Source organism: Psychrobacter sp. GW64-MNA-CIBAN-0177, from assembly GCF_040309585.1.
In the GTDB taxonomy this organism is placed as follows: Bacteria; Pseudomonadota; Gammaproteobacteria; order Pseudomonadales; family Moraxellaceae; genus Psychrobacter; species Psychrobacter okhotskensis.
This window is the reverse complement of sequence record NZ_JBEOOY010000002.1, coordinates 230,687-346,029: the sequence shown is the minus strand read 5'-3', so window position 1 is coordinate 346,029 and position 115,343 is coordinate 230,687. Positions and strand designations below refer to the sequence as shown.

The following is a 115,343-nucleotide window of genomic DNA, read 5'->3' as shown; positions in this document are numbered from 1 at the left end:
CAATGGTGGAAAGCCATTAGCACGGCCATTGAGCATATCGAGCTTATGGACAAACTCATGAATGACGACATTGTGACCATCGCGTTCGCCTGAATGTTTGGCGTCCTTCCATGACAGAATGACCGGTCCACGCAGCCACGCTTCGCCGCTACGATGTTGGCTGCCTTCATGGACGATACCGAACTCATCTACAGTGGTACTGTCACTTTTGTAAGAACCGGGATAAATGATAATGGACGACCAGCCAGCGTACCATTCTAGACTTAGATTCAATATCGGCAAACAGGCTTGTAAGGCAATGGACTGCCTGACTGCATCTGTGATTTCAAAGCCTTGTGCGCCCGTAATGGATTTATCATCCAAAAACAACGTCGCCAACTCAAACAAACGAGTCATCTCGTCCTCGTTTAAGCGCTCAAGTATCACAATACGCTTGGCAGCCTGCATCCAGTCCGCCTTAGTAAAGTCACTGTTATCGAGTACGCGCTGATTGTGCCAGTCTTTTATTATGCTAAACATGCGTTGTTTTCCTTAAAATTGATTATCAAGCGTTGTTGTTATAATGATAACTGCAAATATTCATAGTTAGACTTATCTTTTGTAGCGCTCATGGATGATATCTCTGTATATCAAGCCTCTAATGACAGCATATTCATAATCAATTTAATCAACGTCTCTTTTTGATTGGGATCAGACTCAGCGACCAGTAAGGTTAAAGCAGCAAGTCCCGTGTTATTAATGACCATTTCCCCACTTTCATTGAGCAGCCGCTTATTACGATGTAAAAAATCCACGAATAAGAAAGCACCACTGCGTTTATTGCCATCGGTAAAGGGATGGTTCTTGACCATAAAATACAATAAATGCGCCGCTTTACTCTCGATAGTCGGATAGGCAGGCTCGCCAAACACGGTTTGCTGCAAATTGCCCAGTACACTGTCTAACCCGTCACCGCGAGGCTTGGCAAATAGCTCAGTTGCCTCACCGCGTGATATTAATTGCGCTTTTAAATTGTTTAGTGCGCTCATCGCTTCAGTTAGGCTAGGCAATACACCGCCCTCCTGCCCTGCTGGATCGTCAAGCAAGCCTTCATCATAGCGTTGTAGCCATAAAAACGTCTGCGTATAACGGCTGATAATCTCAATTAAGCCGCGCCCTTCATCAGTATTCAGCTCAGGGCTTTGGGCTGTTTTTTTGATTAAGTTTAACGCTTGCTGGAGCTCGGCAGAGTTTTTATCGAACCGTTGCTGATTGAGCGTATAGCCTTGCACTAAGTATTCACGTAAGCGCTGGGTCGCCCATATACGAAACTGCGTGCCTTTTTTAGAATTAACCCGATAACCCACAGAAATAATGGCATCTAGATTGTAAAAGCGAATGTTGCGTCGCACTTGTCGGTTTCCCTCTTGACGAACTACCGAGGATTGCTCGGTAGTTGCTTCGGGGTCGAGTTCGCCTTCTTTATAGATGTTTTTTAGGTGCAAACCAATCGTATCAGAGTCTTTTTCAAACAATGTCGCCAGTTGCGCTTGTGAGAGCCACAAGGTGTCGCGCTCTAGACGAATCTCAATTTGAGTTTGCCCATCATCTGCCAAATAAATCTCGAACTTCTTTTCATCCATGTTGCTCCATCCTCTTAAATGGGTTTATAAGGGTTTGTTCAGATGAGCACTTCATATAAGTACCATCGCTAGCGAACCCTTAAGAAAGCAAGATATCGCTGTTTTTTGCAGCAGTTAAGTTATTGTTGTGTTGTATTTTAACGGTGACAACTTTAAAAAAGTCACAGGCTTGTTGTGCATAGGCTCGTAGACGCGCTATAGTCAAGACAAGGCACAGGCTACATATTGGACGTCTTGCACCTGCCGATCTGCCTATCATAACCCGTGTATGCGTCATAAATAATAACTTTACCAAGGATGCGTGAGGTATTTATGAACCAACAATCACTTCAATCTCAAAGCCAAAATGATGGCCAAAGTCAAAGCCAAGATCAAATGGCGACTTCTCCTAACCCAACCATAAGTAAGAGCCACGCAAAAGACAAGCAAAAAAAGCGACAGTGCTTCGATGAACTACAAAACGAAAAGGGTGAATATCGTCCTGCAGCTAAGGCTGTCGGCGACTGGCTAGACAACATCAGTATGGATGCGCTCAACCACCTGAACGAGCAAGCAGAAAATATATTTTATCGTAAGGGCGTGACTTTCACTGTCTATAGCGATGCCAAAAACATTGAGCGGATGATTCCTTTTGATATCATTCCACGCATTATCTCCGCCAGCGAATGGCAGCAAGTAGAAGCTGGTTGCAAGCAACGGATTACTGCGCTCAATGCCTTTTTGCATGATATCTATCACGATCAAGCCATTATGAAAGCAGACATTGTTCCTGCCAGCTACGTCTATGCCAGTGGTTGCTATGAGCCATGGATGATGGGCATTGAACTTGATAAGCCTATCTACTCGCACATCAGTGGTATCGATCTCATTCGAGACGAGACCGGTCAATTCTGTGTATTAGAGGACAATCTTCGCACGCCATCTGGCGTCTCCTACATGCTGGAGAGCCGCAGTATTTCAGAGACTCTATTAGCTGATTTGTTCGCTCATACGCCCGTATTAGGGGTTAGCGACTATCCGCAGCGTCTCAAATGCTGTCTTGCCAGCTCAACCACCAAGTATGATCCACAGATTGTTATCCTAACCCCCGGTCGCTTCAACAGTGCTTATTATGAGCATGCTTTTTTGGCGCATGAGATGAATGTACCACTGGTACACGGCTATGACTTGGTGGTTGAGGACAGCAAAGTCTACATGCAAGGTATCCGTGGTAAGGTACAAGTCGATATCATTTATCGCCGAATTGATGACCCTTACATTGATCCCTTGGCATTTCAGTCCAACTCAATACTAGGCGTGTCGGGTCTGATGAGTGCTTACCGCGCTGGTAATGTGGTCGTCGTCAATGCGCCCGGCACTGGTGTGGCAGATGACAAAAGCTTGTACCCCTTTGTGCCCGATATGATTGAGTTCTATTTGGGTGAAAAGCCCGTCTTGCCCAATATCGAGACCTATCAGTGCCGCAAGCCTGACGAGCTAAGCTATGTACTAGACAATCTAGACAAGCTGGTGGTCAAAGAAACCCAAGGCTCCGGCGGCTATGGCATGCTCATAGGGCCAACCTCTACCAAACAAGAGATCAGCGACTATCGCAAGCGTCTGCTCGACAACCCCAACGGTTTTATTGCGCAGCCTACAATTTCATTATCTACCAATCCCACCGCTGTTAGTGATGGTATCGCCCCGCGCCATATTGACCTGCGCCCCTTTGTACTCAGTCATGGCGACGGTTCGGTCGATATCGTACCGGGCGGTCTTACTCGTGTGGCGATGGTCGAAGGCTCGTTAGTGGTCAACTCATCACAAGGTGGTGGCATCAAAGATACTTGGGTCGTCGATGACAGCAGTTTAGAGAAGAGATCTTCAGACAAGCGTAACGCGCCAGCTTCGAGCAAAGCCGCCTTGGCTAATGGGCAGGCGGATAAGTCTAACAATCTAGCACTGAGTGCTGCTGGTCACGCCAGCTACCACAATCGCATACAGCCTATCGAAGCGGGTTTTGAGGACCTCGATGATGCGCCAATGATATTGCTGCTGTCGACCAGTAGTCATTTGATCTGGCTCGGTAGGTATAGCGAGCGACTCTACTACTACGACAGCCTAATGAAACAGTTGATCAAAGGTGACCTAAAAAAATCACAAATACAGCATTTAATCAGCCATTTAGGCTTTGCGGCAGAGGCGAATGAGCCGCTAAAAGTAATGAAGGCACAAATACTTTATGACTTAGAGCAAAAAAGAATCCCTAGCGTGGTCCAATCCATTGAGACCAATGTGCAAGAGGCCAAAGGCGTGATTGGCAAAGATACTGCAGAGCTGTACAACCTCATTAAACGCTTATCAAGTGCCGGTACTTATCGAGCAGCGACGCTACAGCTATATGCCTGTAATGCAGCAATGGAACAAGAGCACCCTACCGTGACGTGTTTTTGGCAATTAGGTCGGTATTTTGAGCAATTAGAGCGTGCGGTCCTACTCAATGAGGACACCACCGAGATTAGTCTTGAATTTAAGTATTGGATTAATCAGCTGCCAGAAAACACGCGCTGGCGTGAACTGACTCGCTTGACCAATCAGATGATCAAATCAAAGCAATTTAGCGACTTTAAGCTCATTAGCCGAGAATTCAACATCATATTACAGCAAGGTGTATAGCGTTTAGCTTAGTAAAATAGACAAAAAGCACCTTAAAGAGGAAAACATTATGAAACTTCAAATAAGTCATCAAACCAATTATTACTACGGCGAGCTGGCACAGCGCAGCGTTCAGTATATTCGTATGACGCCGATGCAATTACCGCATCAAACGATTCATAGGTGGGATGTGATGCTGCCTAAAGTTGCCGTCAATCAAAAAGACGGCTTTGGCAATGACTGGCTAACGCTTAGTCGTAATGAGGCACACAATAACTTGCAAATGCAGGCGTCCGGCATTGTCGAGATCAATACCGATACCGAGCGATTAGAGGACATGGACAACGTCCCCTATTTGCTATTTACGGTACAAAGCCCATTGACTAAGTGTTCAGAGGCGATGCGCGCCTTTGCTGCACCTTATCTAAAAGACCCGACCCATGACAGCCTTAAAGCTATGGCGACTGAGCTATTGACCAAAATGCCTTATATCAAAGATGCCACCCACGTGGGAACGACAGCAGCCGAAGCCTTTGATATCGGCGCTGGTGTGTGCCAAGACCATACCCATGTATTTTTAGGCTGCTTGAGGGATCAGCATATCCCAGCGCGTTATGTGTCAGGTTATCTATACGATGACACAGAGAATCATATGGCCAGCCATGCTTGGGCAGAGGTTTGGCTAGAGGGCTACTGGTATACCTTTGACATCTCAAATCTGCTGTTCCAGCCAAGCTCGCATGTGTATGTCGCTATTGGTCGCGATTACTTAGATGCCGCACCAGTACGCGGGGTAAGGATGGGCGGCGGCTATGAGAATCTTTACAGTCAAGTTTTGGTCTCAAGATTGTCATAGTAATAGATGCAGTCTATCTATCAATATCAATATCGATTCTGCTTATTGAGATAAGGATTTCTTATGACTTACTGCGCTGCTATTCGTCTAAAAGACGCGATGGTTTTTGCGAGTGACACCCGTACCAACGCTGGCATTGACCATATCTCGACATTTAGAAAACTCTACCAATACGGCGTTGAAGGCGAACGTTTTATGGTGCTACAGACCGCTGGCAGCCTTGCTACCTCACAAGCGGTCTTTAATAAGTTAAAAACCGATATCAACCTGCGTTCTGAGAGCAGCTTACATACCGTCGCGACACTGTTTGACGCGGCGCAAATGGTGGGTGAATGCATGCGTAGTATCATGACTCATGCTCAAAGCGTCGCTAACGATAGTAATAGTGGCACCTTTACCAGCTCGTTTATATTGGGCGGGCAAATCAAAGGCCAGCCTCCTGAGCTATATATGATCTACCCAGAAGGCAACTGCATTAGAGCCACGCAAGATACGCCGTTTTTTCAGCTGGGTGAGAGTAAATACGGCAAGCCCATTCTCGACCGCTCGGTTAAATACGAGACAGACGTCAAGCATGCGACCCAAGCCCTGATGTTGTCATTTGACTCAACCATTCACTCCAATCTGTCTGTAGGTATGCCCATAGATTTGTTGATTTATCAAAATGACAGTTTGAAGATGCCTAAGGGTCGCCGTATCGAGCAAGACGACGAATACTTCAACGACATCAGTCGTCAGTGGTCGGTTGCACTACGTAATACCTTAAGTGAATTACCTGAATGCCCAGCAGATTACTGGGAATAGAAAAATGATTGGCGCAGATGAAGGCTTGATAGTAGTAATGAATCAGAATAGATAGACTAAGATCAATATTACTTTTCACTGACTATATCAATAAAAAAAGAGAGGGCTTGGTCAACAAGCATTCTCTTTTTTTTGGAAATTAAGCCGTTAATAAATGCCTCACATACAGTACCCAAAGCTACATTTATGGTTTATGTACACTAAGGCTTGTTAGCGCTCACCCTACCACTAGCCGCATCATCTGTGTACTGATATAACCACCAAAGGTGCCCACCGCATAGCCTAAAATACCCAAGAATACGCCAACGGGCGCCAGTGAGGGGTGAAATGCCGTGGCGACAATCGGTGCAGAAGACGCGCCGCCGGTATTGGCGTTAGAACCTACTGCTAAAAAGAAAAATGGTGCACGAATGATTCTAGCGACAATAAAGATAATCACCACGTGAATACTCATCCACAATAGACCAATGAGTAGCAAGCGCCACTGCGAGACAATACCGGCGAGATTGATTTGCATACCGATAGCAGCAATCAATACAAAGATAAATACCGTACCAATTTTGGAGGCACCAACATGATCAAGGCGACGAATTTTGGTAAAGGAAAATACTACCCCTATTAAGGTGATAATCACCACCATCCAAAAGAATGAGCTGGCAAAGCTGTATTGTACTGCCCAGCTATAGGGTGCAAAGAAGCCTGCTATCTGCCCGCCGATAAAGTGCGCCACTCCAACCATCGCAAAACACAAACCAAACATCACCATCAAATCATTTAAAGTCGCCGGACGGGCATGATCACGCTCGTAGCTCTCTACAGCGGCGATGACCTTATCAATACTACTGGTATCAGCCCGTAAAAACTTATCTATCTTAGCGCTGTGCTTGGCCATGACCAAAATAGCCAACAACCATAACGACGCATTGGTAGTATCGACCAAGATCATCATGCCAAACAAATCATCACTCACGCCAAACAATTCCTTCATCGCCGCTTGGTTTGCTGCACCGCCTATCCAACTACCCGCCACCGCCGAAAAGCCGCGCCATAGAGTATCGTCGGTAAACATCTCAGGTGACACCCATTTAGCAATGCCTAAGCTAATCGGGCCACTGATGACAATGGCGATACTGGCGGCAAAAAACATAGCAATGGCCTTCCAGCCTAAGCCTAAAATTTTAGGGACATCCATCGATAAGGTCATCAATAGCAAACTTGCTGGCAACAAATAAGTGGCGGTAAAGCCATAAATCTGTGAGCCAATGCCGTCAGCAAAGATGCCAAGGCTGTTTAGGGTTGCTGGGATAAAGCAGCACAGTACAATACCCGGCAATACCGCATAAAAACGTCGCCAAAATTTACCCGGTAATCCTTGAGTATAGAACACCAATCCGATAACCGCCATAATGACGCCAAAGGCTACTGGTAAACTGTCTACCTTTAATTGAGCAATGGTTAAATGAGAAATGTCGAGCATCAAATGGCTCCGCAGCACACGATAAGTAAAGGCTTGTCAGTATAGACAAGGCAAAAAAGACCTGCAAGCAACGATTGACTACAGAGATAGCTTTTGTTTGTTTAAACTGCTCACCAATACTCATTGGCTACAGATAGAACCACCACGCACAAAAAAGCCAGATAACAAGTATCTGGCTTTTTTACGCTATTTTATCCGATCAAGTCAGTGGCTATTTTATTAATAACCTTTATTAATCATTAAATATAACGGTATTACGAGTTGTTGCTACGATTGCCACCGCTTGAACGACCTTGACCACGGCTATCAGCACGACCAGCTGGGCGACCTTGGCTGCCACTTGGACGACCACGACCCGTTGCAGCACGCTCACCGCGTGGAACGCCAGTGCTATCACCACGGCTAGGAGCACCAGTGCGCTTGCCTTGATACGGCTTGCCACCTGAACGCTCATTTGGCTTGCCAGATGAATCACGTGGCTTACCTTGATAACCGCTGTCATTGCTAGCGCGTTGACCAGTTGCTGCGCTGTCGCTTGAACGACCACGAGCATTAGCAGGATTGCCTTGATAGCCACCGCCCGCGCGACCACGGCCTTGACCGTTACCGCCGCCACTTGAGCGTCCGCGACCACGGCCACGACCATTACCTTTGTTTTCGCTAGGTACATAAGTCTTCTTAGGCTCCATACCTTCGATGATCGATACTTCCATTTTGCGATCTAAATAACGGTTGATCGCGTTTAGCTGTGGACGATCATCCATACTACATAGGCTGATGGCAATACCCGTACGACCGGCACGGCCACAACGACCGATACGATGCACGTAGTCTTCTGTTTGACGTGGTAAGTCGTAGTTAATGACGTGCGATAGTGCTGGCACGTCAAGACCACGAGCGGCAACATCCGTTGCTACTAGAATTTTGACTTTGCCGTTACGCAAGTCTTGAACGATACGATTACGCTTGCTCTGTGGCAAATCACCATGTAAGAAGCTGGCTTTATGGCCTTGCTCTTGTAAAGATTTGGCTAATTTTTCAGTACTACGTTTGGTCGCAGCAAAGATGATGACTTGTTCCATCTCTTTATCGCAAACAATTTTGTCAAGCAAACGGTTTTTATGATCAAAATCATCACAGTAGTATACTTTTTCTTCGATATGCGCTGATTCAACTTTGATTGATACACGCTCAGGGTTTTTAGTGAAGCTGGCAGCGATTTTACCTACTGGGCCATCCCAAGTCGCTGAACACATAATCGTCTGACGATCAGTCGGTGCTGCGCGTAGAATGTCGCTGATATCATCAGCAAAACCCATGTCAAGCATACGGTCAGCTTCGTCAAGTACCAAGACTTCTAGGCTTGATAAGTCAACGCGACCGGCATTGATATGGTCGAGTAAACGACCAGGGGTTGCAACGATAACTTGAACGCCTTTTTTCAAAGCAGTAATCTGACCATTGTAAGGAGCGCCACCTACTAATGGTACGCAGAATAGACCACGCATATCTTTAGAATAAGTACGTACGCTATCATGTACTTGCTGAGCAAGTTCACGCGTTGGCGTTAGGATAAGGGCTTTGGTTAATTTATCAAAGCTAGTCGCACGGCTTAAACGGTCAAGTACAGGGATAACGAAAGCGGCTGTTTTACCACTACCAGTTTGCGCTGACAATAATAAGTCACGACCTGCTAGGGCAAAAGGAATGGCTTGTGCTTGAATAGGGGTTGGGTTGGTATAACCACTGCGATCAAGTGCGGTCAAAATCGGCTTGGCAATACCCAGATCAGTAAAAGTGACTTGATTTTCGTCAGAAGCGTCAGCGTCAGTAGAAGCTGCTTCATTAGTAGTCGTGTTTTGAGTGGTGTCTTCGATAATGCCATTTTCAGCGGCGATTGCAGATAAGATGTCAGTCATGAGAATCCTTGGTAAGTATAAGTTGCTGTAAATTCAGCAAGCTTGATGCATACCACTGATAACCGTTCACCACGCAGCTTTTATTAAATCACTATCAAACCATATAAAATAGCTGATAATCAGAAGCCAAGCCAATAAAGCTTCACTTCTTTAATAAATGCGTTCGTGCTGTCTGACGTATTTTGGTGGTAGTGCCGAGTGTCTCATCCTTGTTTGCTAAAAACGCATTATCGATGCTTTGTCCAAAGCAGATAAAGGCAAGTAACAACCAATCTATCCCATACATGGGTTAGTAGATAAGATATGAGTCAAAAATAACTGATATTTATAAAATGTTATTTAAGTACACAAAATCATCGGCAACAATTACTTATGGTCATCCTAGACCCAAAATCGCAGGCGATGTTATCAATCTCATAATTCACGCTAGTCAATGCTAACGTGGCGACGCAGTATAGCACAGTAAAAACATTATCTGTATCTATTTTTATATTTACTATCAAAATAAGCGCTATCTTCTTAATAATGCAGTGTTTAATAAAGCATTAATATACATAAGCTGCTAGCGTGACATTTTGACTTCTGTTACGTAAGTTGGCATTTGCCATGCCCCGCCCGCTTCCACCATGCGACATAGCCCAGTGGTGCTTTCATGGCTTTTTTCAAAAGCTTTACCGGTCCATACCCAGTCAGTTTTAGATAAGCAGTCGCCAATTCCGCGACCTTTCTGTACGGAAGTAATTTTACCTTTGTCGTAGTCAGTCGCACTAGTGGTGACCAAGGTCGGCTTATAAGGCTTCGTGTCATTGAGTACCCAGATGCCCATGCCAGCGTTATAAGCCCCTGTCCAGCACTCGTGTTGCGCCAACAACTGCGTACTGTTTAGACGGCTGACGCGCCAAGAGTTTTTGTCAGACAGGCTTGGGCAGTCGCTATCCGCGTCTCGCATGGTGCTTTTCATCATCGCTGACAACTGCGAGGATCTCATGACAAACTTTTTATTGCTGCTGGGCGCAGCATTAGGGTTTGGTGCGACAAAACGCAGTGACGGTGCAGCCTTAGGCGGTAAGACCGTACTGTTTGGCTTCTTAGCATCATTACTACGGACAAAAGCACTCGATGTGCCTACGCGACCTTGGGCTTCATCGGCCTTGAGCATAACCGAACTGGCGCCTTTATCAGACAATTGCCAGCGTGAGTTGCGTAGTACCAGCTCAATCTTGCTCGATTTAGTCAAAGCCTCCAATAGGGCGCTCACCTGCGCTGAGGTCAGCTCAGCATTGCCCGCTGCAGCGGAGAAAGGTTTGGTTTCACCCAGATCCTTGCCGTCGATAAACAAGGAGATGCGATGGCGATTGCCTAGTTGCATCAGAGCTTTGGCAGAACTTTCTTTAGCCCCGCCAAACTTGACCTGACCATCTACGCTGGCATTGGCCCCTGCACGGCGTATCAACAAGACAGAGACGGGTAATTCACTATTGTTTTCTGCTTGGTATCCTGCCAGCCGGCAAGTACGGGTATTATCACAAGCGACCTGCCAGTCTTGACTGGTAAATTCAACGGCCGCCGCATGGCTCATAGCGCTCAACGACGTGATAGTAAGTGCGGCAAGTATGGGTAACAAAATTTTATTTTTAGACATCAATGTGGTTATCTTTATTGTTTTTTTAACTTTAGTTTTAGAGTGAGTCATATTTTTTACGTTACAATTTTTATGAGTATGGGTATAGCGGTAGGCATCATGGTCAGTCGACACTAATGGCGCGCTTAGAACGTTATTATTCTTCATAGTCGTTACTCATTAATAGAAGAATTATAAACACCTGCCCTTCAAGACGGTGGCCTGTTATCTTAACGTATCAATGTTTCTATCTGTTGTACTAATGTACCATTGTGTAAACAAAGAAGTATAGTATTAATTCAACTATCGATATATAAAGATAGCACTATCAATATGTTAAAAAATAACAAGGCTGATAAGCAACTTGCCTATCAGCCTTGTATTACAGCGTCATTGTTTTTATTTTTCTAATATCATTATTTTTTTTCTAACAACGAAGCATGAGGGACAATCACTTAATTGATTGGTTTTAGCGCTAGATCGACTGCTCGTTTTACTGCAGGACGTTTAGCAATGGTCTGTGCCCAACGCTGCACGTTTTTATAATTATCAACTTGTAAGAACTCAGCGGCTTCATACAGCTTGCCAAGTACCAGCTGTCCATACCATGCCCAGATGATCATGTCGGCAATATTATAGTCTGCTTCGTCATTGCCACACATGTAGACGTTGTCTTTTAGATGTTTATCGAGTACGTCAAGTTGGCGCTTGGTTTCCATGGCATAGCGATTGATGGGGTATTCCATTGGTTCTGGCGCATAAGCATAGAAATGACCAAAGCCGCCACCTAAGAAAGGTGCACTACCCATCTGCCACATCAACCAAGACAGGCAGTCTGCTCTGGCCTTACCAGAAGATACGGGAACAAACTGACCGAACTTTTCTGCTAAGTATAATAAAATGGCACCGGACTCAAAAAGCGCAATAGGCTCGCCATCATTGTTTTTGGCAGCATGGTCAACCAATGCAGGTATCTTTGAGTTTGGATTTATCGCCACGAAGCCTGAGCCAAATTGATCGCCTTCCGAGATGTCAATTTTATAGGCGTCATATTCAGCGCCTTTAACATTCAGCTCAGCCAGCTCTTCTAATAGGATGTTTACCTTGACACCGTTTGGGGTATTCAGTGAGTACAGCTGTAACGGTGCATCGCCTACTGGTAGGGCTTTATCATGGCGCGCGCCAGCTGTTGGACGGTTGATACTAGAGAATTTGCCACCATTCTCCTTGTCTTGGGTCCAGATTTTAGGCGGTGTATAAGTGCTTTTATCTGTATTATGGTTGGCAGTTGCTTGATTATTATCATTACTCATAAAACATCCTATTTATTATTGTGTGCAAAAAATTGTATGTAAAAATACGGTTCTACGAAACATAGTCAATGAAAGATACTAGTGATATAAAGCTGGCAGGTAAAATTGATGTAAAACCGACTATATACGTGTTCTACTATAACGGCTCTATGCCGACTTATTAAAGTCCTGTCGTGTAATTAATGTAGTGATTTTTAGGATAAAAAATCCTTTGGTTACTTTGCTCATCTTTAACTGCGCTAGCGTTGTTTCTATACTACGCGCAATTTAATGGTTTTTAGAGATGAGCGGCTCATAAACGTAATTCTTGAATACCCATAACCTTAAGATAAAGTGATGTCAGTATGGTAACGCTAACTCCTACCCAGAATAAATACCTGCCCTATGTGCTAGCGGTGGCGCTGTTTATGCAGATTTTAGACGCCACTATCTTGAATACCTCACTACCGCAAATGGCACAAGCGCTGGGTGAGTCGCCACTTAAGATGCAGTGGGCCGTTATTAGCTACGCTTTAACCTTGGCTATCTTTATTCCTATCAGTGGATTTTTGGCCGATAAATATGGTACGCGGCGGGTGTTTTTATACGCTATCGTTATATTCTGCGTGGGCTCTATACTGTGTGCTGCATCGCCTACCCTAGATTTTTTGATTGGTTCGCGCATTATTCAGGGTATCGGTGGCGCGATGATGACGCCGGTTGCCCGTTTGATACTGGTCAAGTCGTATCCCCGCAATAAGCTATTGACCGTCATGAATTTTGCAGTGATTCCCGCATTGGTAGCGCCGTTAGTAGGACCCGTACTCGGTGGTTATATCGTGCAATATGCCAGCTGGCAGTGGATATTTTTGATCAATGTACCCATGGGTGTTTTTGGTTTTATCATGGGCAAAAAACTGGTACCTGCTTTATTTGAAGATACCAAGCATTTAGATTGGACGGGTTTTTTATTGTTTGCGGCAGCAGCTTGCGGCTATACCCTCGCTGTTGAATTCGGCTCACAAACAGGTCGCGGGACTTATGGCTTGGTGTTAGCGTTCTTCTCGACGGCGTTGATAGGCGCCTATGTCTGGCATGCCAAACGCCGTCATGCGCCGCTCTTTCCATTGAGCCTATTTGATATTCGCACCTTTAAGATTGGGATTACGGGTAACTTATTTACGCGCTTGGGTATCAGTGCCGTACCGTTCCTATTACCACTATTACTACAAGTGGTGTTTGAATACTCACCGTCGCGTGCAGGTTGGCTACTGGCGCCTATCGCGGTTGGGGCGATTGGCATCAAGCCTTGGGTCAGTCGAATTATCCAGCGTTATAGCTACCGCACAGTACTGGTCTACAATACATTTTTTATGGGCACACTCATCATTATGTTGGCGCAGTTTAATAATGCCTCACAGTGGCTTTGGTTCATCCCTATTTTGACCGTGATGGGTGCTTGCAACTCTATGCAGTTTAGCGCGATGAACACCATTACCATCGGTGATTTAGAAGGTGTGCAAACCAGTAGCGGTAACAGTTTGATGGCCGTTAATCAGCAGCTAGCGATTAGCTTTGGTATTGCCTTTGGCGCTGCGCTACTCAACCTACTACGTGAGCGGTTTGAGCTTGATACCTTGGCTGCCTTTCAGACGACGTATTGGATACTGGGTATTTTAACCATTCTCTCAGGATTGTATTTTTTACGTCTCAAACCTGAAGATGGTCGCGGTCTGTATTAGGTCGTGCCCTAAATTCAAAAACTGAAGACACTTGATGTCATAAGACACACTCATAAGTGCTAAACAAAAAAAAGCCAGTAGAGGTTTGAACGATATCAAACCTCTACTGGCTTTTTGATTGATGAGTGACTGTTGATGAGTGACTAAGGTGCTTTGTCATCATCCATTTGCGATTGGATATAATTCTCTACACCAACGTCTTTTATCAAGTCTTCTTGAGTCTCTAGCCAGTCTTGATACTCTTCATTGCCATCTTTCAGTTTTACCACTAGCTGACGAGATACATAATCACGGTGAGTCTCGCACAGGGCAATGGTATCGGTCAGGATGTCGAACTTCTGCTTTTCTAAGCGTAGATTACAGTCAATCATTTCAGGCACATCTTCAGCGATAAACATTTTGCCATAATCTTGCAAATTCGGTAGGCCGCCTAGCAACAAAATCCGTGCAATCAGATCATCAGACCACTTCATTTCCGCTATAGACTGTTTGTAGAAGCTCTCATTCAGCGCTTCAAGCCCCCAATGACGTGCGATACGCGCATGCAAAAAATACTGGTTAATAGCGATTAATGACTGGCCAAGCACTTTATTGAGTGCACGAGTAACGTCTTTATCCCCTTTCATAATTTCTCTCCCTTTATCATTACCTAATAAGTTAAATGTCGTCTATAGCTATCAAGCCAGATGAGGGGATACCTCAGCCATTTGACTTTGTAGGTAATTTGGCAGACCAATCATATCGATAAGACGCAGCTGCTGCTCAAGCCAATGCGCATGATCTTCTTCCGTGTCTTTGAGCTGCTCGACCAACATCTCGCGCGTGACGTAATCATGCTCTTCTTCGCACAGCGCAATACCGTCTTTTAAATGCTGCTGTACTTGATACTCTAAATCAAGGTCAAGCTGTAGCATTTCAGGAACGGTGCTGCCGATATTGATACCGTCAACCTGCATTTTTGGCGTACCGCTTAACATTAGAATACGACGAATGATAGCCTGTGCATGCAAGGTCTCATCTTGCATTTCGTGGTTGATACGGTCGTATAATTTACCGTAATGCCATTCAGCATACATCTCAGAGTGAATAAAGTACTGGTCACGAGCCGCAAGCTCACCACCTAACAGAAAGTTTAAATAATCAATGACTTTTGGGCTACCTATCATCACATGCACTCCTATATTCGTCTGGCAGATTACATTCATAATAATGCATATATTAACAGTATTATCAGTAAACTGCTCAGTAAAGTTAAAAACAACAAAAATTCTTCCAAAGCAAGACATATATAGTAGCATATAGGCGCTATATGGCTTGTAACGTTATGAACTAAGAATAAGATGCTAATTGAGAATCATAATTAGCCAGCTTTTTTTTGCAGCGGCTAAAGAGGTATGTGAGTAATACAGAGAGAGTTCAGCGCGATATATACGAATGGCAATGGCCCTACCCTTTATAACTGTTCGCTAACTTTTTTAGCTGAGTTAGAAAAGGTAAGCCTGATAACATAAGCCTGGGTATTTGCAATGAAAGGCAGGTACTTGTGATGCACAAGCCTAAAAGGCACTTATCTAATAGCCGTTAGACGGCGTAAGCTAAGACATCCAGCTTGGCATGGTGTTCATCAAGGTAATCATTGACCATCGGCTCACAGCAACCACAGCACGTCGCAACATCAAGGGTATCTTTTAGACCGTCAAGGGTATCGATACCGGCAGCAATGGCGGCTTTGATTTGCTTTTCTTTTACGTCGTTACAGATACATACGTACATGTGCTGGCTCCTACGATGGTTACTATATGTCTTGCTGATGCACTTAAAGGATTAAAGAAAAGCTTTTTGAACGGATAAGTTACTTAACATTCAATACTTTATCTTGTTAGTCGTTATAATAACGATAATTATTACCATTTGCAATAGCATTAGCCTATCTGTTTATCATTAATGCACCACTAGAGAGTTTGGGTATGAATTCATGTAACTGGATATAGATAAACGTGTAACCGATTATACTTAACGGTACTAAAATGACGACGAAGTGTAATTTTGCTCATTTTTTAATCGATTTAATAAGCAACTGCTGTTATATTGAACCCCTATTAACGAAGCTCTATTGGAATTATCCTATGTCTGATAATAATTTTACGATACAACCTATCGAATTGTTTAAGGTTTTATCTGATCCGACGCGCTTAAAAATCTTCCAAATCTTATTCAAAAAAGAAGCACGCTGTGTGGGCGAATTGGTAGAAATATTGGATCAACCACAGCCAACCATCTCGCGCCATTTGAACCATTTAAAAAAACTGGGCATCTTAAGCTGTGCTCGCGATGGTACCTGGATGTGGTATGAAGTAGCCGATGATCTGCCTGACTGGTGTCAAGATATCTTGGATATCACCTATGAGCAAACCTCACTCAAAGACTTGAACCTAAATATGTCAAAACTTGCTTAGAGGCTACTCATTCAGTTAATAGTTGCTGAGTTTACTATTAACTGGACTATTACTTAGTCATTGCCCTGCCCTCTACGTTGAAGCCCATACATAATTTAAGCCATAAAAAAAGACCTACATCAGTAGGTCTTTTTTATATGCAAACGATAGTAATTGCACACCATGCTTATTCTAAAAACAGCTATAGTCTTTTGAAAATAGCCCTGTGAAAATAAGACTTAAAACAGGTGGATTATAACCCTTCTATACTAAGTCTAAGAAATCACTGACAAAGGCGTTAGCTGGATGATGTATCAACTCTTCTGAAGTACCTACTTGCTCAACATGGCCATGATTCATCACCACAATCTCATCAGACACAGCGCGGGCTTCTTCTTGATCATGGGTGACCATGATACTGGTGATACCCAGCTCATGATGAATGTCTTTTAGCCAAGTACGCAACTCCTTACGTACCTTGGCATCAAGCGCACCAAATGGCTCATCCAATAGCAACAGCTTTGGTTTTACTGCTAAGGCACGTGCCAGCGCAATACGCTGACGCTGACCGCCAGATAATTGATGCGGATAAGCATTAGCGATTTGTGGCAGCTGTACTAATTCTAGAAGCTCTGCCACTCGCTTATTGATATCCGCTTTGCTTGGTCGCTCATTCTTGGGCAATAACGTTAAGCCAAAGGCGATATTATCGGCGATGTTTTTGTGGCGAAATAGCGCATAGTGCTGAAACATAAAGCCGATATGGCGTTTTTGCACAGGCGTATGGGTGACGTCCAACTCATCAAACAATATCTGCCCCGAGTCCGAATACTCAAGCCCAGCGATGATGCGTAACAAGGTTGTTTTACCGCAGCCAGAAGGCCCTAATAACGTTGTCAATTTACCTGTAGGTACGGTGATATTGATATTGTCTAAGGCAGTAAAATTGCCAAACTTTTTATTAACGTTCCTAATCTCGATGCTCATAATAGTGTCTCTTATTATATCTTTTGTCTTATCGTAGCAGATGATTTCGATTATTGTTTTACTAGTCGCTGTTTTATCAATCACTACTTTAGCCGCTTATACGCTGTCATCTGCGCGCTTTGCTACGGTGGCATTGGCACTCACTGGTAGCTCAGGCGCGCTCGCTAGCCGTTCAGATTTGGCAAACTTGCGCTCTTGTACCTTGGTCATGACTTGTTGTATCAATAGCGTCACTAACGCCAGTGCGGCAAGTAAGCTTGATAAAGCAAAAGCGGCGGTAAAATTATAATCATTGTAAGCAATCTCAACCAAGAGCGGCATGGTATTGGTCTCACCACGTATATGACCTGAGACCACGCTCACGGCACCGAATTCACCCATTGCCCGAGCGTTGGTCAAAATCAAACCATAGAGCAATGCCCATTTGATATTGGGCAAGGTCACATGCCAAAAAGTCTGCCAACCGGTGGCACCCAAAGTAAGCGCGGCCTGCTCCTCACTATCACCTTGAGTCTGCATCAGCGGTATCAGCTCACGTGCCACAAAGGGAAAGGTCACAAATAACGTGGCTAACACAATACCCGGAACGGCATAAATAACCTGAAAGCCCATGCTCTCAAGCCAGCCACCAACAGTAGAGTTAAGACCGAATAACAAGACAAACATCAAACCGGCGACCACTGGTGACACCGAAAACGGCAAATCAAGCAAGGTCGTGACCAGCTGCTTACCTTTGAATTGATAACGCGTCACGAGCCATGCAATTGCGATACCCATCACCATGTTAATTGGCAACACGATAGCGGCGGTAATTAATGTGAGCTTAATCGCTTGCAGCGCTTCTGGATCGACCAGCGAGGCAATATACAACTGCCAGCCACCTTTAAAGGCTTCATAGAACACCGCAAATAATGGTACTACTAGCATGATAACCATGAATAAGACAGCGATGCCAATAAAGGTGCGCCGTATCCATGGGGTATCTTTGGTTGCTGGGTTGCTTTGATAGTCGTAGCTATTGGATATCTGCATCTTAGCGAGCTCCTACACGGCGCGACAGTTTCCACTGTACAATGTTGATGGTCAATAAAATCACAAATGAAATCATCAGCATAAATAACGCCACGGCAGAAGCACCTTGGATATCGAACTGCTCAAGCTTACTAATAATAATGAGTGGTAAAATTTCAGACTGCATCGGAATATTACCCGCGATAAAAATCACCGAACCATACTCGCCAGTCGCACGGGCAAACATCATGCCCGCGCCCATTAATAATGCTGGTAACAGCTCTGGCAAAATCACCTTACGAAACGTGGTTAAACGATTTGCGCCCAGTACCGCGGCCGCCTCCTCAAACTCAACCGATAGCTCAGCCAATACGGGCTGCACGGCACGAACAATAAATGGAAAGCTGACCACCACTAAAGCGAGCCAAATACCGATAGGCGTAAAAGCCACCTGAATGTCGAACTTATCAAACCATTTACCAATCAGGCCATTCGGCGCATAAAGAGTGGCCAGAGAAATCCCAGTGACAGCGGTTGGTAGTGCAAAAGGCAAATCAACCAAGGCATTGATTAAGGACTTACCCCAAAATTCATAACGCACCAGTACCCAGGCGACCAGCGTCCCAAACACCATATTGGTGAGCATGGCTAAAAACGACATCCACAAGCTTAATTTAATAGCAGCAGTTACTTGCGGCTGGGTAATGGTTTCCCAAAAGCCCGTCCAGCCCATTTGGGTTGTAGTATAGGCCATCATAGCAAACGGTAGTACCACTAATAACGACAAGCTAAAGACGGTAATGCCCATGCTCAGACCAAACCCTGGCAGCACATTGCGCTGACGCAAACGGTTCAGCCAGCCTTTTTTTGGCAAAGGTTTGCTGCTCGAAGATGGTGTTGCACTCATAGTGATGTCCTATTGCCTATCTGATGGTACTTATCGTAAAGACCACGTTTTATCAAATGTATTATTAGTCCGCTTACGGTATAAAGGACATAGCGCGGGTGCCATGTCCTTTATATGATTGGACGTTACTTTAGAACTGCTAAGCGGGTAACGACAGTACGTTTAAAAGCAAGCGTATTGGTTACTGCGGGGCATTAATCGCTAACTGATCGAATACACCACCATCGCCAAAGTAAGTACTCATGATCTCATCCCACGTACCAAAGGCATCGTTCGGGCGAAAGGTTTCAACCGGTGGTAATTTGTCACCGTTTTTATCAAGGACGCTTTTTACGCTAGGACGTAAGTAAAGGTCAGCGGCCAATTGCTGAGCAGGCTCGCTCCATAAGTAATCAAGATAAGCTTTTGCCGCGTCAGTGGTGCCTTTTTTATCAGTCACAGCTTTGACGATCGCAACAGGGCTTTCTGATTTGATAGAGTATTTAGGATAAACGATGTCAACTTGACCCGCACCAAAATCAGTGGCCGCAAGGTTGGCTTCGTTTTCAAAGGTAACTAAGACATCACCAATACCGCGCTGAACGAAGGTCGTCGTCGCTGCACGCCCGCCATTCTCATAGACTTTGACGTTTTTTAGCATGTCTTTTACGTATTTTTTCGCTGGTGCTTCTTCGTTATTAAAGGCGTGTAAGCCATAACCATAAGCCCCTAAAAATGCATAGCGACCATTACCGGTAACTTTCGGATTGGCCATTACAATCTCAAGGCCATCTTTGGTCAAGTCTTCCCAATCATTGATACCTTTTGGGTTGTCTTTACGCACCAAAAATACGATAGTACTGGTAAAGGGCACAGCGTTATCTGGGAATTTGCTTTCCCAATCTGACTCAACCAAGCCTTTTTTCTCAAGCAGCTCGATATCTGAGCCTTGATTCATGGTCGCGACATCCGCTTGCAGACCATTAGCAACCGACAGGGCTTGCTTACTTGAGCCACCATGTGACTGCTTGATTAGGATATTACTGTTTGGGTTCTCCGCTTCATAATGTTCAACGAACAGCGGGTTGTAGTCTTTATAAAAGTCGCGTGCCACATCATAAGAGACGTTTAACAGCTCGATATTTTGACCTTCTGCAGCTGGCGTGCCATCAGCATTGGCCGTCGTATCGGTCTGCTCGCTGTTGCTACAGCCCGCGAGTCCAAGTGTCAGTGCCACGCCAGCAATGCTTAGAGCACTTAGCGCTTTGTTTTTTTGTTGATAACGAGCTGCGTCAGTCATAAATACCTCAGAGATGTCTGTTTGTTATGTTGTGCAAGTATGCTAACAGCGCCATCTTATTATGTTTAATGATGAATATGTGTATGTTATTGCCAAAATGGAATAACCAAGTCATATAAATAAATTTATCAATAACTTATAAGTGGTTATCTCTTGAGGCATACCACTTTTTATGACGTCTGCCTGCTGTCGAGTGCTGGCTAGCTGTAACGATCTAATCAAATGCGGTATTACAGTTAGCCATTACTCTACCCGTGCCAACTGATCAAAACGCCCACCATCGACAAAGAATGTCTCCATAATCTGAGCCCAAGAACCGAAAACTTCGACTGGCTCAAAGGTGTCAATATCAGGCAATGTGTCTTTGTGCGCGGTCAGCACCTGCTCATTACTAGGACGCATATACATTTGTGCCATCAGCTCTTGTGCTGGCGTGTCCCATAAACCCTTAAGATAGGTATTAGCTGCCTCAGTTTTACCGCTTTTTTCGGTGACCGCGGTCACCACGGCAACAGGGTTTTTAATCACAATCGAGTAGCTCGGATAGACGATGTCGACTTTTCCTTTCGCAAACTGCTTCGCGGCCAGATGTGCTTCGTTTTCGGTAGTGACGAGCACATCGCCAAGGCCGCGCTGGGTAAAGCTGGTCGTCGCTGCCCGTGCACCATTGTCATAAGTGACAACGTTCGCCAGTAGCTTTTGGATAAAATCATTGGTTTTGGTTGGGTTCTGCGGGCTTTCGTTAAACTGATGTAGCCCATAACCATAAGCGCCCAAAAAGGCATAACGCGCCGTACCACTGGTCTTTGGATTCGGGATGACCACATCGATACCATTACGTGCCAAATCAGACCAGTCTTGAATGTTTTTTGGATTGCCGTTCCGTACCAGTAGCACCATAGTGCTGGTATAAGGCACGGCATTATTAGGTAGTGCTTGCTGCCAGTCGGCTGCGACTAAGCCTTTTTCGACCAGCAAATTCATATCGCTTTGTTGGTTTAAGGTCACCACATCAGCTTGCAAACCACTGGCAACCGACAAGGCTTGCTTGCTTGAGCCGCCATGCGACTGATTGATATTTATTTTACTGTCTGGATGCGTTGCCTGATAATCCGCACTGAATAAAGCATTGTAGTCTTTATAAAAATCGCGTGACACATCGTAAGAGACGTTAAGCAGGCTGATGTCTTTTTGCGCACTTGCGGACTTATCTGTGTCGTCTTGTGTGGCTTGCGTAGGGCTACAGCCTGCCATTAGCATTAACGCTGTCAACGCGCCGCCTATGATAAGGGTGCGAGGTTGCGCACTTTGAGACAGTGAAACGCCAGCGCTAGTGCTGATGCGCGCTGAGACTTTATTGATAGTACTATTGGTTTGCATAAATGCTCTCTGTATTTTTAAATTGCGTATTTTTTAGTTTCGATGCGACCGTTTTTATTAAAATACTTATGACGGTCTCAACTGCCATTGCTCGATGAGCTTGGCTCTCTGAACTGAATTTTTAACGTAGCTTATTGGCCAATTTATTAACTGGCTTCTGTGGATAATGAGAGACATGCTAGCAGCTTGTTTTATGAACGCTTAGTGACAAATCAGCTTATCGAGTGCTGAACTTGGCATAAGCAAGCAGTTGTATTTGTTTCATGACTAATCGAGCAGTTAATCTAAGAAATAAATGAGAACAGCTTTAACCTCTAGGGGGTTAAGAGCGTTATGCTACCGACTGTGGCATACTATACGTAGCCAACCAATCGCCTCGATCGGTCAGTACTTATGCTCCGTACTTATGCTCCGTACTTATAGTCAGCATCTGTCATCAGCCATACCTATCATTCACTTAATACCAAGGTGCCGCCCTATGATTCAATACCAACGCCGCTCAGTATTTTCTACTGTCTTAATTTGTGCCAGCACCGTTCTTATTAGCGTTACTGGCTGTAGTTATAGCGATCTCAACCAGATGGATAACACCGTGAAGAGTAAGGCTACAGCTATTGTGCAGACACCTGCGGTACAGAAAATCGTTGGTGACTATGCTTCAAACGGCTATGCGACGCGCAAGCAAGGCAGTGATTGGGTGGGCGTCATAGTGAGAGCTGATGGAGCGGCAGATATTGCCATAAAGGTGCGTGCCCGCAGCGATGTCAAAAAACCAACGTGTCAGTTTGACGCTAAGGCGACGTTGCTAGGTCAAGACGATGCACATGGTATTATTTTTCAGACCAAGATAAACAACAGCAATGACAGCATGGCGTTCTTCCAATTTAAAGAGGATACGCTGACCATTGATAGCCAAGATAAATATGCATTAAACTATTTTTGCTCAGGTGGCGGGACGCTAGCCGGAAACTATGAGAAACTTGAGGGGAATTTAGAGCTGAATTAGAATTCGATGAGGCGATAACATAAGGTAATACGTAGCTTTAAATAATCTAGCTTTAGAGCATAAAAAAGGTGTCAGATTTATCGTCTGACACCTTTTTTCATTTTTCATTTTTTAGTACTAGCTTTATTTGCTAATAAGACAAATGTTAATTATACGGCTGATGCGCCAGTAAGTTTGATCTCTGCACGCTCTTCACGAGCGATACCAGCGTAGTAATCACGCAAAATCTGCAAAACTTCTGGACGGCTAAAGTTGTCTGGCACATCCTCATCTTCTGATAAGGCTTTACGTAGCTTAGTACCTGATACCTTAACGTGTTCACTTGCATCATGCGGGCAAGTCTTGTCTGATGCCATCGCATTACAAGCATTACACCAAAAGGTCCAGCCAATTTTTAACGGCTGAGTGATAAGGTCGTCTTTACCAACATATTCAAAGATAGTCTGCGCATCAAAGGCACCGTAATAATCGCCGACACCAGCGTGGTCACGACCAACAATCAGATGGCTACAACCGTAGTTTTGACGGAATACTGCATGCAGTAGCGCCTCACGCGGACCGGCATAACGCATGTCTAGCGGATAGCCTGCTTGGATCACGGTATCAGCTCTGAAATAATTATCAATCAAGGTCTTAATGGCTTCTTGGCGTACCTCAGCTGGGATATCTCCTGGTTTTAATGCGCCGAGTAGCGAATGAATCAGTACGCCATCACAAATCTCGATCGCAATCTTGGCCAGATATTCGTGTGAGCGGTGCATAGGGTTACGCGTTTGGAAGGCGGCGACTGTTTTCCAGCCTTTGGCATCCAATATCTCGCGCGTCTCAGCTGGCGTTTTATAAATCTCTGGGTATAAGGCGGGGAACTCGCCTTCGCTTAGTACTTCGACGCGACCTGCGATGTTGACTTCGCCTTGGTTCAGGACTTGCTGCACGCCCGGATGTTCAGGATCAGTTGTGGTAAAGACTTGCTGGCACTCATGGTCTTTGTCGATATCATAAGTTTCTTCGACAGTAATGATGCCCATCACTTCCCCATCATCCGCGACCAAAGCCACTTTATCACCTTGGCTCAAAGTATCGGTCAGTGCTCTTGGAGCAGATAAAGTAATGGGGATTGGCCAAAACAAGCCAGCATTCTCACCACTTTGCAGACGCATGTTGTCAACAACGCCTTGCCAATCGGCTTGATTCATAAAGCCATTTAGCGGGGTGAAGCCACCAATACCAAGCATAATCAAATCACCACGCTCACGTGAGCTTAGCGTGATAGTCGGCAAAGTGCTGGCAAGTTCTAGAGCCTCTTCGCGTGCTTTACCTTTTAATAATAGTGGCTTTAGGGTGTCGCTACCATGAGGGGGTACTAGTTTTGAGGCTGCTTGATTGGGGACTGAAGATGTCATATTAATTTAAAACCTTAATGATGAGTGAGAAAGCTGAGTAAATGGGTTATAAATAGAATACGCATAGGCTACCGAATTTTCGTTATGAAAATTTATGCTGACTTTGGATATGGATATGACTTATAGGAATTTATGTTTTAACGCTATAGCTTATATGATGTGACGCTAAGCTAAACTAAACTGTCACTGAGCAGTTTTTAAGCTATCATATACGTCTATCATTATTGAGATTACGTCATGTACCAATATAATTATGCTGACCAAACCTTGGTAGAAGAACGAGTCGCCCAATTTCGCGACCAAACCGAACGGTTTTTGGCAGGCGAGCTGCCAGAAGAGCAATTTTTGCCGCTGCGTTTGCAGAACGGTCTTTATATCCAGCGTTATGCGCCGATGTTGCGTATTGCGGTTCCATATGGCTTGCTGGCAACCTATCAATTGCGTAAGCTCGCCGAGATTACCCGCAAATATGACAGAGGTTACGGACACTTTACCACTCGTACCAATATGCAGCTGAACTGGCCAAAACTTGAAGAAGTGCCAGATATTTTGGCGGAGCTGGCATCGGTACAGATGCATGCCATTCAGACTTCGGGCAACTGTATTCGTAATACCACCACTGACCCTTACGCCGGTATTCATAAAGAAGAGATTGCTGATCCACGTCCTTATTGTGAGATTATTCGCCAGTGGTCAACCTTTCATCCTGAGTTTGCATTTTTACCGCGCAAATTTAAGATTGCCGTCATTGGTACCGCCAATGATCGGGCAGCGACGCAGGTGCATGATATCGGACTGCATTTAAAAGCCAATGAAGAAGGCGAGCTTGGATTTGAGGTGATTGTTGGTGGCGGGCTTGGACGTACGCCAGTGATTGGCAAAACCATTAATAAATTTTTACCACGCCATCATTTACTCAGCTATTTAGATGCGATTTTGCGCGTCTATAATCTGCATGGTCGCCGCGATAATAAATTCAAAGCGCGTATCAAAATATTAGTCGAGAGCATGGGCGGTCCTGCCTTTGCTAAACTGGTCGACGCTGAATGGGAAGCACACACCAAAGATGGCTCATTAACTCTAACCGATGCCAGCTTTGACAAAGCCAGTAGTTATTTTACCGAACCTGATTATCTAAGCTTTGATGCGCTCCAAGTACAGTCGGACTTGCAGCAGCAATTAAACGCTGATAAAGACTTTGCCAATTGGTATAACCAAAATACGGTCGCCCATAAAATCGCAGGTTATCGCGCCGTGGTGATTTCGTTAAAAGCAGGGTTGGTCAATGGTAAGTACGTGCCTTCAGGTGATATCAGTGAGTCGCAAATGGACGCCCTCGCCGACCTCGCTGATGAACATAGCTTTGGTGAATTGCGTGGTACTTATCAGCAAAATCTGGTTTTCGCTGATGTACAAACCAACCGCTTATACGAGCTATGGCAACAGTTGGTTGCGCTACATTTGGCCCGTCCAAATATCAATACCCTCACCGATATGATCGTCTGCCCAGGCTGGGACTTTTGCTCGCTCGCCAATGCCACAACCCACAATATCGCTGAACAAATCGAAAAGCAATTTGATGATCTCGACTATCTTTATGATTTGGGTGAAATCCGCCTCAATATGTCTGGCTGTATGAATGCCTGTGCGCATCATCATACCGGCGATATCGGTATCCTTGGTGTCGATAAAAAAGGCGAATACTGGTATCAAATCAGCCTCGGCGGAAACTCTAGTAACGACGCCAAAATCGGCAAGATATTGGGTAAAGCGGTGCCATCTGATGATGTCGCGACGACGATACAAAAGATAGTAGACGTCTATCTAGAGCAACGCGTGGCTAATGAGAATGAGGTAGAAGGCTTTGGTGAGCTGATCAATCGTATTGGCCTTGCACCCTTTAAGGAGAAGGTCTATGGGTAATCATCATCTTTTCAATAGCGAGGCTGTGGACATCAGTCAAAACGATACTTGGCATGTACTGACGACTAACGATCTACCAGATGGTATCGCACTGACCCACATATCATTGCTCGAAATTTTACAAAAGCAAGAAAAGCTCGATGTGCTCTTACCGCTTAGCGATTTATTGGATACTAAGGGCAATATTGCTGGCGGTCTATTGCAAGAGGTGTATGAATTACTCGCTCAACATGCCAGCAATCTTGGTGTCTGGGTGACATCGAATAGCGATACGGAAGTGCTAACTCGCATACCAGAGTTTTTATTGCAGCAAGATTTAATTGTGATTAATGTGCCAGTGTTCACCGATGGACGCGGCTTTAGCTTTGCCCAGACCCTACGCCAGATCGGTTACCAAGGCGAGATTCGTATGGCTGGCAAGTTTGGGCGTGACCAAATTGCCTACCTACTACGTGCGGGCGCGGACAGTTTTATGATAAGCGAGCATGACCTACAGTCCATCTCCGACATCAGCCAAGCATTTAACGCGCTGGCTAGCAGTTATGACGGTCGCAACGCCGCCGACTTACCGATGTTTGCGGACGCCTAATTTGTATTATTTCAATTTAAATTATGACAGCAACGACCTATTTTTGTAGGCTGGGTTTTTAACCCAGCATTTTACTTTTATAAATTTTCACAGCTGGGTTAAAAACCAAGCCTACGACTACTATTAAATATTTAATTTTTTTACCATCTTTAACTTTATTCATTTAAATTATTAACCACCATTAAGGAACATATTATGAGTCAATTACACCCAGATCTAGACCTTGATCAAGCCAACCAAGCGCTACAAGGAAAATCACCAGAGCAAATCGTTGAATGGGCACTCAGTCAGGCTAAAAACCCTATCATTACCACCAACTTCCGCCCTTACGAGTCGGCTATCTTGCATTTAGTTGCCAAGCAACGTCCTGATATCACCGTATTATGGGTAGATTCTGGTTATAACACGGACGCCACTTATCGTTTTGCTAATAAAGTGATCAAAGACTTAGATCTTAATGTCGTTACCTATATCCCTAAGCAAACGGCGGCGCATCGTGATGCCACGATGAATGGCATCCCAGGGATTGATAACCCACAGCATGATGAATTTACAGAACAAGTGAAACTTGAGCCCTTCCGCCGTGCGCTAGATGAGCTAAAGCCTGACGTTTGGTTCAACGCCATTCGTAAAGATCAAACCGAATTCCGCCAAGGTCTCGATGTACTTAGCTTATCGAAAGATGGTGTATTAAAAGTCGCGCCACTATTTGACAAGAACGACGCCGATTTAGATGTATACTTGGACGAGCATAACTTACCTAACGAGCATGACTACTTTGATCCAACGAAAGTAGAAGAAAGCCGTGAGTGTGGTTTGCATACGCAGTTGTAACTTAAAAACCTAGATATAATAAAAGAAATAAAAAACCGACTCAATCGAGTCGGTTTTTTATCGTTTAAGCGTCAGTCATAATCAAATCTTTTTCTGCTAGGTTCGATAGATAGGCACTACGACTTCTATAGCGCTCTTTATTACTGGCAACTTTAGCATCAATTAAGTGAATCAATCGACTAGGTAACGTTACGTTGACTTTCTCAGTTTTACCAAGATAACGATTCACGTCAACAGCGACGACTGCCCATGTCATTCCTTCATAATCTGGATTATCGATATACTGTTCGATATCACTTGGTAATGGGATTTCCATCCCTTCTTCTGCAAGGCATTCTAAGTGACCTGTAATTGCTTCAATGGTATTTTCAAAGACATCGTTGTAACTATCGGCAGCTGAGAAACACCCTGCAATGTCAGGTACGATAATACCGTGGGCAGTATCTTTGCCGCCGCGCTCGATCGCAATTGGATATAACATAAGGTTACCTCTTGTTATCATACAGTTATTTCTATTTGTTTAAGATTTTACAAAATGGACTACACTAGTCCAGCTTGTTTTAATATGCTTTTAATCGTTCCTTTGGGAAGATCCTTTTTTGGATGCGGTATGGTTACTATGCCCAGCTTATTATCATGTTTGAAATGATGATGACTGCCTGTTACTCTTGCCAAATACCACCCATCGGCTTGTATCTCTTTTATCAATTCACGACTTTTCATAACAGCCTTTGCCCATATCGATAGTAAATTATACCCCTAGGGTTACTTAATATCAAACATATTTAGTTTATAGGCGCTATTCCCTTTCATCGCAAAAACTACCGTTATCATATCAAAAACGAATATACTAATGCCAATACACTAAGTGAGACACAAAGCCTGATACCTCATAATGGTCACATACCTTATTAAATTGAATAACTGGTGAAGATATGAACACCTTTCCACTATTTTTTAAATTAGAAGATCGCAAAGTGCTGATCGTCGGTGGCGGCGATGTGGCGCTACGTAAGGCTGACTTGCTCAGCCGCGCTGGTGCGTGTATCACTGTCCTTGCACCAAGTATCAGTGCTGAGATACAAGCTTTACTATCAGATAGCAAGCACCAACTTATCTATGATAATTATAATAAAACCTATATGACAGGCGCGCGCGTTATCATTGCCGCGACCGATGACGAGATACTTAACCATCAAGTCCACGCTGATGCCAGCGAGCTTAATATTCCGGTAAATGTGGTCGATACCCCACCTTTATGTGATTTTATTTTCCCCGCCATCGTCGACCGCAATCCTATCGTGATTGGTATCTCGTCCAATGGCAAAGCGCCGGTGCTGGCACGTCTATTACGGGCGCGGCTTGAAACTTTGATTCCGCAAGGCTATGGAAAATTGGCCAAACTAGCAGGCGACTTCCGTACTGAGGTAAAAAGCAAGATTCCAACCTTAACGGGTCGTCGGCAGTTTTGGGAGCGCGCTTTTGAAGGCAAAGTCAGCGAGTTGATGTTTGCGGGCAATGAAAGCCAAGCCGCCGCGCAACTACAAGCCGACTTGGATGAGACAGCCGCCAAAATTGAACTTGATAAAACGAGCCGCGCAGACACGCAACCATTACAAACAGAGTCTTCGTCTGTATCAACCACCGCTACAATAGATCAGCCACAACACCCGGCTGCAGCGCCTGAGCAAACGCCTGTCGGTGAAGTGTACATCGTCGGTGCAGGCCCCGGTGATCCAGAGCTGCTCACGTTTAAAGCGCTGCGCTTAATGCAGCAAGCCGATATTGTCTACTACGATGCGCTAGTATCACCGCAAGTATTGGACTTATGCCGCCGTGATGCTGATAAAGTATTTGTCGGTAAAAAACGCAGCAATCATGCTGTCGCTCAGCTTGGTATCAATGAGCTGTTGGTCAATAGTGCAAAAGAAGGTCGCCGTGTAGTACGTTTAAAAGGTGGCGATCCCTTTATCTTTGGACGTGGCGGCGAAGAGATTGAAAGCCTACGTGCGCACGGCGTACCTTATCAAGTCGTTCCCGGTATCACCGCTGCTAACGCCGCTGCCAGTTATGCAGGTATTCCGCTCACTCACCGTGACCATTCACAATCCGTGCGTTTTGTCACTGGCTTCTTAAAGGCTGGCGCGCCCAATAGCAACTTTAAGAGCTTTTTAAATACTGACGAAACCGTGGTGTTCTATATGGGTCTGCATTCGCTGGCGCGTTTGACTGAAGGCTTGATTGATGCTGGTCGTCGTGCCGATACGCCAATCGCTATCATCTCTAATGCCAGTATGCCAAACCAGCAAGTATTGACTGGTACGCTTGCTAATATCGTTGAATTACAAGAACAAAATCAGCTACCCACGCCAGCTTTACTCATTATGGGTGATGTCGTCGCGCTACATCACGATTTGGCTTGGTATAACCTGCAAAATAAGCAGCATAATCGAAACACCCGTGACACCGCAAACAATTGGTTGCGTGGCGGTACAGCTGCTACACCAAAAGAAGGACATACTGATGCTAACCAGCAGGCCCATGCATTATCAATGGTGGCTAATTTGGCAGCGGCTGATAATGGTTTGGAACAGTTGGTAATTAATTAGTTTATATCTATGCTCAGTAGTATAAATTTATATCTAGATTGCTAAAAAAAGAATCATTGAGCTTCGGCCTAATGGTTCTTTTTTATTCCAAATAGGTACTAAATACTAAATACTAAATAGCTACTAAGCCAATGCTTACTTTAAACCAGACACTAACAGAGAAAACCAAAGCAAATCTTGCTAGAATGACTACTTTCTACTAAATATCCTAAAGCTCAACTATGTCCACACTTGCCGATACCAAGTCTATGCCTATGAAACCTTTAACAGTCCTCCACACTTCAGATTGGCATTTAGGACGCAGGCTTTATGGTCGTATGCGTTATGATGAATTTGAAGCGTTTTTAAGTTGGCTACAAGATACCATTAGCGCGCAAAAAGTCGATGTCCTTATCGTCGCCGGTGATATCTTTGATACCATGACGCCGAGTAACAGAGCGCAGGCGCTATATTATGAATTTTTGGGCAAAGTTTCAAAATCATGTTGCCAGCATATCGTTATCGTCGCGGGCAACCATGACTCCCCTACTTTTTTGGACGCACCAAGCAATGTCTTAAAATTCTTAAACGTTCATGTCATTGGCACCGCTTGTGAAGACTTAAAAGATGAGGTCTTGGTGTTAGACGATGCAGACGGTACACCGCATTGCATCATCGCCGCAATCCCTTATCTGCGTGACCGTGATGTCCGTAGCAGCAGCGCTGGCGAGTCCGCGGATAGTAAAGATGCCAATGTCATCAAAGGCATTCGTGCCCATTATGATGAAGTCGCCAGCATTGCTAAAGCGAAGCAAACAGAGCAAACAGAATTAGCCGAAGCAAACCAGCGTCACATTCCTATCATCGCTACAGGGCATCTATTCGCAGCGGGTGGCACCACTACTGAAGACGATGGTGTGCGTGAGCTTTATGTCGGCTCACTCGGCAAAATCTCTGCTGATATGTTCGATGAAGGCTTTGATTATGTGGCACTTGGGCATTTGCACGTACCGCAGCGCGTCGGCGGCTGTGAGCATATCCGCTATTCAGGCTCGCCTATTGCGATGGGCTTTGGTGAGGCCAAGCAACAAAAGCAAGTATTGCTGGTACAGTTTGGCGCAGTAGAAAATGATTTTAGCAATCAAAAAGCAGCGTCAAATAGTACATCTGAAAGCAATATGCCTAAGCTTACTAATACAGTGACTAAGATTGAACAATCGGTAGAAAAAGCCGCTAAAAAAGTAGCAAGTCGGTCAACTGGTTTTATAGATGACTTGTTTGACTTTGATGACTCAGTAGAAAGTGATGTAAAGGAAGAAAGCACGGTTGAAGAAGGTTTAACTCAAACAGGTGCTAAGTTAGCATATCAACTGCTGCATGATGATGAGTCACGTCAGATGCAAGTGGTTTCCCTACCCATTCCAAAATTCCAAAAATTGGCGCAAATCTCAGGTGATCTGGAGTCTATTAATAAGACTATCGATAAAACCATTCAAGCTCTTGATGCAACAGAATCTGTTTGGCTTGAAATTATTTATACGGGTGATGACGTGGTCAGTGAGTTGCGTGAGCATATTCAGGCGATGGTAGATGGTTTGCCGTGTGAAGTATTAAAAATTAAAAACACGCGCACCTATAATAAAGTTTTGAACCAACAGCAAATCTCTGAGACCCTACAAGATTTAAATGAGGAAGAAGTATTTGAGCGCTGCTTAATTGCTCACAATATTCCTGATGAGCAAAAATCATCCTTACGTGACGCCTATGATCAAATTGTTTATAACCTGCGTCATGAAGATACTCAGGCCGAATAATAGCAGCGCATTTTGGATGCCAGCCAACAACTTCTTCACTTTTCATCACTGTTCTCTTTATAACTGTTCTATATAAAAATAAGACCTACCCATGCGACTGATTGAACTACGACTTAAAAACTTAAACTCCCTAAAAGGCGAATGGCACATTGATTTTAGTGATCCGGCTTTTCTGAATGAAGGGATTTTTGCCATTACTGGGCAGACGGGCGCTGGCAAGACCACCATCTTGGATGCGATTTGCTTAGCACTATATAGTCAAACGCCAAGATTGGGTGATATTACCGGCTCAACGAACGAAATCATGACCCAAGGTACGGGGGAATGCTCGGCAGAAGTCATCATCGAGATAGATTCCAAACGCTATCAATGCTACTGGTACCAGCATCGCGCCCACAAAAAAGCCAAAGGTAACTTATTACCGATTAGACATGAGATTAGTGAGGTTAAAACCGGCAAGATTTTAGAAGAGAAAAAATCTAAGACATCAGCCTACATTCAAGACCTTATCGGCATGGATTTTAATCAATTTACCCGCTCCATCATGCTCGCACAGGGCAGTTTTGCCGCGTTTTTAAAGTCAGATATTGGCGATAGAGCCGCCATTTTAGAGAAAATAACCGGTACTGCTATCTATGCCAAGATATCGTTAAACGTCCATGAAAAGAAACGCTTTGAGGAAGACGTGCTTGGTAAGCTACAAGCGGGCGTTAGTAGCCTATCGTTATTAAGTTTTGAAGATGAAAAGTTACTGGTAGCAGAGCTACAGACCCTTAATCAACAGCAAAGCAAGCAGCGACAAACTTTCAAAACCCTGAGCGAGCAGCTGCAGTGGCTGGATAATGTACAGCAGCTACAGCAAAATATATTAACTTATCAAAATGATTTTGCAGCGGCACAGCAGGCTCAGCAAGCCTTTACTCCAGAAGCGCAGCGCCTAGATATTGCTAATAAAGCCTTGGAGATTGATAGTCAATTTCGAGAGCTTAGCTATAGCCGAGAGTCGGTCAAGAGGTTGGGTTTCGAGCAGCAAGATTTGCTTAATAAGATTCCAACACAGCAAGCAGCGCTGGCACAAGCCACGACCCATTTAAACAATATCAATACCATTGAAAAGCAAGCCACGGACAATCTGCAGACCACCTTACCTATCATTGCAAAAACGCGCGAGTTGGATGCTGAAATAAAACAGCAATCCCATTCTTTGGCAGATGACAATCAACGTAAAGACGTCTTAGTCAATAATACGCAACGATTACGCCAAGAAATAGCCAGCCACAAACAAACAGAACAAGAGACCAAAGCTCAGCTTAGCAGTATAGAAAAATATTTTAGCGATTATGAAGAGCTAAACGATCTCGATACAGATATGGCGACCTTTGATAGCAGCTGTCGCCGATTAGTGGTGCTGCTGGAAGATAATGTCAGCTTAGCGGCGGATAAACTTGCGCATGACAACCAATCAAGCAAGCTACAAGCTCATTTCGATAAGCTCTCTAAGCAGCAAGATGCTGATAAGTTGTTAATAACTGAGCAACGCGAGCAATTGGTCAGCGTACAACAGCAGCAAGCAATACTCATCGAAAAACAGTCGCTTGCGAGTATGCGCTTCGAGCAAGAGCAAGTGGATCAGATCAACAATCATATTGCGCAAGCCAGCTTTAAATTACAGCAGATGTCTGAACTTGCTCGCCAAATCAAAAAGACTAACCTCTCGCTACCTACGCTAAACGAGGAATTAACGACCTTAGAAGAACTCATTGCTAGTCGTCAGTCAGATATTCAAGATGCTAAGCTCAAGAGGCAAGAAAAGCAAGAACATCTGAATTTACTACAAAAGGTCGCTAAGCTTGAAGACTACATAGCAGAGCTAGAAGATGGGTCGCCCTGCCCGTTATGCGGCGCGCATGAGCATCCTTATGGTAAGCATCATCCGTTATTAGACAGTAATAATATCGATGACAATGCCAAGCAAAACCAGTCGTCCACAATAAAACAGACTAAGACGCAACAAACTCAGCAGCAAATAGCTGAACTAGAAACCATTATTGATAACCTTGAGCAGGCTTTATCAACATACAATATCGAATGTGCTACAAAGAAAGAAACGCTTAACAACCAGCAACAACAGCTAGCCCCACTACAGCAGAAATCCGAAATATTATATGGCGATATTCAGTCTTACCTATCTTCACTATTTGAGACTAAGAACGATTACTCTGAAGCAATCGCAGCAATTATCAATCCTCTTACTCAGATAAACGATGATATTAATGCGACCATCACGAATATAGATCATAGCTTATCCTTATTAGACACCGCCAAACATGATCTGACTGAACATAAACAGTCTCTTAAAATTATAGTGGTCGAATATGACAACTTAACTGAGAGTGCGGCAAAGCTCAGTACTGCCATCGAAACCGACGAAAAACAGCAACAAACAGTTAGTCACGATATTAATAATCTAACAACTGACATCAAGCTTAACTCACAAAAGATTGATGGGATAAAAGATAAGATTGCCGCTAATTTCTCGGAGTTGGCACCCCTGATGACCACCGTTTCATCTCTAACGCATAAATACCCAGCGGATAAATATAAAGAACACTTAAACTCAACTATATCGCTCAATGCGGCAGACTTATCTAATGCACTTAAGCAATTGGGTAATAGTTTTGATGAGCAAACGGTAATAGACAGCGCAGATTATGACCGTCATATTGAAAAACTGCGTCAACAGCGCAGCGCTTTAAACCAGTTAAAACGACAATTTAATGAGCAGAAAGACCGTCAGCAGCAGCTAACCAATAGCTTAAGCAGTTTGACTGCACAGATTGAAACTAAGCAAATACAGCTGAGCAATGATGACACAGCACTCAAAGAGCTAGAATGCTTAATTGCTCATAAGACCAATGCTATCGAACAATTAAAGCAAGATAGAAAAGAGATTTTTGCAGATAAAAATACAGACAATGAAGAAAATCAATTACGCCGTGCGGTTGATGAGGCTAAAGCCAAGCAAGTAGTAGCACAAAGGCAGCTAGACACTGTACAGCAGACTCTAGAGCAATTAACAGCTAGAGAACAACAGCTAGACACAGAGCTACAGGCGGCGATGTCTATACTGAATACGCAGCAAAGCGGATTTACTAACTTGCTCGCAGAATCACAGTTCGTAGATGAAGCTGCTTTTGTGAGTGCCCGCCTGCCTAAAGAAGAGCGTGAGTCACTACAGACACGTAAATTAGCGATTGATAATGCATTGCATCAAGCTAAATTACAGTTGGATAGCACCCAGCAAGCGTTAGAGCAAAAACTTGCCAATCCTATGACGGATGAAGACCGAGAAATACTTGCTGGCCAGCACCATCAAATACAAATAGATATTGATGAGTTAAGTCAAAAAATCGGTGCGATTGACCAAAAACTTAAGGATAACGACAGTCAAAAAGGCCAACAAGCGGCACAGCTCATTGCTATCAATGAGCAAAAACAAAAACTACAAGTTTGGCAACAGCTACATACGCTCATTGGTTCCGCTGATGGCAAGAAATACCGTACCTTTGCCCAAGGCTTAACGTTTGAGGTCATGATTAGCCATGCCAATACTCAGCTACAAAAAATGAGTGACCGTTATTTGCTCATTCATGATGACAGCAATCCCCTTGAGCTTAATGTCATCGATAACTATCAAGGCGGCGATATTCGCAGTACCAAAAATCTCTCCGGCGGTGAAGGCTTTATTATCAGCTTGGCATTAGCGCTCGGACTATCACAAATGGCCAGTCACAACATCCGCGTCGACTCGCTATTTTTGGACGAAGGTTTTGGCACGCTTGATGAAGAGTCACTCGATATTGCGCTCGATACCTTAACCAGTTTGCAGCAAGAAGGTAAACTTATTGGCATTATCTCGCATGTACAGGCGTTAAAGGACCGTATCTTAACCCAAATCAAGGTTGAAAAACTCTCTGGCGGCTTTAGCCAAATCAGCGGTCAAGGCTGTCGCCGAGTTACCAATGTTACCGACGAAAAAGCCTCGTAAATTAAGACAGCAGTTAAGGAAGTTAATAAAAATTATGACAATAAGGCAATAAAAAACCACCGTCAATTAATAACGGTGGTTTTTTTGAAAAGACGTTTATCTTGTTATTTATTTCATGACTCTTTACTTAGTCACTTGCTCACTTTCACTCATTTAGTCACTAGGCCGCTCAGCTCACTCATAAGGACAGAGAGCGTTGACAAGCTAATAGCACTTTCATCATTGCTATCGAGCTTATGCATCTCCGTCGTTACCCCTTCAAGATGGTCTTTATGACGCGCTTTCCATTCGCTAAATGCCTGCTGTGCATCTGGCTTGGACAATATGGCGTCCATTAACAGACGCAGACTACGTGACAGCTCATTCACTAAGGCATGACGGGCACGGCGATCCCAATAGTCTTGCTGTGGTAAGTTGGCGATATTATCCATCATCCAATCTAGCTGCAAGACATGGTAGGCCTCGAAGTATAAGGTCGCAATCTCATCGACAGGACGCTCATATTGCTCGGCAAGGCGCGCTGCATCTAACGCATCAACATGATAAGGCAGCATAGCAAACAAGGTAGCATCCGTATCGGATAGCTCTTTTTCCACCAAGCTATGGGTGTCTGCCTCTAAGTACTCGGAAAATTGCTGCTCAATAAAACCGCCTGATTTGGTTAGTTTCTCAACACTTTCACTAAAGCGGCTAATCATATCTGCCACTTGCAAGTTTTGCCCAAAGGCATTGATGAACCACACCACACCGCGCTCGAGAGCATCACGTAGACGCAGCTCGAGGTTCAATAACAGCGTCGCATCGACTTTATTATCTAACGACTCAAGCGTGTTCCAAGCTTTTGCCACATTGAAGACATCACGGCTAATCGCATAACCACGAATAATAGTCGCTAGAGACTGATCGGTTTCTTCATAGAGACGGAACAGTGCCTCGATACCCAAACGGTTGACCACACTATTGGTCAGATAGGTACTGATAATCTCACGATGCAGACGATGTTCAGTCATCTCATCAAAGAAACGCGTAGCCAGCTCGTCTGGGAAGTACTTACGCAGCTCATTGATAAAGTATGGATCATCTGGCAAGTCCGATAGCAACAAGTTGTCATAAACCCACATTTTGCCATAGGCCATGACCACCGCCAGTTCAGGATTGGTCAGACCGGTATCCGCTTTTTGACGTTTGGCGATCTCTTCGTCTGCTGGCAAGTATTCAATGGCACGATCAAGACGACCTTCGCTTTCTAGCATTTGGATAAAACGCTGGTGATCGCTTAGGTTAGCAGCGGCGCGGATATGGCTAAGCTCAATTGCTTGTGGTTGTAGATAGTTTTGGCGCAACACCAGCTCTGCAACAGTATCGGTCATACTTTCTAGCAGCTCGTTACGCTGCTTCAGGGTCATGTCACCTTGCTCAACGACTTTGCCGAGTAAGATTTTGATATTGACTTCATGATCTGAGCAGTTCACGCCGCCTGAGTTATCGATGGCATCGGTATAAATACGTCCGCCCGTCTGTGCGTATTCAATACGCCCTTGCTGGGTAAAGCCCAAGTTCCCCCCTTCACCGACGACGGCTGTACGCAGCTCGTTACCATTGACGCGGACTGCATCATTGGCACGGTCACCGACATCAGCATGGCTTTCATTTTCACTTTTCACGTAAGTACCGATACCACCGTTCCAGATGAGATCCACTGGCGACTTCATTAGTGCACTAATAAGCTCATTAGGGGCCAAGTTGTCTTCGCTAATATCGAAAATCTCTTTCATCTCAGCGCTAATAGCGATGCTTTTGTCCGTGCGTGAGAACACCCCACCACCTTGACTAATGAGCGACTTTTCGTAATCGTCCCACGTCGAGCGCGGCGTTTCATACAAGCGTTCCCGCTCGGCATAAGACGCAGCAGTATCTGGATTGGGATCGATAAAGATGTGAAGATGGTTAAAGGCTGCGACCAGCTTGGTATGGGTCGATCTCAGCATACCATTACCAAATACATCACCACTCATGTCACCAATACCGACGACAGTAAAGTCATCACGGTTTTGAATGTCCATACCGCGCATACGGAAGTGACGTTTGACTGACTCCCAACCACCGCGGGCTGTGATACCCATGGCCTTATGGTCATAACCGACCGAGCCACCGGAGGCAAAGGCGTCATCAAGCCAAAAGTTGTATTCAGCAGCTAAGGCATTGGCTATATCGGAGAAGCTTGCCGTGCCTTTATCAGCGGCAACGACCAAATACGGGTCGTCTTCGTCATGACGCACGGTATCGGCTGGCGGGACAATTTTTCCATCAACGATATTGTCAGTGATATCGAGCATACCGCGTAGGAATGTCTGATAACAAGCAATCCCTTCAGCTTGGAACGCTTCGCGACCATCTGCCATCGACTTGGTCTTAACGATAAAGCCGCCTTTTGAGCCAACCGGCACGATAACTGCGTTTTTGACCATTTGCGCTTTGACCAGACCCAGTACTTCAGTACGGAAATCTTCCATACGATCTGACCAGCGCAGACCACCACGGGCAACTTTACCACCGCGTAGATGCACGGCTTCAACGCGTGGTGAATAGACAAATATCTCAAACATCGGCTTCGGTTTTGGCAAGTTTGGAATATCTGCAGCTAAGAACTTAAACGACAGACGGTCTTTACGTGCGCCTTCACTATCCGTTTGATAGAAGTTGGTACGCACCATGGCATTGATTAGGTCTAAATACCAACGCAAGATACGATCTTCATCCAAGCTATCAACGTCTATCAAGGCGGCGGTGATTTGCTCTTGAATTTTCGTGGTTTTTTCTGTGCGCGCCTCTTCACTATACTTAGGATTCATGCGTGCATCGAACAAGCTGCTTAGTGCCACGCTAATGTCGTTGTTTTTTACCACCGTTTGCTGAATATAAGCACTAGAGAATGGCGCGCGTGCTTGCATCATATAGCGGGACAAGGCACGGAGTACGACCACATCATAAGTGTCTAGTTTGGTGATTAATACCAGCTCGTTCAAGGAATCACTCTCAACGCGTCCCGCCCAAATCTGCTTGAGACTGTCTTCAAATTGATTACGCACCACTTGCATATCAACCGTATCGACATGCTCCAAGGTCAGTTCATACTCTTGCATCCAGATAGGCTGCTCTGGTAAGTCAAACTCATAGGTTTGCGCAGAAATCACTGAAACACCAAAGTTCTCTAATATTGGCAAGACTTTGGACAAAATAACGGGTTGCTCACGTCCATACAGCTTAAGATGCAGCTGATTGCTTGCGTCACCGGTTGACTGATATAGGTGCCAAATCATTGGCTGCTCATCGGTCAATCCTGATAAGCGTTTAACATCTTCGACAGCCGTACGGGTATCAAAGTGCTCTTGGTAAGCGGCAGGTATGTAGTTGAAGAAACGACGATTAAGTGCATTGGCTTGTTGCTCACCGACATTGTCGAGTAACATTTTTTGATAGTGGTCGCCCCATGATTGCATGAGTGCCGACAGCTTTTCTTCTAAAGCGGCTGTATTCACATCATTAACTTGACCGGGCACAGTACGTACGTGGACATGCACACGAGCGTGGGCAGATTCATTAAATTCAGTGGTAAAGCCAGATGACGTGCCACCATACGCGTCTTTCAAGACATTTTGCACTTTGATGCGCAGTTCAGTGTTGAATTTATCGCGGGGAATATAGACCAAGCAAGAAACAAAACGCTGATAATGGTCGATACGACTGAATAAGCGCAGGCTCTTTTTGTCTTGTAATTGACTGATACCAGAGACAATCGGATAAAGCTCTTCGACGCTGGCTTGAAACAAATCATCACGCGGTAAAGTATTAATGACGTGCATCATCTTATGATGTGCATGACCATCACGCGGTAAGTCTGCCATTGCCATGATTTTATTGGCTTTTTCACGCAGTAATGGTATCTGTTGGACAGTAAGTTGATAAGCTTGCGACGTCAGTAAACCAATAAATCGATATTCACCGACCAGTTTGCCATTGTCATCAAACTTATGAATACCTAAGAAGTCCATATATACAGAACGATGTATAGGTGAGACACGGCTCGATTTGGATAACATCAATACTCGCGGCTCGGTCAACAGCTGCTTTAACACTTTTGGCAATTGGCTAAAGCTTTCTGACAAAGTGTCTTCTGCGGCACCGCGTAGCAAACCAAGACCGCTATTGCCAATGGCAAATAAATCCAAATCTGCGTTCTTAGAATTGGTAGCGTCGCTGTTGACATCCATCATGCTATCGCCTTCTAAGCGATATTCACGGTAGCCTAAGAAGATAAAATGATCGTCCAATATCCAATCTAAGAACGCTTGAATCTCTTGCTGCGAATAGAATACTTCTGGCAATGGTTTTTTTGACAGCTCCGACTGGATGTCCGTTAGCTTCTCGCGCATTTGTTTCCAGTCACCAACGACGGTATCGAGCGTATCCACTTTTGCCAACAACAGTTGCTGTAATGCGGCCAACTCTTCGTTGTCTTGATAGGCAATTTCACAATGAATCATAGATAAGTGCGACGTCGCGCTTTCATGAGCACCTTCAATATGAGCAATGTTGCCGTCATCATCGCGTTCAACACTGATAATAATGTTATAAGTGCGATGCACGTCGATACCTTGAGCCTCAAGACTCATCAAAATAGTATCTACTAAAAATGGTCTGTCGTACGCCACTATTTGTATGACCGTGTGCGAGCTGTGGAAATGCTGCTCTTCTGCTTTTGGGTTCAAAATAGCGAGTTGCGGTTGTTTACCATCATAAGACTTGAGTAGCGTAAAATGATGGAGCGCCATGCCTGCTAAGTCAGTATTGCTGATAGCCTCTGCCGTCTCTTGATGCAGGGGCTGATAATAACTATGAATAAAATGATCAAATAGTGATTTGTCATTTTGTACATAATTGGTGGCAATATCGCTTATCTGGCTGATGCGCTCTTTTGCGATACTTAGGGAGTTTGGCATGTCCTTTGTCCTTTTTATAGGTTTAGTATTTCAAGTGCTTTTCTTTTCAAGTGCTTTTCTTTGTTAGCACTTAGTTGGTTTCTACTTATTAATCAGTATTAATTATTAGCAAGGTCTGAATGTAATGAATCACCAATATCAGATAGCAGTACATCCATTAACGAGCTTCTAATAAACCATATCGTTCTCTTTGGCATCCTCTGTTGTTTTTTATTGCCTAATGTTTATAAGAGCAAACGGCTGGCTAGATTTAATACCATTAATATATTGAAGTGTAACGCACCTAGTCGCATAGCTAAAGCGTACAACATCATTTCATGAATCAGCAACATGCCGATAACCTTTGCTAATGAGACAACACACCTTAATTATTGATGAATAACGGCTGGCAGGTGGATACTCATGGCAATCAAGGCACTTTTTTTGTTAGAATACGGCTATCTCTCAGAGTGTATGACTAACTCATTATTAACTTTAATGCTAAGGGCAAGACGTATGATGAATATTTTGGTGATTGGCTCAGGTGGTCGTGAACACGCGCTAGCATGGCAATGTGCAAAAGATAACAACGTCCAACACGTCTACGTCGCCCCAGGTAATGCTGGTACTGCCCTTGAACCCAAATGCCAAAACGTTGTTCTCGAGTCTACAGGTAGCGGAACTGATGAACACAATGCTGTCATTGAGTTTTGCCAAAACAACGCCATCGATATGGTCATCGTTGGACCAGAAGCCCCATTGGTGACGGGTATCATCGATGCCTGCCGTGCTGCTGGTATTAAGGCGTGGGGCCCAACGGCATATTGTGCGCAGTTAGAAGGCTCAAAAACCTTTGCCAAAGAATTTATGGCACAGAACAATATTCCGACGGCAGCTTATCAAGGGTTCACAGATACTGACGCTGCCAAAGCTTATATTGATGAGCAAGGCGCGCCCATTGTTATTAAAGCGGATGGTCTGGCTGCTGGTAAAGGCGTCATCGTCGCGGAGACTATCGAACAAGCATATGAAGCAATCGATGATATGCTGGCCGACAATAAGTTTGGCGATGCAGGCAGCCGTGTGGTGATCGAGCAGTTCTTGCAAGGGGAAGAAGCCAGCTTTATCTGTATGATTGATGGTGACAATATATTACCGATGGCGACTAGCCAAGATCATAAACGTGCTTTTGAAGGCGATACAGGTCCCAACACTGGCGGCATGGGTGCTTACTCTCCTGCGCCAGTTGTCACCCAAGATGTCCACGACAAGGTCATGGCACAAGTTATTCAACCAGTGGTCGATGCGATGAATGAGGCCGGTCATCCTTATACTGGATTTTTATATGCAGGACTCATGATTAATGACGCAGGTGACCCTTATGTCATCGAATTCAACTGCCGCTTCGGTGATCCAGAGACACAGCCAATTTTGATGCGCTTGCAATCGTCGATGGTAGATTTGGTCGCTCAAGGGCTGGCAGGCCAGTTACCAAGTGATGCTCAATGGGATACGCGCTCTGCCCTTGGTATCGTTGTTGCCTCAAAAGGCTATCCTGAAACTTCTTCGAAAGGTGATGTGATTGCTGGCTTGCCTGAGCTGGATGCTAACAATAATAGCGCAGTTAAGGTCTTTCACGCAGGCACGGCATTTTCGGATGATAACAATGCTAATGCGCACAACGTTAATGCAGAAATCATCACCAACGGCGGGCGAGTATTATGTGTGACGGCGTTAGCAGATAGTATTGCAGACGCTCAGCAAGCAGCACTGGCAGTGACAGGTGCGATTAGTTTTGATGGGGCACAGTATCGCCGCGATATTGGTCATCATGCCATTGCCCGCGAACAGGCGTAATTCATCATCAGCCATTTAGCAATATTGGATAATTCACTTATCTGGCACGTTTAAACCATCGTTGACGTTATGTATTGTATTGAGTGCCATGTTCTCTAAGTGAGTTATGATTCGACCTAGTACTATACTAGGTCGTATTTTTTGCTACCTTATTAGGGCGTATCATCATTTAGATTAATACGTTAGCTTACAAACTAACTGCTAGCGGTCGGCTAAGGCTTATAAACCCCTGCCCCTTTATATGATACAATTTTGTACCCGTTTGTACCTGCGCGTCGCATCTCTCTTGTATTGTCGGTTTCAAACCCGCACATCAATACCAACCGGATGAATGATTATATTTATGGCAAATGATACGTCTAAACCTTCTAATAATAAGCAATCAATTGACAATCTAAAAACCTCAGGGTTTGAACGTCGAATGTCGATTGCCAAAACTTCTCTAAACATTGGTCGTCGTTGGGCAGGTAACAGCGTGTCTGGTATGTTTTTGAATAAAGAAGCGCGCACGGCACGTAACCAAGCTTTTATGGAAGCGCAGGCAAATTATGTCGCAGAAGAGCTGGGCAAACTAAAAGGCTCCGTGGTCAAAATCGGTCAGATGCTGGCTATTTACGGTGAGCATGTATTGCCACCTGAGATAACGCGCGCACTACAAACACTCAATGATGATACCGCTACCCTGTCATGGCCAACCATCGAGCAGACCTTGCGTCAATTATTAGGCGATAGACTCAGCGAGCTCGACGTCGATACTATTCCGATCGGTACGGCTTCTCTCGCCCAAGTTCATCGCGCCACGGTATTAGCCACTGGTGAGCAAGTGGTGTTAAAAATTCAATATCCAGGGGTAGCAGATGCCATCAATTCTGATCTTGCCTTGTTTAAGCGTTTGCTAAAAGTCAGTAATATTGTCCCGCAAACGCGCTCGCTCGATGCATGGTTTGAAGAGATACGTGACCTACTTCATCATGAAGTCGATTATGAGGCAGAAGCTGCAACTACTGAGCGTTTTTATGAGCGGCTGATAGATGATCCGCGCTATGCTGTGCCCAAAATTAATCGCGCTTATTCAAGCAAACGCCTATTGTGTATGTCTTACGAGCCCGGCATTAGCGTCGTCTCGGAAGCACTGCAGCTTTTACCGCACGAACGTCGCAATGCCATTGGTCAGTCGGCAATAGAGATCATGATGCAAGAGATTTTTGTTTGGGGCGAGATGCAAACAGACCCAAATTTTGGTAATTATCTCGTTCGTGTCAGCGACAATGACCACGAGGTCGATAAGTTAGTATTATTGGATTTTGGGGCGATTCGTCAGTTTGATAATACTCTTTTGACAATTGCTCATGGCTTACTAAAAGCTGGCTACCGTCACGACCATCAGGCAATGATGCAAGCCATGACTGGTTATGATTTTTTTGACACGATGAGTGAAAAAGTTTGTTCCGATATCGCCTCTTTGTTCCTCTTGGCAACTGAGCCTTTTAGCGATCCAGCGACCAATCCTGATATTCCTACTGAGTGTTTGGATGAACAAAATCGCTATATCTGGGCAAATAGTAAACTACACTCACGCCTTTCCTCTGCTGCGACGCGCGCTATGCAGTCTTTTGAATTTAATCTGCCGCCAAAAGAATTTATGTTCATTAGCCGTAAGTTTATCGGCGCCTATACCCTTCTAACGGTTTTAGATGCTTATACGGATTCTAATAAACTTGTGAAGCCTTATCTGTAATATGAAATGAGTGTAATTTTTGAACTGCCTTTTAGGGGCAGTTTTTTGTTTTGCAATTTTATTTGCTTAGGCTATTTTATATGTAACAACTGTCTTATTTATACGGAAGCTAATCCTTATTAGGTTTATTTTTCGCTTAGGCTATTTTTTAATGTCCATTTCGCTAACTTGCTAATCATCAAACCTTGTTTTATAGCCTTTTGGCTTATGCATAGTCAACTCCCAACATGTTTCTCCACGCGCTAAGTACTTTACCTCAAAGTGGGTACGCTCGCTGTCTATCGGCACATGATAACGCTTGTTTGGTAAGCACCATACCGTGCAAGCTTGTTGCTCTGCAGTATCCATATACGCTTCGATATTCGTCGCTAATACTACCTCTCCTCCTACTTGTAGTCGCGATAATAAAAACTCAAAAAACGGCATATTCAGCCATTGCTGGTTGGGATTGTGCTGCTCTGGGTTAGGGTATAATATAAAAATTTTGGCGATACTACTGGCCGCGACGGCATGTACGATCCAGGCGATGGCATCCGCATGAATGGCGTTTAAGTTGGATAAATTCTGCTGTGTTGCAATCTTAGCAAAGGCTTCAAACTTATTACGGGTACGCTCAATGGCAATCAGTTGCTTATCAGGATTTTGTGTGGCAAAACTGAGCGCGTGCTTGCCCTTCCCGGCACCAATCTCTAACAATAAAGGGGCGTTGTCTTGGTTTTCGCTGATTATCTTTGGAACAATAAAGTCGCGCGGCGCTGACAGTTTGTGTGGTTGAAAGGCACGATTTTTCTGATGGGAAAGCGTTGCTTGTTGCGTCATAGTAGGATTTCGTCCTGTAAGCGATAGTCTTTAGTAGGCTATCAATTTGATTATTAAACTATTACTGATTTAGTTGTAATGTCTATTTTATAAAAACTCTGTTAAGCACTACAGCATATGCTTTAGGTGTATTCTTTATTCGCTTTGTTTAGGCTGGTTTGACATAGAAAGCTATTTGCCTTTTGTCATTCTTTAGCCTCATGCTATTATACCGACTCCCATTCGCTGAGCATACTTTTCCTACTACCTATGAGGATGACCTCACTTATTATGACTGATACTGCCAACACTGTGCCCAAAACTTACCCTTGTCCATGCTGCGGCACTCAGACCGCATGGCAAGACAATAAATATAAGCCTTTTTGTAGTGACCGCTGCAAGCTTATTGACTTAGGTGCTTGGGCCAACGAAGAGTACACCCTACCGGCCGAGTCGACTCCATTTTCGGATGAGCTATAATCAATCCGTCTAATCACTTTATAACGTTATCACCGCAAGGATATTTTGTATGTCAGCTACTTACCTGATGCCCACTTATAATCGTCAGCCGATCAGCTTTACTCGTGGTTCAGGCAGCTGGCTGTATACCAAAGATAATACGCCTTACTTAGATGCCCTGACGGGTATTGCTGTTTGTGGCTTGGGGCATTGCCACCCTCAAATCACCGATGCCATTCAACAACAAGCTGCTACCTTGGTGCATACGAGCAATTTATTCGGTATCGATTGGCAAGAGCGTGCTGGCGAAGTACTGTGTACGGCAGCTCAGATGGACAACGTGTTTTTTGCCAATAGTGGTGCTGAAGCAAATGAAGCTGCGTTAAAACTGGCGCGTTTATACGCTCATCAGCAAGGGTTTAAACGTCCAAAAGTCATCGTTATGGAGCAATCATTCCACGGTCGCACCTTATTGTCATTATCAGCAACAGCCAATCCAAAAGCGCGCGAAGGCTTTTATACCTTAGACGATGACTTTATCCGTGTCCCCTTTGGCAATATCGCAGCGATCAAGCAAGCCGCGCAAGAACATGATGATATTTGCGCTATCTTTGTAGAGCCTATTCAAGGCGAAGGCGGTCTCAATACTGCTCCCAATGGCTTTACTTATCTAGAAGAGCTGCAAGCAGAGTGTGATGCTCATAACTGGCTATTTATGCTAGATGAAGTACAAACTGGCAATGGCCGCACTGGCAAATATTTTGCGTATCAGCATAGCAGCGCGCGTCCTGATGTTTTGACGACAGCGAAAGGCTTAGGCAATGGCTTTCCAGTCGGTGCTTGTATGGTACGTGGCCGCGCCAACGGTTTGTTCGGTGCTGGTAGCCATGGCTCTACTTACGGTGGCACGCCCTTAGCCAGTCGTGTGGTGCACAGCGTCTACGAGGTATTGGCAAATAGCGATATTATGGATAATGCAGTGACGGAAGGTCAGTTCATTCGCGAATGCTTGGTCAATAGCTTAGGACAACATGGTGTCACCAGTCGCGGTGCTGGGATGATGATCGGTATTGCCTTACCTGAAGACATGGACTGTAGTCAGCTGGTCGATCGAGCCCGTGATGAACAAAAGCTGATTATCAATGTGACTGGTGGTCATGTGGTGCGCTTACTACCACCGCTTAACATGAGCCGTGATGAAAGCACGCAAGTGGCTGATCGTTTGATTGAGCTATTAAAGGTGTTGTTTTAATTTATTGATTTAATCAAACGCTAACACTAAAAAAGCCTATAGATAGTAGCTATCTATAGGCTTTTTGCTTTTTAACGCTTTAAAATACTTTCAAGTAAAGATCATTAAATGCTCGACTTAATTAGCATGAAAGTATTTTTTCAATACTTCTAAACAACGCGTAATTTTTGCAGGTTGCTGATCGCGGTTCAAAGTAACGGCATAGAGCACAAAACTCGGCAGCTGATAACCGGTCAAGACTTCCACCAATTCACCACTTTCGAGCTCTTTTTTAATATCCATTTCCATCATTCTAACCAAACCGTGCCCTTCTTTGGCTAAAGTCGTGGCCATAAAGACATTGTTGGTATAAATGCGCGAATTCATTTTTATACGTGATTTTTTACCTGTTTCGGTCTGAATCATATCAACCTGATTGGCGTCCTTCATGATTTCAATACAAATCAGCTGATGCTCGGCCAAATCTTTAGGCGTTTTCAATTTTACATGTTGGCGCAGATACTGTGGTGAGGCGACAAGCATTTGGCGTACATCCGTCAATGGATGACTGCTCAAATTAGAATCATTAATCGTTGGACTCATACGAATCGCAATATCGATACGCTCATCAATCATATCAATATAATGATTGTCTGCTAAGTAAGTAATACTTAGGTCATCATGTGCCGCCATCCAAGTCGACAAGGCCGGTAAAATATGGTTGACCCCAAGCTCGGGTGTCGTGGCCACACGTAAGCTACCAGCGAGCTCATCACGTAACTGATTGACCTTGATTCTACCTTGTTCGGCCGCGCTAACCACGTCTTTTGCCGCTTCATAAAAGCTCTCACCCGCTTCCGTTAAGCTGAGCTTACGAGTAGAGCGATGCAATAGCACCACGCCAAGCTCATTTTCTAACGAACGAATTTGTTGACTGACTGCACTGGTTGTGATGCCAAGCTCTCGAGCTGAACCACTAAAAGAGCCGTGTCCGACCACACTGGCGAACACGGCCATACCGCGTAAATTATCTAACATATACTCACCTAAGCCACTTTTCAGTTTTTAATATAACTTAACCATTATAAAGTATTTTATTTAATCTTACCGTTTTTAAATGTAGCTTACCTTATAAATAGATCCTATTTATCTGTTAATAAAAGCAAAAATATCAAGGTGATAAACGAACATCACCTTGATATTTTAATCATAACATTACATTTAATGATTATTTAATTGGTAAACAATGCCATTACTAAAATTTGCAACTTTTTAATATAACTGAACTTTGCCCATTTTTCCTTCGCCGCGCTCGGTCAGATATTTCATCACGGGTGTATCTAGCAATTTTGCCTCTGCAACCGTCTTCGCTTGGATCAAACGCTTTTGTTGGCGACGCTCAGGCGTTTTGTCTTCTGCTTGCATGACGCTACCATCGATTTGCAAGCCAATCTCTGCCTGTGTAAATTGCTGCTGTAGTTTTTCTGCCAGTTGCTGAAAGGTCATCTGCAAGTGCTTACTGTCGACACTGGTAACAAAGGTAGCTTTACCATTGCATAGACCAGTCATCATACCTTGACGGGCAAGTGCCAATTCATCTTGAGCCAAAACCTCCGCTTCACGAGCGGTTTGTAGCCAATAGTCCCACTTCTCTGGTGTCCACTCACCTACCAACTCTTGCGGTGGGCAACGCAGTAAAGTGCGTGGATCATCAGATTCAGATGTTAATTGAGAATCATTCGCCTCAGGCTCAACAACGGGTTCAGGCTCAACAACGGGTTCAGGCTCAACAACGGGTTCAGGCTCAACAACGGGTTCAGGCTCAACAACGGGTTCAGCGTTTGCGCTACTATCCAACACATCCAACGTGTGTGCTGATTCATGAGTTGGATCAACACTGAATTCATTACTGTCAAAACTAGCGTTTGGCTGCTCAATACTGACCTGCTCTTGATAGTCGATATCATAAGGCTGTAACGGCGGCATCGAAGCTGAATGGGTAATGGTCGCCTGCGTAGAAGATGTATTTTCTATGGCGGGTACTTCAGATGACACGGAGTCATCATAAGTAGGGTTTAGTATTTCGTCTATTGGTAATGGACGAAAGGCCAACAGACGTAAGATACACATCTCCAGCGCTTGCATCGGTGTACTGGCAAGTTTCACGCCTTCACGCGCTTGCACAACGATTTCGTAATAGAGCTGCAATACCTCAGGACTGATATGCTGTGCCAGCGCATTAATATCTTGGGCTTGCGCCTCATTGACATTGAGAGCGACTTCGGGCAGTAGCTGGGTCAATGCCAACTGATGTAATAGCTCTGCCAGCCCATCAAACATACTCGTCGCATCAACCATTTGCGCACGCATCTGCTCAATATGAGCGGCGACGGCAGATTTGTCATGATTATAGATATCAGTGATGAGCCGCACCAAGTCAGCGGCATCAATCAAACCGAGCATGGCATTGACCGTGACATCATCAAGCGCACCTTGGCCAAAAGCAATGGCTTGATCGGTTAGGGATAAAGCATCACGTACCGAACCTTTTGCTGCACTGGCCAATTGCCAAAGTGCAGGTTGGGTATAGCCTACTTGCTCTTGGGTAAGGACATTTGCCAAATGCTCACTCAGCAAGGTTTGCGGCAACGGGCGTAGAACAAACTGTAAACAGCGCGAGATAATAGTAATTGGCAATTTTTGCGGATCAGTGGTCGCGAGCAAGAACTTCACATGTTCAGGCGGCTCTTCCAAGGTTTTGAGTAGTGCATTGAAGCTATGCGTGGACAGCATATGCACCTCATCAATCAGGTAAACCTTGTAACGTCCTTGGCTTGGTGCATAAGGCACGTTATCTAGTAGCTCGCGGGTGTCTTCCACTTTGGTGCGAGAGGCCGCATCAATTTCGATCAGATCAATAAAACGACCTTGATCGATGGCAACGCAATTATCACACACACCGCAAGGCGTACTGGTCACCCCAGTATCACAATTCAGGCACTTGGATAATATACGGGCAATCGTCGTCTTACCGACACCGCGCGTACCCGTAAACAGATAGGCATGATGCAGACGATTGTAATCAATGGCATTTATCAATGCTTGCGAGACGTGCGTTTGCCCAATCAACTCATGGAAGTTTTTTGGGCGGTATTTGCGAGCTAAAACTTGATATTGCTGCGTCATAGTAACTGCCAATATAGTAACTGCCAATGTGAAAAGTACGAATATATAAAAAAGTACAAATATAGTTAAAGCATCAAATCAGCGATCTATAGTAAGGAAAGTCTATGACTGCGATCGCAACTCAGCCAACTGCTCGTATAAGCGCTGCGTGTTTGCATCGATAGCCGAGCCATTCTGATGAAAAGTGTCAATATACACCTCGGTATTAACGCTGTCCTCGCACGGTCTAACTTCTACGCCAATTAAAAACAAATCATCCATTACCGGCTGCTGCATTTGTGAATTAAGCTCAAACAATAAATCCTGATGCGATGCGCGAACTTTGTCTGCACTCAATGCACTATTTTCATCTTGTCCATAGAACACCATCAGATAATGGCGACCAAATACATGATAAGAATGCTCATGACGAACATAACCATTCCATCGTGAATTTTGATCAATCGTTCTATGTGCCAATATTTTTTCTATTAAACACGCATAGGTATACATCGACTCATCAACTAACACATCGACCTGCTCTTTTGGCAGTGGCGTCCCCGCCTCATAATACTGCTGAATCAAGCGATTAAAGAGCTTATACCACATGCGAGTATTCTTTTGAATCTCTAGCATCAACGCATTAGCAAAAGCAGTTTGGTCAGGTTCTGCAGCTTTAAGCAAGCGAGGTTCCACTTGGTCTATTAACTGGTGAGCAACCAACTGCTCTTGCACCTCAACGGCTCTTTGATGAAAATCAGGTGACTGTAAGAACTGGGCAAGTAACGTTGACTCGTCTTGAAACGTCTCAAAGCCAGCAAGCTTGCGGCGGTGAAAATCCAAATAAGCACTGAGATCACTTGGAGTCACCAACTGATTAAGAATGTCGACAAAGTTTTGATGGCTAAATACTTGTAAGACACTCTGCTCATCGTCCAAGTCCAGCACACAGTCTTCAGCAAAGAACTGACTGCCGTATTCGTAATTGACGGTATAGGGCTGCGACTCTGGGTTATCGCCTTCATGCTTGATGGCGAGTGACGTCAAACCAATAAAATAAATTGCCTTGTCCGATGCCGACGCGTTTACGTCAGCCAGTACCTTGTCATTTTTTAGATAAAGCTGGGCATGACGCTTGATTAATTGGTTGACAACTTCCTTTCTCCACTCACGCACCTGTGTACTATCAATCTCTTGCTGGTCAGCCTGTATCACCACATCATTAACGATAAGGTAAACCGTCGCACCAGAGAATTCACAAACAAAGTCATAACCCTGAAAGGCATGCTCGGGATGATTGCTATTGTCCTCTGATACATCATACAAAGATAAGAAGCTTTGCTGAATCATCTGCTGCCAAACTGAGAGCGGTGCGTGCTGAGTGTCCATAATATCCCTATAGATGAGTGCTCATAAATAACTGAGTGTCTGCCACCAACGTTGCAAAACTCGCTTTATACTCAGTTCAGTAACAGTGTGATAGCCAGTTCAATATAATTTAGATACAAGGAAGGCGAGTAAAGTACGACAAGTAGTAGACTAAGCGAGCCTGATACCCTATCTAAATTATATAGGAGTGACTATATTTCATAGTAAGTAGACTCTAGTCTAGTTGTCAAGCTTGCGACGCATATGTGGGAATAAAATCACATCACGAATGCTTGCTGAGTCCGTAAATAGCATCACTAAGCGATCAATACCAATGCCCTCGCCTGCTGTCGGTGGTAAGCCATAAGATAAAGCTTCGATATAGTCTTCATCAAAATGCATCGCTTCATCATCACCAGCGTCTTTTTCAGCGACTTGACCACGGAAACGTTCTGCCTGATCGGCAGGGTCATTCAGCTCACTAAAACCATTGGCCAATTCACGACCACCGATGAATAGCTCAAAGCGGTCAGTAATCTCAGGGTTATCATCGCTACGGCGTGCCAATGGCGACGTCTCTGCAGGATATTCAGTGATAAAGGTTGGCTGACGCAATTGATGCTCAGCGGTCTCTTCAAAGATAATCGTTTGCAATTTACCCACACCAAAGCCCTCTTTTACTTGCTGTTTAAGGGTGGTCGAGGCGTACTCTGCTAGATACTCACGGTCATTGATATGCGCCATGTCGAAGTTTTCGGCATATTTGGCAATCGCATCAGACATCGATAAACGCTCAAAAGGCGCTTTTAGGCTGATGGCTTCTTCTTGATAAGTAATCTCAGTCGTACCCAAGATATCCATCGCCAACTCATTAAATAAACGCTCGGTCAAATCCATCAAGTCATGATAATCCGCATACGCTTGATAAAACTCAATCATCGTAAATTCAGGATTGTGACGGGTTGAGACGCCTTCGTTACGGAAGCTACGGTTAATCTCGAATACTTTCTCAAAACCGCCAACCACCAAACGCTTCAAATAAAGCTCAGGCGCGATACGTAAATAAAGCGGCATATCCAAAGCATTGTGATGCGTCACAAACGGACGTGCAACGGCACCCCCTGGAATCGGGTGCATCATTGGCGTTTCAACTTCCATGAATCGCTCATTCAGCATGAATCTACGAATACCGCTGACAACCTGACTGCGAATCATAAAGGTATCGCGAGTTGTCTCATTGGTCATCAAATCAAGATGACGATTGCGATAACGGGCTTCCACATCTGCCAAACCATGGAATTTATTTGGCATTGGACGTAATGATTTGGTTAGTAGACTGATCTCTTCGATATGCACGTATAGATCGCCTTTACCTGAGCGACCGATATAGCCTGATACCCCAACGATATCGCCTAAATCTAGTGACTTAATACTCGCACGCGTCTCATCATCGAGCTCTTTACGTGCGACGTATAACTGAATACGACCTGTCATGTCTTGGATTACAATGAATGATCCACGGTTAAGCATGACTCGACCTGCCACATTGACCTGTACTTTTTTACCATTAGTAACGTCATCTTCGATTTCTTGCTTAGAGACACCGTCAAAGGCTGTTTGCAAATCTTGCGCATAATCGGTGCGTTTGAACGTATTTGGATACGGCTGTTTGCCTGAAGCAGTGATATCGTCTAGCTTGGCTTGTAGCTGGGCGATAAGTTCGTTAGCATCTTCTGGGGCTTGCTCTTGATTCTGATTTTTATTGTTGGAATTTGACATAACACTCTCAAAATTATTAGGTAATTAAAGGAACAAACGAAAACGGTGAATTGAATCTATACTTATTATCATCATAGTCAGCTGTAAAAAAACAGCTATAGACAAACAAACACTGTCAGGTGGACAGTGTCTCGCTTTTATAAACCAATGGCTTTAGTCCGCACCAATACTGGCCATCAAGTCCGCCTGATACTCGCGTAACAATGCATCAAGAATCTCATCCAAATCACCTTCCATAATGGCATCAAGCTTGTATAACGTTAGGTTAATACGATGATCGGTCATACGACCTTGCGGGAAGTTATAAGTGCGAATGCGCTCTGAGCGATCGCCACTACCGACCAAGTCACGACGGATGGTGTCTGCCGCATCAACCTGCGCTTGCACCTTGACTTGCTGGATTTTTGAGATCAGCATTTTCATCGCTTGCGCACGGTTTTTGTGTTGGCTACGTTCTTGTTGACACTCTACCACGGTACCGGTCGGAATGTGTGTTAAGCGTACAGCTGAATCCGTGGTGTTAACGTGCTGACCACCGGCACCGCTTGAGCGAAAGGTGTCAAAACGAATGTCTGCTGGATTTAAATCAACGGTGTCATCAATCTCAACTTCCGGCATAACTGCAACGGTACAGGCTGAGGTATGCACGCGACCTTGACTTTCCGTTTCAGGAACACGCTGCACACGGTGTACACCAGACTCAAACTTTAGACGACCATAGACGCTGTTGCCGGACACACGAGTAATGATTTCTTTATAGCCGCCATGCTCGCCTTCATTGGCTGATAGCACTTCCATTGTCCAGCCTTGAGTCTGCGCGTACTTTTGATACATACGAAACAAATCACCGGAGAAAATCGCCGCTTCATCACCACCTGTCCCAGCACGAATCTCTAAGAAAGCTGGCACTTTATCATTGGGATCTTTTGGCAACATCATGACGTTGAGCGCTTCTTCCATCTCGACGATGGTATCACGTGCGCTGTCAATCTCTTCTTGCATCATCTCTTTCATGTCAGGATCTGTCGCATCGGCTAGCATAGTCTCAGCATCGGCCTGATCCGTCTCTGCACGCACATAGTTCTGCCATAAAGTAGTGATATCCATCAAGTCGCTGTGCTCGACAGACAATTCACGGAATTTATTATTATCGCTGATGACACTGGGGTCTGATAATAAGGCGGTGACCTCTTCATAACGGTCTACCATCTGGTCTAAACGCAGGCGTAAGGATTCTTTCATAAAAGGACTTTTAATTGGATAAGAGGAATAAGACCGTGATTATAGCAAATTTTTTGGGGTAAATTAAAACCTCTAGGCATTCTTGTCGATATATGGACAAACTTTTCTGCTACTTGTGTCATATCGACACTTTTTTCTGATGATTTGAATACAGCATAAGCTTTGCTTAAAATTTAAGTAAAAAAAATAGCCAAGAATATTCTTGGCTATTTAAACAATAATTAAGACTTAAGGCTTAAAAAATCAGACCTTACGAACCAGTACCGACCCAATAGAGTAACCAGCACCAAACGAGCAAATCACACCTAAATCACCAGATTTTAGCGCGTCTTTATAACGATGAAAGACAATCATCGGACTGGCAGAGCTGGTATTGGCAAATTCTGCGATAACACTTGGCACAATCGCCTTATCGGCATCACGTCCAACAACGGTGCGCAAGATTAAATCTAGCATGTTGGCATTGGCTTGGTGTAACCACATCATTTTTACATCACTGGCTTGCATTTCGTTCTCATGCAAATGCTCGGTGATGATCTCTGATACCTTTGGACAAACTTCACGGAATACTTTGCGGCCGTTTTGTAAAAACAGTTTATCAGTAACCGGCTCTTTGATATCTGGATACATCTCAGTCTGCGCCGCCAAAAACTCTGAGCGATCCATAAAACCATATTCGTTTTTGATATTGGTTGAAAATTCGGTAAACAACTTCGAGTTGATGATCTCATAACCTTTTGGCGTCTCAAGCTCTTCAACGATAGAAGCGGTTGCCACATCACCAAAGATAAAGTGGCTATCACGATTGCGCCAGTTAAGATGCGCTGAAGTAATCTCAACGTTGACCACCGCAATGCGCTTGGCAAGCCCAGAGACGATAGAGCCATGCGCTTGCGATAAGCCAAAAGTCGCGGCACTACAAGCGACGTTCATATCATAAGCAAATCCGCCAATCATGCCGATTTCTTTTTGAATCTCGATAGCGACTGCTGGATAGGTACGTTGGAAGTTTGAACAGGCAAGGATGATACCGTCTAAATCATTGGCCTCAAGTCCAGCATCAGCAAGGGCATCTTTGAGCGCCGCAGCACCCATCTCAGCCATAATTGACAGCTCTTCGCCTAAATGACGATAAGGAATCACGGGTGCCATGATTTCTGGGTTTAAGATACCGTCTTTTTCCATGACATAACGAGATTTGATGCCAGAGACTTTTTCGATAAAAGCGGCCGATGAGGGCTCAAGTGCAGTCACCGTGCCTGCTGCTATGTCATCAGCATGCTTTGCATTATAATTATCAACATACTGGTTAAAAGACGCCACCAGCTCTTCGTTGCTGATGCTATAAGGGGGAATATATAGGCCGGTGCCTGTGATACAAGTCGTCATGATAAGCTTCCTTGTCTACTACTATAGGGCTTGGAATAAGCATAAAAATGGAGAAAATAACAATCGTTCATTTTCAGTGAATAACTGTAAACTTAAAATCAGTGCCTTTATTATGCCTGAATATTTTAATTTTTCTAATACTTTGTTACAAATAATCCGTTTCTTGCTAAGATTTAACAAAAACTGTCTTTATTTCGAGTCAGTTACTTAAGACAGCTACGCTATAATCAATGGCACATACTCTCGTAAAATCCATGACAGATACTTATAAAAGCTCATATTTGGAATATTAATGGTTGAACTTCTTAACTGGTTATTTGGGCAATATGCCGATTACCCTACCGTATTTATAGCGCTCGAATTAATCGCGGTCATCTTTGGCGTGGCCAGTGTGTTACTTGCCAGCAAAACCAATATCCTTGTCTTTCCCATCGGGCTGGTCAGCACTGCCATTTTTGTCTATCTACTGTGGAAATGGCAGCTATTCGGTGACATGTTTATCAATGCCTATTATACGGTTATGAGTCTATATGGCTGGATTAATTGGTCAAAGAATAAAAAATCTCACCATAGTGAGGTTCAGCAAGTAGACAATGTCCAAATAGAACATCTACATTCCGATGACATTCCTACTCTATCAGCCTTAGCAGCAGGCACGATCGCTTTCGTTGCCTTGGTTTATTACTTCCGACCAGTGATTAATAATGGGTTTAGTTTCGATGGTGCTGTACTTGGAGTGCACTTATTTACTTGGGTGGACTATACCGATATGCTGACCACCGCGCTGTTTTTGATGGCGATGTGGCTGATGGCACGGCGCAAAATTGAGCATTGGCTACTGTGGATCGTCGCCGATGCTATTTCTGTGCCGCTGTACTTTTACAAAGGATTGACCTTCACCGCACTACAATACGTAGTCTTCACACTTATCGCAATTTGGGCTTACTATGAATGGCAACGACGTTACCGCTTGCAACCTAAAGCAGCATACGCCTAAATCGGTCATCAATGTCGCTATCCTAGGGGCAGAGAGCACTGGTAAGACCACACTATGTCGCGACTTGGCAGCGCATTTTGGCTGCCCTTGGGTAGCAGAATACATGCGCACCTATCTACAAGCGAAATGGGATAAGGAGCAACTGACCTGTACTTGGGACGACTTACTACCCATTGCGCAGGGTCAAATAAAACTAGAAAATGAACTCGCTGAACAAGCCGCTCAAATGCCGGATAGAGCGCGCTACTTATTCTGTGATACCAGTCTATTTGAGCTGATGGTTTACGCCAATTGGTATTATGGCGACTGCCCTAAAGCGCTCATCAATGCGGCGTTAATACATCATTATGACTTGATTTTATTAACCGAAGTTGATATCCCGTGGGTCGCTGATGATTTGCGCGATAGCCCGCATCAGCGCGACGAAATCAGTGCTTATTTTGAAAGTCAGCTGACTCGTCACCAAAAGCCGTTTCATCGCATAGGTGGTGCTAGAGACGAGCGCGTACAACAAGTGCTCAAATGGCTTTCTTAAATCCATCCTATCCCACGTTATAAATAAATGACCTACAACCTTTAGGAATATTAAGAGATGTCGATGCTAAAAAACCTTGAACCTTACCTAGAAAAAACCATCTTTAACAGCCGCTGGATATTGGCACCTTTTTATTTAGGGCTGATCTTAGGGGTTATCTTATTATTTATAAAATTCATTCAAAAAACAATCATGATGTTTAATACTGTATTTAGCGCTTCTGTATCAGACGTCATTGTTAATATATTAGTGTTAGTCGACCTCTCTTTAGTAGCCAGTTTATTATTAATTATCATATTCAGTGGCTATGAAATATTTGTCTCAAAAATTGACACTGGTGATCACGTTGATCGACCTAGTTGGATGGGCAAAGTAGATTTTTCTGGTCTAAAACTAAAAGTCATTGGTGCCATTGTCGCTATTTCTGCAATCGATCTTTTAAAATCATTTATGGACATTCCTAATGAATTGAGTGATGGTGAAGCGGACAAACTCATGTGGAAAGTCATCATTCATATGACTTTCGTAGTGTCTGGCTTATTGTTTGCTGTTATGGATAAAGTGGTTGGTGATACTAAAAAACACTGATGCCAGAAAGCACTGATATCAGAAAATACTGATATCAGAAAACACTAAGGCTTATTTTTTCCACACACTCTCCATCGTTCTTACATATTTTTTCTTTATCTCTCCTCTATGATCTTCTTTGAACCTACTGACTGTTATATGCACAGTTTTGGAATAAAGATTCATATGAGGCACTCTTATGCAAAAAACACTATTCACCAAATTGACTATCATCGTGGGGCTCTGCATTATTTTTGTCGTCGGGCTCATGATGTTTCGCACTGTCATCGCTGAACGACAATATTATGCACAATCAGTGGTGAAGGAAATCGCCCAGCAGCACGTCAATCCGCAAGAAGTCATTACCCCTTTCATCATTATTCCAACCACTATAACGCCAGAATGCTCAATAATAGGCGATACCGATGCCGCTAAATGCAAATCCGCTTATTCATCGACGCTAACGGTCTTTGCTAATAAAACTAGCGCCACTCAAGACCTTGAAGTCAGTACGGACACCTATCGACGAGGGATTTATCATGCCACTAGCTATAACGGCGCGTTAAAATTCGATCAAAGTTATACCATAAATCAAACCCTACAACGCTTAATAGCAGATAACCAGTCGGTGAGTAACGACTCAAAAACCCTTAGCACAGCTAACAATAGTACCAATGGCAATGGCAACACAAAAACAGAGAAGACTGATATACACTGGAATGACGCTAAGTTGATTATTCCCGTTTCTGATTTGCGCGGCGTGGCAACCTTACCAACAGTAACGATCGACAAGCAAGCCATCAGGGCAACCTATCCGCAGAGCGCCATGCTAAATGGCTTAAGCTATGTTGAAGTATCGTTGCCCAACGATGTTTTGAATCGATTAACTACAACGAGCGCAAGCCAGCAAGAAAAAACAAACCTTGTGGCTGAAAATCTGAATAGCGAAACACTCAATACGCAAAGTCCTAACATACAAACGCCTATCAGCCAAAACCCAAACCATCAAGACTTAGACAGTCAGCAATCAGATAATAGTCGTCATCAAGCGCTCGATATTGTGGTGGACTTGCCTCTTTCAGGTATTAGCACCTTAAATACCGTGCCAACGGGGCAAAACTTTGAGCTATCTATGCGCAGCAATTGGCATGCTCCAAATTTTATTGGCAAAGCCTTGCCCAATGCTAAAACATTCACCTCAAAAGGCTTTGAGGCCAAATGGCAAAATCAATATCTAACGGTCGCTAACAATCAAAATTTATCAAAGTGTGTCAGCACTGCCAATAACCAATGTATGGTAGCCAGTAGCGCCGTGCTCGATAGCGCTGACCAAGATGATGAGGCTATCACAGCAATAGAAGGCATTGTCACAGCAGAGGGTAATATCGTGTCCAATAGCGACCGAGATGTGCGCTTAAGTAGCTTTGGAGTGAGTTTCGCGGAGCCAAATGACGTGTACTTACAAACAGAGCGCACGATGAAGTACGCACTGCTATTAATTTTGGTGTCGTTCGGTACATTTTTCTTATTTGAGGTGATCAAATCCAGCCGTATTCACCCTATCCAATACTTATTGGTCGGTTGTGCACTGCTGTGCTTTTACGTCTTGTTGCTACCGCTGGCCGAGCAAATCGTCTTTTGGCAAGCCTATGCAGTTGCTGCAAGCGCCTGTGTCGGATTGATTGGTTGGTACACTTATTATGTATTAGATGGTATCAAGCGAGCGGGCATATTTACCGCTATATTGGGAAGTCTGTATGCCGCCTTTTATGGTATTTTGACCACAGAAGACCTAAACCTGTTATTGGGTGCTATCTTCTGCTTTGTATTGCTAGCCTGCGTGATGGTCATGACCCGTAAAATCGACTGGTATAAGATTGCTTAATATAGGGTCTGTTGAACATTCAGATATTAGGACTGCTGATCCCTAAAGTTGCCCCAAACCTTTTATCAAATCAGGCGTAAACCGACGATAATGTCGAGACCTTAGCTAGGTTTACAACAACGTTTGGGGTGATTTTAGTATCAGCCTTTCAGGGCAGGGCTACTTTTTGCCAATACATGGCGAAATTATCTAACCTAGAATGACTAGGCGTCAAAAATTTCACTGCGTATTGTCTAAAAAATAGCCACTGCCAGTGCCACACTTGAATGTTCAATAGACCCTAGTCGATACTAAATAAAATAGACACACAACATTATGATGCGTGACTGCTACAAATTTTTCTTGCTTGCTGTACCTACCCAGACAGAGGCTATAACAAGTTTATATCAGTCACGCTGTATCTTTTTTATATTCACCTGATTAGAGTCGGTTCACTATAAGCTCATCTTTCATCGTCATTTTTCAATCGAATCTATTTATAGGGTATGTTTACATTTAATTTGTCAGTCAGGTTTTTCGGTATTGCACTATACTATCGTCATTACGATATAGGGCTAAAGCGATAAGCCGTAGTCATTGTCGTTATTATTATCGTTGTCATTACGACTGCCATTTATTCAAAAAGCCAATTTAACGACTGTAGGGATTATTTTGAAAGCCACGTTATATACGATTATTGCTTTAATAGCATTTGCCGCAAACTCTCTTTTTTGTAGAATGGCGTTAGCAGAAGGTTATATAGATGCATGGAACTTCACCATCATTCGCCTGCTCAGCGGCGCGCTCTGTCTGAGCATTATTATGGGCGTTTATAGCTATAATTTACGACGCAACGAGGCAACTCTTAAGCATCCCACTAGCGAGGCCATTTTAAGCGACAGAGGTAGCTGGCTCAGTAGTATAAGTTTGGTGGTTTATGCACTTTGCTTTTCAATCGCCTATGTTGAGCTTGATACCGGAACTGGCGCACTGATTCTATTCTCAGCGGTTCAGCTCACCATGATTGGCTGGGGGATATATAAAAAAGAGCAATTAAGTGCCTTACAATGGCTGGCTTTTATAGTGGCAGTGGCAGGATTTGTCTATCTCATGTTGCCATCAGCGGCTGTGCCGTCAGTATTGGCAGCGACATTGATGGCCATCAGTGGCGTGGCATGGGGGATATATAGTATACGCGGTAAAGCGTGCGTGTCACCGATACGAGCGACGGGCTTTAACTTTCTCAGGAGCCTATTTGCGATTCCGCTACTACTCATCATGAGCATGGTTTATTTAAAAAACATATCGTTAGCAACGATCAGTATCGAGGGCATCTTATTGGCTTGCGCATCGGGCGCAATTGCTTCTGGCATGGGCTACAGCGTTTGGTATATGGCAATGCCCTTACTGAAAAGTACGCAGGCGGCAGTAGTACAACTCTGCGTACCGGTATTGGCTGCCATGCTTGGTGTGGTATTTTTATCGGAGCAACTGACCATAAACTTTATCATAGCAAGCACGGTCATTTTGGGTGCGGTTTTAATATTTATTTTAAATAAAAAAACGCCAAAGACGTTAAGTTAGATCATAAAAAATTTCGACCTGTTTTAGGGTCTGTTGAACATTCAAATATTAGGACTGCTGATTGCTAAAATCGTCCCAAACCTTTTATCAAATCAGGCGTAAGCCGACGATAATGTCGAGATCTTAGCTAGGTTTACAACAACGTTTGGGGTGATTTTAGCATCAGCCTTTAAGGGCAAGGCTATTTTTTGCCAATACATGGCGAAATTATCTAACCTAGAATGACTAGGCGTCAAAAATTTCACTGCGTATTGTCTAAAAAATAGCCACTGCCAGTGCCACATTTGAATGTTCAACAAACCCTAATTTACTAGGGCGTGTCCTCAATTCAATTGATAATATCTAAACGGACTAAAAATGGCTAAATTTTGCCAAACATCGTTAAATAGCTGGTTAATATCCCGATATTATCTGCGCTATTTTCCTTGTTTGACTGCAATTTATCTCATTTTTATCACCATTTTTAAAATGAGGACACGCCCTAAAGACTATTTGTTTTTATGAAAAATAAATAGTCCCATTATTTGTAATAAAGAAAGTAAACGTTACGCTATAAACTCGAACCACAACACGAAATAACAAAGTTTACTGTATGATATTGCTTTGTGAAATTACAAACAATCATTAACAATATTAAGGAATATTATGAAAAAACTATTAGCTGTTGCGCCTTTTGCTGTACTTCTAGCGGCCTGTGCCACTAACGCTCCAACAACAACTACAACCACAGCAAGTGGCAGTGCAAGCAACCAAGTTCAGACATTAACGTGCGAAGACAACGGCAAAGTGACAGCCGCCTATACCGCAAATGGTCAAATTGCTAACTTAAACGTCTCGCTACCTAAAGTCGGCTTAAACAATGCAAAAATATCGTTAAAGCAAGTGGTATCAGGTTCTGGTGCTCGTTATGTAAATGACACCAACCCTAAAACGACATTCGATTGGCACACCAAGGCTGATTATGGCATTATGACCATCAGCTCAGATAACGGACAGCAGTACAGCGTAAACTGTCAAGTATAATCAATAATAATAAAATGACTGACAGTATGTAATACTCGTTAAAAACAAAAATGCCAGTAGCGCCCATAACTTACGCTACTGGCATTTTTTATGAGCGTCTATTGTGCAATATAGTCGATTCAATTTAAAAGCATTACAAGGCAACCGAGTGTAGATGTATATTTGATACGTCAAGCGAGGTTAACGCAGTAATGCTTTTATAGTGGAATGATTCTAGTTAATTAATTGGTCTCTCTATGAATAAAGAGTCATAAACTGGCTACTGATATAAATTTTTTGTAGCATCGAAACTACGCAGACACAGCGAGCAAGGAAAATTTATACCAGTGCCACGTTGTAATACTTGTACTCATTTTATTTGGGACTGACTATAGGATAGCTCATGAGTGAATCAACCAGTCATAACTCGCTGTCTAACAAGCACATATGGTTGATCCCAGTGATTTGCCTGTTGGCCGGTGGCGGATTGATCGGAATTTCTACCAATCTGGCCAAGGTTGCTGGGCAAATTGGCTTATCGCCGCTCGCCTTTCTTTTTTGGTCGATTACTGGTGCAGCGCTCCTATTATTGGTCGTAACGATTGTGCGACGTGATTTGCCGCCGCTGACGCTACGTAGCTTGGAATATTATTCGGTCGCTGCCCTTGTCAGTGTCGCAGGCTCCAACCTGATTTTCTTTTCCGCCATTCCACAAGTTGGTGCAGGCTTCGTGGCCTTAATGATCGCTTTGCCCCCACTGCTCACCTATCTTGGTGCGTTATTTATGCGTATGGAGAGATTTAATATCGTGCGTGCCCTTGGCGTAGCAGCAGCACTAGGCGGTGTCGGTGTCTTAGCCATCCGTAAGTTTTCGGCCCCTGATGCCAGTATTTTTTGGATTTTACTCGCGCTTTGTGGCCCTGTTTTGCTAGCGATTGGTAATATATATCGCACCTTGCGCTGGCCAGACGCAGCTTCTCCCAGCTCGTTGGCGCCTGGCATGCTCATTGTCGCCGCTATCTTATTAGGTCTGGTCGGTATATTGCCAAACTTCTCGCTTACGGTGCCAACGGACGCATTACTGCCGCTAGGTTTGATTGTGCTACAAGCCTTTATCTTCGCTGGGCAGTTTTTACTGCTGTTTTTATTACAAAAAACAGGCGGTCCTGTGCTATTGAGTTTATTGGGGTCAGTCGGCGCCATCGTTGGTGTGCCAGTGGCTATTTTTCTGCAAGGGGAAAGTCCACCAGAAGGTCTGTTATTAGGCGCTTCATTAATAGCCATTGGCGTGGTATTGGTCACATGGGGCGGCATAAAAATGACCGTGATTCCAGATAATACGCATTACGAGCTATGACGATAGAGATATTATGATTGGTTGCGTAATAAAATCGCTGTTTATTGTGGTGCCTCCATCTGAAAATCATATTTATTGATGACGAAAAAAACGCCAGTAACTTAAGCTACTGGCGTTTTTAAAATATAAGCACTCTACTGCATAGAGCTTATATTAGACAACGGTCACGTGCAGGCGTGCATCAACATTACCACGCGTGGCATTGGAGTATGGGCAGACTTGATGGGCTGCTTCAATCAACGTTTGCGCTTGTGCTTCGTCGATACCAGACACTTCAACGTATAAATCTATATCTAAGTTATAGCTGCCATCTTGCTTCATGCCAATACCAACTTGGGTAGAGGTTTTCGAAGCCGTGATCGGCAGTTTCATGTGTTGCGCCGTCAGGTTCAAGGCACTATCAAAACAGGCCGCGTAGCCCATCGCAAAAAGCTGCTCTGGATTGACACCCTCTTTGTCTTGCTCTTGAAAAGAGACCAAGTCAAAGCCTAATGAGCCATCATCTAAGCCTGTATGTCCAGAACGACCACCGGTTGCTGTTGCGCGAGTTTTGTAAAAAATTTTCATAATATATTCCTTGTTTGATGTTATTAGAAGTCGTGCTTGTTTCGTTTCAATAAAGTTATTATAGGCACTCTCACCTCAAAGCGTTAGAACAGTCCTCCAAACTTATTGCCTAATTCTATAAATAATTATATGATTAAGCCATTAATGACATCAGAAACACATTATAAGAGACAGCAAGCTTATAATCCATCCATTAAGAAGCTATTATCTAAGATAACTATGATGCAGCCAACAACGATTGTGCAACTACTTAACATACTGCCCAAGAATCAAACCATCGAGTCTGCTATTGCTGGTTTATTTTTTTACTGTGCAGATAGACCCAATAGAACCGTCAGCTATATTCAAGAGCCTAGTATTTGTATTGTGTTGCAAGGTGAGCGAGAGATCTATTTAGGAAATGATTGCCAAAGATTTGATAATAGTAATTTGATGTTTTGCCCCGTAAATATTCCTCTGAGTATGCATGTCAAGCACGCCTCAGTAGACAATCCTGTCATTGTGCTGTCTATGAAGTTAGACCTTGCCATGATTAGAGAAATATTGGCCCAGATACCGCCCGTACGAAATACAGAAGAAAAGCATCTGGGTATAAAATGGCATTTGGATAACACCCTACTCGCCGCTTTTGAGAGACTCATCAACTTGCTCGATTATCCAAACGATATCGAATTTTTATCTAAATTAATTCAACAAGAAATCTACTACCGACTGCTCTCAGCACAGCAAGGCAATAAATTGCGACAGCTCGTCGTCAATGGCAGTCATACGCATCGTATCAGCCAAGCAACGGATTGGCTCAAAGCACATTTGAGCGAACCTGTCATCATTGAAGAGTTGGCCAGTAAATGTGGCATGAGTGTCTCAGGGTTCCATCAGCATTTTAAAGAGATTACCCAGTTAAGTCCGCTGCAATACCAAAAAAGCCTACGCTTGATGGCAGCGAGGCAGCTTATTCAACGTGATGAATCACAAGTTTCGCAAGTCGCCATGCAGGTAGGCTATGAAAGCCCTAGTCAATTTAGCCGTGAATACAAGCGTTTGTTTGGAGTCAGTCCGAGCAGTGAGCTTAATTAATAACTGACGCACCTTGAGCGCTATAAAGGGTATAGATTCATTATCTTAACCTTAACCTTAACCTTAACCTTAACCTTAACCTTAACCATTATCATAATTATATAAGGAAATATCGTGCAAGAATTACGACGTTTTGAGGATTATTTATATAAGAGACCTAAGCCCACAGGTATCGACGTTGTCTGCGGATTAAAACATTTTTCTATTATCACGTATGCAGTGCCAGTAGACAGGTTCGAGGGAATATTTCCTGACAGGTTCAAGCTCGATACGGTCATGATAGACGGCGAAGAAAAAGGCTTGATCTCTATTGTACCCTTTATCGATGTTGATTTTACCTCTGCGGTTTATCCTTTTCCAACATTCACCATGGGACAGACCAACTATCGTATCTATATCATAGATAAAAAGACTGGTGAGCGCTGCGTATGGTTTTTGGGCACCACTTTAGATTCTTGGACATTAGCAGTACCAAGGTACTTATGGAGTTTGCCTTGGCATAGCGCGAAAATGACTTTTGATTGTCAATTTGATGACGCAACTGGCAAGTATGTAAAGTATTCGGTAAACGCTGAGTCAGAATGGGCAGCGGCGTCGGTATCGCTTGCGCAAAATACAGAGGATGATTTTTCGTTCCCAGGCTTCCCTGATACAGAATCGGCGCTTATTTATTTGACCCATCCGCTGGCAGGATTTTATCATCGCCGTGATGGTAAGCTTGGTACTTACCGGGTCTGGCATAAAAGACTTGAAGTACAGCCAGCCTCTTTGATTTCTGCCAATTTCAAGCTGTTATCAGACTTAGGCATTGTCACTCTTTCAGAGCAAAATACCCCCTATAGTGTACTTATTCAGCCTTTAAATAGGTTTACTATCTATTTACCGCCAAAAGTGATTGGTTGACCCGTTCGCTATCTGTCTGGTGTATACATTATGAAATAACACTCAGACTTTGATAACTTTTTTCTTCTAGATCAGTGTAGCTTTTGACTTCATTTTATTATTTTACGTATTCACGTCAAGGAGCCGCTTAGACGACTCAACTTCTCAATCGAATCACTCATGAAATATCCTAATCAAAAAAATAACAGTTGACTTGACCTATATATTCATAATATAACATATATAGAGTATCTATGCATTTAGGATTATCAAAACACCGTTATTTCTAGGTTAATCACAAGCATATTTCGTGAGGAGCTACTATGATTCGTTTAAGCTACACTCTCAAATGCTGGGCCTTAAGCATTGTCTTTTACTCGGTCTTTTACTTTGCCGTATTAATGACAGATCCTGATTTTGGTAAATATAACTATATGTTAGCGCTAAGCACATTGCTATTTCCCATTTCCAAGCGGGCAATTGACGTATTGAGTGACTCGTTAAGGCTCGATTTCGATATGTTCGATGGCTTCTTATCTCCCTTACTCATCAATATTACGATATGGCTGTTTACACCTTTTATCGTCTTTTTAACATTCATTGCTTTCTTGGCTTATAGCATGGGTGTGGTAAAAGGAAACCTGAATGGTTGAAACTAATAGCTAAGGTAACCTAGTGCCGCCTTAGCTGTTTCATTATAAGTACTTCTGAACAAATGGTATTTTTTAAATGTTAGAGTTCACGTGAAGTGTAATAAGCGAACTGATAAGAAACAGATCTAATGAAATTGGTGCGTTGGACGCACCCTACTCACACTACGTACAAATGCTACGAACCGTTATTTGCTTTTGATATTTACCTAGAGGACCATATTTACCCATAGAACTAATCTTGCCAACGACGCAAGTTTCAAAATATTTGTAATAGCCTTTTTGATTTATACTTTTTGAATCTTTTATTAATAACTGCTTTGGATCCGACACATAGTAAGTGATGCCATTAGAAACTAATTCATGAATCTCAAAGCTTCTTTTGTACTTACCCCGTAGCTGCACTTCTTTTTCCGTACTTTCTGGCGCAACTGCTTTCACGTCACTGTTGTTACTGGCCTGTGTTTCATCACAACCTGTGCTCATAAATATAGTTGATATAAACCCTAATATTAGCAATCTACCTTTAATCATTATTTTTTTATCCTACTAAAAAAACTAAACCAATTTATGGAATAAAATCAAAAAAACTCTGTTTTAAAAAAAGAATAGCCCTTTACTTTAATCAAATATTATCGACTAGATTAAAGGGCTATATCAGGCAATTGTCATATATTGTCAATTAGCAAGTTTTAAAACTCAAATCGAGCCTTAACTCACTTTATCCCACATCTTGCTTAGACGCTTCGGTGATACCGCCATACGGGTTTTCATCGGCTGGGCGAATAGCTGGATTCGATATTCCTCGACCATCCAGCGGTACTCGCTGATAGACTCATTGTTGGCGCGACCTGACAGTCGCTCCATATGCAAATCTAGCGCATAGACACCGTCGAGGTCGGCATCTAAGTTGTGCTCAAGGCGCTCAATGCGAACCTCCAGCGCCTCTAGATAGCGCGGATACTGCTGCCAATGGCTATAATCCATGCGATAGACGAAGTTAGCCAATTGCAAATCTTCCAACTGATCTTCGATGTCTTCGATAGATTCACCAAATATCTCCCGATCGAGCATGAGCAAACTCTGACGGATACGCTGCCAGCGGGTATAGACATTTTTAAGGGTTTTTATGACCGCTTGACCAGTCAATAAGAAGTTGCTCAACACAACTTCAAGTGTTTGCCCATACTCCTCTGGCGTGAACGGCAGCTCCTCGCTTAAGCAAACAGCGATATCATCAGCGCTCTCTGGCAAGGCGTCACTATGGTTAAACAAGACATAGTGCTCTTCGAGTGTAGCATCTAGTGTCGCATCGATAACGATAGTTTTTAGGGCTTCCATATCGCCAAGGGGCGCAAATGCCAGTTTGAATATCTTGTCTATTTGACTGGTCAGTTGTTTTTTCTTCGCGCCAAGCTTGCCTTTGATTAAAGTCAAAACGCCGATACGATGCGCCTGCAATGCAGCGTTTACATCGGTATACTGATGAATCGATACTGCCTCGCCAGCCTCGTCAGCGACCAAGGCGGCAAATTGCTTCATCACCACGCCTGCACTGTGATGGTTTTTGCTAAAGGCAAAGTGCTCAGGGAATTCGGTATGCGTGCCTTGCTGCTCATTCACGGCTTGTCTGGTTTCACTAGCATGGCGAATTTGTAGCGTATGTAGGTCGCGACCTTTTTCGATAATACGGTTTTTGTCATCGACCACACAGATTTGCGGCTGCAAATAACGATCGATACTAGAGGGATTAAAATTGTCTGCTGTCACCGACATAATGCCGCGACGATTTAAGGCTTGGCAAAGCTGCTTAAGCAAACCTTGTCCACCAGCGGGCTGCAATTCATCAAACAAGCTATCAGCGGTGTCAGGAATTGGTACGATTTGACGGCGGATATCTTTGGGTAATGACTTAAGTAATTGCAATACCAACTCAAAACGCCAACCAGGTACGCCCCATAACAGCTCGATAGCATCTAGCTGCGGTAGCGCAACGAGTGGCACGCGAATCGTCACTCCATCGTCATCGCTCGCCGGATCGAAGACATAACGTAGCGGCAGCTTTAAATCACCCAACTGCCACACTTCAGGAAAGTCACCTGTGGTCGGTGCTTGACTATTGAGCACGTCATCATCGGTGAAGAATAGATGCTTGGTATCAGTTTTTTCAACCTCAGCCCGCCAGTCTTCAAAGGCCTTGCGACTGGCGACATGCTCAGGGATTTTTTTGTCGTAGAACTGGTATAGCGTCTCTTCATCGACGAGTAAGTCACGACGGCGCAGCTTGTCTTCGATACGCTCAACATGAGCGATTTTGTCCATGTTGTGCTGCAAGAATGGCGCTTGGCGACCCAAGTTACCCGTGACCAAACCATCACGGATAAAGATTTCCCGCGATTCACTTAGATTGACTTGCTCGTAATTGGTCAGCTGCTTACTGATAATAATCAAACCAAATAAGCTGATCTGAGCGTAAGCTTTGACACGCCCCGTCTTTTTCGACCAATGCGGCTCAAAGTAGTGATATTTTAATAAATCACCTGCCGCTGAGATAATCCATTCTGGTTCAATTTTGGCAACGGTACGCATAAAGACTTGCGACGTTTCTACGACTTCAAACGCCATGACCCAAGGTGGTATCTGTTTAAATACCGTACTCGCTGGGAAGATTTTAGCTTTTTGCTGGCGCGCGGCTAGATATTCACCACGATTTTCAGTCTTGTGGGCGATGGTAGACAACAGACCTGTTAATAATGCGCGATGTAAATTGGCATATTTGACCGCTTTGATTTCTTCATCATCAATCGCCGTTGGATCATTAGTAACGTTTTTTAACGTATCCGTAGTTTTTGCCTGTTTAATATCGGTCAGCTTAAGGTCAGTGACCATTTGCACCAACTGGCGATGAGTTTGACTCCATTCACGCACCCGCGGAAAGCTCAGATAGTTTTTCTTCGTGAATTGCTTGCGTTGATTACCAGAGAGCTTGTTGCCGTCTTCATCGGTTTCAAACAAAGCTTTCCACAGGCTTAGATAAAATAAGAAATCTGAGTCATCTTGGCGAAATTCTGCATGCTTCTGATCCGCTTGTTGACGCTTATTGGCAGGGCGCTCGCGAGGATCTTGTACAGCAAGCGCGGCAACCACGATAAGCATCTCTCGAATACAGTCAAAATCGCTACCGGCAACTAGCATACGTGCTAGCCTTGGATCGATTGGCATACGTGCCATCTTTTGACCAGTAGGCGTCAGGCTTAGATGATCGAGACCTTTTTTTGCTTTTGGCTTGTTGGTTTGCTTAGCAGAAGCGTCTTCATCTTTAGACGTAATCGCGCCTAATTCATCGAGCAGTTTATGCCCATCAGTAACCAAGCGGCTATCAGGTGGTTCAATAAAGGCAAAATCATCCACACTACCTAAGCGCAGGTTTGCCATCTGTAAAATAACCGACGCCAAGTTGGTACGCAGAATCTCAGGTTCCGTAAACTCAGGACGACCAGTAAAGTCCTCTTCACTATAAAGACGAATACAAACACCCGGCGCGACACGACCACAGCGACCTTTGCGCTGATTGGCAGCCGCTTGTGAAATCGCCTCAATCGGTAAACGCTGTACGCGTGAGCGATATGAATAGCGTGAAATCCGCGCAAATCCTAAGTCAATGACATAGCGAATGCCGGGTACGGTCAGCGCAGTCTCAGCGACGTTGGTCGCGATCACAATACGTCGACCTCGACCTGAGGGCTGAAAAATACGCTGCTGCTCTTCATAAGTCTGCCGTGCAAATAGTGGCAGTACTTCGGTATGCTTGGGTCCATGACGTTCAAGTACCTCTTGGAGTTCACGAATTTCTGCTTCAGTGGCGGCAAATATCAAGATATCTGCTTGGTCAGCATGACCTTTGCTTTGTGCATCACCAAAGCATTCCTCTACCGCAGCCACAACCGCACGCGGCAGATTTTCTTCAAAATCATCGTAGCTGTCATCATCCGAGCTGTTTACTGGCTCATCAGTCAGCGGACGATAGCGAACTTCGACGGGAAAGCTGCGCCCTTCGACATTAAAAATCGGGGCTGGTACGTTACGTTTTAGTTTATTATCATAACGGCTAAAATATTCGCTAAAGCGCTTGGTGTCGAGCGTTGCAGAAGTGATAATGACTTTTAAATCAGGGCGCTTAGGCAATAGCTTTTTCAGATAACCCATAATAAAGTCAATATTTAAGCTACGCTCATGCGCCTCATCAATGATGATGGTGTCATATTTACTTAAAAATCGATCATGCCCTAATTCAGCCAGCAAGATACCATCCGTCATGAGCTTCACGACCGATTGCGCCGTACCCTGCTCATTGAAGCGAATTTTAAAACTGACCGTATTACCAAGCTGCTCGCCCAATTCTTCAGCGATACGGTTTGCTACACTTCTAGCCGCTAGTCGCCTTGGTTGGGTATGCCCTATCTGTCCAGTAATACCACGTCCTGCTAGCATTGCCAATTTCGGCAATTGCGTTGTTTTACCAGAGCCCGTCTCCCCTGCGACGATAATGACTTGGTTATCGATAATAGCCTGAATTAAGTCATCACCACGTTGGCTAACGGGCAGATCAAGATTTAACTTAGCAGGTAAATTTTCAGGAATACTATCCATACGTGCCTGCACCGCTTGCTGCGAGCGGGTTTTGATTTTGTCGTACTGCGCGCGTTTTTTAGCTAGCTCATCAACTGCTTTATTATCAGAATTGCTACTGGCTTTCTTATTCTTAGCAACAGCTGCACGCGCCAGCTCACGCTCTAAGCGACTTAGATAGTAGCTGTCTTTTGCTAGTACGGGTAAGTCAGTGGCAACTTTAGCGTGCGAAGATGTGTTATCAGTGTGTAGCGTAAGATTTGAGTCATCATTATTTGGGTTAACAGCTTTACTTGATTCATTGCTTGGCTGATTGGGGCTAAAGGCACTGGCGTTTCGTTCATTGGCGGTGTTTTCAGTAGGCATTTCTGAGACATTTTTAGAAGTATTGGACATATTTACTTAGGCTATTTATTATTTGGAAGTGGTTAGATTATGGGGGTAATTTGGGCATGATTCAAGATGGTTATAGTGCTTGGTTTGCACATTGAAATCTTTTATCAGTTTTGAGAGCCCTAGCTTTGATGGCATTGATAATGTAATAGCTATTTTGATGCCCTGGTTAAGCCATCAAGCACGCCCTAAAACTAATGAAAACGGCCTAAAAAGTAAAATTAAGCGTTACTGGTATGAATGAGCTGTCGACTAGTCGCAGCTCCCGTAAAAAAGGTCTGCAAATTTTGCAGTGGCACCCTAGGAAAAGGTAGGTGTAGCGAGAGTATTAACTTTTCAAACCCTACCATCTCATCAGCCAATGCTTGAGCAATATCAGGTTGAATCTGCGGATTGTCATAAAGATTATCAATCAACCATGTCAACTGTGGAAAACTGCCATTATCATGAATCTGATATAGGGCGGGTACTAGCTCATCAGAGATTTGGCAGCGCGTTTTGCGAATTATGCCGTTCTTAAAGTACATATTTAAAGCCATATTATGTCAACTTCCTTAAATTCTTAATACTGAGGTAACCGACGTACTCTTTATCATCGTCGGTTTTTGCAAGTGCATGACTATCATGAGCAATAGGTTCAATTAAAATCTGTACGTTTGAGATAAGATCATTAACGTTATAAATATCATCGATATCCACCGCAAATTTATCATCAATATGCGACGCGGCATCGAAAGGTGAATCTTTATCTTTAAAAGTAAATTCTTTATAAAATGCACTCTGTTTGGCTTGTTTGATAGCCTCTGCTTGAGTGGCAGCAACGATAAGTAGTTTGTAATGAAACTCTTCGAAGCTCCCCTGCTGATAGCCGCCTAAATTAATAAAGAACAGTTTTAAACCATTATTGCTATCTCTAATTGCTGATTCGACTAACTTTATCGAGTGATTACCAACCTTAGTAATAGCGCGATACGAGTCGATGTGCCATTTATTTTTGACTTCAGGCCAATGGTGATTAATATCCTCTATCAACTCGCTCACCTGATTGGCCACACCAAAAAACATGTCATGCTGCTCAATCAAACGACCTTTTGGACGACCACCAAGTTGCACCATAAATAGTGTTGGCATCTTATGCAATCCTTATTGGGTATATGGAACTTGTAATCAATTTGCTCTAAAAATTATTTAGCTGTTTTTATAGTTATAACACCCGCCCTGTCCTTAGCGCAAACGCCCAATCTTCACGACCGTTCATTGCAGCAAATTTAGCCGCAGCTTCATAATCGTAAGGCACTTTGATATGCTCAACTTGCCAGCTTGTATCTTGCTTAGTACTTTGTATAGTACCTTGCTCAGCACCAACGCATTTTTTAATAAGTGCGTAACTAGCATGGGGCGAATAGGTTTGCATTTTATGCGCGATAGGCAAATTATCTTCATAGGCTGGATAACCAACGCTACCTGTATTGACTATCGTTTGCCCTGTCGATAGCGTAACGGTACGTGGGATATGAGTATGACCACAGATGATAACGGCACTCTCAATACTGTTAAGCAATGTCAGAATATCTGCGTCATCACGTACTATCGGCTGCCCTGTTTCGATATTCTCGAGCATATATACCATGTCATCGGTTGGTGACCCGTGGCATAGATATACATCTTCACTGACATGATAATCAAACGGCAAAGCTTGCATCCATTCAACCGCTACTTTAGGTAAGTCTTCAAGGATAAAAGCCATGGTTGCGTTATCAGCAATATCCGCCGCTGTCGCTTCATAAATCTGTCTATCCTGATTACCTCGAATCGTAATGATATCGTTCTGATGCGCCATGAGAAGCGCATAGGTATCTTTAGGGGCAATAGGTCCGTATAAAATATCACCCAGATTGACAATTTGATCGATATCGCGACGTTTGATATCAGCCAACACAGCTTCAAGCGCGAAGACGTTGCTATGAATGTCTGAAACAGCGGCTATTGTCGTTATTCGTTTGTTTTTTGGATTATTCATCTATTTGTTCACCAACCAAAAACTGCTGTACTACTTTAACCGTCGCTACGGAATCCTCTTCGTGTGGTACATGTCCCAAATTATCAAATACCTTTAACTGGCTATTAGCGATATCTCGATGAAACCGTTTGGCGTTTTCTACTGGGATTAGGTCGTCTTGCGCACCCCATAAGATGAGGGTTGGTAAATCCAATTGTTTGATTTGTGCTTGATTTGCCGTGTTATCCATCTCCAGCAAGCGGCGGTTTAGCGCCAGACGGTTGCCTTGACGCAAAGTCAAATCGTAATAACGATCCACTAAAGCCTCATCGACTTTGCTGTCGTCCGCGTAGACGCTTAAGATACTTTTTTTCACAACATCACGCGGTAGCACACGGCTAAGCAGTGGAGTCAATATGGGGTATTTCGCCAGTTTAAAACCAATAGGCACCTGTTTTGGCGTTGCAGGGTAGCCAACTGCATCGATCAATATGAGTTTATTAACCCGCTCAGGATATAATGCCGCAGTACGCCACGCGATTTTACCACCCAGCGAGTTGCCTGCTAACGTCACGCGACCCACTTCTAAATGATCAAGCACATCAATGACAAACTTAGCATAATTAGCACTGTCATACTGAGTGGATTCATCGGTATAAGGGCCGGTCAAGCCAAACCCCGGCAGATCCATGCTGATGACACAATAGTCATCACTTAACTCACGTGTCCAGCCCTGCCACGTATGCAAACTTGCTGAAGTGCCATGTAGTAATACGATAGTTTTAGAGCTCTCAATGGTTTTAACACTATTAAGATCAGATTCTATCTCATTTTCTACGGCATTTTTGCTCGGATAGGCTGTGCATCTTGGCGATTTGATCACATGCGCCTGCATCCCTTGCACGTCTATAAACTCACTATTGGGCAGTTGCCAGCGCTCTAGGTCGGCGACGCTTCTGTCGGCCGCCCAATAAAGTGCGATTAAAGCTATCAATAAAACAAGTAGCCCCAAAACAATAAAGACCATGATTTTCGTTAGACGTTTTGCCATTTTTATTAAATCCGTTTAATGAGATGACGTTATTGATTATGTTATACAGTCATTAAACCTAAAAGGAAACAAAAAACCCGATGCTTGAGAGTAACTCAAACATCGGGTTTAATGGTTTTATAGTCAGATTATTATAAGGCTAAATTAAGAAAAAATACGCCCACAGCCCTACTACAAAGGTGGCGATGATATTGAGAATGATACCAGTACGTATCATCTCTGACTGCTTGATAAGCCCCGTACCAAATACAATCGCGTTTGGTGGTGTGGCGACAGGAAGCATGAAGGCACAAGAGGCTCCAATACCGATGACCAATACCAACACTTCATGGGGCAAACCCATCTGCTCAGCAATAGCAGCAAATACCGGTACTAATAATGCGGCAGAGGCAGTATTAGACGCAAACTCTGTCAAGAAGATAATAAATGCCGATACCGCAATCATCACGATAATAAGCGGTGCAGAGGATAAAGCATTAGCCACGGTCTCGCCTAGCACTAAGGAGGCGCCAGAAACTTTCAAGATTGTTGATAGTGCGATACCACCACCGAACAACATGAGCACGCCCCAGTCGGTGTTGTCAGAGACTTGCTTCCATGACACGAGCCCTAAGCTCACCACCGCTGCAGCTGCTGACAAGGCAATAACAGCGTCAGTATCAGTGATATCAAGTGCCGCACCGATTTTTTTGGAGAATATCCAGCTGAGTGCTGTCACGATAAAGACAATAATAGTCACTACCCGAGGTTTATTCCATTCAATAGGTTCCTCTTCGACAAGGACGACCGTACGATTAAGATTGGGTTTCAGGAACAAATACATTGCACCTAACAATAACGGCAATAGCACTAACATCATTGGAATACCGAATTTCATCCAATCGATAAACGCAATATCAAGCGCTTTTGCCGCGATGGCGTTAGGCGGTGAACCAACAATCGTACCCAGACCACCCAAACTGGCAGAGTAAGCGATACCCAATAATACAAACACAAACGTACCGCGATCTTTTTCGCGGTCAACCTGCGTCAGGATACCGAGCGCAAGAGGCAGCATCATCGCAGCTGTGGCAGTGTTCGATATCCACATCGACAAAAATGCAGTGACCCCAAATATTAAAAATACAGCCGTGCCAAGCTTGCCACCTGACATGGATAGAATTTTTAGCGCAATTTTTTTGTCCAATTGCTGTACATGCAAAGCGGCAGCCAAAGCAAAACCACCAAAAAACAAGTAAATCGTTGGGTTAGCAAAACTCTGCAAGCCGATTTCGGCATCGAACTCTGGTATACCAATCAGTGCGCCAACCACCACCACTAATAGCGCAGTAATGGTCACATGTAGCGCTTCTGTCAGCCATAACACACCGATGAAGAACAGCAGGGCCAAGCCTTTATTGGCATTGATATCGAACGGCAACACGTTATAAATAATCATACTGATAATGGCAGCGATGATGACCACTATCAGCCCTTTACCTGTACCCTTTGGAAAGGTGTCGGTAAATAAATACTCATTGCCATCATCAGGAAGATGGCTGTCTAACTTTTGCTCTGACATAACATATCCTTATTGTCCTCAAAGACGTTGAAAAAACTAAAATATAAAGATAACTTTTAATCATAATTGCTAACAGCAATTTATTTCGAAACCTATTCTCTGCTATTGTAAATGACATTGAACAGAAATCATCAGCATCCCAGTGATACCTCGTTACACATCGTCACTAAACAAGCCTACACCGTACCTGTACAACAAGGTAGCTCTATCTCATACTTACTATGTGAAATAAAACCAAACGCCCATAAATATTGCATATAGCTATTTTTATTGGCAGTTAACAAAAACAAACAGGAGCACGTTATGACAGACCCAAATAAAACGGATGCAACCACGAAGATGGCACCGAAGGATATCAATCAAGATGGTCTAGATAAAAAAGACCAACAACGTACTGATGACTCTGCCTTAGATATGATGCAAGGTATGCACGAACATGAAGATCACAATCCAGAAGAAGATAAATAGTTCGGTTCGGTATAAAAAGCCATAAAATATAGTCTAAAAGCGCCTATCTTGCTGATGAGCGCTTTTTTGCTTGTGGTGGTCTCTGTTCTGGCAAATGATCTGAGGCATAGTTATAGACAAATGCCGCCGTTAGCACGATAGTGATCGGTACAAACAATGCGCCATAGCCAATTTTGGCATATAAAAACGCACCCACTACCCCGCCACCGCAAAAGCAATACCAAATAATCGCCTGAAAGCCCAATGTCGGCTTACTGATTGAACGTCCTGCTAGCCAATTACCGATAGCAGCACCCATGTCTGACGTTAGACCCGTTAGATGAGTGGTACGAATGACTGCGCCGCTATAAGTCGCCACCATCGCATTCTGTAATCCGCACGCCATGGCTGCAGCTAATTGCCCAAAGTAATCATGCTCTTTATAAAGTAGATAGCTGATCAGCAGTAACGCAGCTTCGATATATAATGCCCGCCCATAGCGCCGTCCTAACTTCAATGAGCTTTGCCCAATGACAAAACCGCTCAATATTGACCCTGCCAAAAATGATAACAACGACGCGCCTATATATAGAATACTAATGGCATCAAAATGAGCAATAGCGGCAGCAAATAGGCTCACATTACCAGTGACATGCGACACGGATAAATTGGTAAATCCCATTAATGCTGCCGTATTGAGGCAGCCCGCACTAAAGGCAAGTACAGCACCGCCCCACAATATCCACCTTGGTAATTTGGTTATCATATCTAGCACCTAAAGGCTTGTTACCAAAAAGCCCGTAGTATAACCAAAAAAGACAGCCGGTTGGCTGCCTTCTCTGTCATTACTATGATTGCACTAAAGGTTTGTCATGGTCAATGGATTTTATAAATCTCAAGAATTAGAGCATATTGAATATTCAACACACCCTGATAAAACACAATTAAAGACCTTTTAAACAATTACTGCTGTGGCTCATCAAGCATCATTAATTGCTCACTGATCGCAACAGTATTAAAACCAGCGTCAACGAACATAATCTCACCAGTGATACCTGAAGCCCAAGGCGACAGTAAAAATAAAGCCGCATTTCCCACTTCTGTTTGGCTGACATTACGCTGTAGCGGTGCAATTTTTTCGCTAATATCCAGCATTTTACGGAAAGACTTAATACCACTGGCAGCAAGCGTGCGGATAGGACCTGCAGAAATAGCATTGACGCGGATACCTTCGCCGCCCATAGAGGTCGCTAGATAGCGAACGCTGGCTTCAAGACTGGCTTTTGCCATACCCATGACGTTGTAATTTGGCAATACCGAAATACTACCTTCATAAGTCAAGGTCAGCATTGAGCCGTGACGCATGGCCAAAAGCTCTCGTGCTGCTTTGGCTAGCGCGACGAAACTATAGCTGGAGATATCATGCGCAATATGGCTGCCTTCACGCGTTGTGGCGCTAACAAAATCACCATCGAGTTGATCCATCGGGGCAAAGCCGATCGCATGTACCACACCATCGATACCGTCGCCCCAATGTGCGGTGACTTGCTCAAAACACGCCGCGATAGACTCATCAGAAGCCACATCACACTCTAATACCAAGTCCGCTTCGAACTTCTCCGCAGCCATATCAACGCGTTTCTTAATCTTATCATTAGGATAAGTTAAGATGAGTGACGCGCCTTCGCGATGCAACGCCTCTGCGATAGCCCAAGCAATAGAGAGCTTGCTGGCAATACCAGTGACGACGAACCGTTGTCCTTGCAGTAGCATAATATTTCCTTTTGAGTCGATCAACGTTATTTATTTAGTTTGTTTTAATAAGATAATAACCATGAATAAAAAAGATAGATATAAAGATGACTTATTATACACGAAATAATTTAAGTATACAGTCGTAAACTGTTTTGAGTGTTCAATGAGTGACTATATTGATTAAACACTTAACTACTGCCACAGCGGTATGAAGTTGAGCAGATTTAAAGTATAATCACAGCCCTCCCAGCTTGCACAATTTTTATAAAAATCCTTTATAACCGTTGTTTATAAACAAGGATTTAGCGTTAAGCTACACCCACATTTTGGATGGCTGCCAAACTTATGAGTAACACCCCTATCGTCTCCTCAGATTATCAAGAAAGTATTGTATCCTATCGTCAACTGATTGAATCAACTGGCGAAGACTTAGATCGTCCTGGATTGCTAGATACGCCCATTCGAGCGGCGAAAGCATTTGCTCATTTAACCCAAGGCTATCATCAAAGCTTGGATGAAGTGGTCAATGACGCGGTATTCCCGTCGACCAATCGCGAATTGGTTTTAGTACAAAATATTGAGTTTTATTCGTTATGTGAGCACCATATGCTCCCCTTTCATGGGGTGGCACATATCGGTTATCTGCCGAATGGACAAGTCTTAGGGCTGTCAAAGTTTGCACGTATCGTCGATATGTTTGCTCGCCGTTTGCAAATTCAAGAAAACCTGAGTGAGCAAGTGGCACAGACCATCATGGACGTGACGGGCTGCCGTGGTGTAGCTGTGGTAATGGATGCATCACATATGTGTATGATGATGCGCGGTGTCAATAAGCAGCATTCGACCACACGCAGCACAGCAATGCTTGGTGAATATGTGCATGATAACCAAGCACGCAACGAGTTTTTAAATGCCGTACCTAAGCGTCAACCGGCATTTTAAAATGGTATTCTATAGTGAGTGAAAAGTAATATCGAACCATCATGCACTGCTGCTATCAATCTTCTTGCTTGCTGTGCCTGCGTAGACAGAGGCTACAAAAAAACGATAGCAGCAATACCGTCGCGTTTTTAGGATGTTTTGACTATAGAACAAAAAAAGGACACTCATCAAGTGTCCTTTTTTTATGCAATTCAGATATGTTTAAAACAGAGATACTGTGCCGTGTTGAGCAAATCCTAACTCACTGATTTTACGGCATCAATCCAGTTGCCATAACCTGCTTCTTCCATCTTCGCTAATGGAATAAAACGCATTGCGGCTGAATTCATGCAATAGCGTTTGCCCGTTGGCGCTGGACCATCATCAAATACGTGACCCACGTGCGAATCAGCGTAGCGGCTGCGGATTTCGGTACGGGTTGAAAAAATACCACGATCTTCTTTTTCGACGACCACGTCGGCACTCAACGGACGGATGAAGCTAGGCCAGCCTGTACCAGACTTGAATTGGTCACGAGAAGAATATAGCGGCTCGCCCGATATCACATCGACGTAAAGCCCCGGCGCTTTATTGTCCCAATAAGCATTATCAAAGGCGCGCTCGGTACCTTCTTTTTGAGTAACTTTATATTGAATGTCACTCAGCGACTTTTTCAGTGTTTCCTGTGTTGGCTTCACGAATGTTTTTGGGTTGAAGCCTGCGCTTGCTTTGGTAGTTGCTGCTTCATTTAAAGCTGCCTGTTTAGAGCTGGCCGCAGTCGGTTTAAACTGGTTAAAATCTAGCTCATAGTCTTTGCCATAGACGCTTTCGATAAATTGATAGCGACCAGAGTTGAAGGTATAAGCCTTATAGCGTAGCGGGTTTTTTTTATAATAATCCTGATGATACTCTTCTGCTGGATAAAAAGTGCTCGCAGGTACAATCTCAATCACCACTGGCTTGGCATATACCCCAGAGTCCTGCAATGATTGCTTGGCAGTTTCTGCTATCTGTTTTTCTTGCGCATTATTATAAAAAATAGCGGGGCGATACTGCGTACCTCGATCCACATACTGACCTTTATTATCAGTGGGATCAGCAATGCGCCATAACGCCTGTACGATACCGTTATAGGTAATCTGTGTAGGGTCATAATATACTTGCGCCGCTTCCGTATGACCCGTACCACCTGCTGATACTTGTTTATAAGTTGGGTTTTCGACATTACCACCTGTATAGCCAGACACCACTTCTATGACCCCAGGGATTTTCTCATAGCCTGCTTCCACGCACCAAAAACACCCACCAGCGACCGTTGCTACTGCCAGTCCTGGAGTCGTCGGCGCATAAGGATTGGCAGCATTTACATCCTTCACAGCGGTGTTGGTTTCGGTAGAAGCACAACCTGCGTACAACGCACTGCTTGCCACGATCACTAATCCGATAATTCTAGACGGCAATATACGATTCATAACTATTTCCTAAAAGAATTTTCGTGTAACTATAGTGACCCCTTGGTGTCACCACAATATTCCTATATTGTTATATATATAAAACGAGTTCAATTGTTTCTAATAAAAAAAGCTTATTATCCTATGATAATAAGCTTTTTTAGTTTATCAGCGACATGATTAAATAGATAAAATAATCTATGCTGCTATGCTGCATTGTCACTATTTTTATCTTTACCAGCAAGAGCTTCACTTTCTTGCATAATCTTGGTCAAGATTTCCTTGATACCAGACGCTGGCATATAAGTCGGCACTGCATAGGTATCACTGACTTCTTTAGCAGCGGCTTTAGCGATACTGTCAAAGTCACTGCTTTTCATACCTTTGACGGTTGGATCAATATTTAAGCTTTTGATCAGCTCTCGTACTTGGGCGATTAAGTCATCTGCTATCTGACCATTGCTACTACTCGCTTGATCGTGCTTGACCATGCCCGTTTTTCTTGCCAATGTTGCCAGTCGTTTTTCACTTGCTTTACGATTTAAGTCCAATACATAAGGCAAGACGATGGCATTCGCACGACCATGAGGAATACTATAATACGCGCCTAATTGATGAGCGATAGCATGAACATAACCTAGACCAGCTTTATTAAAGGCAATACCACCGTAGTGAGCCGCAATACCCATCGCTTCACGGGCTTTTAAATCCCCACCATCTTTATATGCCAGCGGTAGATATTGCATGACAGACTTAACAGCCGAAGCTGCATAGTAGTCAGTCTCTACGCTTGCGTTTACGCTCATCCACGCCTCTAGTGCATGGGTCAATACATCAATACCGGTATCGGCTGTGATATGCGCAGGCATGCCTTTCATAATGACCGGATCGATGGCCGCTGCTAATGGCACCATTCTTGGATCAATAGATAAGGCCTTTTGATGGGTTTCATCGTCTGACACTACCGCACCAAGCGTTGCCTCTGAGCCCGTACCAGCAGTAGTAGGAATACAATATAGCGGCGTAGAAGGTTTTCTGGCTTTTAGAATTCCAATAAGTTGTCTAGGTTTACAATTATTGCCCTGCGACATTGCAATCATCTTAGCCGCGTCGATGACTGAACCGCCGCCGATAGCCAGTATAGAGTCGCACTTAGCATCGATAGATTTGCGCAGGCCTTCTTCTATGACCTTAAAAGTAGGGTCTGGTGTCACACCATCATAGAGCTGATAGCGGATGTTTTTACTATCTAGATAGTCGGTCACTTTGGCAGGTATACCAAGCTTATTCAATACGGCATCAGTGACGATAAATACATTGCTACTGCCTTCATTGATGAGCATATCACATAACTCATCACAGGCAGTCTCACCAACGAATAGCATCGGTCTTCTGATAGGCACTACGTAAGAAAAGGCTTTTAATACTTTGGCACGCGTCTTGGCAACTGCCAAATAACCAGCATGCTGTAATGGATTGTTATTTACTAACTTAGAAAGACTGCTTTGTTTTTTGCTGGGCATAAAAAATCCTTTTTTAATAATGCTTTTAATAGCAGTTATAACTGTGTTGATTCCACCAACTAGGGCGTGTCTCAATTCAAACAATAGTCATCTAAATGGACTAAAAGTGGTTAAATTTCGCTAAACAGCGTTAAATAACCCGTTAATATATCGATATTATCTGCTCTATTTTCCTTGTTTAACTACGATTTATCTCATTTTTAGCACCATTTTTAGCACCATTTTTAAAATGAGAACATGCCTTGGGAGCGAAGCCAAACAGGTAAATATAAAAGTAAAATATATATATCGATAGAGTGGACTAGTGTTCAAATTTATTGTACCACTACATTTTTTAGGATGTCGTAATTATTATGAACTGCTATGTTCTGATTTTTTAGAGGTTTTTATCAAATCGTCAAATAGCAGCAGTATTAATAAATAAGTCAGCCTTAAACATATTCTTTGACCAGCCAATGCTTATTGTCTTGCCCAAAATACCAAATCATCACCACAGGTGCCAAGATACTCAGCCAAATGCCATAGGTGATGGGCAATCCTTGCGTGACCGCTGTATAGCTCAGTCCAATGATGGTCAGTGCAAGGAGCATTGCAATAACATTATGGCTCGATCTACGGCACATCAATTCTCGTAAGATGGTCAGCGTCAATAAAAATACCACCAACATACTCATTAGCATGCCCATTGCATAAGGTTCTGAGATGATTTTTTGGGCGCTATCACCCGTTTCACCGGCGACGGATTCGGTAACCAGATTCAGCATACTACCCAAACCTGCTAAGGCAGCAAAGATAAAAAAGTGCCCATAACCAAATAAAAACAAATCATGACGTCGGCGCTCTTTATTTAAAATGGTATCAAAGGGCACGATAAAATACAGCCACCATAAAGAAAACACGAGAGCGACTAAGCTTGAGCCGAGTAACAGGATGCTACTCGCAGCAGAGGTAGAGTTGACCAAAAAATATTGAATACTGTTACTAACCCCTACCACACCCTCGCCCAATACGATAATGGTCAAGAGTCCATAACGCTCAGCAATGTGTCCAGGGTGCCAGTTATCAAACTGCTCTGAACGTGCCCATACTGGCATGAGTAGTTCTGCTGCTATGAACAGAAACAAGGCGGGCGTTTGTAACGCGGATGGTAAAAACAACCAGATAATCCACAACGCCTGTAAAGTTAACAGACCGACCATACTGCGCCCAGCGACTTTTTTATGACCTGGAACTTGTCGATAGACACGCCACCATTGACTACAGCTTGCTAGCCGCATGATGGCATAACCCGTCACCCCAATCCAAGTAAGCCCTTGCTCATAAAACTGATGAATGTTGGCAGCTATCATGAGAGAGCCAAACATCTGAAACATGACTGAGATGCGATAAAACCAGTCGTCAGGGTCATAGCCTGACGCAAACCACGTAAAGCTGGTCCACGCATTCCACAAGATAAAAAATGCCACAGTAAAGGTCAAAAAACCTGAAAAATCGTGCTCACTCAAGCGATTATAAAAACCATTGGCAGCGGCGGCGACAGCAATGACATAAACCAAGTCAAATAGCAGCTCAAGCGTGGTTGAGGGACGATTTGACTCGCTGATATCTCGGGCTTGGATAGGTTTTATTTTGAGCCTGCCGATCATGTAGAGTGTTCCACTTATTTCAAAATTAGTGCAGCTACATGATTATGTAATTACGTAGCTATTCATTTCTGACTGTTGATCTTTTAATAGGGTCTGTTGAACATTCAAATATTAGGACTGCTGATCGCTAAAATCGTCCCAAACCTTTTATCAAATCAGGCGTAAACCGATGATAATGTCGAGACCTTAGCTAGGTTTACAACAACGTTTGGGGTGGTTTTAGCATCAGCCTTTTAGGGCAGTAGCTATTTTTTGCCAATACATGGCGAAATTGTCTAACCTAGAATGACTAGGCATCAAAAATTTCACTGCGCATTGTCTAAAAAATAGCTACTCCCAGTGCCACATTTGAATGTTCAACAGACCCTAGGCTAAATCATGCTTGCCTGTAATAACTGCTGAGCATACGGGTGCTGTGGATTATTGAAAACATCTTCGCTACGACCAAACTCAATACACACGCCGTCTTTTAGCACCACAATATGCTGACATAACGCGCGTACTACCTTTAAGTCATGGCTAATAAAGACGTAACTGATTTGCAGTTTTTGTTGAATCTCTCGTAGCAAGCTAACCACAGTGACCTGCGTGGTACTATCAAGCGCAGAAGTTGGCTCATCTAATATCAACAGACTGGGCTGCATAATGAGTGCACGCGCAAGGGCTACCCGTTGACGCTGACCGCCTGATAACTCATGCGGATAACGCTGCGCAAAATCAGCTGGTAGATGCACAGTAGCCAAACTATCCATCACCGCCTGCTGGCGTTCTACTTTATCGACACCTTGTACCAATAATCCTTCTTCGACGATTTGCATGACCGTCATACGCGGATTGATACTGGCAAAGGGGTCTTGAAACACCATTTGAATCTGCGAGCGGAAGGTGCGCAGTTCACGTTTGGACAATGCTGTAATGTCTTGCCCATTAATCATTATTTGACCACTGATATGTGCTTGATTGCTAAGCAATTGACTTAGTGCCAGCGCTATTGTGGTCTTTCCAGAACCTGATTCACCAACGATACCTAATGCTTGTCCTTTTTGCAGGGTCATATCGACATCTTTTACCGCATCAAACCAGCGTTTGGTACCACCAAATAGACTTTTCTCTACAGGAAACTGTACTTGTAAGTTACTGACTTGCAATACGGTTGGTAACTGACTTTCATCGTCCAATAAACTGAGTGCTTGCCCGAAATCTTGCTTGATAAGCGAGCGGGTATATTCTGCTTTCGGCTCACTAAATACCGTTGCCGTTTGCCCTTGCTCAATCGTGTGTCCTTGGCGCATGACGATGACGTCATCGCTATAGCGCCTGACTAAATTTAAATCATGGCTGATTAATATCATTGCCATATTATGCTGACACTTAAGGTTATCTAACAGGGTTAGAATCTCATGTTGCAAGGTCACATCAAGCGCGGTCGTCGGTTCATCGGCGATTAAAACATCAGGCTGCTGTGCCAATGCCATGGCAATCATGACCCGCTGACGTTGACCGCCTGATAACTCATGTGGATAGCGATTTAATTTATCAGCAGGGTCAGTCATATTGACATCAGTTAGCAAAGCCATGCTTTTTTCACGCCAGTGTTTTTTGAGGACGCCGCTGATACGTAAGGATTCTGCGATTTGTTTGCCGACCGTATGTAGTGGGTTTAGCGCCGTCATCGGCTCTTGAAATACCATACCGATACGCTGACCACGAATAGAGCGCAACGTCGCATTACGTGCCTTATTATTAGCTACCAGTAATGTCATCATTCCTGTTACATCTGCTAATTGTACATCGCCAGTAACGGTCAAACTGTCCGGTAGCAAGCCTAATAGCGCAAGACTGGCAATCGACTTGCCAGACCCTGACTCACCTACTATCGCTAATGTCTGCCCTTGCCTTAGCTCGTACGATAGCTTATCGACCAGAACCATGCCTGCGTCCGTGACGATGCTAAGCTTATCCACTGTCAGCATGAGCTTATTCTGTGCTTTGCTATGACTGTTATTTAAACGATTATTTTGCTCAGTAGCAGTTATCATATTAGCGTTTATCATCTTATCAGTTGTCATATCAGGAACGCCTCGGATCAAAGGCATCACGCAGCGCTTCGCCAACGAAAATGAGCAATGATAAAATAAAGGTTAAGCTGAAAAATCCAGATAAGGCCAGCCAAGGGGCATCGAGGTTGTTTTTCCCTTGCACCATCAACTCACCAAGCGATGGTGACCCAGGCGGTAAACCATACCCTAAGAAGTCTAGCGCTGTTAAAGCAATGATATTAGCGGTTAGGATAAACGGCAGTTGTGACAAGCTTGAGGCCAACGCATTAGGCAAGATATGTCTGAGCATGATTTGACTGTCCGATACCCCAAGGTTGCGAGCGGCACGGACATAATCAAAATTACGCGCTCGTAAAAACTCTGCCCGTACCAAACCGACCAGCCCCATCCAACCAAATAACAGCATCATCGCAAACAGCATAAAGATACTAGGGCTAAACAAGCTGACCAAAATAATAATCATAAATAGCTGCGGCATACCGCCCCATACCTCCATGAAGCGCTGCCCTGCCAAATCTACCCAGCCACCGTAATACCCTTGTATCGCACCAACGATAATACCAATAAGCGCGCCTGCTAGCGTCAGTGCCAGACCGAACAGCAACGATACCCGCATGCCGTAAAGTATCCGCGCCAGCACATCACGACCCAAATCATCTGTCCCAAGCCAGTTTTGGCTATTGGGTGCGGCTGGATATGGAATCCCTAGCTCAACGTTCGGTGTCTGGTCTGCAAAGGGAATGAGCGGCATCACATAGTAACCCTGATCATTAATCAGCGTTTGCACAGCAGGATCTTTGTAATTAGTTTCAGTCTCGAACACACCGCCAAAAGTTGTTTCAGGATAGGCTTTTAATACGGGGAAATAATAGTTACTTTCATACTGCACCAGCAGCGGCTTGTCATTAGCAATCACATTGGCTGCCATACAAATGACAAATATTATCGCAAAAACAAACAGCGATATCACGCCGAGACGATTGCGGCGAAAACGATTAAGGCGTGCCTGCCAAATAGGGTTTAAGCGGCGCTTTTTCTCTAGTGGAATAGAAGAGGCAGTTGAGGGCGTTGAGGATAATGGATGACTTGACATTAGCGCCCCTCAAAATCAATACGCGGATCAATTAAGTGATAACTCAAATCACTAATTAACTGCAATAATAATCCGAGCAAAGTAAAGATAAACAGCGTGCCAAATATCACCGGATAATCACGCTGCTGAATAGCTTCGAAACCTAACAACCCCAAACCATCAAGCTTAAAGATAATTTCAATGAGAAAATTACCGGCAAAGAAAATCCCAACGATAGCTGCTGGGATACCAGCAATAATAATCAGCATGGCATTACGAAAGACATGACCGTATAACACTTGACGCTCACCCAAGCCTTTCGCGCGAGCAGTAAGCACATATTGCTTACCAAGCTCTTCTAAAAAGCTAAACTTGGTCAAATAGGTTAAGCCTGCAAAGCCGCCAACGGTACTTGCTAGGAGCGGTAGCGCCAGATGCCAAAAGTAATCTTTTACTTTACCAAGTACACTTAATTGATCGAAATTCTCGGAAGTTAATCCTTGCAGTGGAAAAATGTTCCAGTAGCTGCCACCAGCAAAAAATACTAGTAATATGACGGCAAATACAAAGACGGGTATCGCATGGCCGATAGCAAGTAGCATGGCAGTGACTTTATCAATCCCCGAGCCATGATGCATGGCCTTATACACGCCCAGTGGAATGGCGATCATATAAATCAGCAGCGTGCTCCAAAGCCCAAGCGAGATGGATACGGGCAGCTTTTCGACAATCAAATCCGTCACCGATTGACCTTTAAAAAACGACTCACCAAAATCAAGCTTGGCATAATTCTTTAGCATCAGCCAAAAACGCTCAGGGGCTGACTTATCAAAGCCATATTGCGCATTAATCGCCGCCACCATCTCCTCAGATAGACCACGCGTACCTTGGTAAGTGCTATTGTTGCCACCGGCACTACCCGCGCCAAGATTACCACTTAGCGCACTGTCTTTTGCGCTTTGCTCAATAAGTGCCAGTTGCTGCTCAACAGGACCGCCGGGCGCCGCTTGGACAATGACAAAGTTCGCCAGCAATATCAAAAATAGCGTCGGTAATATCAGTAATAACCTTTTTAAGATATAACGACCCATAATGGCGGCTTCCTAAAATAAAGAGAGATGACAACTTAGTATTTAGAAGTTATTTTTAAGCTCACGTAACGCGGCGAACACCGCCAAAGACTTATCATCGTCTATAGTGACTTTAGACTTTACCCCTGCTATCACACTTGGCTCTTGCGTCCGCAAAAACACATTGATTGCGCGTTCATGCTCTAAAGTGACTGGCAGCGTCGGGATACCTTGGGCGGTTTTTTCTTCTGCTTGCGCAAGCGCTTGCTGCATCGCTCCATTAGCCGGTTCAATAGATAAGCCAAAGCGTAAGTTGTTGGCAGTATATTCATGGGCTGGATACAGCAGCGTCTCAGCTGGCAAGCCATTTAAACGCTTAAAGCTGTCATGCAATTGCTCAATCGTGCCGGTAAAGACGCGTCCGCAACCGGCACTAAACAAGGTATCACCGCAAAAACAATGCTTCTGTCCATCGATATCCAAAATATATGCCACGTGGCTTGCGGTGTGACCGGACACATCCCATACTTGCGCGGCACAGCCCCAAGCACTGACCGTACTGCCGTCTTTAATAGTTTGATCTTCATCGACATTGTGCTCGGTATGCGCAACCAAATGCGTCATTGGATAAGATTCTTGTAGCTCGGCGACGCCTCCGATATGATCATGGTGATGATGTGTGGTCCAGATGGACGTCAGCTCTAAGCCGTTTTCTTCTAAATAGGCGATAACTGGCTCGGCTTGACCCGGATCAATGACAATCGCCTGCTTATTATTTTCATTAATGAGTGTCCAAATATAGTTGTCATTGAACGCTTTAATGGGGTGAATACGAATACTCATATAAAATCCTTAGCAGTGATTGTCTTTATTACTGATGTTTTTTATTAAATTTTAAAAACCAAATGAAACACGATTTTATTTACTGGTTTAAATGATAATTTTTAAATAACTGTTTTAAGCCATTATTTTAAACTATTGCTTTAAGTATAGATTAACGCGAGCTTCTGCTTCTTTATCTGTCCACCAATAATCGATACCGATAGCATTGGTCGGGAGTTTTGCAGTATGACGATATTGATTCCAGTAGGCGACATTGGTGCTAGGTTTGCCGTATAAAGGGACTAAATAATGTCCTGCCCGTAGCAGGCGATCAAGTACGTGCGTATATAAGACGATCTCATCGCGATTTTTAGCGTCGCCCAGTTTTTTAATAACACTGTCAATCGCAGGATTTTTAATACCGATGGTATTGGCGTTACCCGCTTCATCAGCGGCTGCACTGCCCCAAAACGCCGCCTGCTCAGCACCAGGTGATAAGCTCTGTGCAAAGACGTCGACCACCATATCATAGTCAAAACGGCGCATACGCTCGTAATATTGTGGCCCATCGACTTGACGTAAGGTTGCATCAAAGCCCAAACGCTTTAGATTACGGGTATAAGGCAACAGCACGCGCCCCATGGTCTCGCCTGTCATCAAAATTTCAATCTGAGCAAGCTTGCCATTTGGCTGATATAACTTCATATCTTGATAATAAAAGCCCGCATCTAGCAACAGCTGGCGCGCCTCTAATAAGGCTTTACGATTAAAGCCGCTACCGTCACTGGTTGGCAATCGCCATTCCGTTAATACCGCTTGTCGCTGAATCGGTTCAAGCTTGGCCAGCAATGGGCTTAATATCTGCATCTCAGCCGCAGATGGCGTACCAGTAGCAGCAAGCTCTGAGCCATGAAAGAAGCTTTGTAAGCGCTCATACTGCCCATGGAATAAAGTTTTGTTCATCCACTCAAAATCATAAGCTGCGGTCAATGCTTGGCGGACGCGAATATCTTGAAAAATTGGCCTACGCATATTCATCACCAGACCCTGCATCGGTACTGGGTTTTGACTGCTTATGGCTTCTTTATTAATCAGGCCGGCTTTGACGGCTGGGAAATTGTAACCGGTGGCCCAGTTAGAGGCTTTGTTTTCCGGGCGGAAGCGATATTGCCCAGATTTAAAACCCTCAAAAGCAATCTCATCACTTTGATAATAGACAAATTTAATCATATCAAAGTTATAACGACCGCGATTGACCATCAAATCACGGCCCCAATAATTGGGATCACGCACGTAGCTGACCGCACGTCCGGCATCGACACGGCCGAGTTTATAAGGCCCACTACCCATCAATGGCGTCAGGGTAATTTTCTCAAAATCAGTATCAATAGAGGACTTGGCAAAGACAGGAAACTGTCCAACCGTCAATAAAATCTCTTTATTTTCATCAGACTTAAAAACAAACTTTACCCGCTGCTTATCGATAATTTCAATGTCTTTAATGTCGCCCAAATAGCTGCGGATATACATCGGGCCTTTATTCAATATCGCATCATAAGTGGCTTTGACGTCACTACTGGTCACTGGCGACCCGTCCCAAAAGCGCGCAGCAGGATTAACATGGTAAATAATCCAACTGGTATCGTCAGGATCATACGTGACTTTATTTGCCAGCTGCGGATACATGGTAAAGGCTTCATTGAGTGAGCCCGTCATCAAGGTATCATACAGATAGTCAGTACCAACCATTGCCACGCCTGTGGTCATCCATTTATTGGCCGCATTAAAGGTGCCGCGTGCATCCAATGACAGCGTACCACCTTTGGGCGCCTTTGGATTGGCATAGGGCATGTATGGTACGTCAATATACTCAGTGGTACTATTATGCCCAAGCGCAGTCGTGGTGATTGGCGCTGCGATACTGACAGGTATCCAGCTGCTAGTCATGACAAGCAAGACGGCTTTTAGCATGGTGTTTTTTAGCATCATGACTATGTAATACCCCTCATAACGACCTTCTACTCTAAACCGACTTGGATAAAAAATGCGCGACTGACGGCAAAATAGGCAATTGAAGAAATTTTATCATAACAAACTTAGGTTTTTTAACCTAATGCTTTGCGGTGTTAAGGATGCTACATAACGCATTATGCTACTTAAAAAAACGCTAATAGACATGAAAAAAGACGCAGCTCTTAAAGTTGCGCCTTTTGTTTCAAAGCCTGTACTAACTTAAGCGTGTTTTTTTTCAAAATCTATCATAAAGTCAACCAACTGCTGTACCCACTCTAATGACACTGCATTATAAATGCTGGCGCGCATACCACCGACATCGCGGTGACCTTTTAGATTCATGAGGCCCGCCGCCTCTGACTCTTCTAAAAACACTTTATCAAGGCTGCTGTCGGCTAACGTAAACGGCACGTTCATGATAGAGCGATATTTGGGGTCAACGGGATTACTATAGAAGCTGCCGTCATCAATCGTTTTATAGAGTAAATCGGCTTTTTGCTGGTTGATTTTGCCGATAGCAGCAACGCCGCCCTGCTCTTCTAACCAATCAAATACTAGTCCTGCTAAATACCAAGAATAGGTCGCTGGCGTGTTTGACATTGATTCTTTTTCCGCCTGATGCTCATAATTCATCAGCAGCGGGCACCACTCACTCGCTTTGCCCAATAAATCTTCACGAATAATGACGATAATTAGTCCTGCTGGCCCGATGTTTTTTTGCGCACCCGCGTAAATCATGCCAAATTTAGAGACGTCGATTGGCTGTGACAAAATGCAAGAAGACATATCGGCGATAATTGGCGCATCGACTTGTGGCGGCTCAAAAATCTGCAAACCATGAATGGTCTCATTAGCGCAGTAATGGAAATACGCCGCATCTTCGCTTAGGTTCCAATCGCTTTGGGCTGGCACGTCAGTAAAATTACTGTCTTTACCCGTTGCCACCACATTAACCTCGCCCAAACCCAGTTTGGCATAGCGCTGTGCTTCTTTAACCGCTTTACCGGACCAAGTACCCGTCGTTAAATAATCTGCGCGTCCACCATTTAATAAGTTTAATGGAATCGCTGAAAACTGTAAGCTGGCACCGCCCTGTAAGAACAGCACTTTATAATTATCTGGAATGTCCATAAGCGAGCGCAATTTGGCTTCCGCTTTTTCAGTAATCGCGATGTACTCTTTACTACGGTGACTCACTTCCATGACCGACATACCGCGTCCCTGCCAATCAAGCAACTCTTCTTGAGCGCGTGATAAGACGGCGGTCGGTATGGTGGCAGGTCCCGCTGAAAAGTTGGGTACACGGTTAGAAGCGGCTTTGGTGGTCATAATCATTATCCTAAATATGATGAAATCATCGTGGTTATTAAAGGTTAAACGTTAAATATGAATGTTAACGTTATTTTTAATCTCTGTCGTAGTAGTCGTAATAATAGTAAGTGGCAAGCCTTTAACTCTGGCTCGATAACTGCTCCCAAAGCTGACGTTTAAGGCTACTATCAACAAGCATGTCATCAAGTGTAGGCACAGTCATAAAGTTCGGATGCTCAAGGCCATCAGGTAATACGGTCAATGCCGCCACTTTTATCTCTTCGCGACGACCAATCTTAAACACATATCCTGCAAGGCTGGCATTGGCAAGCTCAGCGGTATCCATACCCTCACAGATAGGAAAGGATGTGGTCTCACAACTGATGAATAGCGCTTGGATGATATTTTGCCACAGTTTTTGGCTGTCATGATTAAGGGCTTGAATATCAACCAAAATTACCCAATCGCCATAGCGACCACCTTGTAAATCAAATGGTACTACCTTTTTGAAGCTATCGTCTTTAAAGTTATTCTCTTTAAAACTGCTATCTTCAAAGCTTGGAGCATTATTTACATTGTCCATCGCAGCTTGCTGAACGACCGTATTTACAAGTGAGGTAACGGCCGGCTTGGAGATATCAGGGGCAGTCGAGTCAAAACTATAGATGACGGGACTTTGTTGGTCAGAAGGACTTAAGCCTGTTTCATTAGCGTCATCATAAGAATGATTAGACTCATCATCTACCATATCTGCTATGGCGACGTTTATAGTATCGATATTTGGGGGTTCAATATTAGAAGATTCAATGCTTGGCTGTTCGGTGCTCGTTGTAGAAGTAGTAGCATTAGAATAAGATGCAATGCTAGCGTTAGCTGTAACCGCATCAGGCAAGGCAGGCGCAGAAATATCGGCGATATTCATGGTTTCAGAGCTCGGCTGCACCCACTGATTGATACCCATCATCGCTAAAATCTGGCGCTGCTGCATACGATGTTGCATGACAACTAGCGGGTCTTGGATATCACTCATGCTTATTTACTATCCTACTTATCTAAAATGGATTTACAGGCTTTTAATGTCAAAAATAATATTAAAGAACGATGTTGAAAAAAAGGATTAAAAATATAGTCGATTCGATTTAAAAAAGAATACTCAAATGCCGTCAATGACATTGCTCAAAAAAGCTGCCGAACGCCTAGCCAATGATTGGCAAGCTCGGTCAAGCAATCATACTCATCTTGACTGACTATCGTATCGTGTAACATCACTGTATGCAACGTGCTTAGCCATTGCCGGTAATCATTATAACCATAAGGTTTATTAGTAGTCGCATTATAATCTATTTGAGCGCCGCCCTGTTGCCTCTGTCGATAATTATCATCACCTTTGGCTTTAGAACCAAACGATTGACTGGCAGGCGCTATAAAAATAGGTGCGGCTGCTATTAATGCTAATAATTGAACGCTATTTAGATTTTGCGCAGTCAATAATAGCCATTGCAAATTTGCCTCACTAGCGGCAGCTAAATCAATATCAATCAAACGTGCATGACGGCGTAAATCTACAAGATAATGAGCAACGCTAGCACTATTATAGCTGAGCACTGAAATAGGTGTTGAGATAGGTACTGAGCTATCTAGTGCGGATATTATTTGCCCTTTAGCATCCTTTGCTAAGCGATACGCCAATAAAGTAAGCATGGTTTTTGCGGCAACATCAAGACCATCAAACACCTGCCCTGATGGGTCAAGCTGAGCATAGATATCATCCGTGCCGGCGTGCAATACTTGCTGCCATTGATAGTATGGATATTGAGGGGGAAGATGCGACTGAACCTGTGTATCGTTTAATACGGCAGACAATACGGGCAACAATTTCTGCAGCTTTAGGGCCTGCCATAACGCTAAAATCGAAGGCGAGCGAGACAATCGAGAGCGCGTATTCTCTAAAGGATTTAATACGGATGTAGATTTATCAATAGAATCATCATTATTTATATTATCAGCGATATTTTGGCTTAGATCAGCCGTAAGGGAGTTTTCAAACAGCTCAATGATACCTTGCTGATAGCGCACTAGCATCGTCCGATACTTTTTTTGCTGCACATAATGTTGATGATCTTGATTACTATGACTGGCTTCATATTTTAAGCGCCATTCATCAATAGCACTTTCTGATAAATCATGCTGGCGTAGTTGCTTTAACGCCAACGCAATCAAAGCGCTGTCTAGACGCCGATCAAGATTTGCTACTGCCGCTAATAATTTATGATCGAGTGTATGCGATAAAATTTGTGTGTTACTGCTAATATCCGCCCTAGAGTTAGTAGTGATTTCAGCAGAAAACTTCTTATCCTCATCAAGCCCAAGCCAGATATCAGTTAAATCATAAGTCGCTGTTGTTGACAGCACATAACCCTGATGACAAAGTAGCACGGACTCAATCAAAGCTTGCGCCCCTAGCGGGTGATAACTGTGATTGAGCACATACTGCGGTAGCGATACTTTTTGTATATCTTCGATAGCAATCAAGGTATCTGATGGCAAATCACTATCAGGTTTGGCTTGCCATGGCTTAAGCAACTCATGCATACCGATATCTTGTACTTGCACCTGCAAACGCCCATTAATAACAACATCTTCCTCTACAACAAATTCAAGCCCACTATCGCTCTGCAATTCATTATTTATCTCACTAGTAGAAAAGACTGCGATTTCTTTTTCGATAGCATCTTTTTGAATAATATCTTTTTGAATAGCAACTTTTTGAATGGCATCTTCGTCAATAACATCATTGAATTTATTATTAATGTTTTTATCAGCAAATTTATTTTTACTTAGGCTATTTACCACTATCACGCCCCAATCACCCAAGCGGCGCTGCTCGTAGATTTCTGTTATCTTTTGCTGATTGAGACGTTTTTCTTTAGCCACTTGCACGGCGAAATCATGATAAGCGTTGGCATTGATGGCACTCATGCGCTCAGCCAAACTTGGATGGGTGGCAAACCACGATACGTCACCCAAATCGGCACCACTACTGGCAAAAAAGAAATGACTTAATCCATTAATATCGGCGATGCCAGTTAAGCGCGAACCAAGCGCATCTTGATGAATGGTCTTTAAGGTTTCCATAATAGCCGGCGAACGTGTGAGCTGTACGCTGGTCGCATCGGCAAGCAACTCGCGCTCACGGTTAAAGCTGTGTTTAATCAGTTGCGCACTGGCCATACTGGAAAAGCTCAAACCATGGATTAATAATGTCCAAATATTACGCGGCGATTGATTATCAACCGTAGCCCTACTTTGTAGCCACATCGACTGGCTTTTAACTGCTGACTGCCGGTTTTGTGACTGGCTTTGCCAATAAGCAACCCATTCGCTATGAGTGTTAAAATTAGCAGTTTGCGCTTCAGTGCTACGCGCCTGACTGTCAATATCTCTCTGAGATAAGAGGTTATTATGATTAACCGCATTGTCAAAATAGTTTTGCTGACTGCTTTTATAACCAGCACCAAAATTATTAATAGAATCACTCCAGTCATAGAGTAACTGCAAGCCTGCTAACACCACCATTAGCTGTAAATTAAACGTTGCATCACCATGTAAGATATGACCATACTCATGCCCTATTAGCCCGTATAGCGCTTCATCAGATAGCTTATCAAGCGCGCCTTGGGTGACGACGAGCACCATATCTTGGCTATGGCGACCCGCTACAAAACCATTAATGCCTTGTTCTTCAGGCAGCACATATAGAATAGGCATTCGCAAACCTGAAGCAATAGCTAGCTGCTGGGCAATCTCATAATAACGCCGATAGACAGGCGGGAAATCGCGCTCATCACGCACCGCAATATGGCGGGCACTAAAGCGAACTTTAGATACAGGCTGATGCTGATGGGCAACTCCTTGGCTATGCTCCCAAGCATCTTGGCTGTGGTCGATAAACAATCGCACCGCGCCCACGCGCTTAGCAATCGCTCGACCACCTGCTTTTAGGCGACCATATTCCAAAAAACTACCAATGACAAAGCTACCTAGCGTCCAAACAGCAACCAGTATTAATACCCACTTATAAACGCCACCAGTAAATATCGTCAGCAGTAGCGCCATGATAGCCAGCGCTACTGCCAAATGGGCAAAGACAATGAGAAAAAACAGCCCATAGAGCAATAAGCTGCGCTGAGTACGGCTACGCTGTGCACCAAAAAAATCCATCTATTACTCTTACCTAACCATAACTAAGTGCATTTGACAGTATGTAAATATCAGCCCATATCGACGACAGGTGCTTGAGCAATGAGTTTTCTATCTTCAAATACCAATGGACTAAGTGGACGAAAGCCAAAAGTTGTGCTGACAAGATTATTAGGAAACACTTCGCGATCATTGTTATAAAACATCACGCTATCGTTATAATGCTGACGGGCAAAGCCAATCCGGTTTTCGGTATTGGTCAGCTCATCCATCAACTCCTTAATCAAGCTATCTGCTTTTAGCTCAGGATAAGCCTCCACAACCGCAGAAAATTGCCCCAAGGCTTTCGACAACATACCCTCTGCTTTGGCAAATAGCGCCATATGCTCAAGCGAGTCTGGCTGATGTTTATTAGAGTCTTGCAAGCTTTGGGCGTGATTACGTGCACTAATCACACGAGTCAGCGTCTCTTCTTCATGCGTCAGATAACGCTTGGCGGTTTCGACTAAATTGGGAATCAAATCATGACGCCGCTTTAGCTGCACATCTATCTGTGCAAAGCCATTCTTTGCTTGGTTGCGGGCGCGTACCAATTTGTTAAATATCGAGACGCCACATACCACCACTAGCACCACGAATGCAATGAACAGCCAAACGAACAATTTCATAAAAGAATCCCAAAGTATCTAGAATGTTAATAAAAGTTAATACATTGTATTTTAACCTATCTTAATCAATGAGAAGTTAAAATTTAACGAAATGCGAGCCAAAAAAAGCCCTTTACAATGAAGGGCTTAATATAGCAAATGAGCGTTGTTTATATTTTATTAAGATCGCACTCAAATTTTAGGCAAAAAAAAGCGACTCCAAAAGCACATCCTCGGCACACATCATAACTATTACCGTTGCTACCTTCCGGTCCTGGCGGGATTCATAGAACAATGTTGCGAGGCTACCAATGGAGCCACCAGTTGCAGATTATACAAGAATTTTTTGTGATTACAACCCCAATCGTAAAACTCTTCGTTTAAGAGGCTAAATAATGGCAAAAATTAAGGTAATAAAGGAGATAACCACGTCATTCTTATAACTTAGCCTGTAACTTAAGTGACAAAATTCTCACAGCAACCTCTTTAATTTTTGCTATTTTAGTTGAGGTATGTTGAATAAGAAACGATACAAACAACATACCGTATAAGAATAAGCGTAATCAATACACGACTCATATAACTATCATTTATTAGGAGATCATAATGAAAACCACTCTACTCAATAAAGCGGCTCTGGCTACTGGTACTGCGGCCCTACTGACAGCAATGATGGGCAGCGCTCATGCAGAACCAACAGGCTACGATCAGCTTAGCTTTCAGGCAGAAGTTAAAGAAGAGATTCAAAACGATGAAGTACGAGCCAGCTTGTATAAAAAAGCACAAGCCACCGATGCTAAAACGCTGGCCACCACGCTCAATACCTCTATCAATAATGCGATGAAAATCGCTAAGCGCTACCCTAAGGTGACAGTGACTACGGGACAGCAGCGCACCTATCCACGCTATGATAAAAATGACAAAATCATTGGCTGGACTGGACAAGCAAACATCGATCTTAAAAGTACAGATTTCGCCGCGACTAGCCAGCTTATTGCTGACCTGCAAGAAACCTTGGTCATGGACAATCTCAACTTTGGTGTCTCAGACGTCAAAAAAGATGCATTAGAACAGAAGTTAATGACTGAAGCCTCTCGCGCGTTTCAACAACAAGCTAAAAATCTCACCCGCGCTTGGGATGCTCGCGGTTATCGTGTCGTCACTGTCAACCTAAACACTGGTAGCAACTACCCTCGTCCCATGTATAGCGCAATGAGCATGAAAGCGGCCTCTGCTGATGAATCGGTACCAAGCCAAAGCTTTGAGTCTGGTGAAAGCACCATCTCAGTCACTGCCAATGGCACGATTGAGTTAACCAAATAAGTTAGAAGGATAGATGTAATTAATAGTTTTTAAAAAAAGGGCAGTCACTAAATGTAGCGACTGCCCTTTTTTAACGTCTAAAAACTAAATAGCCTAAAATCAATCCTGCAACTAGCGGCTTTAATAAATCAACTACTTCCACACTTAGTTAGTAAAAGCATTGCTAGTAATAGGTTTACTGCTCTGAGAGTTGGCCTGCTTCCCGTTTTTTTGACGTAATTTTAGCATCACTTTTTGATGAAATGGTAAATTCTGATACGCCAAAAGCTGCTGGGCAATTTTTTTATTGTTTTGCAAGGTGGTATTATTTTGAATCACATAGACAGTCCTTGTGACTTGCTGCAGCGTTTGACCTTTTTCACTTTGAATGACGGCCGTTATCGTATGCGCGCCTGGCAAAGTGTCTATTGTCGCAATCGTTGCATTTAGACCTTGAGCAACTTCGTTACCATCAAAGTAAATACGGACACTAGCGCCTGCTTGCAGCGCGGGCTGAACTTGTAGCGCTACGTTGATACTCTGCGCTGGACGCCGATAAGCGCGTTCTTCGCTCGGTTCAGTGATGGTCAGCTGATAGTTGACCGCTGCCTTAGCTGTTGAGTCATTGGCGGGCGCGGCATTGCTAGCAGTTTGACTACTTTCAGTGCTATTGCTGTTTGAACTATTCGTTTCATTACCGGTTGTCACCGTCGTCTGGCTAATCTCTTTGCCCGCTTGCTGCTCGTAATTTTGTGGACGATCGGTAAAGGTGACTTGACCGGTTTTTTCATCAACCACTTTGTAGATAGGTGCAGCATTCGCTATCGGTGCGTAAAAACTGGCTGCACCCATTAATAAACCAGCCAATACCATTTTATTTTTAATTTGTGCATGGCTGCGTATGGTCATTGCGGTCTGAATAAGTTGTAAACGGTTCAAGAGTGAGTGCATAGTCAGTTAACCTAATAAGTGCGCGTGTTTAATAAATATAATGATACCATTATGGGGTATTTTTGAAGTAATAACAGTAGCGTCTGTTATATTAGATAAATGGAAAGCAAACTCTAATCTAGAATAGTAAATCTACGACAGCAGCACTTTTATGTAGGCATTTATGAGGATATGACTTCTTGACTTAATCCATGTTTACTCTATTGACGATATATTCCAAGTGTCTAATAGTCGCCAAATGGCAGCATCAATCGCTTGGGCTTGAGCAAGGTTCTTGCGGTCAGCATACCAGTTAACTTTTACGCCGTTATAAATGGACTCTCTATATTCAACAAACATTGGAACTTGCTTAGTTATTGGAATATAAATTTCATAGCCTGAAATGAGTGAGTTTTCAGATTGACCAAAACATTTTTTATGATTATATTCGCCTTTTTCTCCCTTAAACCGATAACAAGTCACTCCATTGTTAGTTTCTGTAGAATCAGCGTCTAACTCTAACATTGAGTAATTATCGAAGGACTGCTTGGTATTTCCCCCTAGAGAATAATTATTTACGATAACTTTCACCTGATCGGGGTGATCTAACGTTTCATCAGACACAACACTCCTATCCGATGCCTGTACCCATGAGCCATTAAGCATCAGATTAAACTCTAGTGCTTGCCCTGGCATAATTGGTGTTACTGGCATGGCAAGTGTTTCTTCCTTGCTAATAGTGTCGAATGCTTTAGGCTGATAATCAATCGGGAACTGACCGAGATAATGCTCTGCATGTGGACGATAGAACTCTGATTCTCCTCGTTTAGAATGATTTTCAAGCGAATGAGTTCGCCTCTCCCCTATTTCTGCTTTGATAATCATCTCACCCCATAGTAACCAAGTGACGATGTCACCCTCTTTATAAGGATCTTGCTTTTTTTCTTGTTGCATACAGCCTATTTGAAATAGTGACAAGGTGATTACTAAGAAAAGGCTTAAGGTTGAGCGTTTCATGGCATTGCCTGCTGTTATCATTATTATGGCTGGCTATGAAAAACTGAGCATTGCAACTCACTGTCCGCGCCGTCCTGTAGAAACTGAAACCGTGGGCTTAAATCCTAAAAAAATTCATCAGTAAGAAACGGTATCGCGAGTAAAAATGTAACGAGCACTTATTATCAAGCATTCATCATCAGCCTCTCATTATAGAACAATTGTTGGTTTGAATACCATAAAAAAAACCAGCCAAGATTTACTTGACTGATTTTTTAATTAGAAACTCAAACTTTTAACGATGGATTAGCAGCTATAGTACAAGTCAAACTCTACTGGATGTACCGTCACATTGACACGCTGCACTTCTTCTTCTTTCAGGGCAATAAATGCTTCTAGCATGTCTTGGGTGAACACATCGCCTTTTAACAAGAATTCATGATCATCACGTAATGCTTGCAGCGCTACTTCTAAGCTCTCAGCAACCGTTGGAATTTGTGCTTCTTCTTCTGGTGGTAAGTCATATAAGTTTTTGTCAGCGGCTTCGCCTGGATGCATCTTATTCTGAATACCATCAAGGCCTGCCATCAATAGCGCAGCAAACGCTAAGTATGGGTTGGCGGCTGGATCAGGGAAGCGCGCTTCGACACGGACGGCTTTCGGGCTACTAACATGCGGAATACGAATAGACGCTGAGCGGTTAGACGCTGAGTACGCAAGCTTGATAGGTGCTTCGTAATGCGGTACTAGACGCTTATAGCTGTTGGTCGATGGGTTGGTAATCGCATTCAAAGCGCGGGCATGTTTGATGACGCCGCCGATGAAATATAGCGCCGTTTCAGACAGACCAGCATACTCATCGCCTGAGAAGGTATTGACACCATCCTTTGAGATTGACATATGCACGTGCATGCCCGAACCATTGTCGCCAACGATTGGTTTTGGCATAAAGGTCGCGGTTTTGCCAAACTGATGCGCAACGTTATGAACCACGTATTTTAACTGTTGTACTTCATCCGCTTTTTTGACGAGCGTATTGAAAGCGACACCAATCTCTGACTGACAAGGTGCCACTTCATGATGATGCACCTCGATACAGCCTTCGCCGATGATTTCTTCGATACGTTCGCACATCACCGCACGCATATCGTGTGAGCTATCGATTGGTGGTACTGGGAAATACGCCCCTTTAACACGTGGACGGTGTCCCATGTTGCCCCACTCATAGTCATTATTGGTTGACCATGCAGCTTCTTCCGCGACGATTTTATGGCTAACCCCTGACATCTCAATCGACCATTTTACTTCATCGAATACAAAGAATTCTGGCTCAGGACCAAAATAAGCCGTATCACCGATACCAGTAGACTTTAAGTACTCTTCTGCACGGCGGGCGATAGAGCGTGGGTCACGGTCATAGCCTTGTAGCGTAGAGGGTTCAATGATGTCACAAGTCACCACAACGGTCACGGCATCAAAAAACGGATCCAAAAAAGCGGTCTCAGGATCAGGACGCAAGATCATATCTGACGCTTCAATGCCTTTCCAGCCAGCGATAGATGAACCATCGAACATTTTACCGTCTTCCATGACTTCTTCGTCTACACTATGCGCTGGAAAACTGATGTGCTGCTCTTTACCACGGGTATCGGTAAAGCGAAAATCGACCCATTTGGCATTAGAGGATTTGATAAGATCTAGTAGTTTGTTCGACATGAATAATCTCCGTTATGGTTATGACGTTATTACGATTTAAAGTAATAAATTAAAAAATTACGATTTAAAGTAATGAATGAAAACTTTTTAAAATATGGGACTGGCTTTTGGATCTACATAGCGGCTTTGTAGCGCCTGCAAGTTCATGTTTATCAACACTCGTGACACTATCCGTCAGTGTGCGCAGCTATCATTGGGCTAAAATTACTGGTCTAAAATCATTGGCCCAAAATAGTCATCAGCCAAATGCAGACTGACCCCATTTTAGCAACATCTGACTCATAATGCTGAACTCTTCAATTGCTTATTAACAATTATTTTTAGAGTAACCAATATCCAATATCTAATAATATTGATAACACTAATGGTGCAACTGCTGTGCCAAGTTACCTTGCTAAATATAATATTTAGTACTAACAACCTAATTATTGGCAATAATTTCAGTAATTTATAATAGTAATTTAACTATATTAAGAGGTAACTGAGCCATTATTTTTATGGACAACATTTAAGAGTAGTATATATAAGCGCATATTCGCACTGTATTAGTGCAGTAGCAAGTGCACCAATGATTAACATTGCATTTTTATGGTGCATTTTAATTTTTTGGCTCTTTGAAACGCTAGGCCATGTCCTACATTTTATAGACCACAAAATAGTGGTAAGATGATGTCCTTTACAATAACTAGCCAGTAAAGCAAGCCGCTTTTATGTTGAGTTCAATGCATAAATAATAAGAGCAAATTTACCTTTTGAAAAATAAAATCAATGAGTTGACTACACAATGATTCTAATGATCGATAATTACGACAGCTTTACGTACAATATCGTACAGTACTTCGGTGAGTTGCAGCAGGACATCACGGTATGGCGTAACGATCAGATGACCATTGAGCAGATTCAAACCTTGGCTCCCGATGCCATCGTCATTGGTCCAGGGCCTTGCGATCCAGACCGTGCCGGCATTTCTTTAGACGTTATCGAAACTTTTAAGGGTATTATCCCTATATTGGGCATCTGTCTCGGGCATCAGGCGATTGGACAAGCATTCGGTGGACAGGTGGTCAAAGCTGGCGAAGTGATGCACGGGCGCTTATCCGCCGTTTACCACAATGGTAAGGGCATATTTGCTAACTTACCTAGCTCCTCAAAATTCACGCGTTACCATTCGCTGGTCGTCGACAAAACCAGTCTACCCGACTGTCTAGAGTTGACCGCATGGACGCAGCACGCCGATGGTAGTATTGAGGAAATCATGGGCATACGTCATCGCACATTGGCCATTGAAGGCGTACAGTTCCATCCTGAGTCCATCTTGAGCGAAGCCGGTTATCAGCTACTCAATAACTTTTTGCAAACTCATAATCTGGCAGTATCAGCCTCAAAGGCATTGCCACAAGTCGGTTAATGTTACTAAAAATGCATGATTGATAATAAAAATTCTGACCACCCTATACACCAATATAAATAATATAAAGCGAGAGCCTAATGAGTACTGTAAAGATAGAGGACACCCACACCGCAGATAATATTGCCCAACTATCGGACGAAGGCATCCATAAGCTACTAACGACGGCTTTGGGTCGAATTTTTCAGCATATTGATTTGACCTTTGATGAGATGTATCAAGTCATGCTGATTATCATGCAAGGCAGATGTAGCGATGCGATGATGGGCGCTATTTTGACTGGTTTACGTATGAAAGGTGAATCCATCGACGAGATTACGGCATCAGCCAGTGCCATGCGCGCTTTGGCTGCGAATATCGAACCTAAGAACTGTGCTCATTTAGTCGATATCGTCGGTACGGGCGGTGATGGTGCGAATTTATTCAACGTCTCTACAGCGTCGGCGTTTGTGGTGGCAGCGGCAGGCGCTCAAGTTGCTAAGCATGGTAATCGCGGCGTCTCTACCAGATCCGGTAGCTCAGATTTGTTGGAGCAAGCGGGTATTAGTCTGTCGCTCACACCTGAGCAAGCAAAAGACTGCATCGAAAATCAAGGCGTTGGCTTTTTGTTTGCGCCCAATCATCACAGCGCGATGCGTTATGCCAATCCAGTCCGTCGTGAGCTCAAATCGCGCACTATCTTTAATATCTTAGGGCCATTAACCAACCCTGCTGGCACGCCCAATTTGGTCATTGGCGTCTTTACTGCTCAGCTGTGTGAGCCAATCGCCAAAGTGATGAAAAATCTAGGCGCACGTCATGTCATGGTCGTCGGTGCAAAGGATGGCTTAGATGAAATCAGCCTCGCCACTTCGACCACAGTAGCTGAATTAAAAGAGGGTGAAATCTCTGTCTATGAGATGATGCCAGAGGATGCGGGTATCGAATCACAAACGCTGATTGGGCTTGATGTAGATTCTCCAGAACAAAGCCTTGAGCTAATACGCGCCGCTTTATCAGGTGAAGAGACTCATGATCGCGCGGTCCTAAAAGCTCGTGATATGATTGCCCTAAATGCAGGTGCGGCGATATATACCGCAGGACTTGCCAGCAATTATCCTAATGGTGTCAGCCGTGCTCAACAAGTCATCCAAAATGGCGATGCGTTAATCAAGCTTGAGTCTTTAGCCAAATATACTCAGCAGCTAGCGGCTAGCTCTTAACGGATACATCCGTGTTAACGAGATGCAAAAATAGCCATTGTTGCTTATTTATTTACCTTTAACAATATTCGGATACCAGTATGAACACAACCAATACAGATATTCCTTCGGTATTACAGCGCATCGTCGCCACCAAAGTAGAAGAAGTAAAAGCCGCTCGCGATGTGCTATCTCTTGAAGCGTTAAAAGCGCAAGTAGCGACTGATAAAAAATCACGTCGAGGTTTTGCCGCTGCTCTAAGAGCTGTGGGAGCTGTAGGAGTTACCGCTGCTAAAGACAATGGTATCGGTATCATCGCTGAGATTAAAAAAGCCTCTCCCTCTAAAGGCGTTATCAATCATAACTTCGCGCCTGCGTTGTTTGCCAAACAATACGAGCAAGCTGGCGCGAGCTGTTTGTCTGTATTGACGGATCGCGATTATTTCCAAGGCGATGACAGCTACCTGATTCAAGCTGCCAATGCCGCAAGCCTACCGATACTGCGCAAAGACTTTATGATTGATGAGTATCAAATTTACCAATCATATCTCATGGGTGCCGACTGTATATTATTAATCATGGCTTGTCTGGATGATACTCAAGTACAAAAACTACATGCGCTCAGTATCGAGCTGGGCATGGATGTATTGATTGAGGTCCATACCAAAGCTGAGCTTGAACGCGCATTAAAACTGCCACGCTCCGAGCATAATATCTATGGTATCAATAACCGTGATTTGAATACTTTTGATGTCGATCTACAAACCACGCTTGATCTAAAAAATATTTTAATCGAAGCATTGGCGGATGACGCTAATAGCGCAGCCACAGCACAGAAACCGCTTATCGTCACCGAAAGCGGTATCCATAGCAGCGATGATATTCGTTTGATGCTCAATAACGATATTCAGCACTTTTTGATCGGTGAGCAATTTATGAAAACGGATCACCCCGGACAAGCGTTACAATCCTTACTTGCGGGCGTCGCAGCAGACGGGTAAAGTGGCTTCAGTCTTCTGAACAGTTTAAATCAATCAATCATTCCTTCATTAACCAACGATACGTTAACTTTTATGTCAAATTCTCTATTTTCAAAAGAAATGCAAGACCAGCTCAAAGAGCTCAAAGGACAACTGAGCAAAGGTCGCGATACCAATTCGCCTGATGGTGACAATGGCAAGCCCACAGAACCTGTCTCGCTACTTACCCAAAAGCAGGTCAAAAAAACGGTCAAACAATTAGACAGTGAGCATATCGATGATGATAAAGTTCTCTTTATGCAAGCGATGCATGGTGTAGATCAGCTAGAGGACAAAAATGTCCGCTCCCCTGCCAATGCCGCAAAAGTGCGCAAACCTGACGCCGCGACTCTGTCGAAACGTGCCGCTGCGCAAGGCAGTGAAACGAGTGACTTGGGTGCAGGCTTATCAGATATGCAAGCGCTACTCAACCCCGTCGCTGGCGAAGCGTATTTGTCTTATAAGCAGCCAACGCTGCAAAATAAGGTTTTTACCCAGCTAAAACAGGGCAAGCTGCGTTGGTATGACGCAGTAGACATCCATGGCTGTACCATTGACGAAGCGCGCGCGGCTATGACTCAACTATTGAGCCAAGCGAAACAGAACAACGAAACCATGGTAAAAATCGTTCATGGTAAAGGTTCTGAGGCTATTTTAAAAACCTGCGTCAACGGTTGGCTACGTCAATTGCCAGAAGTATTGGCATTTTGCTCTGCGCCGCCGAAAGATGGTGGCAATGGCGCTGTATTGGTACTGCTTAAAAAGCCTAAAACTGATAGCGAATAAGCTGCTCGGTTAAAGAAAAAAAAGGACTGCATCTATGCAGTCCTTTTTGTTATGCTCATCATCGAAGCAACTGTTTGCATCTATAGTCCAAACATCCTAAAAACGCGATGCTGTGGCTGATATCAATTTTTTGTCGCCTCTATCAGCAGTGCGTCATCTATCGATATTACTTTTCACTCACTATAGCTTTAGCGGTATCTAAATCAATGAGGATAAGATATTTATGAGTCTACAAACTATTGAAAATGCTAAAGCATTAGAAGAGCATATCATCGCCTTGATTGCCATCGAACCGAGATTTGCACCTATTTATGAGCAAGTTGGCGTGCCCAGTCTCAGGCACAATGCCGGTGGCTTTGAACAATTAATGAGAGCGATGGTTGGGCAACAGCTATCGGTAGCCGCGGCGGCCAGCATTTGGCAACGAGTTGTTGCGGCAGGTTTGATCACTCCTAAAGCCATTAGCGAAGCGACGGATGAAACATTGCGCGCTCAAGGACTATCCAAGCAAAAGATACGTTATGTCCGCTCACTAGTAGACCATAACATAGACTTTGCGGCGCTAGTAAGGATGGCAAATGCAGAGGTTATAAACACACTGACAGCAGTCACTGGTATTGGGCGCTGGACGGCTGAGATGTACCTACTATTTTCTTTAAAACGCGCAGATGTATTGGCAGTCGACGATTTGGCGATTAAAGTCGCAGCGATGGAGTTACTAGGTCTAGCAGAGCGTCCGACTCCAAAACAGCTAAACCACTTGACCGAAAGTTGGTCGCCACATCGTAGCGCCGCCAGTCTGCTGCTATGGTCGTACTATGGCTTGTTACGGGATAAAACTGCCGTACCATTATAACTGGATAACTGGCAGCCCCTTTATCGCTATAAACCAAAAAAATAAAGGGATGGCCAACGACCGTCGCCCTCATTTCACCCGCTACCGCCTGCTTAAAAGTCAGTTCTGCAAAGCCATTTCTACAAAGTCGATTCACCATAAATACTATGGCTGGTTCCAAATAGAGAAACCAAATTTTCTTTTGGAATGCTTAAACTTACGTTTTGCAAACGCATAAGTATGAATTTTACGGGCTTTTTTTGACTGAGCTTTTTTAGCCTTTTCTTTCTGTTTTTCAGCGACTTTGTCGTTGTTCGCACTGCTGGCATCTTTGCTGCTATTTTTACTGACGTTGATAGCTTTATGCTCGCTATCACTAGCAGTACTATTATCCGCATTGTTATCAATATTAGCGTCGTCATCATCACTAAGATTATCATTGCTATTGTGATAAGCATTGTCATCATTCGGCGTATTTGCAACAGAGTCAAGCGCAGTATTATTATCACGACCATTATCCATATGATGCTCAAGCTCCGCTTGATTGACAATCAACTGTTGGGTTGGTAGCGCATGCTCGACCTTATATTTTGCCACTTGATTGAGCACATCAACGAATACCACATTTTGCTTGTCATAAAACTCCATGACGTCGTTAGCATTAATATAAGCTTGTAACTGAATCACGTAACAGTCTTGACGCAGCTCTAAAATATTGACTTGATTCCATTCATTATTGGTCAAATAATGCTCATTTAAAAACTCGTCTAAGTCTTTGACCATTTTGAAGACCACGTCAATATCGGCAGTACGCTTGAGATATAACTGATGAAAGAAGCGAAACATATCACGCGAGGTAAAGTTCTCGATTTGCATGGACGAGAAGTCACCATTGGGGACAGTGACAATCGTGCGAGTCAAGGTGCGTACACGTGATGAGCGAATACCGATATCGATGACCGTACCTTCATAAGTGCCAAACTTACAGTAGTCGCCGATACGTACGGGCGAATCCGCCACGACGACCACGCTTCCCACGAGGTTCTCGATGGTTTTTTGCGCACCAAGTGCTAAAGCCAAACCACCGACACCTAAGGCTGCGATACCTGTTGTCAAATCAAAGCCTAAATTACCAAAAATGACGATCACAGCAAATATCAGTAGTAAGGCCTTAACAACTTTTCGCATCAACCCTAATATCGAAACCCGTTCAGTATGGTTTTTCTTATAGCTTAAGTTAACAGCACGCGTGAAAATCGCATCGATGACACGCAATAATAACCACGTTATAGCGAGCCACGATGCAATCTCGGTAAAGCGATTGACCGGCTCACGCAGCGTCACTGACACCCCAGAATAGACCATCACCTCAGACAATATCAGCGCCATAATCACTACCGCAAGGGGCAAGATAACCTTGTCCGGCACTGGTAATGCCACACCGCGCACGCGTGGATAAACGAGCTTTAACAAATGATACAGCAGCCATACCATGACGTAGGTCAATAAAAAACTGCTCACAGTCATGGCCAAGGCGGCGAACAGATCCACCAATTGATAGCCGAAAAGCTTTTTACCTTCTAGCGAGTCGATCGTATAACGAGATACCAAGGTAGGATCGGTGTTTTCTAGAACTTCTGGTATTGAGCTGAGCGTTTCGGTAGAAAACTGCCAGTATTGCTCACCTTGCTTTGAGACGACGCGCTCAAGCAATAACGGCACGCTTTTATCACCGATACTGATGTTACCCACATTTTCTTGGCTGGGCGGTAGTTGGTCGGCTAAATTGCCTTCGAGCGTATTATTAATCTGCAAATCAGCTGAAAAGCGTCCACCCGCGTCAAGCGCTTGCTTAAATTGACGCACAGCAGTCGTTGGATTGTCTGATTTTGACAAATTAAGATAATTGCTCGCCAGCAAATAATCATTTTCGCCAAGCGCACTAATGAATCCTTGCACCGTATTCCGCGGGGTATCTCGTCCGAACGAATCAGGTAGCGGCTCGCTGGTACTAGCAGCCTCACTAGTTCCGCCAATTCCCAATACACTGGCCTCAGCAGCAAGGGCAGCATTTGGCAGTATCAGGCTAAATAATAAAGTCAGCAATAAGCTCAGCACAATCAGTGTTCTTGATAATGATGCCGTTAAAGACAAAGGTAAGCTAGCAGGACTCATACGACGCTTAGTAGACAAAACAAACCTCTTAATTTATAGATAAAATATTTATAAATATCAACAGTGATACATAAAAAATAGCTGAAACAGCCAATAATGAATATGACCTGCTGCCATGATAGCAATTATAACTAACGGTCGTGTTTTTGATTACATATTTTTATGCCGACTGATGTGTCTAATGATAGGTCAGTACTGAGTATGAACACAGTAATCAGAGAACAAATGCCTTGTATAGTGCACGAGGATGACTTAATAATCTACTATCATGAAACTGGCTCAGCTTAGCGTGAATAAATATTGGCTAAAAGTGGTTTATAAAGCAGGCATATTTATAGATAATGAGCGTTGTTTAACTTGTCTACTGTTTTTTGTAAACTTTACCTTCTTAACCTTTGCTCATGTAACCTTGGAAATCATTATGTTGTTAACACGTTCTTCTTCGTCTACTTATTTACGCTGCTGTATTTTAAGTGCGCTTGGTGTATTTGCCGTAAATACAGCCATGGCTGTCACACCAGCTGACACTGACTTAGAAACAGTCAATGATAGTGAATTACCACAAGTTGAGCTTGATAAAATTGTGGTGACCGCCACACGTACGCCTACTAAAACGAGTAACGTCATTGCTCAAACTCGGATCATTGATAGTGAAGAGCTACAACGTTATCAGGGTCAGACGGCACTTGATATTTTGAAACATCAGCCAGGTTTCAGTCATTACACTAATGGCGGCTCAGGTACTACCTCAAATTTTTATATGCGCGGTTATGATAGCAAACAAGTTTTAGTGCTCATTGATGGCGTACGCTATAGCTCGTTGAGTGCGGGCGGTGCAACCTTAAATCTACTTCCAGCGGATCAGATTGATCGTATTGAAGTCTTGTATGGTGCTTCAGGCTCTAGTATTTATGGTGCAGACGCGATGGGCGGCGTTATCCAAGTATTCACTAAAGGCAATAATATCGAACAAAGTAACGTTGCTGTGACCGCAGGTATTGGCTCTCATAATCAATATTTATATGGAGCGAGCGCTCAATTTACTAATGACAAGGGTACTACGCTGAGCCTAGCAGCCAGTCATAACGAAACAGACGGATTTAACGCTACTTTACCTGGTGACCTACCAAGTCAGACTGATGATGATGGCTTTGAGAGTGATAACTACAGCTTACTTCTTAATCAAAAAATTAACGATAGTTTAAGATTTGGAATTAGCGGTCTTTATTCAAAATCAACAACAGATATTGACGCTTATGATGATTACATGACGGGCGCTCCTGCTCTAAAGCATGCCTTTTCAGATCAAGAAAGTGGGGCTGCTAGTGCCTATCTTGAACATTTTACTGATAGCAGCAACACAAAACTTCAATATGGTTATAGTATCGACGAATCAACGACTTATGAGACTGACGCAAATAATGGCAGCCAATATGATACTAAGCAGCAGCAAATAAGCTTAATAAGCGTTCAAGACTTGCCAGTCGGCAAATTAACTCTGGGCGCTGAGCATTTGAAGCAAAAACTTGAGTCAAATGTATATGATGCCGATGATCGTAAAACTACCAGTGGTTTTTTGGGTTATTTGCTGTCATATAATGGCTTCGACGCGCAAGCCAATATACGATATGACGACTATTCAGATTTCGACAGCGAAACTACTTATAACTTAGGCGGTGCTTATAATATTAGCCCTGATTTTCGTATTGGCGCAAGTTACGCTAAAGGCTATCGCATACCGACCTTTAATGACTTATACGGACCTAAAAGTTGGGGCAGTAATCCAAATCTAAAACCAGAAACTAGTGATAACTACGAAGCTTTCATTGAATATAATACTTCACTGCAATCGACACGCATCACAGGTTACCATAATAAGGTCGACGACCTTATTGCCAGTGATGGTAAAAGCACCCCTGAATACATTTATGGACAAAGAATAAATACTGACAAAGCCAAAATCAAAGGGGTGACATTGACTTCAGATTGGGTAATTGATAATTACCTATTTGGAGGCAGTTACGACTACCAAAAAGCTAAAGATGATAGTGATTACACGGGTAAAGTCGACTATCTTGGTAATCCTATTGATTACAATGGTAACTACCTCCCTATTCGCCCTGAGAACAAAGGCCTTATCTACTTAGGCTATCGTTTACCGAGTTTAGATATCCGTGCTGAATATGAATATATAGGTCATTATTATTACAGTGTAAACAATGCTGATTCACAGATCATAGATAGCTTTGGTCTATTTAATATTAGTGGCAATTATCAGTTGACGGATAATTTAACAATGAGTGCTCGCTTAAATAATATTACTAATAAAGACTATGTGACAGCGCTTGGCTATAACACTGACGGCACTAACTTCTTTACCTCATTAACTTATAACTGGTTCTAAACCCAATCAAATTGCACAAAATGTATATCAACAATCAAGGTCATCCAACGATGGCCTTTTTTTGTGCCCACCAAAAAGGCAAAATCACTCATACCTTTACTGCCTAATATTTATGTTATCCAATAGGTGACAATCACTGATTCATCTATTACAATAACGACCTCCGAGAGGTGTTGCGCCATAATAAATTTTATTGCATATAAGCTTTATCGCTTTGCAAATCATTTGTTATGTTAGGCTCGGTTAACTGTTTATGACCATTTTGGGTTATGAACAGCGCAAATAACGGCACCTGCGTTTTTATTCTTTTTATCTATTAACTGATAGGAGCATATTATGGACGCAGTGTCTAACACCCCATCTGCCCATACGATCGACCCCTCTTTCACTGACTATAAAGTTGCCGACATTAGCCTTGCTGATTACGGTCGCCATGAAATCACCCTAGCTGAAGCCGAAATGCCTGCCCTGATGGGTTTGCGTCGTCGCTACGAAGCCGACCAACCGCTTAAAGGCGCAAAAATCGCTGGCTGTATCCACATGACCATTCAGACGGCTGTCCTTATTGAGACGCTTGTCGCGCTAGGTGCGGAAGTACGCTGGACCTCATGTAACATCTTCTCAACTCAAGACCATGCTGCTGCGGCGATTGCTGCTGCTGGTATCTCTGTTTATGCTTGGAAAGGCGAAACCGAAGAAGAGTACGAGTGGTGCTTACGTCAACAAATCCATGTTGACGGCGAAGCCTCAGGTCAACTTTGGGATGCTAACTTAATCTTGGACGACGGCGGTGATTTGACTGCTTTGATTCATAACGATTATGCCCAAATGCTTGATAACATCCATGGTATCTCTGAAGAAACTACTACAGGTGTCCATCGTTTGGTTGAAATGCTAAATAAGGGTACGCTAAAAGTACCGGCTATCAACGTTAACGACGCGGTTACCAAGTCTAAAAATGACAACAAATACGGCTGCCGTCATAGCTTAAATGATGCCATCAAACGTGCTACCGATATGTTCCTTGCCGGTCGCCGTGCGCTAGTCATCGGTTATGGTGATGTGGGTAAAGGCTCAACGCAAAGCTTACGTCAAGAAGGCATGATCGTACGTGTCTCAGAAGTTGATCCTATCTGTGCTATGCAGGCCTGTATGGACGGCTATGAAGTATTGTCACCTTACATCAACGGCGATAACACCGGCGGCGCAGAGAATATCAACAAGCGCTTGCTTGAAGACACTGACATGATTGTCACTACTACTGGCAACTATCATGTTTGTGATAGACACATGCTTGCGGCACTTAAGCCTGGTGCGGTCGTTTGTAACATCGGTCATTTTGACACTGAAATCGATACCCAATTTATGCGTGACAACTGGCGCTGGGTTGAGATTAAGCCACAAGTGCATCAAATCTTCCGCTCAGACGATGAAAACGATTATTTGATTTTGCTTGCTGAAGGTCGTTTAGTAAACCTAGGTAATGCCACTGGTCACCCATCACGCGTGATGGACGGCTCATTTGCCAACCAAGTATTGGCACAAATGTATTTGTTTGAAGAAAAGTTTGCTGACTTGCCAGTTGATGAGCGCACTGACAACTTATACGTCAGAGTATTGCCTAAAAAGCTAGACGAAGAAGTCGCTGCTGCCATGGTTGCTGGTTTTAACGGTACATTAACTAAGCTGACGGAAAAACAAGCAGAGTATTTGGGTGTGCCTGTCGAAGGTCCGTTCAAGCCTGACGCTTATAAATACTAAAAGGAGCTAGCCTGTGAGTAAGCCTGCTTTCTCCTTCGAGTTTTTTCCGGCCAAAACCGAGCAAGGACATGAAAAGCTCCTCAGCACTTATGATGAGTTAAATAAGCTATCACCTGCTTACTTTTCAGTGACCTACGGTGCGGGCGGTTCAACCCGTAGCCGCACTTTGGATATTGTCCAAGCTTTGTGCGCGCGCGGTGAGACGGATATTGCGCCGCATATGTCTTGTATCGGTGATGATAAAAGTCAAATCGCCGAACTGCTCGATCTTTATAAAGGCTTAGGCATCCAGCGTTTGGTCGCCCTGCGTGGTGACTTACCCTCAGGTCAGGTTGGTATGGGTGAGCTACCGTTTGCGTTAGACTTGGTGAAGTTTATCCGTGAATATTCAGGTGATCACTTTCGTATCGAGGTCGCAGCCTACCCTGAGATGCATCCACAAGCGCGTAGCTTTGAGTTTGATGTTGACAACTTAGTCAATAAATATCAGGCTGGTGCCGATGCATCAATTACCCAGTTTTTCTATAACGCGGATAGTTATTTATATCTGCGTGATACGTTAGAGAAGCGCGGTATCGATACAGTAGCGCAGCCGTTAGTCGCAGGCATTATGCCGATTACCAACTCTAGCAATCTCGTACGCTTTGCCGATAGCTGTGGTGCTGATATTCCTCGCTATGTGCGTAAGCGCTTGGCAGATTTTGGCGATGACCGCACCGCTATTCGCGAGTTCGGCTTTGATGTGGTCTATCGTTTATGTGAGCGCTTGATTGCCGAGGGCGTACCTGCCATGCATTTTTATAGCATGAATAAGGTTGAGCCAAACAAGCGTTTGGTCGAAGCGTTGGGACTCACCGCTTAAACTTTTATCGAATGTATTGCTGAATGACTGGCGTTCTTAGGAGCGCCAGTTTTTTTGTTTTGCTGATGACTCATCTTATGCTAAGGACAGCCTTATTTGAGCTGTTTTTATTCCCCAAACACCTGTAACAATACCCCTC

Annotated in this window: 88 protein-coding genes, 1 other RNA gene and 1 pseudogene (1 of these 90 cut by a window edge); 38 read left to right on the top strand and 52 right to left on the bottom strand. The window is 43.8% G+C overall.

The features are described 5' to 3' along the window. On the bottom strand, positions 1-519 hold the 5' portion of the coding sequence (locus AAEY79_RS02995) for a zinc-dependent peptidase (protein WP_025652022.1). It extends 225 nt beyond the left edge of the window; 519 of the gene's 744 nt are visible here — the first part of the coding sequence; its start codon is at positions 517-519; the stop codon falls past the left edge of the window. 110 nt (positions 520-629) lie between these two features. Beyond that, positions 630-1,622, bottom strand: coding sequence for a RhuM family protein (gene rhuM, locus AAEY79_RS02990; RefSeq protein WP_173240289.1), 993 nt, complete (start codon positions 1,620-1,622; stop codon positions 630-632). 312 nt (positions 1,623-1,934) lie between these two features. On the opposite strand from rhuM, the pseudogene AAEY79_RS02985 reads away from it, so the two are divergent. From AAEY79_RS02985 to AAEY79_RS02975, 3 genes and pseudogenes are all read left to right on the top strand, one after another. Beyond that, a pseudogene (locus tag AAEY79_RS02985) lies at positions 1,935-3,461 on the top strand (circularly permuted type 2 ATP-grasp protein); the annotation flags it as partial. 865 nt (positions 3,462-4,326) lie between these two features. Beyond that, a complete protein-coding gene (locus tag AAEY79_RS02980; protein ID WP_025652025.1) occupies positions 4,327-5,112 on the top strand; it encodes a transglutaminase family protein in 786 nt (261 codons plus the stop codon). 63 nt (positions 5,113-5,175) lie between these two features. Further along, complete coding sequence (locus tag AAEY79_RS02975; protein ID WP_101211580.1) at positions 5,176-5,916, top strand: peptidase; 741 nt, start codon at positions 5,176-5,178, stop codon at positions 5,914-5,916. A 217-nt stretch (positions 5,917-6,133) separates the two neighbouring features. On the opposite strand, the gene AAEY79_RS02970 is transcribed toward AAEY79_RS02975, so the two are convergent. From AAEY79_RS02970 to yghU, 4 genes are all read right to left on the bottom strand, one after another. Next, positions 6,134-7,393, bottom strand: a complete 1,260-nt coding sequence (locus tag AAEY79_RS02970) for a DUF819 domain-containing protein (protein WP_025652027.1) — start codon at positions 7,391-7,393, stop codon at positions 6,134-6,136. Positions 7,394-7,647: 254 nt separating this feature from the next. After that, on the bottom strand, positions 7,648-9,312 hold the full coding sequence (locus AAEY79_RS02965; RefSeq protein WP_101211578.1) for a DEAD/DEAH box helicase: 1,665 nt from the start codon (positions 9,310-9,312) through the stop codon (positions 7,648-7,650). A 562-nt stretch (positions 9,313-9,874) separates the two neighbouring features. After that, positions 9,875-10,954, bottom strand: a complete 1,080-nt coding sequence (locus tag AAEY79_RS02960; protein ID WP_227502354.1) for a DUF1176 domain-containing protein — start codon at positions 10,952-10,954, stop codon at positions 9,875-9,877. A 434-nt stretch (positions 10,955-11,388) separates the two neighbouring features. Beyond that, on the bottom strand, positions 11,389-12,246 hold the full coding sequence (gene yghU, locus AAEY79_RS02955; protein ID WP_025652030.1) for a glutathione-dependent disulfide-bond oxidoreductase: 858 nt from the start codon (positions 12,244-12,246) through the stop codon (positions 11,389-11,391). A gap of 344 nt (positions 12,247-12,590) precedes the next feature. Between yghU and AAEY79_RS02950 the strand changes: the two genes are divergently transcribed. Next, positions 12,591-13,967, top strand: coding sequence for a DHA2 family efflux MFS transporter permease subunit (locus tag AAEY79_RS02950; RefSeq protein ID WP_201577187.1), 1,377 nt, complete (start codon positions 12,591-12,593; stop codon positions 13,965-13,967). Positions 13,968-14,110: 143 nt separating this feature from the next. Here AAEY79_RS02950 and bfr (AAEY79_RS02945) read toward each other — a convergent pair whose 3' ends face one another. The 3 genes from bfr (AAEY79_RS02945) to AAEY79_RS02935 form a co-directional block, all read right to left on the bottom strand. Then, a complete protein-coding gene (bfr, locus tag AAEY79_RS02945; RefSeq protein WP_025652032.1) occupies positions 14,111-14,593 on the bottom strand; it encodes a bacterioferritin in 483 nt (160 codons plus the stop codon). A 51-nt stretch (positions 14,594-14,644) separates the two neighbouring features. Then, entirely contained in the window at positions 14,645-15,133 is a 489-nt protein-coding gene (bfr, locus tag AAEY79_RS02940) for a bacterioferritin (RefSeq protein WP_025652033.1), read from the bottom strand. A 415-nt stretch (positions 15,134-15,548) separates the two neighbouring features. After that, positions 15,549-15,740, bottom strand: a complete 192-nt coding sequence (locus AAEY79_RS02935; protein ID WP_025652034.1) for a bacterioferritin-associated ferredoxin — start codon at positions 15,738-15,740, stop codon at positions 15,549-15,551. Between the two features lie 353 nt (positions 15,741-16,093). On the opposite strand from AAEY79_RS02935, the gene AAEY79_RS02930 reads away from it, so the two are divergent. After that, a complete protein-coding gene (locus tag AAEY79_RS02930) occupies positions 16,094-16,423 on the top strand; it encodes a helix-turn-helix transcriptional regulator (RefSeq protein WP_025652035.1) in 330 nt (109 codons plus the stop codon). A 243-nt stretch (positions 16,424-16,666) separates the two neighbouring features. On the opposite strand, the gene AAEY79_RS02925 is transcribed toward AAEY79_RS02930, so the two are convergent. From AAEY79_RS02925 to AAEY79_RS02905, 5 genes are all read right to left on the bottom strand, one after another. Next, entirely contained in the window at positions 16,667-17,389 is a 723-nt protein-coding gene (locus AAEY79_RS02925; protein WP_025652036.1) for a sulfate/molybdate ABC transporter ATP-binding protein, read from the bottom strand. Between the two features lie 96 nt (positions 17,390-17,485). Next, a complete protein-coding gene (cysW, locus tag AAEY79_RS02920) occupies positions 17,486-18,421 on the bottom strand; it encodes a sulfate ABC transporter permease subunit CysW (protein WP_025652037.1) in 936 nt (311 codons plus the stop codon). 1 nt (position 18,422) lies between these two features. Next, on the bottom strand, positions 18,423-19,307 hold the full coding sequence (cysT, locus tag AAEY79_RS02915; protein WP_025652038.1) for a sulfate ABC transporter permease subunit CysT: 885 nt from the start codon (positions 19,305-19,307) through the stop codon (positions 18,423-18,425). A 181-nt stretch (positions 19,308-19,488) separates the two neighbouring features. Then, complete coding sequence (locus tag AAEY79_RS02910; RefSeq protein ID WP_025652039.1) at positions 19,489-20,586, bottom strand: sulfate ABC transporter substrate-binding protein; 1,098 nt, start codon at positions 20,584-20,586, stop codon at positions 19,489-19,491. Between the two features lie 243 nt (positions 20,587-20,829). After that, a complete protein-coding gene (locus AAEY79_RS02905; protein WP_025652040.1) occupies positions 20,830-21,966 on the bottom strand; it encodes a sulfate ABC transporter substrate-binding protein in 1,137 nt (378 codons plus the stop codon). A gap of 478 nt (positions 21,967-22,444) precedes the next feature. On the opposite strand from AAEY79_RS02905, the gene AAEY79_RS02900 reads away from it, so the two are divergent. Continuing rightward, a complete protein-coding gene (locus AAEY79_RS02900) occupies positions 22,445-22,972 on the top strand; it encodes a hypothetical protein (RefSeq protein ID WP_025652041.1) in 528 nt (175 codons plus the stop codon). Between the two features lie 149 nt (positions 22,973-23,121). Here AAEY79_RS02900 and sat read toward each other — a convergent pair whose 3' ends face one another. Beyond that, the gene (gene sat / locus AAEY79_RS02895; protein ID WP_025652042.1) at positions 23,122-24,375 is read right to left on the bottom strand and encodes a sulfate adenylyltransferase; all 1,254 of its coding nucleotides are present in this window, start codon (positions 24,373-24,375) and stop codon (positions 23,122-23,124) included. A 237-nt stretch (positions 24,376-24,612) separates the two neighbouring features. On the opposite strand from sat, the gene AAEY79_RS02890 reads away from it, so the two are divergent. The 3 genes from AAEY79_RS02890 to AAEY79_RS02880 all read left to right on the top strand — a co-directional run bounded on the left by AAEY79_RS02890 (position 24,613) and on the right by AAEY79_RS02880 (position 27,721). Beyond that, positions 24,613-26,298: a nitrite/sulfite reductase gene (locus tag AAEY79_RS02890; protein WP_025652043.1), complete on the top strand. Its 1,686-nt coding sequence runs from the start codon at positions 24,613-24,615 to the stop codon at positions 26,296-26,298. Next, complete coding sequence (locus AAEY79_RS02885; RefSeq protein WP_025652044.1) at positions 26,291-26,887, top strand: DUF934 domain-containing protein; 597 nt, start codon at positions 26,291-26,293, stop codon at positions 26,885-26,887. The genes AAEY79_RS02890 and AAEY79_RS02885 overlap by 8 nt, the downstream gene beginning before the upstream one ends. Before the next feature lie 195 nt (positions 26,888-27,082). Continuing rightward, complete coding sequence (locus tag AAEY79_RS02880) at positions 27,083-27,721, top strand: phosphoadenosine phosphosulfate reductase family protein (protein ID WP_201583732.1); 639 nt, start codon at positions 27,083-27,085, stop codon at positions 27,719-27,721. A 64-nt stretch (positions 27,722-27,785) separates the two neighbouring features. On the opposite strand, the gene AAEY79_RS02875 is transcribed toward AAEY79_RS02880, so the two are convergent. Together AAEY79_RS02875 and AAEY79_RS02870 are read right to left on the bottom strand one after the other, a co-directional pair. After that, entirely contained in the window at positions 27,786-28,202 is a 417-nt protein-coding gene (locus tag AAEY79_RS02875) for a type II toxin-antitoxin system HicB family antitoxin (protein ID WP_025652046.1), read from the bottom strand. 59 nt (positions 28,203-28,261) lie between these two features. After that, positions 28,262-28,444 carry a type II toxin-antitoxin system HicA family toxin gene (locus AAEY79_RS02870; RefSeq protein ID WP_025652047.1) on the bottom strand — a complete coding sequence of 61 codons (183 nt, stop codon included), beginning with the start codon at positions 28,442-28,444 and terminating at the stop codon, positions 28,262-28,264. 212 nt (positions 28,445-28,656) lie between these two features. Between AAEY79_RS02870 and cobA the strand changes: the two genes are divergently transcribed. The 3 genes from cobA (at position 28,657) to AAEY79_RS02855 (ending at position 36,171) form a co-directional block, all read left to right on the top strand. Further along, positions 28,657-30,330 (top strand): uroporphyrinogen-III C-methyltransferase, encoded by a 1,674-nt coding sequence (gene cobA, locus AAEY79_RS02865; RefSeq protein ID WP_201566877.1) that lies wholly within the window; start codon positions 28,657-28,659, stop codon positions 30,328-30,330. 248 nt (positions 30,331-30,578) lie between these two features. Further along, positions 30,579-32,123, top strand: coding sequence for an exonuclease SbcCD subunit D C-terminal domain-containing protein (locus AAEY79_RS02860; protein ID WP_173240292.1), 1,545 nt, complete (start codon positions 30,579-30,581; stop codon positions 32,121-32,123). Positions 32,124-32,214: 91 nt separating this feature from the next. Next, positions 32,215-36,171 (top strand): AAA family ATPase, encoded by a 3,957-nt coding sequence (locus tag AAEY79_RS02855; protein ID WP_352287156.1) that lies wholly within the window; start codon positions 32,215-32,217, stop codon positions 36,169-36,171. 149 nt (positions 36,172-36,320) lie between these two features. Here AAEY79_RS02855 and AAEY79_RS02850 read toward each other — a convergent pair whose 3' ends face one another. Further along, entirely contained in the window at positions 36,321-41,171 is a 4,851-nt protein-coding gene (locus AAEY79_RS02850) for an NAD-glutamate dehydrogenase (RefSeq protein ID WP_352287154.1), read from the bottom strand. A 498-nt stretch (positions 41,172-41,669) separates the two neighbouring features. Between AAEY79_RS02850 and purD the strand changes: the two genes are divergently transcribed. Together purD and AAEY79_RS02840 are read left to right on the top strand one after the other, a co-directional pair. After that, on the top strand, positions 41,670-43,007 hold the full coding sequence (gene purD / locus AAEY79_RS02845) for a phosphoribosylamine--glycine ligase (RefSeq protein WP_350588008.1): 1,338 nt from the start codon (positions 41,670-41,672) through the stop codon (positions 43,005-43,007). 343 nt (positions 43,008-43,350) lie between these two features. Beyond that, the gene (locus AAEY79_RS02840; protein WP_173240278.1) at positions 43,351-44,745 is read left to right on the top strand and encodes an AarF/ABC1/UbiB kinase family protein; all 1,395 of its coding nucleotides are present in this window, start codon (positions 43,351-43,353) and stop codon (positions 44,743-44,745) included. A 171-nt stretch (positions 44,746-44,916) separates the two neighbouring features. On the opposite strand, the gene AAEY79_RS02835 is transcribed toward AAEY79_RS02840, so the two are convergent. Next, complete coding sequence (locus AAEY79_RS02835) at positions 44,917-45,564, bottom strand: DUF938 domain-containing protein (RefSeq protein ID WP_201578248.1); 648 nt, start codon at positions 45,562-45,564, stop codon at positions 44,917-44,919. 270 nt (positions 45,565-45,834) lie between these two features. Between AAEY79_RS02835 and AAEY79_RS02830 the strand changes: the two genes are divergently transcribed. Together AAEY79_RS02830 and AAEY79_RS02825 are read left to right on the top strand one after the other, a co-directional pair. Next, positions 45,835-46,023 carry a DNA gyrase inhibitor YacG gene (locus AAEY79_RS02830; protein WP_101211590.1) on the top strand — a complete coding sequence of 63 codons (189 nt, stop codon included), beginning with the start codon at positions 45,835-45,837 and terminating at the stop codon, positions 46,021-46,023. A gap of 49 nt (positions 46,024-46,072) precedes the next feature. After that, positions 46,073-47,254 carry an aspartate aminotransferase family protein gene (locus tag AAEY79_RS02825; RefSeq protein ID WP_025652064.1) on the top strand — a complete coding sequence of 394 codons (1,182 nt, stop codon included), beginning with the start codon at positions 46,073-46,075 and terminating at the stop codon, positions 47,252-47,254. A 117-nt stretch (positions 47,255-47,371) separates the two neighbouring features. On the opposite strand, the gene AAEY79_RS02820 is transcribed toward AAEY79_RS02825, so the two are convergent. The 6 genes from AAEY79_RS02820 to AAEY79_RS02795 form a co-directional block, all read right to left on the bottom strand. Next, positions 47,372-48,271 carry a LysR family transcriptional regulator gene (locus tag AAEY79_RS02820; RefSeq protein WP_025650795.1) on the bottom strand — a complete coding sequence of 300 codons (900 nt, stop codon included), beginning with the start codon at positions 48,269-48,271 and terminating at the stop codon, positions 47,372-47,374. A gap of 234 nt (positions 48,272-48,505) precedes the next feature. Beyond that, positions 48,506-50,419 (bottom strand): DNA polymerase III subunit gamma/tau, encoded by a 1,914-nt coding sequence (dnaX, locus tag AAEY79_RS02815; protein ID WP_352287150.1) that lies wholly within the window; start codon positions 50,417-50,419, stop codon positions 48,506-48,508. Between the two features lie 102 nt (positions 50,420-50,521). Further along, positions 50,522-51,787, bottom strand: a complete 1,266-nt coding sequence (locus tag AAEY79_RS02810; RefSeq protein WP_201616166.1) for a hypothetical protein — start codon at positions 51,785-51,787, stop codon at positions 50,522-50,524. Positions 51,788-52,006: 219 nt separating this feature from the next. Then, on the bottom strand, positions 52,007-53,545 hold the full coding sequence (gene lysS, locus AAEY79_RS02805; RefSeq protein ID WP_201616164.1) for a lysine--tRNA ligase: 1,539 nt from the start codon (positions 53,543-53,545) through the stop codon (positions 52,007-52,009). A 153-nt stretch (positions 53,546-53,698) separates the two neighbouring features. Then, positions 53,699-54,787 carry a peptide chain release factor 1 gene (gene prfA, locus AAEY79_RS02800; protein ID WP_173240272.1) on the bottom strand — a complete coding sequence of 363 codons (1,089 nt, stop codon included), beginning with the start codon at positions 54,785-54,787 and terminating at the stop codon, positions 53,699-53,701. Positions 54,788-55,030: 243 nt separating this feature from the next. Next, a complete protein-coding gene (locus AAEY79_RS02795) occupies positions 55,031-56,176 on the bottom strand; it encodes a beta-ketoacyl-ACP synthase III (RefSeq protein WP_025650800.1) in 1,146 nt (381 codons plus the stop codon). A 292-nt stretch (positions 56,177-56,468) separates the two neighbouring features. On the opposite strand from AAEY79_RS02795, the gene pnuC reads away from it, so the two are divergent. The 7 genes from pnuC (at position 56,469) to AAEY79_RS02760 (ending at position 64,082) form a co-directional block, all read left to right on the top strand. Then, on the top strand, positions 56,469-57,173 hold the full coding sequence (gene pnuC, locus AAEY79_RS02790) for a nicotinamide riboside transporter PnuC (protein ID WP_025650801.1): 705 nt from the start codon (positions 56,469-56,471) through the stop codon (positions 57,171-57,173). Further along, positions 57,124-57,708, top strand: coding sequence for an ATP-binding protein (locus AAEY79_RS02785; RefSeq protein ID WP_352287145.1), 585 nt, complete (start codon positions 57,124-57,126; stop codon positions 57,706-57,708). The genes pnuC and AAEY79_RS02785 overlap by 50 nt, the downstream gene beginning before the upstream one ends. A 63-nt stretch (positions 57,709-57,771) precedes the next feature. Beyond that, entirely contained in the window at positions 57,772-58,296 is a 525-nt protein-coding gene (locus AAEY79_RS02780; RefSeq protein ID WP_025650803.1) for a TIGR00645 family protein, read from the top strand. 178 nt (positions 58,297-58,474) lie between these two features. Then, positions 58,475-60,160 (top strand): cell envelope integrity protein CreD, encoded by a 1,686-nt coding sequence (gene creD / locus AAEY79_RS02775; protein ID WP_352287142.1) that lies wholly within the window; start codon positions 58,475-58,477, stop codon positions 60,158-60,160. 651 nt (positions 60,161-60,811) lie between these two features. After that, positions 60,812-61,723, top strand: a complete 912-nt coding sequence (locus tag AAEY79_RS02770) for a DMT family transporter (protein WP_352287139.1) — start codon at positions 60,812-60,814, stop codon at positions 61,721-61,723. A gap of 645 nt (positions 61,724-62,368) precedes the next feature. Further along, positions 62,369-62,746 carry an MliC family protein gene (locus AAEY79_RS02765; protein ID WP_352287136.1) on the top strand — a complete coding sequence of 126 codons (378 nt, stop codon included), beginning with the start codon at positions 62,369-62,371 and terminating at the stop codon, positions 62,744-62,746. Positions 62,747-63,128: 382 nt separating this feature from the next. Then, the gene (locus AAEY79_RS02760; protein ID WP_201566469.1) at positions 63,129-64,082 is read left to right on the top strand and encodes a DMT family transporter; all 954 of its coding nucleotides are present in this window, start codon (positions 63,129-63,131) and stop codon (positions 64,080-64,082) included. A 153-nt stretch (positions 64,083-64,235) separates the two neighbouring features. Here the strand turns inward: AAEY79_RS02760 and AAEY79_RS02755 are convergent, their stop codons facing one another. Then, the gene (locus AAEY79_RS02755; protein WP_173239998.1) at positions 64,236-64,649 is read right to left on the bottom strand and encodes an organic hydroperoxide resistance protein; all 414 of its coding nucleotides are present in this window, start codon (positions 64,647-64,649) and stop codon (positions 64,236-64,238) included. Positions 64,650-64,868: 219 nt separating this feature from the next. Between AAEY79_RS02755 and AAEY79_RS02750 the strand changes: the two genes are divergently transcribed. From AAEY79_RS02750 to AAEY79_RS02740, 3 genes are all read left to right on the top strand, one after another. After that, entirely contained in the window at positions 64,869-65,726 is an 858-nt protein-coding gene (locus AAEY79_RS02750; protein ID WP_265088537.1) for an AraC family transcriptional regulator, read from the top strand. A gap of 114 nt (positions 65,727-65,840) precedes the next feature. Further along, positions 65,841-66,629 carry a DUF2071 domain-containing protein gene (locus tag AAEY79_RS02745; protein WP_227693071.1) on the top strand — a complete coding sequence of 263 codons (789 nt, stop codon included), beginning with the start codon at positions 65,841-65,843 and terminating at the stop codon, positions 66,627-66,629. A gap of 302 nt (positions 66,630-66,931) precedes the next feature. Further along, positions 66,932-67,261, top strand: a complete 330-nt coding sequence (locus AAEY79_RS02740) for a hypothetical protein (protein WP_201566465.1) — start codon at positions 66,932-66,934, stop codon at positions 67,259-67,261. Between the two features lie 162 nt (positions 67,262-67,423). On the opposite strand, the gene AAEY79_RS02735 is transcribed toward AAEY79_RS02740, so the two are convergent. From AAEY79_RS02735 to AAEY79_RS02705, 7 genes are all read right to left on the bottom strand, one after another. Then, positions 67,424-67,792, bottom strand: coding sequence for a hypothetical protein (locus tag AAEY79_RS02735; RefSeq protein WP_201566463.1), 369 nt, complete (start codon positions 67,790-67,792; stop codon positions 67,424-67,426). Positions 67,793-67,969: 177 nt separating this feature from the next. Further along, positions 67,970-72,283, bottom strand: coding sequence for an ATP-dependent RNA helicase HrpA (hrpA, locus tag AAEY79_RS02730; RefSeq protein ID WP_352287131.1), 4,314 nt, complete (start codon positions 72,281-72,283; stop codon positions 67,970-67,972). A 218-nt stretch (positions 72,284-72,501) separates the two neighbouring features. Further along, positions 72,502-72,819 (bottom strand): hypothetical protein, encoded by a 318-nt coding sequence (locus AAEY79_RS02725; RefSeq protein WP_101212593.1) that lies wholly within the window; start codon positions 72,817-72,819, stop codon positions 72,502-72,504. A gap of 1 nt (position 72,820) precedes the next feature. Then, positions 72,821-73,411: a DUF1543 domain-containing protein gene (locus AAEY79_RS02720; protein ID WP_201566460.1), complete on the bottom strand. Its 591-nt coding sequence runs from the start codon at positions 73,409-73,411 to the stop codon at positions 72,821-72,823. A gap of 73 nt (positions 73,412-73,484) precedes the next feature. Then, positions 73,485-74,300: a metallophosphoesterase family protein gene (locus tag AAEY79_RS02715; RefSeq protein WP_352287127.1), complete on the bottom strand. Its 816-nt coding sequence runs from the start codon at positions 74,298-74,300 to the stop codon at positions 73,485-73,487. Further along, a complete protein-coding gene (locus AAEY79_RS02710) occupies positions 74,293-75,330 on the bottom strand; it encodes an alpha/beta fold hydrolase (RefSeq protein ID WP_201566456.1) in 1,038 nt (345 codons plus the stop codon). Before AAEY79_RS02710 ends, AAEY79_RS02715 begins: the two co-directional genes overlap by 8 nt. Positions 75,331-75,469: 139 nt before the next feature. After that, on the bottom strand, positions 75,470-76,891 hold the full coding sequence (locus AAEY79_RS02705) for a DASS family sodium-coupled anion symporter (protein ID WP_201566454.1): 1,422 nt from the start codon (positions 76,889-76,891) through the stop codon (positions 75,470-75,472). A gap of 303 nt (positions 76,892-77,194) precedes the next feature. Between AAEY79_RS02705 and AAEY79_RS02700 the strand changes: the two genes are divergently transcribed. Next, positions 77,195-77,359, top strand: a complete 165-nt coding sequence (locus AAEY79_RS02700; protein ID WP_173239989.1) for a hypothetical protein — start codon at positions 77,195-77,197, stop codon at positions 77,357-77,359. Between the two features lie 43 nt (positions 77,360-77,402). Here AAEY79_RS02700 and AAEY79_RS02695 read toward each other — a convergent pair whose 3' ends face one another. Next, positions 77,403-78,104, bottom strand: a complete 702-nt coding sequence (locus AAEY79_RS02695; RefSeq protein ID WP_201566451.1) for a YoaK family protein — start codon at positions 78,102-78,104, stop codon at positions 77,403-77,405. 197 nt (positions 78,105-78,301) lie between these two features. Then, positions 78,302-79,111 carry an enoyl-ACP reductase gene (locus tag AAEY79_RS02690; protein ID WP_025651168.1) on the bottom strand — a complete coding sequence of 270 codons (810 nt, stop codon included), beginning with the start codon at positions 79,109-79,111 and terminating at the stop codon, positions 78,302-78,304. Positions 79,112-79,438: 327 nt separating this feature from the next. On the opposite strand from AAEY79_RS02690, the gene folE reads away from it, so the two are divergent. Continuing rightward, complete coding sequence (folE, locus tag AAEY79_RS02685; RefSeq protein WP_201566450.1) at positions 79,439-80,035, top strand: GTP cyclohydrolase I FolE; 597 nt, start codon at positions 79,439-79,441, stop codon at positions 80,033-80,035. Positions 80,036-80,271: 236 nt separating this feature from the next. Here the strand turns inward: folE and msrB are convergent, their stop codons facing one another. From msrB to ffs, 13 genes are all read right to left on the bottom strand, one after another. Beyond that, entirely contained in the window at positions 80,272-81,486 is a 1,215-nt protein-coding gene (msrB, locus tag AAEY79_RS02680) for a peptide-methionine (R)-S-oxide reductase MsrB (RefSeq protein WP_352287122.1), read from the bottom strand. 185 nt (positions 81,487-81,671) lie between these two features. After that, a complete protein-coding gene (locus tag AAEY79_RS02675; protein WP_201583765.1) occupies positions 81,672-82,988 on the bottom strand; it encodes an iron-containing alcohol dehydrogenase in 1,317 nt (438 codons plus the stop codon). Between the two features lie 431 nt (positions 82,989-83,419). After that, a complete protein-coding gene (locus AAEY79_RS02670; protein WP_352287119.1) occupies positions 83,420-84,634 on the bottom strand; it encodes a low temperature requirement protein A in 1,215 nt (404 codons plus the stop codon). A 371-nt stretch (positions 84,635-85,005) separates the two neighbouring features. Continuing rightward, the gene (locus AAEY79_RS02665; protein WP_374190011.1) at positions 85,006-86,673 is read right to left on the bottom strand and encodes an ABC transporter ATP-binding protein; all 1,668 of its coding nucleotides are present in this window, start codon (positions 86,671-86,673) and stop codon (positions 85,006-85,008) included. A gap of 31 nt (positions 86,674-86,704) precedes the next feature. After that, positions 86,705-87,787, bottom strand: a complete 1,083-nt coding sequence (locus tag AAEY79_RS02660) for an ABC transporter permease (RefSeq protein ID WP_352287116.1) — start codon at positions 87,785-87,787, stop codon at positions 86,705-86,707. After that, positions 87,787-88,857, bottom strand: a complete 1,071-nt coding sequence (gene yejB, locus AAEY79_RS02655; RefSeq protein ID WP_173239984.1) for a microcin C ABC transporter permease YejB — start codon at positions 88,855-88,857, stop codon at positions 87,787-87,789. Before yejB ends, AAEY79_RS02660 begins: the two co-directional genes overlap by 1 nt. 42 nt (positions 88,858-88,899) lie before the next feature. Then, the gene (gene gloB, locus AAEY79_RS02650) at positions 88,900-89,679 is read right to left on the bottom strand and encodes a hydroxyacylglutathione hydrolase (RefSeq protein WP_352287113.1); all 780 of its coding nucleotides are present in this window, start codon (positions 89,677-89,679) and stop codon (positions 88,900-88,902) included. Between the two features lie 132 nt (positions 89,680-89,811). Continuing rightward, positions 89,812-91,644, bottom strand: coding sequence for an extracellular solute-binding protein (locus tag AAEY79_RS02645; protein ID WP_201583862.1), 1,833 nt, complete (start codon positions 91,642-91,644; stop codon positions 89,812-89,814). A 246-nt stretch (positions 91,645-91,890) separates the two neighbouring features. Further along, positions 91,891-93,000 (bottom strand): 3-phosphoserine/phosphohydroxythreonine transaminase, encoded by a 1,110-nt coding sequence (serC, locus tag AAEY79_RS02640; protein ID WP_352287110.1) that lies wholly within the window; start codon positions 92,998-93,000, stop codon positions 91,891-91,893. Between the two features lie 121 nt (positions 93,001-93,121). Then, positions 93,122-94,012 (bottom strand): hypothetical protein, encoded by an 891-nt coding sequence (locus tag AAEY79_RS02635; RefSeq protein ID WP_201583778.1) that lies wholly within the window; start codon positions 94,010-94,012, stop codon positions 93,122-93,124. Between the two features lie 146 nt (positions 94,013-94,158). Then, positions 94,159-97,203: a M48 family metalloprotease gene (locus tag AAEY79_RS02630; RefSeq protein WP_352287107.1), complete on the bottom strand. Its 3,045-nt coding sequence runs from the start codon at positions 97,201-97,203 to the stop codon at positions 94,159-94,161. 50 nt (positions 97,204-97,253) lie between these two features. Further along, positions 97,254-97,850, bottom strand: coding sequence for a LemA family protein (locus AAEY79_RS02625; protein WP_025651180.1), 597 nt, complete (start codon positions 97,848-97,850; stop codon positions 97,254-97,256). 196 nt (positions 97,851-98,046) lie between these two features. Next, an RNA gene (ffs, locus tag AAEY79_RS02620) (signal recognition particle sRNA small type) lies at positions 98,047-98,143 on the bottom strand. A 292-nt stretch (positions 98,144-98,435) separates the two neighbouring features. Between ffs and AAEY79_RS02615 the strand changes: the two genes are divergently transcribed. Further along, the gene (locus AAEY79_RS02615; RefSeq protein WP_350587854.1) at positions 98,436-99,152 is read left to right on the top strand and encodes an SIMPL domain-containing protein; all 717 of its coding nucleotides are present in this window, start codon (positions 98,436-98,438) and stop codon (positions 99,150-99,152) included. 144 nt (positions 99,153-99,296) lie between these two features. On the opposite strand, the gene AAEY79_RS02610 is transcribed toward AAEY79_RS02615, so the two are convergent. Together AAEY79_RS02610 and AAEY79_RS02605 are read right to left on the bottom strand one after the other, a co-directional pair. Continuing rightward, a complete protein-coding gene (locus tag AAEY79_RS02610) occupies positions 99,297-100,082 on the bottom strand; it encodes a DUF4124 domain-containing protein (RefSeq protein ID WP_350587853.1) in 786 nt (261 codons plus the stop codon). A gap of 195 nt (positions 100,083-100,277) precedes the next feature. Then, positions 100,278-101,078 (bottom strand): hypothetical protein, encoded by an 801-nt coding sequence (locus tag AAEY79_RS02605; protein WP_350587852.1) that lies wholly within the window; start codon positions 101,076-101,078, stop codon positions 100,278-100,280. On the opposite strand from AAEY79_RS02605, the gene AAEY79_RS02600 reads away from it, so the two are divergent. Next, on the top strand, positions 101,077-101,202 hold the full coding sequence (locus tag AAEY79_RS02600; RefSeq protein WP_264673008.1) for a hypothetical protein: 126 nt from the start codon (positions 101,077-101,079) through the stop codon (positions 101,200-101,202). The two genes, AAEY79_RS02605 and AAEY79_RS02600, sit on opposite strands and share 2 nt — an antisense overlap. Positions 101,203-101,363: 161 nt before the next feature. Here the strand turns inward: AAEY79_RS02600 and glnA are convergent, their stop codons facing one another. Next, the gene (gene glnA / locus AAEY79_RS02595) at positions 101,364-102,773 is read right to left on the bottom strand and encodes a type I glutamate--ammonia ligase (RefSeq protein WP_025651184.1); all 1,410 of its coding nucleotides are present in this window, start codon (positions 102,771-102,773) and stop codon (positions 101,364-101,366) included. Positions 102,774-103,557: 784 nt separating this feature from the next. On the opposite strand from glnA, the gene AAEY79_RS02590 reads away from it, so the two are divergent. From AAEY79_RS02590 to AAEY79_RS02570, 5 genes are all read left to right on the top strand, one after another. Next, positions 103,558-104,181, top strand: coding sequence for an aminodeoxychorismate/anthranilate synthase component II (locus AAEY79_RS02590; RefSeq protein WP_101212615.1), 624 nt, complete (start codon positions 103,558-103,560; stop codon positions 104,179-104,181). Positions 104,182-104,261: 80 nt separating this feature from the next. Beyond that, positions 104,262-105,383, top strand: coding sequence for an anthranilate phosphoribosyltransferase (gene trpD / locus AAEY79_RS02585; RefSeq protein WP_101212616.1), 1,122 nt, complete (start codon positions 104,262-104,264; stop codon positions 105,381-105,383). An 80-nt stretch (positions 105,384-105,463) separates the two neighbouring features. Further along, positions 105,464-106,363, top strand: coding sequence for an indole-3-glycerol phosphate synthase TrpC (gene trpC / locus AAEY79_RS02580; RefSeq protein ID WP_101212618.1), 900 nt, complete (start codon positions 105,464-105,466; stop codon positions 106,361-106,363). 72 nt (positions 106,364-106,435) lie between these two features. Further along, positions 106,436-107,167, top strand: coding sequence for a Smr/MutS family protein (locus AAEY79_RS02575; RefSeq protein WP_025651188.1), 732 nt, complete (start codon positions 106,436-106,438; stop codon positions 107,165-107,167). A gap of 223 nt (positions 107,168-107,390) precedes the next feature. Beyond that, complete coding sequence (locus AAEY79_RS02570) at positions 107,391-108,023, top strand: DNA-3-methyladenine glycosylase 2 family protein (protein WP_350642787.1); 633 nt, start codon at positions 107,391-107,393, stop codon at positions 108,021-108,023. Between the two features lie 144 nt (positions 108,024-108,167). Here AAEY79_RS02570 and AAEY79_RS02565 read toward each other — a convergent pair whose 3' ends face one another. Then, positions 108,168-110,195, bottom strand: coding sequence for a mechanosensitive ion channel domain-containing protein (locus AAEY79_RS02565; protein ID WP_350642785.1), 2,028 nt, complete (start codon positions 110,193-110,195; stop codon positions 108,168-108,170). Between the two features lie 403 nt (positions 110,196-110,598). Here AAEY79_RS02565 and AAEY79_RS02560 point away from each other — a divergent pair, with 403 nt between their 5' ends. The 3 genes from AAEY79_RS02560 (at position 110,599) to AAEY79_RS02550 (ending at position 115,204) form a co-directional block, all read left to right on the top strand. Continuing rightward, a complete protein-coding gene (locus AAEY79_RS02560; RefSeq protein WP_101212867.1) occupies positions 110,599-112,581 on the top strand; it encodes a TonB-dependent siderophore receptor in 1,983 nt (660 codons plus the stop codon). A 336-nt stretch (positions 112,582-112,917) separates the two neighbouring features. Next, entirely contained in the window at positions 112,918-114,342 is a 1,425-nt protein-coding gene (ahcY, locus tag AAEY79_RS02555; protein ID WP_352287099.1) for an adenosylhomocysteinase, read from the top strand. Between the two features lie 13 nt (positions 114,343-114,355). Next, entirely contained in the window at positions 114,356-115,204 is an 849-nt protein-coding gene (locus AAEY79_RS02550) for a methylenetetrahydrofolate reductase (RefSeq protein WP_201634103.1), read from the top strand. The last annotated feature ends 139 nt before the right edge of the window (positions 115,205-115,343 follow it).

What these genes read in the sequence shown, in the direction of transcription:
- AAEY79_RS02850 (WP_352287154.1), bottom strand. Translation starts at nt 41,171, where the DNA reads ATGCCAAACTCCCTAAGTATCGCAAAAGAGCGCATCAGCCAGATAAGC.
- AAEY79_RS02835 (WP_201578248.1), bottom strand. Translation starts at nt 45,564, where the DNA reads ATGACGCAACAAGCAACGCTTTCCCATCAGAAAAATCGTGCCTTTCAA.
- AAEY79_RS02735 (WP_201566463.1), bottom strand. Translation starts at nt 67,792, where the DNA reads ATGATTAAAGGTAGATTGCTAATATTAGGGTTTATATCAACTATATTT.
- AAEY79_RS02795 (WP_025650800.1), bottom strand. Translation starts at nt 56,176, where the DNA reads ATGACGACTTGTATCACAGGCACCGGCCTATATATTCCCCCTTATAGC.
- yejB (WP_173239984.1), bottom strand. Translation starts at nt 88,857, where the DNA reads ATGGGTCGTTATATCTTAAAAAGGTTATTACTGATATTACCGACGCTA.
- AAEY79_RS02760 (WP_201566469.1), top strand. Translation starts at nt 63,129, where the DNA reads ATGAGTGAATCAACCAGTCATAACTCGCTGTCTAACAAGCACATATGG.
- gloB (WP_352287113.1), bottom strand. Translation starts at nt 89,679, where the DNA reads ATGAGTATTCGTATTCACCCCATTAAAGCGTTCAATGACAACTATATT.
- rhuM (WP_173240289.1), bottom strand. Translation starts at nt 1,622, where the DNA reads ATGGATGAAAAGAAGTTCGAGATTTATTTGGCAGATGATGGGCAAACT.
- AAEY79_RS02590 (WP_101212615.1), top strand. Translation starts at nt 103,558, where the DNA reads ATGATTCTAATGATCGATAATTACGACAGCTTTACGTACAATATCGTA.
- yghU (WP_025652030.1), bottom strand. Translation starts at nt 12,246, where the DNA reads ATGAGTAATGATAATAATCAAGCAACTGCCAACCATAATACAGATAAA.
- glnA (WP_025651184.1), bottom strand. Translation starts at nt 102,773, where the DNA reads ATGTCGAACAAACTACTAGATCTTATCAAATCCTCTAATGCCAAATGG.
- AAEY79_RS02570 (WP_350642787.1), top strand. Translation starts at nt 107,391, where the DNA reads ATGAGTCTACAAACTATTGAAAATGCTAAAGCATTAGAAGAGCATATC.
- creD (WP_352287142.1), top strand. Translation starts at nt 58,475, where the DNA reads ATGCAAAAAACACTATTCACCAAATTGACTATCATCGTGGGGCTCTGC.
- AAEY79_RS02960 (WP_227502354.1), bottom strand. Translation starts at nt 10,954, where the DNA reads ATGTCTAAAAATAAAATTTTGTTACCCATACTTGCCGCACTTACTATC.
- AAEY79_RS02605 (WP_350587852.1), bottom strand. Translation starts at nt 101,078, where the DNA reads ATGAAACGCTCAACCTTAAGCCTTTTCTTAGTAATCACCTTGTCACTA.
- folE (WP_201566450.1), top strand. Translation starts at nt 79,439, where the DNA reads ATGAGTAACACCCCTATCGTCTCCTCAGATTATCAAGAAAGTATTGTA.
- AAEY79_RS02575 (WP_025651188.1), top strand. Translation starts at nt 106,436, where the DNA reads ATGTCAAATTCTCTATTTTCAAAAGAAATGCAAGACCAGCTCAAAGAG.
- AAEY79_RS02785 (WP_352287145.1), top strand. Translation starts at nt 57,124, where the DNA reads ATGAATGGCAACGACGTTACCGCTTGCAACCTAAAGCAGCATACGCCT.
- AAEY79_RS02665 (WP_374190011.1), bottom strand. Translation starts at nt 86,673, where the DNA reads ATGATAACTGCTACTGAGCAAAATAATCGTTTAAATAACAGTCATAGC.
- AAEY79_RS02830 (WP_101211590.1), top strand. Translation starts at nt 45,835, where the DNA reads ATGACTGATACTGCCAACACTGTGCCCAAAACTTACCCTTGTCCATGC.
- dnaX (WP_352287150.1), bottom strand. Translation starts at nt 50,419, where the DNA reads ATGACGCAGCAATATCAAGTTTTAGCTCGCAAATACCGCCCAAAAAAC.
- purD (WP_350588008.1), top strand. Translation starts at nt 41,670, where the DNA reads ATGAATATTTTGGTGATTGGCTCAGGTGGTCGTGAACACGCGCTAGCA.
- AAEY79_RS02560 (WP_101212867.1), top strand. Translation starts at nt 110,599, where the DNA reads ATGTTGTTAACACGTTCTTCTTCGTCTACTTATTTACGCTGCTGTATT.
- bfr (WP_025652032.1), bottom strand. Translation starts at nt 14,593, where the DNA reads ATGAAAGGGGATAAAGACGTTACTCGTGCACTCAATAAAGTGCTTGGC.
- AAEY79_RS02705 (WP_201566454.1), bottom strand. Translation starts at nt 76,891, where the DNA reads ATGTCAGAGCAAAAGTTAGACAGCCATCTTCCTGATGATGGCAATGAG.
- AAEY79_RS02970 (WP_025652027.1), bottom strand. Translation starts at nt 7,393, where the DNA reads ATGCTCGACATTTCTCATTTAACCATTGCTCAATTAAAGGTAGACAGT.
- AAEY79_RS02890 (WP_025652043.1), top strand. Translation starts at nt 24,613, where the DNA reads ATGTACCAATATAATTATGCTGACCAAACCTTGGTAGAAGAACGAGTC.
- trpC (WP_101212618.1), top strand. Translation starts at nt 105,464, where the DNA reads ATGAACACAACCAATACAGATATTCCTTCGGTATTACAGCGCATCGTC.
- AAEY79_RS02670 (WP_352287119.1), bottom strand. Translation starts at nt 84,634, where the DNA reads ATGATCGGCAGGCTCAAAATAAAACCTATCCAAGCCCGAGATATCAGC.
- AAEY79_RS02900 (WP_025652041.1), top strand. Translation starts at nt 22,445, where the DNA reads ATGATTCAATACCAACGCCGCTCAGTATTTTCTACTGTCTTAATTTGT.
- AAEY79_RS02710 (WP_201566456.1), bottom strand. Translation starts at nt 75,330, where the DNA reads ATGGCAAAACGTCTAACGAAAATCATGGTCTTTATTGTTTTGGGGCTA.
- AAEY79_RS02825 (WP_025652064.1), top strand. Translation starts at nt 46,073, where the DNA reads ATGTCAGCTACTTACCTGATGCCCACTTATAATCGTCAGCCGATCAGC.
- AAEY79_RS02690 (WP_025651168.1), bottom strand. Translation starts at nt 79,111, where the DNA reads ATGCTACTGCAAGGACAACGGTTCGTCGTCACTGGTATTGCCAGCAAG.
- hrpA (WP_352287131.1), bottom strand. Translation starts at nt 72,283, where the DNA reads ATGTCCAATACTTCTAAAAATGTCTCAGAAATGCCTACTGAAAACACC.
- AAEY79_RS02935 (WP_025652034.1), bottom strand. Translation starts at nt 15,740, where the DNA reads ATGTACGTATGTATCTGTAACGACGTAAAAGAAAAGCAAATCAAAGCC.
- AAEY79_RS02765 (WP_352287136.1), top strand. Translation starts at nt 62,369, where the DNA reads ATGAAAAAACTATTAGCTGTTGCGCCTTTTGCTGTACTTCTAGCGGCC.
- cobA (WP_201566877.1), top strand. Translation starts at nt 28,657, where the DNA reads ATGAACACCTTTCCACTATTTTTTAAATTAGAAGATCGCAAAGTGCTG.
- AAEY79_RS02905 (WP_025652040.1), bottom strand. Translation starts at nt 21,966, where the DNA reads ATGCAAACCAATAGTACTATCAATAAAGTCTCAGCGCGCATCAGCACT.
- AAEY79_RS02810 (WP_201616166.1), bottom strand. Translation starts at nt 51,787, where the DNA reads ATGGACACTCAGCACGCACCGCTCTCAGTTTGGCAGCAGATGATTCAG.
- cysT (WP_025652038.1), bottom strand. Translation starts at nt 19,307, where the DNA reads ATGAGTGCAACACCATCTTCGAGCAGCAAACCTTTGCCAAAAAAAGGC.
- bfr (WP_025652033.1), bottom strand. Translation starts at nt 15,133, where the DNA reads ATGATAGGTAGCCCAAAAGTCATTGATTATTTAAACTTTCTGTTAGGT.
- AAEY79_RS02750 (WP_265088537.1), top strand. Translation starts at nt 64,869, where the DNA reads ATGATGCAGCCAACAACGATTGTGCAACTACTTAACATACTGCCCAAG.
- AAEY79_RS02700 (WP_173239989.1), top strand. Translation starts at nt 77,195, where the DNA reads ATGACAGACCCAAATAAAACGGATGCAACCACGAAGATGGCACCGAAG.
- AAEY79_RS02635 (WP_201583778.1), bottom strand. Translation starts at nt 94,012, where the DNA reads ATGAGTGATATCCAAGACCCGCTAGTTGTCATGCAACATCGTATGCAG.
- AAEY79_RS02860 (WP_173240292.1), top strand. Translation starts at nt 30,579, where the DNA reads ATGCCTATGAAACCTTTAACAGTCCTCCACACTTCAGATTGGCATTTA.
- AAEY79_RS02885 (WP_025652044.1), top strand. Translation starts at nt 26,291, where the DNA reads ATGGGTAATCATCATCTTTTCAATAGCGAGGCTGTGGACATCAGTCAA.
- AAEY79_RS02980 (WP_025652025.1), top strand. Translation starts at nt 4,327, where the DNA reads ATGAAACTTCAAATAAGTCATCAAACCAATTATTACTACGGCGAGCTG.
- AAEY79_RS02600 (WP_264673008.1), top strand. Translation starts at nt 101,077, where the DNA reads ATGGCATTGCCTGCTGTTATCATTATTATGGCTGGCTATGAAAAACTG.
- AAEY79_RS02975 (WP_101211580.1), top strand. Translation starts at nt 5,176, where the DNA reads ATGACTTACTGCGCTGCTATTCGTCTAAAAGACGCGATGGTTTTTGCG.
- AAEY79_RS02880 (WP_201583732.1), top strand. Translation starts at nt 27,083, where the DNA reads ATGAGTCAATTACACCCAGATCTAGACCTTGATCAAGCCAACCAAGCG.
- msrB (WP_352287122.1), bottom strand. Translation starts at nt 81,486, where the DNA reads ATGAATCGTATATTGCCGTCTAGAATTATCGGATTAGTGATCGTGGCA.
- AAEY79_RS02625 (WP_025651180.1), bottom strand. Translation starts at nt 97,850, where the DNA reads ATGAAATTGTTCGTTTGGCTGTTCATTGCATTCGTGGTGCTAGTGGTG.
- AAEY79_RS02675 (WP_201583765.1), bottom strand. Translation starts at nt 82,988, where the DNA reads ATGCCCAGCAAAAAACAAAGCAGTCTTTCTAAGTTAGTAAATAACAAT.
- AAEY79_RS02855 (WP_352287156.1), top strand. Translation starts at nt 32,215, where the DNA reads ATGCGACTGATTGAACTACGACTTAAAAACTTAAACTCCCTAAAAGGC.
- AAEY79_RS02715 (WP_352287127.1), bottom strand. Translation starts at nt 74,300, where the DNA reads ATGAATAATCCAAAAAACAAACGAATAACGACAATAGCCGCTGTTTCA.
- AAEY79_RS02630 (WP_352287107.1), bottom strand. Translation starts at nt 97,203, where the DNA reads ATGGATTTTTTTGGTGCACAGCGTAGCCGTACTCAGCGCAGCTTATTG.
- AAEY79_RS02615 (WP_350587854.1), top strand. Translation starts at nt 98,436, where the DNA reads ATGAAAACCACTCTACTCAATAAAGCGGCTCTGGCTACTGGTACTGCG.
- AAEY79_RS02840 (WP_173240278.1), top strand. Translation starts at nt 43,351, where the DNA reads ATGGCAAATGATACGTCTAAACCTTCTAATAATAAGCAATCAATTGAC.
- AAEY79_RS02820 (WP_025650795.1), bottom strand. Translation starts at nt 48,271, where the DNA reads ATGTTAGATAATTTACGCGGTATGGCCGTGTTCGCCAGTGTGGTCGGA.
- serC (WP_352287110.1), bottom strand. Translation starts at nt 93,000, where the DNA reads ATGACCACCAAAGCCGCTTCTAACCGTGTACCCAACTTTTCAGCGGGA.
- AAEY79_RS02660 (WP_352287116.1), bottom strand. Translation starts at nt 87,787, where the DNA reads ATGTCAAGTCATCCATTATCCTCAACGCCCTCAACTGCCTCTTCTATT.
- AAEY79_RS02910 (WP_025652039.1), bottom strand. Translation starts at nt 20,586, where the DNA reads ATGACTGACGCAGCTCGTTATCAACAAAAAAACAAAGCGCTAAGTGCT.
- AAEY79_RS02870 (WP_025652047.1), bottom strand. Translation starts at nt 28,444, where the DNA reads ATGAAAAGTCGTGAATTGATAAAAGAGATACAAGCCGATGGGTGGTAT.
- AAEY79_RS02950 (WP_201577187.1), top strand. Translation starts at nt 12,591, where the DNA reads ATGGTAACGCTAACTCCTACCCAGAATAAATACCTGCCCTATGTGCTA.
- AAEY79_RS02740 (WP_201566465.1), top strand. Translation starts at nt 66,932, where the DNA reads ATGATTCGTTTAAGCTACACTCTCAAATGCTGGGCCTTAAGCATTGTC.
- pnuC (WP_025650801.1), top strand. Translation starts at nt 56,469, where the DNA reads ATGGTTGAACTTCTTAACTGGTTATTTGGGCAATATGCCGATTACCCT.
- sat (WP_025652042.1), bottom strand. Translation starts at nt 24,375, where the DNA reads ATGACATCTTCAGTCCCCAATCAAGCAGCCTCAAAACTAGTACCCCCT.
- AAEY79_RS02695 (WP_201566451.1), bottom strand. Translation starts at nt 78,104, where the DNA reads ATGATAACCAAATTACCAAGGTGGATATTGTGGGGCGGTGCTGTACTT.
- AAEY79_RS02930 (WP_025652035.1), top strand. Translation starts at nt 16,094, where the DNA reads ATGTCTGATAATAATTTTACGATACAACCTATCGAATTGTTTAAGGTT.
- lysS (WP_201616164.1), bottom strand. Translation starts at nt 53,545, where the DNA reads ATGTCAAATTCCAACAATAAAAATCAGAATCAAGAGCAAGCCCCAGAA.
- AAEY79_RS02925 (WP_025652036.1), bottom strand. Translation starts at nt 17,389, where the DNA reads ATGAGCATCGAGATTAGGAACGTTAATAAAAAGTTTGGCAATTTTACT.
- cysW (WP_025652037.1), bottom strand. Translation starts at nt 18,421, where the DNA reads ATGCAGATATCCAATAGCTACGACTATCAAAGCAACCCAGCAACCAAA.
- prfA (WP_173240272.1), bottom strand. Translation starts at nt 54,787, where the DNA reads ATGAAAGAATCCTTACGCCTGCGTTTAGACCAGATGGTAGACCGTTAT.
- AAEY79_RS02780 (WP_025650803.1), top strand. Translation starts at nt 57,772, where the DNA reads ATGCTAAAAAACCTTGAACCTTACCTAGAAAAAACCATCTTTAACAGC.
- AAEY79_RS02965 (WP_101211578.1), bottom strand. Translation starts at nt 9,312, where the DNA reads ATGACTGACATCTTATCTGCAATCGCCGCTGAAAATGGCATTATCGAA.
- trpD (WP_101212616.1), top strand. Translation starts at nt 104,262, where the DNA reads ATGAGTACTGTAAAGATAGAGGACACCCACACCGCAGATAATATTGCC.
- ahcY (WP_352287099.1), top strand. Translation starts at nt 112,918, where the DNA reads ATGGACGCAGTGTCTAACACCCCATCTGCCCATACGATCGACCCCTCT.
- AAEY79_RS02725 (WP_101212593.1), bottom strand. Translation starts at nt 72,819, where the DNA reads ATGGCTTTAAATATGTACTTTAAGAACGGCATAATTCGCAAAACGCGC.
- AAEY79_RS02875 (WP_025652046.1), bottom strand. Translation starts at nt 28,202, where the DNA reads ATGTTATATCCAATTGCGATCGAGCGCGGCGGCAAAGATACTGCCCAC.
- AAEY79_RS02720 (WP_201566460.1), bottom strand. Translation starts at nt 73,411, where the DNA reads ATGCCAACACTATTTATGGTGCAACTTGGTGGTCGTCCAAAAGGTCGT.
- AAEY79_RS02645 (WP_201583862.1), bottom strand. Translation starts at nt 91,644, where the DNA reads ATGCTAAAAAACACCATGCTAAAAGCCGTCTTGCTTGTCATGACTAGC.
- AAEY79_RS02610 (WP_350587853.1), bottom strand. Translation starts at nt 100,082, where the DNA reads ATGCACTCACTCTTGAACCGTTTACAACTTATTCAGACCGCAATGACC.
- AAEY79_RS02755 (WP_173239998.1), bottom strand. Translation starts at nt 64,649, where the DNA reads ATGAAAATTTTTTACAAAACTCGCGCAACAGCAACCGGTGGTCGTTCT.